The organism is Dyadobacter sp. NIV53 (genome assembly GCF_019711195.1).
Lineage (GTDB): Bacteria > Bacteroidota > Bacteroidia > Cytophagales > Spirosomataceae > Dyadobacter.
Genome location: NZ_CP081299.1, coordinates 4,737,843 through 4,853,185 on the forward strand (window position 1 = coordinate 4,737,843; position 115,343 = coordinate 4,853,185).

At 40.0% G+C, this 115,343-nt stretch carries 98 protein-coding genes and 5 pseudogenes (2 of these 103 cut by a window edge); 58 read left to right on the forward strand and 45 right to left on the reverse strand.

Translation table 11 applies throughout. The features are described from left to right. The 4 genes from KZC02_RS19455 to KZC02_RS19470 all read right to left on the reverse strand — a co-directional run. Window positions 1-622 carry the start of a sugar MFS transporter gene (locus tag KZC02_RS19455; RefSeq protein WP_221390217.1) on the reverse strand. It extends 701 nt beyond the left edge of the window, so 622 of the gene's 1,323 nt are visible here — the first part of the coding sequence; it begins with the start codon at window positions 620-622; the stop codon falls past the left edge of the window. 393 nt (window positions 623-1,015) lie between these two features. Next, window positions 1,016-2,413, reverse strand: a complete 1,398-nt coding sequence (locus tag KZC02_RS19460) for a Gfo/Idh/MocA family protein (protein ID WP_221390218.1) — start codon at window positions 2,411-2,413, stop codon at window positions 1,016-1,018. A 69-nt stretch (window positions 2,414-2,482) separates the two neighbouring features. Further along, window positions 2,483-3,487 (reverse strand): Gfo/Idh/MocA family protein, encoded by a 1,005-nt coding sequence (locus KZC02_RS19465; protein WP_221390219.1) that lies wholly within the window; start codon window positions 3,485-3,487, stop codon window positions 2,483-2,485. Window positions 3,488-3,671: 184 nt separating this feature from the next. Continuing rightward, window positions 3,672-4,730: a LacI family DNA-binding transcriptional regulator gene (locus KZC02_RS19470; RefSeq protein ID WP_221390220.1), complete on the reverse strand. Its 1,059-nt coding sequence runs from the start codon at window positions 4,728-4,730 to the stop codon at window positions 3,672-3,674. A gap of 655 nt (window positions 4,731-5,385) precedes the next feature. On the opposite strand from KZC02_RS19470, the gene KZC02_RS19475 reads away from it, so the two are divergent. Beyond that, complete coding sequence (locus tag KZC02_RS19475) at window positions 5,386-6,837, forward strand: arylsulfatase (protein ID WP_221390221.1); 1,452 nt, start codon at window positions 5,386-5,388, stop codon at window positions 6,835-6,837. Between the two features lie 176 nt (window positions 6,838-7,013). On the opposite strand, the gene KZC02_RS19480 is transcribed toward KZC02_RS19475, so the two are convergent. From KZC02_RS19480 to KZC02_RS19495, 4 genes are all read right to left on the reverse strand, one after another. Further along, complete coding sequence (locus KZC02_RS19480; protein WP_221390222.1) at window positions 7,014-7,250, reverse strand: GxxExxY protein; 237 nt, start codon at window positions 7,248-7,250, stop codon at window positions 7,014-7,016. Between the two features lie 109 nt (window positions 7,251-7,359). After that, window positions 7,360-7,812: a GNAT family N-acetyltransferase gene (locus KZC02_RS19485; protein WP_221390223.1), complete on the reverse strand. Its 453-nt coding sequence runs from the start codon at window positions 7,810-7,812 to the stop codon at window positions 7,360-7,362. A 232-nt stretch (window positions 7,813-8,044) separates the two neighbouring features. Then, window positions 8,045-8,542 (reverse strand): SRPBCC domain-containing protein, encoded by a 498-nt coding sequence (locus tag KZC02_RS19490; protein WP_221390224.1) that lies wholly within the window; start codon window positions 8,540-8,542, stop codon window positions 8,045-8,047. Continuing rightward, window positions 8,532-8,858 carry a helix-turn-helix transcriptional regulator gene (locus KZC02_RS19495; RefSeq protein WP_221390225.1) on the reverse strand — a complete coding sequence of 109 codons (327 nt, stop codon included), beginning with the start codon at window positions 8,856-8,858 and terminating at the stop codon, window positions 8,532-8,534. Before KZC02_RS19495 ends, KZC02_RS19490 begins: the two co-directional genes overlap by 11 nt. Window positions 8,859-9,071: 213 nt before the next feature. Here KZC02_RS19495 and KZC02_RS19500 point away from each other — a divergent pair, with 213 nt between their 5' ends. After that, window positions 9,072-9,413 (forward strand): hypothetical protein, encoded by a 342-nt coding sequence (locus KZC02_RS19500; protein ID WP_221390226.1) that lies wholly within the window; start codon window positions 9,072-9,074, stop codon window positions 9,411-9,413. A 227-nt stretch (window positions 9,414-9,640) separates the two neighbouring features. Here KZC02_RS19500 and KZC02_RS19505 read toward each other — a convergent pair whose 3' ends face one another. From KZC02_RS19505 to KZC02_RS31985, 6 genes are all read right to left on the reverse strand, one after another. Further along, window positions 9,641-10,426 carry an alpha/beta fold hydrolase gene (locus KZC02_RS19505; RefSeq protein ID WP_221390227.1) on the reverse strand — a complete coding sequence of 262 codons (786 nt, stop codon included), beginning with the start codon at window positions 10,424-10,426 and terminating at the stop codon, window positions 9,641-9,643. A gap of 139 nt (window positions 10,427-10,565) precedes the next feature. Beyond that, window positions 10,566-10,991 carry an SRPBCC family protein gene (locus tag KZC02_RS19510; RefSeq protein WP_221390228.1) on the reverse strand — a complete coding sequence of 142 codons (426 nt, stop codon included), beginning with the start codon at window positions 10,989-10,991 and terminating at the stop codon, window positions 10,566-10,568. Window positions 10,992-11,146: 155 nt separating this feature from the next. Further along, the gene (locus KZC02_RS19515) at window positions 11,147-11,785 is read right to left on the reverse strand and encodes a flavin reductase family protein (protein ID WP_221390229.1); all 639 of its coding nucleotides are present in this window, start codon (window positions 11,783-11,785) and stop codon (window positions 11,147-11,149) included. Window positions 11,786-12,094: 309 nt separating this feature from the next. Beyond that, window positions 12,095-12,712, reverse strand: a complete 618-nt coding sequence (locus tag KZC02_RS19520; RefSeq protein ID WP_221390230.1) for a response regulator transcription factor — start codon at window positions 12,710-12,712, stop codon at window positions 12,095-12,097. Between the two features lie 53 nt (window positions 12,713-12,765). After that, window positions 12,766-14,358: an ATP-binding protein gene (locus tag KZC02_RS19525; protein WP_229253681.1), complete on the reverse strand. Its 1,593-nt coding sequence runs from the start codon at window positions 14,356-14,358 to the stop codon at window positions 12,766-12,768. Window positions 14,359-14,369: 11 nt separating this feature from the next. After that, on the reverse strand, window positions 14,370-14,693 hold the full coding sequence (locus tag KZC02_RS31985; RefSeq protein ID WP_229253682.1) for an MICOS complex subunit MIC60: 324 nt from the start codon (window positions 14,691-14,693) through the stop codon (window positions 14,370-14,372). Window positions 14,694-14,896: 203 nt separating this feature from the next. On the opposite strand from KZC02_RS31985, the gene KZC02_RS19530 reads away from it, so the two are divergent. Then, window positions 14,897-15,304 carry a hypothetical protein gene (locus KZC02_RS19530; RefSeq protein WP_221390231.1) on the forward strand — a complete coding sequence of 136 codons (408 nt, stop codon included), beginning with the start codon at window positions 14,897-14,899 and terminating at the stop codon, window positions 15,302-15,304. Window positions 15,305-15,425: 121 nt separating this feature from the next. Continuing rightward, a complete protein-coding gene (locus tag KZC02_RS19535) occupies window positions 15,426-16,331 on the forward strand; it encodes a hypothetical protein (protein WP_221390232.1) in 906 nt (301 codons plus the stop codon). Window positions 16,332-16,378: 47 nt separating this feature from the next. On the opposite strand, the gene KZC02_RS19540 is transcribed toward KZC02_RS19535, so the two are convergent. From KZC02_RS19540 to KZC02_RS19550, 3 genes are all read right to left on the reverse strand, one after another. Next, entirely contained in the window at window positions 16,379-17,542 is a 1,164-nt protein-coding gene (locus tag KZC02_RS19540) for a M23 family metallopeptidase (RefSeq protein ID WP_221390233.1), read from the reverse strand. 107 nt (window positions 17,543-17,649) lie between these two features. Beyond that, window positions 17,650-18,147 carry a DUF1579 domain-containing protein gene (locus tag KZC02_RS19545; RefSeq protein WP_221390234.1) on the reverse strand — a complete coding sequence of 166 codons (498 nt, stop codon included), beginning with the start codon at window positions 18,145-18,147 and terminating at the stop codon, window positions 17,650-17,652. Further along, the gene (locus tag KZC02_RS19550) at window positions 18,144-18,620 is read right to left on the reverse strand and encodes a hypothetical protein (RefSeq protein WP_221390235.1); all 477 of its coding nucleotides are present in this window, start codon (window positions 18,618-18,620) and stop codon (window positions 18,144-18,146) included. Before KZC02_RS19550 ends, KZC02_RS19545 begins: the two co-directional genes overlap by 4 nt. A 218-nt stretch (window positions 18,621-18,838) precedes the next feature. Between KZC02_RS19550 and KZC02_RS19555 the strand changes: the two genes are divergently transcribed. Beyond that, entirely contained in the window at window positions 18,839-19,420 is a 582-nt protein-coding gene (locus KZC02_RS19555; protein ID WP_221390236.1) for a hypothetical protein, read from the forward strand. A 95-nt stretch (window positions 19,421-19,515) separates the two neighbouring features. Here the strand turns inward: KZC02_RS19555 and KZC02_RS19560 are convergent, their stop codons facing one another. From KZC02_RS19560 to KZC02_RS19575, 4 genes are all read right to left on the reverse strand, one after another. Next, the gene (locus KZC02_RS19560) at window positions 19,516-23,694 is read right to left on the reverse strand and encodes a carbohydrate-binding protein (protein ID WP_221390237.1); all 4,179 of its coding nucleotides are present in this window, start codon (window positions 23,692-23,694) and stop codon (window positions 19,516-19,518) included. Window positions 23,695-23,867: 173 nt separating this feature from the next. Continuing rightward, on the reverse strand, window positions 23,868-25,811 hold the full coding sequence (locus tag KZC02_RS19565) for an alpha-amylase family protein (RefSeq protein WP_221390238.1): 1,944 nt from the start codon (window positions 25,809-25,811) through the stop codon (window positions 23,868-23,870). 107 nt (window positions 25,812-25,918) lie between these two features. Continuing rightward, entirely contained in the window at window positions 25,919-27,262 is a 1,344-nt protein-coding gene (locus tag KZC02_RS19570) for an MFS transporter (RefSeq protein ID WP_221390239.1), read from the reverse strand. Window positions 27,263-27,840: 578 nt separating this feature from the next. After that, complete coding sequence (locus tag KZC02_RS19575) at window positions 27,841-28,110, reverse strand: filamentous hemagglutinin (RefSeq protein ID WP_221390240.1); 270 nt, start codon at window positions 28,108-28,110, stop codon at window positions 27,841-27,843. Between the two features lie 141 nt (window positions 28,111-28,251). Between KZC02_RS19575 and KZC02_RS19580 the strand changes: the two genes are divergently transcribed. From KZC02_RS19580 to KZC02_RS19620, 9 genes are all read left to right on the forward strand, one after another. Beyond that, window positions 28,252-28,929 (forward strand): response regulator transcription factor, encoded by a 678-nt coding sequence (locus KZC02_RS19580; protein ID WP_221390241.1) that lies wholly within the window; start codon window positions 28,252-28,254, stop codon window positions 28,927-28,929. Further along, the gene (locus KZC02_RS19585) at window positions 28,926-30,188 is read left to right on the forward strand and encodes a HAMP domain-containing sensor histidine kinase (protein WP_221390242.1); all 1,263 of its coding nucleotides are present in this window, start codon (window positions 28,926-28,928) and stop codon (window positions 30,186-30,188) included. The genes KZC02_RS19580 and KZC02_RS19585 overlap by 4 nt, the downstream gene beginning before the upstream one ends. 118 nt (window positions 30,189-30,306) lie before the next feature. Continuing rightward, on the forward strand, window positions 30,307-31,131 hold the full coding sequence (locus tag KZC02_RS19590; protein WP_221390243.1) for an HAEPLYID family protein: 825 nt from the start codon (window positions 30,307-30,309) through the stop codon (window positions 31,129-31,131). 108 nt (window positions 31,132-31,239) lie between these two features. Continuing rightward, window positions 31,240-31,671, forward strand: coding sequence for a PepSY-like domain-containing protein (locus KZC02_RS19595; protein ID WP_221390244.1), 432 nt, complete (start codon window positions 31,240-31,242; stop codon window positions 31,669-31,671). Between the two features lie 269 nt (window positions 31,672-31,940). Continuing rightward, complete coding sequence (locus tag KZC02_RS19600; protein WP_221390245.1) at window positions 31,941-32,216, forward strand: helix-turn-helix transcriptional regulator; 276 nt, start codon at window positions 31,941-31,943, stop codon at window positions 32,214-32,216. A gap of 198 nt (window positions 32,217-32,414) precedes the next feature. Next, window positions 32,415-33,491, forward strand: coding sequence for an efflux RND transporter periplasmic adaptor subunit (locus KZC02_RS19605; RefSeq protein ID WP_221390246.1), 1,077 nt, complete (start codon window positions 32,415-32,417; stop codon window positions 33,489-33,491). Window positions 33,492-33,573: 82 nt separating this feature from the next. After that, window positions 33,574-36,693: an efflux RND transporter permease subunit gene (locus KZC02_RS19610; RefSeq protein WP_221390247.1), complete on the forward strand. Its 3,120-nt coding sequence runs from the start codon at window positions 33,574-33,576 to the stop codon at window positions 36,691-36,693. Window positions 36,694-36,851: 158 nt separating this feature from the next. Further along, window positions 36,852-38,204, forward strand: a complete 1,353-nt coding sequence (locus tag KZC02_RS19615; protein WP_221390248.1) for a TolC family protein — start codon at window positions 36,852-36,854, stop codon at window positions 38,202-38,204. A gap of 81 nt (window positions 38,205-38,285) precedes the next feature. After that, window positions 38,286-39,230 (forward strand): proline iminopeptidase-family hydrolase, encoded by a 945-nt coding sequence (locus KZC02_RS19620; protein ID WP_221390249.1) that lies wholly within the window; start codon window positions 38,286-38,288, stop codon window positions 39,228-39,230. Between the two features lie 18 nt (window positions 39,231-39,248). Here the strand turns inward: KZC02_RS19620 and KZC02_RS19625 are convergent, their stop codons facing one another. Both KZC02_RS19625 and KZC02_RS19630 read right to left on the reverse strand, forming a co-directional pair. Further along, the gene (locus tag KZC02_RS19625) at window positions 39,249-39,962 is read right to left on the reverse strand and encodes a LytTR family DNA-binding domain-containing protein (protein WP_221390250.1); all 714 of its coding nucleotides are present in this window, start codon (window positions 39,960-39,962) and stop codon (window positions 39,249-39,251) included. A 73-nt stretch (window positions 39,963-40,035) separates the two neighbouring features. Continuing rightward, on the reverse strand, window positions 40,036-41,037 hold the full coding sequence (locus KZC02_RS19630; protein ID WP_221390251.1) for a sensor histidine kinase: 1,002 nt from the start codon (window positions 41,035-41,037) through the stop codon (window positions 40,036-40,038). A 364-nt stretch (window positions 41,038-41,401) separates the two neighbouring features. On the opposite strand from KZC02_RS19630, the gene KZC02_RS19635 reads away from it, so the two are divergent. The 3 genes from KZC02_RS19635 (at window position 41,402) to KZC02_RS19645 (ending at window position 45,440) form a co-directional block, all read left to right on the forward strand. Beyond that, window positions 41,402-42,028, forward strand: coding sequence for an intradiol ring-cleavage dioxygenase (locus KZC02_RS19635; RefSeq protein ID WP_221390252.1), 627 nt, complete (start codon window positions 41,402-41,404; stop codon window positions 42,026-42,028). Between the two features lie 99 nt (window positions 42,029-42,127). Next, entirely contained in the window at window positions 42,128-44,506 is a 2,379-nt protein-coding gene (locus KZC02_RS19640; protein WP_221390253.1) for a TonB-dependent receptor, read from the forward strand. 148 nt (window positions 44,507-44,654) lie between these two features. Then, complete coding sequence (locus KZC02_RS19645; protein ID WP_221390254.1) at window positions 44,655-45,440, forward strand: SHOCT domain-containing protein; 786 nt, start codon at window positions 44,655-44,657, stop codon at window positions 45,438-45,440. Window positions 45,441-45,609: 169 nt separating this feature from the next. On the opposite strand, the gene KZC02_RS19650 is transcribed toward KZC02_RS19645, so the two are convergent. The 6 genes from KZC02_RS19650 to KZC02_RS19675 form a co-directional block, all read right to left on the reverse strand. Next, the gene (locus KZC02_RS19650; RefSeq protein ID WP_221390255.1) at window positions 45,610-46,080 is read right to left on the reverse strand and encodes a PA2169 family four-helix-bundle protein; all 471 of its coding nucleotides are present in this window, start codon (window positions 46,078-46,080) and stop codon (window positions 45,610-45,612) included. Between the two features lie 180 nt (window positions 46,081-46,260). Then, entirely contained in the window at window positions 46,261-47,229 is a 969-nt protein-coding gene (locus KZC02_RS19655) for a lipid A deacylase LpxR family protein (RefSeq protein WP_221390256.1), read from the reverse strand. A gap of 73 nt (window positions 47,230-47,302) precedes the next feature. After that, window positions 47,303-48,400, reverse strand: coding sequence for a DNA topoisomerase IB (locus KZC02_RS19660; RefSeq protein WP_221390257.1), 1,098 nt, complete (start codon window positions 48,398-48,400; stop codon window positions 47,303-47,305). Between the two features lie 220 nt (window positions 48,401-48,620). Continuing rightward, window positions 48,621-50,906 (reverse strand): ATP-binding protein, encoded by a 2,286-nt coding sequence (locus tag KZC02_RS19665; RefSeq protein WP_221390258.1) that lies wholly within the window; start codon window positions 50,904-50,906, stop codon window positions 48,621-48,623. Then, a complete protein-coding gene (locus tag KZC02_RS31990; protein ID WP_229253683.1) occupies window positions 50,903-51,220 on the reverse strand; it encodes a biliverdin-producing heme oxygenase in 318 nt (105 codons plus the stop codon). The genes KZC02_RS19665 and KZC02_RS31990 overlap by 4 nt, the downstream gene beginning before the upstream one ends. A 319-nt stretch (window positions 51,221-51,539) precedes the next feature. Beyond that, window positions 51,540-51,998: a response regulator gene (locus KZC02_RS19675; RefSeq protein ID WP_221390259.1), complete on the reverse strand. Its 459-nt coding sequence runs from the start codon at window positions 51,996-51,998 to the stop codon at window positions 51,540-51,542. A gap of 370 nt (window positions 51,999-52,368) precedes the next feature. Between KZC02_RS19675 and KZC02_RS19680 the strand changes: the two genes are divergently transcribed. The 26 genes and pseudogenes from KZC02_RS19680 to KZC02_RS19805 all read left to right on the forward strand — a co-directional run. After that, entirely contained in the window at window positions 52,369-52,932 is a 564-nt protein-coding gene (locus KZC02_RS19680; protein ID WP_221390260.1) for a DUF4142 domain-containing protein, read from the forward strand. Between the two features lie 197 nt (window positions 52,933-53,129). Further along, window positions 53,130-54,689 (forward strand): sulfatase, encoded by a 1,560-nt coding sequence (locus KZC02_RS19685; protein WP_221390261.1) that lies wholly within the window; start codon window positions 53,130-53,132, stop codon window positions 54,687-54,689. Window positions 54,690-54,717: 28 nt separating this feature from the next. After that, a complete protein-coding gene (locus KZC02_RS19690; protein WP_221390262.1) occupies window positions 54,718-55,797 on the forward strand; it encodes a formylglycine-generating enzyme family protein in 1,080 nt (359 codons plus the stop codon). 131 nt (window positions 55,798-55,928) lie between these two features. Next, complete coding sequence (locus KZC02_RS19695; RefSeq protein WP_221390263.1) at window positions 55,929-56,483, forward strand: alpha/beta hydrolase; 555 nt, start codon at window positions 55,929-55,931, stop codon at window positions 56,481-56,483. Between the two features lie 83 nt (window positions 56,484-56,566). Continuing rightward, window positions 56,567-57,178 (forward strand): YceI family protein, encoded by a 612-nt coding sequence (locus tag KZC02_RS19700; RefSeq protein WP_221390264.1) that lies wholly within the window; start codon window positions 56,567-56,569, stop codon window positions 57,176-57,178. Window positions 57,179-57,382: 204 nt separating this feature from the next. Then, entirely contained in the window at window positions 57,383-58,489 is a 1,107-nt protein-coding gene (locus tag KZC02_RS19705) for a glycoside hydrolase family 130 protein (protein ID WP_221390265.1), read from the forward strand. A 45-nt stretch (window positions 58,490-58,534) separates the two neighbouring features. After that, on the forward strand, window positions 58,535-59,494 hold the full coding sequence (locus KZC02_RS19710) for a hypothetical protein (protein ID WP_221390266.1): 960 nt from the start codon (window positions 58,535-58,537) through the stop codon (window positions 59,492-59,494). A gap of 138 nt (window positions 59,495-59,632) precedes the next feature. Beyond that, on the forward strand, window positions 59,633-60,190 hold the full coding sequence (locus tag KZC02_RS19715) for a fasciclin domain-containing protein (protein WP_221390267.1): 558 nt from the start codon (window positions 59,633-59,635) through the stop codon (window positions 60,188-60,190). A 156-nt stretch (window positions 60,191-60,346) separates the two neighbouring features. Then, a complete protein-coding gene (locus tag KZC02_RS19720) occupies window positions 60,347-61,465 on the forward strand; it encodes a hypothetical protein (RefSeq protein WP_221390268.1) in 1,119 nt (372 codons plus the stop codon). Window positions 61,466-61,648: 183 nt separating this feature from the next. Then, a complete protein-coding gene (locus KZC02_RS19725; RefSeq protein WP_229253684.1) occupies window positions 61,649-62,527 on the forward strand; it encodes an alpha/beta hydrolase in 879 nt (292 codons plus the stop codon). A 194-nt stretch (window positions 62,528-62,721) separates the two neighbouring features. Then, a pseudogene (locus tag KZC02_RS19730) lies at window positions 62,722-63,477 on the forward strand (DUF1080 domain-containing protein). An 88-nt stretch (window positions 63,478-63,565) separates the two neighbouring features. Continuing rightward, window positions 63,566-64,417 (forward strand): sugar phosphate isomerase/epimerase, encoded by an 852-nt coding sequence (locus KZC02_RS19735; RefSeq protein ID WP_221390270.1) that lies wholly within the window; start codon window positions 63,566-63,568, stop codon window positions 64,415-64,417. Window positions 64,418-64,508: 91 nt separating this feature from the next. Further along, window positions 64,509-65,336 (forward strand): sugar phosphate isomerase/epimerase, encoded by an 828-nt coding sequence (locus tag KZC02_RS19740; protein ID WP_221390271.1) that lies wholly within the window; start codon window positions 64,509-64,511, stop codon window positions 65,334-65,336. Between the two features lie 246 nt (window positions 65,337-65,582). After that, on the forward strand, window positions 65,583-66,401 hold the full coding sequence (locus KZC02_RS19745; RefSeq protein WP_221390272.1) for an alpha/beta fold hydrolase: 819 nt from the start codon (window positions 65,583-65,585) through the stop codon (window positions 66,399-66,401). Window positions 66,402-66,488: 87 nt separating this feature from the next. Continuing rightward, complete coding sequence (locus KZC02_RS19750; RefSeq protein ID WP_221390273.1) at window positions 66,489-67,574, forward strand: aldose 1-epimerase family protein; 1,086 nt, start codon at window positions 66,489-66,491, stop codon at window positions 67,572-67,574. Window positions 67,575-67,881: 307 nt separating this feature from the next. Then, window positions 67,882-69,096 (forward strand): hypothetical protein, encoded by a 1,215-nt coding sequence (locus KZC02_RS19755; RefSeq protein ID WP_221390274.1) that lies wholly within the window; start codon window positions 67,882-67,884, stop codon window positions 69,094-69,096. 92 nt (window positions 69,097-69,188) lie between these two features. Further along, the gene (locus KZC02_RS19760) at window positions 69,189-70,226 is read left to right on the forward strand and encodes a sugar phosphate isomerase/epimerase (RefSeq protein ID WP_221390275.1); all 1,038 of its coding nucleotides are present in this window, start codon (window positions 69,189-69,191) and stop codon (window positions 70,224-70,226) included. 92 nt (window positions 70,227-70,318) lie between these two features. Beyond that, window positions 70,319-71,464 (forward strand): Gfo/Idh/MocA family protein, encoded by a 1,146-nt coding sequence (locus KZC02_RS19765; protein ID WP_255637490.1) that lies wholly within the window; start codon window positions 70,319-70,321, stop codon window positions 71,462-71,464. A gap of 304 nt (window positions 71,465-71,768) precedes the next feature. Then, window positions 71,769-72,221, forward strand: a complete 453-nt coding sequence (gene tnpA / locus KZC02_RS19770) for an IS200/IS605 family transposase (protein WP_221390277.1) — start codon at window positions 71,769-71,771, stop codon at window positions 72,219-72,221. A 150-nt stretch (window positions 72,222-72,371) separates the two neighbouring features. After that, window positions 72,372-73,865 (forward strand): sugar ABC transporter ATP-binding protein, encoded by a 1,494-nt coding sequence (locus KZC02_RS19775; protein WP_221390278.1) that lies wholly within the window; start codon window positions 72,372-72,374, stop codon window positions 73,863-73,865. Between the two features lie 75 nt (window positions 73,866-73,940). Next, window positions 73,941-74,888: an ABC transporter permease gene (locus KZC02_RS19780; RefSeq protein WP_221390279.1), complete on the forward strand. Its 948-nt coding sequence runs from the start codon at window positions 73,941-73,943 to the stop codon at window positions 74,886-74,888. 321 nt (window positions 74,889-75,209) lie between these two features. After that, the gene (locus tag KZC02_RS19785; protein WP_221395115.1) at window positions 75,210-76,154 is read left to right on the forward strand and encodes a sugar ABC transporter substrate-binding protein; all 945 of its coding nucleotides are present in this window, start codon (window positions 75,210-75,212) and stop codon (window positions 76,152-76,154) included. A gap of 211 nt (window positions 76,155-76,365) precedes the next feature. Next, complete coding sequence (locus tag KZC02_RS19790; protein ID WP_221390280.1) at window positions 76,366-76,917, forward strand: hypothetical protein; 552 nt, start codon at window positions 76,366-76,368, stop codon at window positions 76,915-76,917. A gap of 227 nt (window positions 76,918-77,144) precedes the next feature. Continuing rightward, window positions 77,145-78,512 (forward strand): Gfo/Idh/MocA family protein, encoded by a 1,368-nt coding sequence (locus KZC02_RS19795; protein WP_221390281.1) that lies wholly within the window; start codon window positions 77,145-77,147, stop codon window positions 78,510-78,512. A gap of 214 nt (window positions 78,513-78,726) precedes the next feature. Further along, window positions 78,727-79,302 carry a DUF4136 domain-containing protein gene (locus KZC02_RS19800; protein ID WP_221390282.1) on the forward strand — a complete coding sequence of 192 codons (576 nt, stop codon included), beginning with the start codon at window positions 78,727-78,729 and terminating at the stop codon, window positions 79,300-79,302. A gap of 141 nt (window positions 79,303-79,443) precedes the next feature. Then, window positions 79,444-79,737, forward strand: a pseudogene (locus KZC02_RS19805) (transposase); the annotation flags it as partial. 218 nt (window positions 79,738-79,955) lie between these two features. On the opposite strand, the gene KZC02_RS19810 reads toward KZC02_RS19805, so the two are convergent. From KZC02_RS19810 to KZC02_RS32000, 4 genes are all read right to left on the reverse strand, one after another. Further along, window positions 79,956-80,750, reverse strand: coding sequence for a DUF2490 domain-containing protein (locus tag KZC02_RS19810; protein WP_221390283.1), 795 nt, complete (start codon window positions 80,748-80,750; stop codon window positions 79,956-79,958). A gap of 88 nt (window positions 80,751-80,838) precedes the next feature. Next, window positions 80,839-81,063, reverse strand: a complete 225-nt coding sequence (locus tag KZC02_RS19815) for a type II toxin-antitoxin system HigA family antitoxin (RefSeq protein WP_229253685.1) — start codon at window positions 81,061-81,063, stop codon at window positions 80,839-80,841. A gap of 145 nt (window positions 81,064-81,208) precedes the next feature. Next, window positions 81,209-81,985 carry a redoxin family protein gene (locus KZC02_RS31995; RefSeq protein ID WP_229253686.1) on the reverse strand — a complete coding sequence of 259 codons (777 nt, stop codon included), beginning with the start codon at window positions 81,983-81,985 and terminating at the stop codon, window positions 81,209-81,211. Beyond that, complete coding sequence (locus KZC02_RS32000; RefSeq protein ID WP_229253687.1) at window positions 81,982-82,665, reverse strand: hypothetical protein; 684 nt, start codon at window positions 82,663-82,665, stop codon at window positions 81,982-81,984. Before KZC02_RS32000 ends, KZC02_RS31995 begins: the two co-directional genes overlap by 4 nt. 179 nt (window positions 82,666-82,844) lie before the next feature. Between KZC02_RS32000 and KZC02_RS19825 the strand changes: the two genes are divergently transcribed. After that, the gene (locus KZC02_RS19825; RefSeq protein WP_221390284.1) at window positions 82,845-85,853 is read left to right on the forward strand and encodes an FAD-binding and (Fe-S)-binding domain-containing protein; all 3,009 of its coding nucleotides are present in this window, start codon (window positions 82,845-82,847) and stop codon (window positions 85,851-85,853) included. Between the two features lie 99 nt (window positions 85,854-85,952). Here KZC02_RS19825 and KZC02_RS19830 read toward each other — a convergent pair whose 3' ends face one another. Next, window positions 85,953-86,210 carry a hypothetical protein gene (locus tag KZC02_RS19830; RefSeq protein ID WP_221390285.1) on the reverse strand — a complete coding sequence of 86 codons (258 nt, stop codon included), beginning with the start codon at window positions 86,208-86,210 and terminating at the stop codon, window positions 85,953-85,955. A 225-nt stretch (window positions 86,211-86,435) separates the two neighbouring features. On the opposite strand from KZC02_RS19830, the gene KZC02_RS19835 reads away from it, so the two are divergent. Beyond that, window positions 86,436-87,194, forward strand: a complete 759-nt coding sequence (locus KZC02_RS19835) for a hypothetical protein (RefSeq protein WP_221390286.1) — start codon at window positions 86,436-86,438, stop codon at window positions 87,192-87,194. A gap of 122 nt (window positions 87,195-87,316) precedes the next feature. Here the strand turns inward: KZC02_RS19835 and KZC02_RS19840 are convergent, their stop codons facing one another. Together KZC02_RS19840 and KZC02_RS19845 are read right to left on the reverse strand one after the other, a co-directional pair. Then, window positions 87,317-88,777, reverse strand: a complete 1,461-nt coding sequence (locus KZC02_RS19840; protein ID WP_221390287.1) for a SusD/RagB family nutrient-binding outer membrane lipoprotein — start codon at window positions 88,775-88,777, stop codon at window positions 87,317-87,319. A 27-nt stretch (window positions 88,778-88,804) separates the two neighbouring features. Then, complete coding sequence (locus tag KZC02_RS19845; RefSeq protein ID WP_221390288.1) at window positions 88,805-91,945, reverse strand: SusC/RagA family TonB-linked outer membrane protein; 3,141 nt, start codon at window positions 91,943-91,945, stop codon at window positions 88,805-88,807. A gap of 574 nt (window positions 91,946-92,519) precedes the next feature. Between KZC02_RS19845 and thrA the strand changes: the two are divergent. From thrA to KZC02_RS19865, 4 genes and pseudogenes are all read left to right on the forward strand, one after another. Continuing rightward, window positions 92,520-94,978 (forward strand): annotated as a pseudogene (gene thrA / locus KZC02_RS19850) (bifunctional aspartate kinase/homoserine dehydrogenase I). A gap of 153 nt (window positions 94,979-95,131) precedes the next feature. Then, window positions 95,132-96,070, forward strand: a complete 939-nt coding sequence (locus tag KZC02_RS19855; protein WP_221390289.1) for a homoserine kinase — start codon at window positions 95,132-95,134, stop codon at window positions 96,068-96,070. 180 nt (window positions 96,071-96,250) lie between these two features. Further along, window positions 96,251-96,577: an iron-sulfur cluster assembly accessory protein gene (locus KZC02_RS19860; protein ID WP_221390290.1), complete on the forward strand. Its 327-nt coding sequence runs from the start codon at window positions 96,251-96,253 to the stop codon at window positions 96,575-96,577. 281 nt (window positions 96,578-96,858) lie between these two features. Beyond that, window positions 96,859-97,758, forward strand: a complete 900-nt coding sequence (locus tag KZC02_RS19865; protein ID WP_221390291.1) for a sugar phosphate nucleotidyltransferase — start codon at window positions 96,859-96,861, stop codon at window positions 97,756-97,758. Window positions 97,759-97,915: 157 nt separating this feature from the next. Here the strand turns inward: KZC02_RS19865 and KZC02_RS19870 are convergent, their stop codons facing one another. Beyond that, window positions 97,916-98,596, reverse strand: coding sequence for an SGNH/GDSL hydrolase family protein (locus KZC02_RS19870; RefSeq protein WP_221390292.1), 681 nt, complete (start codon window positions 98,594-98,596; stop codon window positions 97,916-97,918). Window positions 98,597-98,708: 112 nt separating this feature from the next. Continuing rightward, window positions 98,709-99,053, reverse strand: coding sequence for a helix-turn-helix domain-containing protein (locus tag KZC02_RS19875; RefSeq protein ID WP_221390293.1), 345 nt, complete (start codon window positions 99,051-99,053; stop codon window positions 98,709-98,711). Window positions 99,054-99,162: 109 nt separating this feature from the next. Between KZC02_RS19875 and KZC02_RS19880 the strand changes: the two genes are divergently transcribed. Next, entirely contained in the window at window positions 99,163-99,537 is a 375-nt protein-coding gene (locus KZC02_RS19880; protein WP_221390294.1) for a DoxX family protein, read from the forward strand. Window positions 99,538-99,545: 8 nt separating this feature from the next. On the opposite strand, the gene KZC02_RS19885 is transcribed toward KZC02_RS19880, so the two are convergent. The 3 genes from KZC02_RS19885 to modA all read right to left on the reverse strand — a co-directional run bounded on the left by KZC02_RS19885 (window position 99,546) and on the right by modA (window position 101,933). Beyond that, complete coding sequence (locus KZC02_RS19885) at window positions 99,546-100,439, reverse strand: sulfate/molybdate ABC transporter ATP-binding protein (RefSeq protein WP_221390295.1); 894 nt, start codon at window positions 100,437-100,439, stop codon at window positions 99,546-99,548. Further along, window positions 100,420-101,094, reverse strand: coding sequence for a molybdate ABC transporter permease subunit (modB, locus tag KZC02_RS19890; RefSeq protein ID WP_221390296.1), 675 nt, complete (start codon window positions 101,092-101,094; stop codon window positions 100,420-100,422). The genes KZC02_RS19885 and modB overlap by 20 nt, the downstream gene beginning before the upstream one ends. 86 nt (window positions 101,095-101,180) lie before the next feature. After that, the gene (gene modA, locus KZC02_RS19895; protein ID WP_221390297.1) at window positions 101,181-101,933 is read right to left on the reverse strand and encodes a molybdate ABC transporter substrate-binding protein; all 753 of its coding nucleotides are present in this window, start codon (window positions 101,931-101,933) and stop codon (window positions 101,181-101,183) included. Between the two features lie 214 nt (window positions 101,934-102,147). Between modA and KZC02_RS19900 the strand changes: the two genes are divergently transcribed. The 4 genes and pseudogenes from KZC02_RS19900 to KZC02_RS19915 form a co-directional block, all read left to right on the forward strand. Then, on the forward strand, window positions 102,148-103,305 hold the full coding sequence (locus KZC02_RS19900) for a pyridoxal phosphate-dependent aminotransferase (protein WP_221390298.1): 1,158 nt from the start codon (window positions 102,148-102,150) through the stop codon (window positions 103,303-103,305). A 159-nt stretch (window positions 103,306-103,464) separates the two neighbouring features. Continuing rightward, a complete protein-coding gene (locus tag KZC02_RS19905; protein WP_221390299.1) occupies window positions 103,465-104,322 on the forward strand; it encodes a prephenate dehydrogenase in 858 nt (285 codons plus the stop codon). Between the two features lie 53 nt (window positions 104,323-104,375). Then, window positions 104,376-104,585: a Uma2 family endonuclease gene (locus KZC02_RS19910; protein WP_221390300.1), complete on the forward strand. Its 210-nt coding sequence runs from the start codon at window positions 104,376-104,378 to the stop codon at window positions 104,583-104,585. Window positions 104,586-104,597: 12 nt separating this feature from the next. Continuing rightward, window positions 104,598-104,798 (forward strand): annotated as a pseudogene (locus KZC02_RS19915) (Uma2 family endonuclease); the annotation flags it as partial. A 244-nt stretch (window positions 104,799-105,042) separates the two neighbouring features. Here KZC02_RS19915 and KZC02_RS19920 read toward each other — a convergent pair. Next, window positions 105,043-107,535: a YfhO family protein gene (locus KZC02_RS19920; RefSeq protein WP_221390301.1), complete on the reverse strand. Its 2,493-nt coding sequence runs from the start codon at window positions 107,533-107,535 to the stop codon at window positions 105,043-105,045. 316 nt (window positions 107,536-107,851) lie between these two features. Between KZC02_RS19920 and pfkA the strand changes: the two genes are divergently transcribed. Further along, complete coding sequence (pfkA, locus tag KZC02_RS19925; protein ID WP_221390302.1) at window positions 107,852-108,826, forward strand: 6-phosphofructokinase; 975 nt, start codon at window positions 107,852-107,854, stop codon at window positions 108,824-108,826. Window positions 108,827-108,939: 113 nt separating this feature from the next. On the opposite strand, the gene KZC02_RS32005 is transcribed toward pfkA, so the two are convergent. Both KZC02_RS32005 and KZC02_RS32010 read right to left on the reverse strand, forming a co-directional pair. After that, window positions 108,940-109,410, reverse strand: a complete 471-nt coding sequence (locus KZC02_RS32005) for a YdcF family protein (RefSeq protein WP_229253688.1) — start codon at window positions 109,408-109,410, stop codon at window positions 108,940-108,942. Beyond that, a complete protein-coding gene (locus KZC02_RS32010) occupies window positions 109,373-109,714 on the reverse strand; it encodes a hypothetical protein (protein ID WP_229253689.1) in 342 nt (113 codons plus the stop codon). The genes KZC02_RS32005 and KZC02_RS32010 overlap by 38 nt, the downstream gene beginning before the upstream one ends. 106 nt (window positions 109,715-109,820) lie before the next feature. Between KZC02_RS32010 and KZC02_RS19935 the strand changes: the two genes are divergently transcribed. Beyond that, entirely contained in the window at window positions 109,821-111,227 is a 1,407-nt protein-coding gene (locus KZC02_RS19935) for a TlpA family protein disulfide reductase (protein ID WP_221390303.1), read from the forward strand. Between the two features lie 200 nt (window positions 111,228-111,427). Here KZC02_RS19935 and KZC02_RS19940 read toward each other — a convergent pair whose 3' ends face one another. After that, on the reverse strand, window positions 111,428-112,528 hold the full coding sequence (locus tag KZC02_RS19940) for a lactonase family protein (RefSeq protein ID WP_221390304.1): 1,101 nt from the start codon (window positions 112,526-112,528) through the stop codon (window positions 111,428-111,430). A 114-nt stretch (window positions 112,529-112,642) separates the two neighbouring features. On the opposite strand from KZC02_RS19940, the gene KZC02_RS19945 reads away from it, so the two are divergent. Next, complete coding sequence (locus tag KZC02_RS19945) at window positions 112,643-112,981, forward strand: tRNA-binding protein (RefSeq protein ID WP_221390305.1); 339 nt, start codon at window positions 112,643-112,645, stop codon at window positions 112,979-112,981. A gap of 181 nt (window positions 112,982-113,162) precedes the next feature. Further along, window positions 113,163-115,343, forward strand: a pseudogene (locus KZC02_RS19950) (heavy metal translocating P-type ATPase) (it continues 71 nt past the right edge of the window).

The window sequence follows — 115,343 nt, forward strand, 5'->3', positions numbered from 1 at the left end:
CGATATATGGATTAATTACCCGTCGGATCAGTTCATCCAGCGCCATACTTCTTTCAAGATCAGTCATCGAACTCAGCTGTGCAAAAAGTGCGGTATCAGTCGGGCGCAAAATGACGGCTGCGAAAATAATTGGTGATAAAATTCCGGCAGCCTTATTACAAATACCCATGATACTGATTCGCTGGGCGGCGCTTTTCTTGGGTCCTAAAATGGTAATGTACGGGTTTGCAGCAGTCTGTAAAATAGCTAATCCTATCCCGATCATAAAAAGCCCCAGAAGGAAAATTTCATAGGTGCGGGACATAGCAGCCGGAACAAAAATAAATGCGCCCAAAGCCATTGACCAGAAACCAATCATCATGCCTTTTTTGAATCCTACCGATTTTAGTAAATAGGAAGCAGGCACGGACATCACAAAGTAAGCTATGTAAAAGGCAAATGCGACCAGATAAGCCTGAAAACTGCTGAGTTCGCATGCGATTTTAAAGTAGGGAATCAGGATAGAATTAACCCAGGAAACAAAGCCAAAAATAAAAAACATTACGCCGATCAGAAAGATCGACAAAGTAGTCTGCCGTTTGGTAAGGCTTTCAACTTTGATTGCTGAGGATATGTTTTTCATTGATGCTGGAATTAGTATAATGCTGGATTCCCAGGGCGTAACTCTGGGTTGATGTACTATGGCTTTTCAGTCCCAGGGCGTTACCCTGGGTTGAGGTATTAAAGCCTTTCAGGCATTGTTTATTCCCAGGGCGTTACCGTGGGTTGAAACATTAAAGCCTTTAAGGCATTGTTTTTCCCAGGGCGTTACCGTGGGTTGAGTTATCAGAGCCTTTCAGGCATTGTTTTTCCAGGGCGTTACCCTGGGTTGAGGTATTAAAGCCTTTCAGGCATTGTTTTTCCAGGGCGTTACCCTGGGTTGAATTATCAGAGCTTTTCAGGCATTGTTTATTCCCAGGGCGTTACCCTGGGTTGAGGTATTAAAGCCTTTCAGGCTATGGGTAAATTATATTTTTTAGATTGTTGGTTCCCATCCTTTTTCGTATTCCCGTTTCCACAATTTTTGAGCTTCCTTATTATTTTTAATATGTCCGTTGGACGGGTCTATGTGTAAAGTTTCGCCAGACCTGATTGCAATATTTCCTAATTGTGCCAGTAATGTACTCTGATGTCCGCCAACTATTCCGGAATTCAGAGACGTTCCTTTTTTTATTGCTTCAAAGAAATTCTGGATATGCAATGCATCAAGCCCCTGTGAAGGATTCATTTTATTTCTTGGATCGATCACAAAATCATTTTTGACCTCTTTTACCAGCTTATTGTCCAGGTCAAAAACATTGTATGTATTTCCTTCACCTATTTGTAAAGAACCTTTTTCTCCATAAAAAACGACTCCAACGCTGCTTCCTTCTATTGTTCTTCCATTGCAGCTCCGGCCTTCCCAGGTCATGGCAGTATTATTGCCGAATTCGATATTGATAACTTGTGTATCCGGTGTTTCCCAATCGTCTTTGTAGCGGAACCTTCCACCCGACGAAGTAACGCGTGTGGGATAATCGACCTGCAATCCCCAGCGCATTAGATCCAGCATGTGCGTACCGTTATTCAGCGCTTCACCGGTTCCCCAGTTCCAGAGCCAGTGCCAGTTGTAATGTATCAGATTGTCTTTGTAAATTTTCCGCGGAGCAGGACCCTGCCACAAATCATAGTTCAGCCAGGAAGGAACCGCTGTTTCTTTACCAATCCCGATGGAAGCCCTGTTGTTGGTGTACCAGCCTTTGACAAAATATGTACGCCCGATCATACCATCATGCACTTCTTTAATAGCGGCTGCAACATTCGGCCAGGAACGGCGCTGGTTACCCATCTGAATCACATTCTTATATTTGTTTGCAGCCGAAACGAGCAGTTCTCCTTCATATGGATTGTGGCTGCATGGCTTTTCAAGATAGACGTGTTTGCCCGCTTTGGATGCCAGAATTGCCGCAGGTGCATGCCAGTGGTCTGGTGCGGCTATAACCAGCGCATCCATGTCTTTATTTTCCAATGCCTTCCTGAAATCAGGAATATTTTGCGGCTTGGATTTTTGAATACTTTCTACGGTTGTAATACATTTTTCAGCAGCACGTGAATCTACGTCGGAAATGGAAACCACTTCACAATTCGGTTGTAAGGCATAATTGCCGGCAAGTGCGAGCCCACGGCTGTTAACACCCATTATTCCAACCCTTACTTTTTCATTGGCCCCAATGATCTTTGCATAACTTTTCGGACTAAAACCAGGCAAAATTCCACCAATTGAAAAGAGTGCTGTTCCGGCCAGTGATTTTTTTATAAAGCCTCTCCGGGAGTCGCTACTCCGGGAGTCGTCACTGCGGGAATCACTGTTTGAGAAGTTCTGAGTATTTTTCATGCAACAAAAAATTGATGTAAAGGGGATTTTACAAGTTCAATTATAAAATGTAACAGCAGATTTTAACAATTATCTTTTCTTTGCTTTTTCCATCACACTTTCCAGTGTAATATTTTTACCGCCTTGTCTTTTGCTTTCGTCGGCGGCTTCCATAAAGGCAAATATTTCTATTGTTTCCTCTGGCGTAACCGGCACTTTCCCGGTTTTGAAATACGCTATAATATCAACAAGAAGTGGTTCGTAACCTCCGTACGGACCAAGAATCAGATTTCCGTTCCGGGTGAAAACTGTTCCGCCATAATCGTGTTTTCCTGTGCGTGTACCACGAAATGTACCGACCCGCCCGTCTGCCCACATGCCTACTACAATATCCGTATCCGGCGTGCTTACTCTGGTCACACTTTTGCAGCCTGTTCCCATTACCGTATATAATGTTTCAACTCCATGAACGCCGTACCAGAATAAATCGGGGTGTGTTTTTTCCAGCGTCGCCGGGCTGAACGTATCAGCTCCAAGCACTTTGGTTTTATCTATTGCTTCAATTCCTTTGATGTAACGGAGAGAAGAAGCAGAAAAAACGGGAATTTTATACTTTTCGGCAGCTTTGTAAATGGCGATAGTATCAGATAAAGAAGCAGCAACAGGTTTGTCGATAAACATTCTTTTGCCCGATTTGAAAACTTCCAATGCCTGTTCCAAATGCAAACGGCCATCATTTGTTTCCAGCATAACTACGTCCACTTTGGTGAGTAATTCCTGAATAGAACTAACAATTTCAACGCCTGATTTTTTTACTTCTTCAATATAACCGGGGATTCTTTTAGCACTTGATTCGATGTCTTTGCTGCCATACGGATAAGCAGCCACAACGCGGTAACCGTCATAAACGGGATCTGGCTTCTCAGAATTAAGTGCTTTTGCAAATGCGGTACTATGTGAAGTATCCAGGCCAATAATGCCAACTCTTTTACCGTTGGCATTATTGGACATAGATGGCAGGCTATCCAACAGACTGATTCCGACACCACCGGCAATTGCTGCACTGATAAATTTCCGTCTGTTGAAATGATTCATTTTAAGTAATAAATAAAGAGTTTAGGAATAGCAGTAACAACTTTCGGGTGCGTACCCGTAAACTTACGATTATAATTTTTTATTACTTCATTTTGTTCAATATGTTTCTCGAATATTTTGCATAAGATAAGATAAGTAATGATTTATATTGATAAATCAGACAAAATCAGCTTTTATTAAAAACTTAATTCTGATAGAATGCCTGGTTTTCTTTGGTGATAATATCAATTGGCATGAGATGTACTTTTTCGACAGGTGAACCAAGCACAAGTGTCTGGTAAAGTGCCATCAATCCCCTGTAACCTTGCTCTTCGGGTTTGTGGCAAATCAGGAAATCGATATATCCTTCGTTGAGATAATTGATATTCTCTTTTAAAAAGTCATAGCCGATTAATGATATATCTGTCCGTTTACTGTTTTTGAGAAAAGATGCTACTGCGGACACGCGTGAGTTGGTCACGAAAATTGCTTCAATGTCCTGGTGGCCGTGTAATAATTGTGTTAATTCCCTGGCAACCGACAGCGTATCTGTATCATGAATATCAATCCTTAAAATTTCATTCGGCTGGTTATGGTCCCGTAAATAAGACCGGAATCCTTCTTCTATCTGTAAATAATTATAACTGTCAGCTTCTTTCGAAATATTGACAACCAATACTTTATAATCTTTTCTCAAACGGTAAGTCAGCAGTTTTGCACCAACATAACCACTTTGAAACAGGTGCGGACCGATGTAACAAAGATTGTTCTGGCCGGGAACACTCGAATCAATGAATGCATAAGGGATTTTCTGTTTGTTACATTCGCTGATAAATACCTTGGCTTCGTCAATAAAAGAAGGTGCAAGCATCACTGCATTGAAGTGCGCTTTCAGAATTTGTTCAGCCTGTAAGTTGAACGAGTCTTTATCATTCAGGTCAAACAAAAATGTTTGTACAACCACTCCATATTTCTTGATTTCTGCATCAGCACGCATAATACCACGCAAAGGCGCCTCCCAAAAATCGGTTTCTTCTGAAACTTTGGGAATCAGTATGGCAAAAGTTATCGTCTTGCGGGATGCAAGCCTGCTGGCTAGTATGTTGGGCTGGTAATCAAGTTCAATAATAATATCATTGATTTTTTTTCGGGTTGCTTCCGAAACGCCTGTTCGGTTATGTATTACGCGGTCAACGGTGGCAATAGATACATTGGCTCTGCGTGCAATCTCTTTTACACCAAAATAGGTAGTGTCTTTTTCCATGAAGGGATTTTGAATTTTAGGTTCCTGAGGATATTACAAATGACAGTGAAAGAATTGCAACAGTATTCAATCTGACCGCTTTGTATATATTTTTGAAATATAGGTTATTTTTTCCCGGATATAAAAACACTATCGGTAATTGCCTGTGCGATGTGGGAAAACACACTTTCAATCTTGATAAAGAATCTTATTCTGACTTATGCCTTTTTTATTAACAATTAAAATTTCTGACAACTAATTTTAAAATGCCTTGTTACTTTAATTTCAATATATTTACTTTGTCTATCAATTAAGTAGATTAATAACTGCTTGTAATAAATGTTAAATCCTATTTTTTATTATAAACGGTTTTAAGGAAATAAATAACCCACTTCTGATACCCGGGAGACAGCCAAAACGGACTTGCCGGATTTTCGGTGGTTGTCAATCATGCTTGTCCGAATGGGCTGTCGCAGGGTATCAGAAGTGGAATTATTATGTGTATTAGTAACTAAATCATTTACGAAGCTAAGTTAATAAAATCATATAAAAAGTAGTCATTCCTAATTTGATCCGATTTCAAATCTACATCAGCGATATTCAGGTTGCATCCCAATCAAAAGAGTAGATTTTACGAATTGAATATGTTTGTTGAGTGATAACATTCTGATTAAAAATGAAAAAAAACCAATTTTTTACCCTAATTACTGTTTTAACTGCAATTTTTTTTCAGTCTAATCTCTCAGCTCAGAATCCGAAAGCACAACGTCCGAATATTATTTTCATTTTAGCCGATGATCTCGGATATGGAGATGTTGGTTTTAATGGCCAGAAATTGATCAAAACACCAAATATTGATCGTTTGGCCAGGGAAGGTGTAAAATTCAATCAGTTTTATGCCGGAACCAGCGTATGTGCGCCTTCGCGTTCCTCACTTTTAAGCGGCCAGCATACCGGCCATACTTATATTCGGGGAAACAAAAGTGTTGAGCCGGAAGGGCAGGAGCCCATTGCAGATTCTGTTGTGACTGTTGCCGAAATCCTGAAAAAAGCAGGATATGCAACTGCAGCTTTCGGGAAATGGGGATTGGGCCCGGTTGGTTCGGCAGGAGATCCGAATAAACAGGGTTTTGACCAATTTTACGGATATAATTGCCAAAGCCTGGCGCACCGGTATTATCCGGACCACCTTTGGGATAATGGTAAAAAAGTGGTGTTGGAAGCTAACCGGAACCTGATTTATAACAAACAATATGCACCGGATCTGATCCAGAAACAGGCACTTGATTTCGTGGATTCCAGGGATGGTAAACAGCCTTTCTTTTTGTTTTTACCGTACATTTTACCACATGCCGAGCTGATCGTTCCGGAGGACAGTATCTTTCAGTATTACAAAGGTAAGTTTAACGAAAAACCATATAAAGGACAGGATTACGGGCCAGATGCAACCGATGGAGGTTATGCCTCCCAGCAATATCCGCATGCCGCGTTTGCCGCAATGGTTTCACGTTTAGATCTTTATGTTGGGCAGATATTAGCCAAACTGAAAGAAAAGGGGTTAGATAAAAACACGCTGGTCATTTTTACAAGTGATAACGGGCCGCATGTAGAAGGTGGTGCAGATCCGAAATTTTTCAACAGCAGCGGCGGTTTTCAGGGTGTGAAACGTGATTTGTATGAAGGCGGAATCCGTGAGCCCTTTGCTGCGCGATGGCCGGGCGTTATCAAACCAGGAACTAACAATGATTATGTAGGGGCGTTCTGGGACATATTGCCAACATTTGCAGAATTGGCAGGAGCAAAATCTCCTTCCAACATAGATGGTATTTCCTTTAATTCTGCACTTACCGGAAAAGGAACCCAGCAGAAGCATGATTATCTGTATTGGGAGTTTCACGAACAAGGCGGAAAACAGGCAGTCCGGCAGGGTAACTGGAAAGCAATAAGGCTGAAAGCGGCGGGAAATCCGGAAGGTGCGGTTGAGCTTTACGATCTGTCCAAAGACCCGGCTGAAACCACCAATTTAACTTCAAAATATCCGGAAAAAGCAAAGGAATTGGGAAAGATCATGAACAATGCTCATGTTTCTTCAGCACTGTTCCCTTTTGAGAATACCGGGACGAATTAACTGAAATTATTTTGACAGGATCGCCTGCCGCAGGATTACTGGATTTTTATTTAAGATTAGAATAGACTCTATATTACGTTCGAACTCAATAAATCAGTACTATTCTTGGAGCTATCAAATAACTATTTTAAAAAAATCCTGAAATCCGGTAATCCTATCTAAAAAAGAACATCCTGTCAGTCAGACTTATACAAACGATATTTCCGTTTCACTTCCACCGAAGAGCCAAAATTAATTAACAGGCCAATGTAAAATACAGGTAGATTAGGCTGCTGTTCAACATATAAGCCTTTTAATCGTAACTCTATGAAAAGAGCATTTTCACACACATTTTCTAAAAATCCACTACCGAGAGAATTATATACGATATAAGCAGCTGATATAATTTGACGAGTCAGGTCTTCGTGTTTCATTTTTAGACAGGATTTACAGGATTTTTTTAACTGTTGTTTTCCTGACCTTCTGACGTTGATTGAAAATCGAATTAACTATGTAATACTATAGCAGTGCAGTAAGAATTTACTAATTGAGCGGATAGGTGAAATGAATTACATTTTCGGATAAACCGCCGGTAGATCTATAAAATTCTATGGCATGAGCGTCTTCCAGATCAGCCTGGACAAAGACCTCTTCAACGCCGATTGATTTGCAATAATCATTGACATTTGTAATAAGCATTTTACCAATTCCTTGTCTCTGGAATTCGGTTTTAACAGCCAGATCATAAATATATACCGACGGAGATTCTGAATAATAAGCGGGCAAAGTATAAGCGGTTAAACCCCCTATTACTTTATTTTTTTGCAAGGCTATAAAAACATGGAAGTTCTTCTCGTTAAGTAATTGCACGAGATATCTCTGATTTGGTATGACAAAATTCTTCATTTCAAAAACATCCTCGAAAACATAAATGAGTTCGGTAAAATGCTGAATGCTTTTTGAGTGAAGTCTTTGTATTAGTATGTCTTCATTCATTTGATCAGATACGTTTTACGCTTGATTATGAAATTGTTACCTACCAGCAAATTGTCAATAATAAAAAGTATGCGTTACATTCGTAATCAATAAATCAGGATAGTAATTTATAAAATGGGCAGGAAATAAGAAAGTATTTATTTTAAGGAAATTCTGAATGAAATTATCGCTGGTACGCAGTATTCACATCGAAGACTGAGTACCAGCGATAATCATTGAATTCAATATATCATTATCCTTGCTGAAGCAATTCATCCAGATTTTCCATTCCGGCAGTAAATCCTTCTTTAAAGCCCATTTCCATCGTTGTTTCCAGATCTGAAAGCTTGTCGAATTGTAACTCAATAGATACTATTGTTGAATTTGATACTTCGGAGAATTTATTAGTCCAGGTCGATCTGGGCTGGGTGGTGTTGATATTTCCATTTTCATCACAAAAAGCATCCAGTGCAGAGTAACTTTTTAACGGTGTAATGGATTGGTAATCAGCTCTTGCCCAATGTTCTTCTCCTTCCGGCCCGACCATTGCATAAAGCCAATAACCACCTTCCCGGAAATCCATTGATTTGGTTCTGGCCTTCCATGGTTTTGGCGCCCACCATTTGTCCAGAATCTGGCTTTCTGTCCAGGCAGACCATACATTTGCAATTGGTGCAGCAAATTCTCTTTCTACTTTGATCTTTTTGTTTTCCTTGTCTACGGAAAAATTCATTAACAGGCTACTTTTCATCTTTATTAGAATTTAGGTTGATTAATACTTGATCCAGTTGAGTAAAACGATCTTCCCAATGTTTCTTAAATTGTTCGAGCCAATGATCCACTTCTTTCATTTTTGCAGCATTAAAATGATAATAGATCTCCCGTCCGGCCTTATCCTGGGTGAGTAACTGACAATCAGCTAGCACTTTAATGTGCTTGGAGACTGCTTGTCTGGTTGTGTCAAAATGTTCAGCCAAGGCATTAGGCGTCATCGACTGAGCGGCAATCAATACTAAAATTGCTCTTCTCGTCGGGTCGGCAATGGCTTGAAAAATATCTCCTTTCATTAGGTAAACTTATTTTATGCAACTAGTTAGTTGCAAATATATGCAACTTTTTAGTTGCGCAAATATTTTTTCAGGATTTTTTGAAATTGTTTTTTAGAACCTTTTAATATTATTTAGGATAAATGGTATATTCGTTTACGCTAATGAAATTGCAAAACGCTAGCTATCAATGTTTTTAGGATTTTCGTAAATATTATCAAACTGAAAAATACCATGAGGATTTTCAAATTAAAAACGATTCCGTCCACACAAGAATTAGCAGAGACTTTAAAAGAGGAATTTTCTGATCAGTATTCTTATGGAATGTTCGGACTGGACTGTGATAGTATTATTGTCAGTAAATCCATCTTCGTTGGTGTACAAATTTCAAAAAAGAATAATGAAATTACCCTGCAGGGAATGCCGGCATCAGTACCAACCTGGCTACTTTACGTGGCCGACTTAGTTTCAACCGGGGGTATTGTCAGTTTAATTTTCCGTTCTTCCTGGATTAAATTTGAAAACGAAATACGCGCTTTCCTGATACAGAAATATAATCAGGAGGTAATTTCATGATGTGATTAATTGCTGGAATGATAGACTCCGGTTCCATTTAACCAGTAGGGAATCTGGGTTTATTTTATAAAGGATAATTTTTATTTTCCTGTAAAAGCGTTATAGATTTAATTACGAAGCTTCATTCTTTCCCACTGAAAATGAAACGGTTGGTTTATTTCGCTTCTGCTGCTCTCTTTCCGCTAAAATGAAATAAAAACGTTTAGCGCTATACGGTATAAATAATCTTACTTCCCAAGCCACTCATCCAAAACCTCAATCAGCAGTTCCGGAACCTTACTTCCTTTTATCGCGGTACAAATCTCCCCAAGAAAAGCGCCATGCACTCCGGGCAAAATCATTAGTTCTGCATTTGGTATTTTGCAGGATATTTCAAGAGCGTGTTCGGGTAAAACCACATCTTGTGAAGCATTTATAATCAGGGTAGGAGCTTGAATGGATTGAAGGTCGCTTTCGGGCCAGTCATTGAAGTTAATCATGCGGTCACGGTCTTTGTCGTGCATTACCTGTAATTGTTTTGGGTCGCGTGCTACTTTGAGATAAGCATCCTGCAGAGGTTGAGGCATATTTTCGAGAGATGCGTTTTGCATACTTTCAAAAAACCCGGGGATCATCCCGTTTCTTTTATAAATAGCAGAAACTGCGATCAGCTTATGAACTATTCCGTCATGCCTGATTCCCATCTGCAAAACAGTACTGCCACCATTACTAAAACCCAGGAAATCAGCTTTTTTAATTTTTAGATGTGCAAGTAATGCCGCTACATCGTCGGCATCCTGTTCAAAGGTAAGTGCATTTTTACGATCGCCGGAATGCCCGTGCGCCTGTAATTCTACGGCAATAATTTTTCGGTGATTTGCCAGCAATGGAAGTATTTGTCCAAAAGTAGTGTCTATGGTAGAGCCGCCGCCATGTAGCAGAACTAAGGGAATTTGTCCGCTTCCATGAATTTCATAATACAATTGTAATCCATTGACCGATGCATAACCACTCTCAAATCCCGGCTTTATCATATTGTTTTTATTTTTTCCAACAGAGAACTAAAAACTGATACTTTATCGTGAATATTTTAATTTCCAAGTGAAGATTCCTTCACTTGGAATAAGCTGGTTTGATATATAATGTTTTGTGTTTAAAATTTTATTGAAAATTTTAAACACGTTCGGTATAAGCTTTAAAATTATCTATGATTCCCTGCCACCCACCTTTTTGCATTTCGATTGGATTTGCGTTTTCCGCTTCAAAACTTTCGGTAACTGACGTTTGGTTTCCTTCACCTGCAAAGGCTATCTGTACTTTCCTGTTATCATCAAGCGTGTAGGTAATTAATTTATTTTCAATCACTTCATCATAAATACCTCCGAAGTCAAATCCCATACTACCGTCTTTTGCTTCCATACGTGACAGAAATTTTCCACCTTTACGCAAATCGTTTTCGGCTTTTGTAGTATGCCAATCGTCTGAGGCATTGCACCATTTTGTAATATGCTCCGGGCTTGTCCAGCTTTCCCATACTTTTTCTACTGGTGCATTCACAGTTGTTTTAACCGTGATGACTGTTTTTTCATGTGTTTGCATTGCTTTCAGATTTTTAATTTATCCCCAATTATAAATATAAATTTTCCTTTTTTTAATGGAAAAACCAATATTGAATGGAAGACAAACTGAAAAGTCAAAAAGGGACATTACGGACTAACAATTTTGAGTTTTTTTCGAAAAGCGGTTTATTCTGTCTAACTATTTTCAAAATCAGGGACATTTTTTACCCGCGCATATTCAAATTTCGCCAGTTTGCCTACTTTGCTATATGATTCGAGCCCGCTCACACAAATGGTTTCAACTGATTCCAAATCTACATTTCCATCTTCTCCAATAATTTCTTCGGGTAAAATAAGATGTTCAATTTGTCCGATGATCAGGATGGTTCCGTTCAATTCAATAGGAATTTCCTGCAAAAATTTCATTCCAAGTTTTACGTTACTTTCCTGTACAAATGGTGCTTCAAAGCCATTAATATATTCTGCTTGCAATTTGCAAGTATCGAATTCTGAGTCCGTTCTTTCAAAATTGGCTGAGGTAAAATGAGCTTTTTCTACAAAGGATTCATGAACATGATTGATGGTATAATATCCGGTTGCAAGAATATTTTCGTAGCTATGCCGTGGTACCGTTGCCGGTCGAATGATCATACCGACCAATGGCGGATTAGCACCCAAATGCACCACCGAACTGAAAACGGCCAAATTGGTTTCGCCTGTTTCAGACACAGTTCCAATCAGATTTGCAGGTTTATAACCGGTAATAGAATTGATAAGATTTGCTCTGTAATATTTACTTAGTTCCTGTATATCCTGATTGGTGAAATGTTTCATTTGAGTTATTTGAATTATAAATCGGTTTCTAATTTGGGTTTCTATAAAAATAGAATTGTAGTAAGAGTTGCCTTAATGTCTGTATAAGATTCAGTAAATAATAGTGCCATCATATTTGGAAACGGGCGTATCGTAAATACGCAACAACCGATAGTAGCGTATCTGCGGCAAGTGTGAAAGATCATTACCATATTCTGTTTCTACAAACAGGTAATGCCCACAGCATATTAATAAAATGCTGAACGTTTTAATCAATTGCTGATTGTAGCTTATTTTTCAGGATTTGTTATATCACATCACAATGAAAAATCAAACCAAACCCAAACCTGCCGCAGCTTTTATCAGCGAAGCAGTGTTACTTACTTCAAATTTCATCAGCAGATTGGATCTGTGGGTATTTACTATAGTTACACTTACAAAGAGCTGGTCGGCAATTTGCGGATTGGTCAATCCTTCTGCAATCAGAGTAAGTACTTCTTTTTCACGACGGGTAAGAAATGGGATATTTTTGGGTGTGGAAGAGGTCGTATTCTGGTCAAAATTGACATTCATATAATATCCGCCGGCTTGTACCTGGCGAATGGCTTCCAGGATTTCTTCCTTGGACGAACTTTTGATCAGGTAACCGCATGCCCCGTTCTGGATCATCCGCGAAACATAAGCACGTTCGCTGAATGTGCTAAGAGCCAAAGATTTAACTTCCGGAAATTGTTCTTTTATTTTTTTACAAAGGTCAATTCCGCTGATATCCGGCAAATTGATATCCAGAAAAGCAACATCTGTATCGTTGTTTTTCAGAAAAGCTATGGTATCATAAGCATTAGATGCAGTACCCACAACGGCAATTCCGTCCACATCGGCCAGCAATGATTTGAGCCCTTCCACAACCATTGGATGATCGTCCACAATAAGAATTTTTACAGCCATTAATGTGAGAATTTAATTTCTGTTTTATGTCTATAAGACAGATTGTCTGGTACTTATACTGTCACTTCTACCAATATGGATGTTCCTTCGTCCGGCTTGGACCGGATATCCAGTTTCCCATTCAGATAATCAATCCTGGCCTGCACATTTCTCAGACCTGCGCCTTTGTTACGGTCGAGCTGGGTTGTGTCAAAACCTTTTCCATTATCTTCCACTGTCAGACTCACATTATTGCCGACAAGCGTTAGCTGAACCTGTGCTTCTGTGGCTTCTGCATACTTCAGTACATTATTTAGCAGTTCCTGTACGATACGGTAAAGTACAATTTCGACTGATGAATCCAGCCGCTTGTCAAAACCAAATGCATGCATATATACTTTCAGCTGGCCAGATTCGCTGATACCCGAACAAAAATCAGTCAGGGCGTCAACAAGGCCGAATCTGACAAGTGCTTCCGGCATCATACTATGTGCCACACGACGCATTTCACTAATCGCACTGTCCAGTTGATTGATTGCCCGCGTAAACGTCATTGCGCTCGCCTCGGGCAGAATTACATTTCCCTTCACAGAATTAAGTGTTAATTTAATACCTGACAATAATCCCCCAAGTCCGTCGTGCAGGTCACGGGCAACGCGCTTGCGTTCTTCTTCCTGGCCTTTTAATATAGATTGAGTGGCTAAAAGCTGTTTTTCCTGTTGTAGTTGTAAAACTTCATTTTCTGCGATCCGTTTCCGTATTGTGATATTCCGGTAGACAAGCATGGCAATCAGCATGAGTACTAAAAGCCCGGCTATTAAGCTATAAATAAGTGTATTACGGGTTTGGTTTTCTTTTTCAAGCGTGATGATCTGTTTTTCTTTTTGCGCCGTCAAATATTTTGTATCCAATTCCTGAAGCTGTTTTTGAACATCTTTTCCCTGAATAGAATCATTTAGAATGATGTATTTATTTAAATACTCGTAAGCAGATTTGTAATTCTTTTCCCGTGCTTTGTCATGTGCATAATCTTCGTATAGTTCTATTAAATGATCGGTCATCTGATTTTCTTCTGCAATTTTGAGCGCTTCTGCTGTGTATTTTGCTGATGTTTCAGGCTGGCCAAGATCTTCAGCTACAAACATTAAAGCTCTGAGGCATTCCATTTCCAAAAATACATTACTGGTTTTTCTGGCCAGCTTTAAGCCCATTTTCCCAAAATTCTGTGCTTTTTCCAATTGCTTTAACCCACGGTTTGCACGGCATAATCCGCCAAAAGCCTGAATGATAAATACATCTGACTTGACGAGTTGTGCTACCTGCAATCCTTCCCTATACAAAGCCATGCTTTCCTGATGTTTTTTCAGATTGCCGAGGCAGCCCGCCAGATTCGTCAGAATGTCGGCCAATTGTAAACTGTCGTTCATTGTTCGCGCCAGTTTTAATGCTTTTTGTTTGTATACCAACGATTTATTAAACAGGTTGGCATGTTCAAATGCTGTTCCGATATTGACATAGATACTGGGAATATATTTTGTGATTCCTTCTTTTTCAAATATATCCGCAGACTGCTGATAGTATTTAATTCCTTCAGTGAATTTTCCCATATATGTATAGCTCGCTGCAATATAGGCCAGGCTTTTACCAACATTTGACTGATTTCTCATTCTTTTTGCTATCACCAGGCTTTCCTTGTTGAGTTGTAATGCCGGTTCAAATTTCCCTGCAGATTGAGAATATAGGTGTAATTGGATATGAACTTAAATTTTCCATTATCGTAATTGAGTTTATTACTCAATGCACTTGCTTTCAGGTAATATTTTGCGGCACTGTCAAGGTTCCCGTTTTCCAGAAACCGGCCGTATTCAATGTAAGCCAGCACCCGGTTTGTATCTTCTTTACTTCGACTGATATTTTTCAATAAAGTATATTCTTCCTTATTCTGTGCGAAGGCTGGCAAAATAAGGAGGACTATAAAAGCGATTTTAAAACCTGTTTTCATTGATCCGTTGAGCAGTTCCCGGGCGGTAAATTACTATTGTAAATTTTATAAATAAAACCGTTTAATCATATCGTGTAAAAGTATGATTTTTTGAAAATCGTGTTTTCACACGATTGACCTATGGCTTATTGGGCTATTACCTTTGTAATGTCAAAAGACAAGTTATTTATCTCATTATTATCAATTTAAAAACATTATTAGCCATGAAAAAAGTTATTTTCGTTCTGTTATTTGCTACATTATTTTTCTCTTGTGATGAAAAAAACAAGCCGGCTCCTGAACCTGAATTAAGCGGAAAAGTTACAGGAACTTACAAGATCAACATGCTGAAAATAGACGGCGTAAATTATCCTCTTGACCATGCAGACATCACGGTAGGCTTTGAAAAATTCTCTTCTGAGATTGTAACTGGCACCATGAAAGCAGCGATTGACGGAGAAGTGGAACCTGACGAAGATCTGGGAAATATCAATCTGAAAAACGCTGGCAGTACCGGAGTAGATTTATACGAAGGGACAACCAAGATTGGTAACGTAAGTAAGGAAAATGTGCTTTCGATATATGTAGATTTTGAAGGTACACAATTCGAAATGCAGGGAAACAAGCGATAAGGATTTTAGGCTTTCCAAGACTAGGCGTCCCCGACCAGGCGTCCCCGTATTAGAAACTTGCAAAGTCTTTTAACCGGAAAGCCTTTCAACATTCCTTAAAATTTACAACTAACATACAGCCATGAAAAATATTATAATTTCTTTAATCTCTTATTCAGCTTGTTTTTGTTTCCTTAATTTTCAATTTGCCGACGACTTCTCGGAGTTTGGTATCACAACCAAAAATGTACATGAAACGCTATGGAACAGTATTCAAAGCGATCAATTTTACATTCCATATATGGGTAGCACAGTAAAAGATGCATGTAAACTGATTTCACCTGAAAATCAGGCAGCTGCTGTACAGAAAATCGGCGGATTGGTTAAATCTTATTATGCTTCTGATGATTTCAAAAAACGATACAATGAATGGTTATCAAACAGTTTTTCACAAACAGCCACTACGCTTAGTGAAAAAAGGCAGGCGGAAATCAGGGAATACCGGGTTAAAGACACGGAACGATTAAAGGCCAGTGACATAGAGCCGATTATTGATATACAAATCCAGTCGGGTGAAACATTTGCAGGAATGGAAAGTATGCTCTCATCCCTGCCGGTTGAGCAAAGGGCAGAATTTAAAAAACAGATTGATAATGGAAAGAAAAATGCCGAATTTTTCAGAAAGATGAAGCCTTTGATCAAGTCTGATTTTACAGCATTCAAAATACAATACGCAGAACACCTGGCACAGGAAGAAATCAGTCAGCAACAGGATAGGCTGGCCAAAGAAAATAAAGACAACGCTCTGGAACTGGACAAATGGAAAAATCCTGAGAAAGTGCTTTCAGGGAAACTGGCAGAATTTTTGGAAAAAAGCAAGGATGTTGATTTTGCGGCCCAAACCAAAAATGCGGACAACCACAAAGTATTCGTTAATGCAACTTATGAAAGTAAAAACGATATCTGGAAATTTTGTTACCGCATGGGCAAAACACCAACAATTACAGCCAGAGCTTTTGCACAGCAATGGCTGGCGGAAATAAAGTAATTGTTCATCAGACTTTCCAAGACTCTAAGTCTTGGAAAGTCTGATCTTTAAAGTCTTCTTTTATCTGAAATATTTTCCAGCGGAACGGTCGGGATATAGCCTTTTCTGCCATCAGGCAAAAGAACCCGATAACCTTTGCTCATTTCTCCAATGATACGAACAACGGTATTTTGCGTTAAAGCACTGATTTGCCCGCTTGCCAGAAATTGAGGAGAACTAAACAAGTTTGCTTTTTTACGAATCCGTGCAGAATCTCCGAGCAAGCGGGAAGTTTCCGGCAGGCTGGGGATTTTCTCTTTCCGGTCGTTGATAAACGGCAGCGGATTTACCGCGCCAGATCCTTGTGTATAAATTCCGAAATGTAAATGTGGTGAAGTAGTAATTGCATTGCCGGTATTTCCTACCAATCCTAATGTATCACCTTTTATTACCCGTTCGCCTGTCGATACAAACTGGCTGTCCAGATGTGCATAATAAAGTGAATAATTACTTTCATTGGGAGATAAAAACACAATTTTTCCGCCTAAATTGTTGGTGCCAACCTGTGTAATAAATCCGTCTTCAGAAGCTACAACGGGTGTACCACGTTTCGCTCGGATATCAATTCCTTCATGTGATCGGGCACCACGGTCACGCTCCTGTCCCCAAACACTGATTACATCTGACATACCGTGACCGGCAACCGGAAATCCAAGTGTTGGTAATGTGGTAAGTAACAAAGAAACAATCAGTTTTTCGTGAAATCCGGTTTGTAAACGCAATAATAAGGTATCGCCAGTCTGATTGGAATAAGTAAAGGTCTGTTCTCCGTTTTTCAGGTAATCAATTCGCTGCGGTTTTCCATTGGATTTTATCTTGTATAGTTCCAGAAAAAATTGTGAAGTTGAATCCTGCTCTGAACGCTGCGACATAATAACCAGTTTTCTTCCCTCAGGAATTTTTAAACGGATAGCCTGCGCCGGAAGGGAATCGTCCAGGAAAAATCTTTCCTGATAAGGAGCATTTGAAAAAAGTGAATCGTTCAGTACTTCTTTGCTTACTCTGAACCAGGTTTGACCGGCCTGGGTTTTTTCCAGTTTGGCCTGATATAATTCCTTTTCATAATGTTCCAGCGGAGTTGTCGGAAACCAGTGGGAAACAGGCGTAGGTTTACAGGAAAATATATAAGATGCTAAAAGAGTAATTGTTACGAGCCGGATTAGTGCTTTCATTGCTTGACTTTGTTAATTCATTATGGTAATTAACAAAGTCATGCCATTGAAGTAGCCCTGAAAGGGCGTCATATCTCAACGTTGGGCATCGCCCATCGGTACCGCAGCTAAGACACCCGTCTGTAAACTGTCTCTGCCGCTTTATCTTCCTGTCCCTCCGGTGAAATATTATAGGCTGTAATGGTCAGAGTATTTTCATCTGAAAATTCAGTTACTGTACGCCATCCCCACGGTTCAGGCATTTCCGGATTTCCATAACTTCCCAATACTGAATAACCATTTTCCGTAGATTTTCCGGAGGATAACATCATAGCTGTTCCCATATGGAAACTATCGAGCCATGAAATCTGAAAGGTGTCATTTGCAATATCATAGCCATAAATGGCAATTCCTTCAAAAGGATTCCCATTGAGGCTGCCGTTGTATTCATGAATAATAAATCTTCCGCCAAGTACCGGGCGCATTATTCCCTGCATTGGGGATTCGTCGGCGATTACATTGGGCTCAAACCAGGTTTTTGTAATTCCTTCCCATTTTCCGATCAATCTTGCAAGCTGTTTATGAACACCGGATTCCAGCGATATTTCAAATTTGTTCATACTCATAATTTCGTACCATCAATTCGACCGGCTTTCGTCTTCCCTTTTTCCGACAAAGCGTGCAGAGAGTTACGTTTCATTGTTTTTATAAAATCAACTTTTTTGAACCTGAGCGCACTCCAGTCTTCATCAATGGCAACCATTCTTACAGGTTCAAGATCATAAGAGCCCATAACCTGCCAGCCAGTATCCCGGTTAAAATCAGCTTTATATTTTTTTGAGGTTCCTTTGGGATAACACATCCAGAGTGTGGCATCACCTTTCAGCAAATCTCCGATTGTCGGTATCAGGTAATCTATTTCGTTTTGTTGTGTTACAAACACCATGATGAAATCGAGATGAGATACATTATTCAGGGATGTAAGAATTTCTGTTTCTTCACGGATACTATCCAGATTGGCCTGAAATGATTCGGGTGCATTCAAAACAACGATCGTTTTTTGTTGTTTCAAATTGAGTTTTTTGAATACGGCATCCATTGGGTTTTATGTTTTAGTTCATAAGCATCATGACTATTGTATATGTTAATGCAGATTCAAATATAATAAATACGTAATAACAAAACCATATCAACAAACTGCATGGCCGGGGTAAAGATCTGTCTATTTATTCCAAATGCATGGTTCATACAAATGATCAGTGAATTACTAATGCCGGGGAAGTCGTATCTTTGTACAAATTATAGAAATCGGTTAAAATGTTATTTAAACAAAAAGATCTGGAAGGAATAAAATCCGGTAAAATTTCATTGGCTTTCAGAAAGTGGAAAAAGCTTTCAGTATATGCCGGGAGTTTTGTTGATACAAGCATCGGCATATTAAAGATTGGAGCTGTAAAAGTTATTTCTCTGGAAGAAATTACAGATAATGAGGCACAGGAAGCCGGATTCAAAAATGCTGCATCACTGGTTCAGCTATTAGAACAGCAAAAAGACGGGCTGATTTATAAAATTGATATTTCATTCCACGCAGAAAATCCTGAAACTGAATCTGAGGAAGAAGCTGAAATGGATGAAGAGGAATTTGAGACGATCAAATTAGCACTGGATAATCTGGATAAGTTTAGTAAAATCGGTAAATGGACAGTTAAAATGTTACAGGCCATCCGGGAAAATCCTAAACTGAAAGCAGCTGATCTGGCGGTTAAAGCCAAAAAGGAAAAGGAATGGCTGAAATTAAATGCGCGTAAACTAAGGGCACTCGAACTAATTATTAGCCACGAACCTGGCTATACGTTGTCACCCAAAGGAATAGCATACATGAATATGCTTGGCTTGTAGTTGGCAGTAGATTAAAAATATTTGCCCCACTCATTTCAAATAAAACCGGTTCGCTGGCTTAATTGAAATGGGCGGGGCTTTTTGCAGGATCAATATCAGTTTATTTTAACGATTTTCTGAAAAGTATGTTTATTACCCTGTTTTACATCCATTACATAGGTGCCGGTTGGCAAGTGTGATATATTCATTTTATGTGAAACCTTGCTTCCGTTTTTGTTTACAATTTCATTGGTATAAAGTCTTCCTGAACCAGCGTCAAAAATCTTTACTTCCAGATTGTAACTGACATCATTCGCCATATCAATCGTTACGTGTCCGGAAGCAGGATTGGGATAAACAACCAGCTCTTTTTCAACTGCTTTGCTTTCTAATAATAAAGCCGGGATGATTTCAGACGATGCTACACGGGCATTTGACGGTATAGTTGCAGTAATAACAAAAATGGGTGTTTCGCCCACAGTTAACTTTACGTTACCGCCATTTACCGGCAAGTCCTGAACTGCCATGTTATCACTTCCTGGTGTAGGTGTATAAATTTTGGCTGATCCTGTTCCACCCAGATTTAATGTATAATCAGCTGTCCTTCCAACTTCATCGGGTACAGTCAGTATATACAAAGATTTTCCATCCAGTTCGTAACGATCCACAACCGGGTCGTGATTCAGCGTTTCTTTGTACACATATTCTCCAAAAAGTTTATTCGTCTGGAAAAGGTAATCGGCAGATGGCCTGCGTGTTTCATTGTCATTTAAAAGCCCCGAAGAGCCAAACATTCCTGCTAATGGATTGTCATCATACATTTGATAGTAGAATACTTTTTCAATACCGTTGCGGGCAGAAGAAAGGGAAGTTCTCAATATCCAGTCGGCCTGCGTTTGCATTGCAGATTTATTACCGATCGCAATGGCTTTCAAGGGACTGTTTTGTGCAATATCAAAACCTGCTTCTGTAATCCAGACAGGCAGGTCATTACATAATTCGCGCGAAACTTTTACGAAATTCTGAAGTATTTCAGCTGAATTGGTTACCTCAGGAGCTGCACCACGGGTAGAAGTCCCGTTTTGGCTGGATGATGCATTGTCTGTATAAAGGTGGAAATTTACAATATCCCAGCATAAATTAACCGAGCCGTCAGGGTTGTACCCACGGAATTCCCTGCACCAGTCTACCATTCCTTTTACATAATCCGATCCGGTCACCAATCCTGCAATAACAACTTTCATATCAGGATCAGCATTTTTGACACCCGCTGCGGCTCCCATCGTGTTTTTGTGGCCATCATAAAAAGCAGATAAATTAGCCGCATATTCACGCGCAGTCTGATAACCTTTACGTCCTTTCCAGGTTTTATCCCTTTCGTTATCGCACTCTATATATTTGATCAGATCAAGCCCGATCCTTACCGTATTCGGATAATCACCATACCATCTTGGCGTGGTAGAAACACTTAACAATGCCGGATTGACATTGGTGTTACTGCCATAACGTGCGGCATACTGGAACGCAACCTTTGCCTGTTCCAGATAAGAAAGCGGGTCAGTAAAATCTTTTCCATAGCGGACAGGCACATTTTCTGCATCCCGTTCGCTTTCAGGGTACGTATTCAGCATCCAGTTTGGCAAAGTTTTCAAACAGGCGAGTACCTCTATATTTTCCTGTTTGCATCTTTCATATATCAAATCGTAATTCCAGCTACCGCTCAATGTAGGGTTATAGGAAAATATACCTTCAGTTGATTCCAGTTTTTCCCAGTCCATATAATGGCGTAAGCCGGTAAAACTTTTTGCAGCCGTTACTTTGGATTCTACCAGTGATTCAGCGTGGACACCATCCTGAAAATTCCATTCGTAACCATTTACACCCAACAAATCCCTTAATTTGATATTTTTGGTTCTGGCCGGAGCAACTGACGGAGTAGGAGCAGTGTAAGTGCCATAAAATTCGATTTCAGTCGGCAATACATTCGGAATAGTCAGAACCAGATAGCGCGCATTGGAAATAGGTGCATCCAGTTTGAACTTGCTATCCCCCGATAAATGTCTGTCGGGATAAGGGCCAACCCAGCCATTATAAATGTCACCAGTGAAAGTAGCGACAGGAATGCGTTCCCACTGATCCGTGATGATGGATAATACCATAGGCTGTTCTATGGCAGAACCAATAAAGTCGAAAAACTTAATACCTTCCAGCGTGATCACTTCACCTTCCAGAAGCGGGTAATATGCTTCATAATTATTAATGATCTTACCCCAGCCGGTATGAACTTCAACTTGCGTTTCGCCATCAAAAAAACCGTCGAGCCCGTTTGCTGCGTTGGTCAGCTGATACCAGCGTTTCGGGTCCATAGGAATTTTTGTTCCGATGGAAACGGCAGGCGGAGTAACAACACTTTCATTTATAATTTGTGTATGTACAATGTTTTCAGCTGCCAGAAAATTACTATTACCTACCTGTGAAGCAGTGATAGTTGTTTGTCCGGCTGCAACAACTGTTGCTTTCCAGGTTCCTGTATTGTTGGAAACAGAAACAATGCCCGGATTTGCTGAAGTGAAAATGATTGGAGTTTCGGGATTGTTACTGGTTGCAGCCAGATCGAAAGGGCTATCGCCGGTGTTTTTAGCAGGAAGCGCAGCAAAACTTAGTACTGACTGACTTTGCGTAATTCCGGGCACAGCTTCTAACCAGTTGAAATTAAAACCTCCCTGAATAGCATAAATACGGATAATCTGGCTTCCAGCCTGTAACATTACCGTTGTGCGTGCAGTTGCCCAGTTTTGCCAGCCATGTGTTTGAGGTACATTAACTTGTCCGAGTGCAGTTCCCCCGGCATTTTGAATTTCAATTTTACCATTATCATACCCATTTGCAAGCCTGAAATTAAAAGTGTAAACTCCTGCAGAAGCAACATTCACATTATAATCCATCCAATCGCCATTGTCGATGTAATTTACAGCTGTACCGCCATCTGTATCATTTGCGTTTTCAGTACTTACACTGCTTGATATATCAAAAGATTCTGCTTCTATTCTACCAGATAACGGCCTTGAAGCAGCTACATTAAACCAGTTAAAATTCCAGCCGCCATTTTCTGCATAAACACGTAAAGTCTGAATTCCTACAGACAAAGCCGCTGTCATATTTATAGTTTTCCAGGCTTGTGAACCTCCGGTCTGAGGAATATTCATTCTTCCCAAAATTGTTCCATCAACCTTTTTTACTGATAATGCCGCGTCCTGGCTGTATGCATTGGCAACCCTGAAATTGAAGGTATATATTCCGGCGGAAGTAACATTGACCTTGTAATCCATCCAGCTGTTGTCCTGGATCCATCCTACATTCTCTCCCCCATCAGTATCCGAAGTTGATTCCTTGGCCACGTCAGACATTTTATCATAAAGCTCGGCTTCAATTTTACCTGGCAGCAATAAAGGTTCAGATGGTAGTTGTTCGGGTTCCAGCTCAAACCAGTTAAAGTTAAAAGAACCGTATTTTGCAAAAAGCCTTATTACCTGGCTTCCTGCCGGAAGATTTAGTGTAGTACTGGAAGTTGCCCAGCTTTGCCAGCCGCCGGTCTGCGGAACATTCATTTGGCCCAGAACGTCACCTCCTGCATTTTTTATTTCAATAATCCCATTTCCATAAGCATTTGCTATTCTGAAATTGAGTGTATATGTGCCGGCAGATGCTACTTTTACATTGTAGTCCATCCAGTCACCATCGTCAATATAACCTACGTTAAGGTTACCGTCTGTGTCACTGGTTGTTTCAGTTTGAACTCCATACATAGAATCGAAATCTTCCGCTTCCATTTTTCCAAGCAAAGCCCTGGATCCTGCTGCTTCAAACCAGTTGAAGTTAAAGCCGCCTTTATCAGCATAAATTCGTAAAGTCTGATTTCCTGCCGGTAGCAATGCAATGATTTTAACTGTCTGCCAGCCTTGCATCCCACCAGTTTCAGGAACCCTGATTTGTCCTAAAACTGTTCCATTATCCGCTTTTAAAGAAAGTTTAGCATCCGAACTATAAGCATTAGCAATCCGGAACTTAAAAGTATAATAACCTTGGGTTGTAACATTTATGTGATAATCCATCCAGCTGCCATCCACGATCCAGCCTACATTTGATCCGCCATCTGTATCTGCTGTTGGTTCTACCCCCACGCTGTTCATCGCGTAGAAGTTTTCGGCTTCGATTTTTCCCGGTACAGAGCTATATGATTGAGCCTGAATTAAAAACGATTTTAATAATAAACAGATTAATATAAGTTTTCTCATTTCCTTAAAGCCTTAATATTTAAGGAAAGATACGAATATATTTAAATTAATAAATCTTATTTGTAGTAATATAGCTATATAACTTAGAAAAAATAGCTTTTAGTCTAACGTATATTATGAATTATTACTACTTTTTATTGTTTAATAAATGCTTTTAAATGATATGCAAGGCATTATTCTACAACTTCCAACAAATAAAAAGCATACGGATCCAGGATCAGATAATCTTCATCAGAACTGATCAGATACTCTTCTTCACGCCAGTGGTCAAAAAGTTTTACCGGAATAGTACCATTTTGCTTAAAGGCATACCATGTTAAATAGGAGCTATCCTGACTGTAATTGAAGATACAATACAGGCTTTTTCCTCCTCCATTTCTTAAAAAACCTGCCACATGAATATTATGTCTTGGCAGCCATTTGGTATTTTTTGTGTCGGCTACAACGGACAATTTTCTACGTATAGCCAAAAGTTTTTGTGTTCCCGAAAATACCTGACTTTCTATGGTCCCCGGTACTTCGGTCAGTTTATTCTTTTCCCAGTCAATAACAGGCCGGTGCATCCAGCGGTTATCATAACTTTTGGCAGGGTTCTGTAAGAATGAATAGTCATTGAGATATGCAGCTTCATCACCATAAAAAAGCATAGGAAGCCCGCCCAGAAAAAAACTATTGGCCTGCATCAATAATATTTTCTGAATAGAAGAAACAATCTGGACAGCACTATTATTTTCAATCGCTTTTTCCAGTCCGCATAATGAAGCCAGTGTCCCGCTGATCCGGGCATCCTGGGTTTTGGGATTTACCGAGAACAACGCGCCTCTGGAAGGAGAACCTGCATGTGATCCTGAAAAATATTCTTTCAGGTATTTCCGGTGTTCATAACTATTGTAGCCAGCTTCCTGGATCATATAATCATCATAGCCTAATCCAATATCATCATGACAGCGTGTGTACGTAATCCAGGAAGTTCCAAAAGGTTTTTCAGCTAATATTGGCTGGGCAGACAGCATAACCGAAACCTGGCCGGTTGCCAGTGCATCCCACTGTAAAGCCATTTGTGTAGCGTTGTATGCAAAATCGCACTCCATAGCTTTATAACGCTCCTGTCCGAAATATTTCATAATGGCCGAAGGAGCAACAATAGCTTCGCCCAATAATGCCATACCCGGTGCTGTAACCTGGACACATTGCTTTAAAAGTTGTAAAATCGTATGTGCCTGCGGCAGATTCTGACAATTGGTGCCAATCTCTTTCCATAGAAAAGCCGGTGCGTCAATCCTCAAAATATCAATACCCAGATTTGCATAGAACAATACATTATCCAGCATTTCGACAAAAACCTTCGGATTGCTGTAATTCAGGTCCCATTGGTATTTGTGAAAAACAGTCATGACCCATTTCTGGCATTCTTCAATCCAGGTGAAATTTCCCGGTGCACTTTCCGGAAAAACCTCAGGCATATTCTTCTCAAACTGATCAGGAATGGTACGGTTATCAAAAAAGTAAAAATAATCCTGGTACTCTTTTTCTCCTGCTCTGGCTTTCTGGGCCCATTCGTGTTTATGTGAAGTATGGTTCAGCACAATATCAAGCATGAGATACATGTCCTTTTCCTGCATGGTTTGCCTTAGTTTATGCAGGTCTTTCAGCGTGCCAAACTTTTTATCCACTTTCCTGAAGTCAGATACTGCATAACCTCCGTCGCTTTCGTTTTCCGGACTTTCAAAAACGGGCATGAGGTGCAAAAGGTTTACACCCAGATTGAGAACATAATCCAGTTTGCCCGGCAGTTTGGTGAGATGCCCGCAAAACCGATCCACGTACAGGCTCATTCCTGCCAGCTCGTTACTCAGATACCAGTTTTCGGCTTTCTTATTATCACGGTTCTTTAAGTCGGTAGCACGATTCTGGTTCGCTGCGATCAATACTTCAATAAGCTTCGAAAAATTTTCGCTGTACGCAGGGTGTTGTGCATAAAGTTTTGTGTATAAATCCCTGATTTCTGCGGCATGCAGTACAAGTTTTGTATAGAATTTTTTATCAGTACCAGCTATGTCGAGATTATTATTTTGCACGGCATCAAAAAGTGCATTAACGATCTGGTTATTATTCATCACTATAAAGTTTAATCCAAAACTGAAATCAATAAAACTGACTTGCAGATTTTCTATTGATAATTATTAATTCTTCACTGCGCGGCAAGGCGCCCTCAATTCAACACTCAATGCGCTGATCCTCTGAACTCGGTTTCGCCAACTACGGCTCCCTTCCTGATTTTGATAAATACTACGGAAACGGCTGCTAAAACCAATAATACGCCCGCAAGCCTGATTGCATTAACTGGATCGCTATTAAGCAGCGATTTGTAATATAATGGCAAAGTAAAAGTCTCCAGCAACATTGGAATGACAATGAACATATTAAAAATTCCCATATAAACGCCTGTTCGTTCGGCCGGAATGCTGCCTGCCAGCATGATATAAGGATTTCCCATCATACTTGCCCACGATAAACCCATTCCAATCATAGGAACAAAGAGCAAATATTTATTATGAATAAAAGGAATAGCTAACAACCCGATTCCAGCGAGAAAAAGGCAAATTCCATGCAAGTATTTTGGGCCGTATTTCCTGGCAAGCCATGCCAGTCCAAACGCTGAAATGAAAGCAACCGCATTGTAAAAAGCGCCCATTGGCCCAATCCATATTTCTGCCTTTCTGAACAGCGGACTTTCGGAATCCACTGTGTTATACAAAGTTGATGATACACATTTAGCAATGTATTGCCAATAAATAAACATTCCATACCAGCTGAATAACATCATGGGAGCCATGAGTTTCATCGTTAGGGGCATTTCCCGCATGGCTTCAAAAATTTCTGAAAAAGTAGAAGCTACTCCTGCGGGCGAAGATCTTATTTTTGCCTTTTCTTCCTCAGACAGCGGAATTTCTTTTGTTGTTTTTAAAGTCCATAAAATAGAACTGATAGAAACAACTGCACCGATAAGAAAAGCCATCAGTGTAGAAGTCGGTATCCGTCCAATTTTTCCTGATTCAGATATGGCAAAGAAGTTTATAAGCAAAAATGGTGTCAGATAAGACAGTGTTTGTCCCAAACCGGTAAATGCACTTTGTGTCAGAAACCCGAGTGAATGCTGACTTTTATCCAGTTTATCGCTTACAAATGCACGGTAAGGTTCCTGTGTAATATTATTGGAAGCGTCCAGGATCCATAATACGCTGGCTGCCATCCATACTGAACTGCTGAACGGCATAACTAATAAAGACAAGCTGCACAAAATTGCGCCGACTAAAAAATATGGAGTTCTTCGACCCCATTTTGTTATTGTTTTGTCGCTTAACGCCCCAATAATTGGCTGTACGATTAAACCTGTCATCGGTCCGGCCAGCCAGAGTAAAGGCAAACTGCTTTCATCTGCGCCTAAATAAGAATAAATGGGGCTCATATTGGCTTGCTGTAAGCCAAAGCTATATTGTAAGCCAAAAAAGCCAAAATTCATATTGATAATCTGGCCGAAAGATAAATGCGGTTTTATAAAGTTCATTTCATTTGTTTTTGTTCAAAAGTATATTCTTTTATAAAGAAAAAAGAATAATATTTCTATAAATATCATTCAGCAGGAAGCAATTTAATTATTGTTCCGGGAATTTCTCATAGAAGGACTACTATTCCAAAAGTATACCCGAATATTGCGTAAGCGGGTCATTGAAACAGATGAAATGAAGAAATGACTGAAGTTTACAAATGTGTCCCAATTCCGTTTTTGATATTGAGCTGAATTGCACAAATAATCAGAAAGTGAAACCTGTAAAGCGTTCTCACTTTTATAAGGCAATATGAAATACTTATCAGAGGGAATTAAATGAACAGGAGGAGATATGGCAGGACTGGATTTTTAAACATTCCATGTATATCAAAATAATCTTTGAGACATATTAGTATATACAAACCCAGGGAGCCTGGAATATTTTTTGAGAAGTTACAGGAAGAATTCGCTATTTATATGGTAAAATAACCACTTTGGAAATGCAGAGGTAATATTCTTCTTGCAGAAGAAAACATTGATAAACGCCTGATTTACTTTCGAATAAGTAATTTATAGTAGAGCTACAACCATAGAATTTAGTTAAAAGCCGGTATCTCCGGATCAATTCCCGGATCTGTCAATGGCTCTGTTTCAGGAACAACCGGTTCAACAGGCGGAAGTTCAGGAGTTGGTTCTACCGGAGGAGTTTCGGGTTCTCTTTCAAATGGTGGTGTTTCCTCAGGAATATCCGGGTAAGGAACCTCTGGACGAGGATCATAAATGGGATTTTCATCCGGACCAGTGGGATCTACATTACTACTATAAGTCTGATCCCAGAATGCTGTTGCTATTTGATATATATCCATGACTTTGAGACGTTATTTATTTTAAAAGTTACAGGTTGTTCAATAAAATAATTATGCCGGATAATTATTTTTTAGTTTCTGCATCTTCTTACGGGTTTTTTCCAGATTCTTTCCGGTTTTGTTTAGCAACTTTACTGCCCTATGAAGATATTAATCGTTGAAGATGAGCCCGATCTGTTGGAAATAATTCAACAGTCACTGGAAATGGAAAATTTTCTTGTAGAAACTGCAGGTAATTATAATTCGGCGCTGGACAAAATCATTTCTTTTGATTACGACTGTATATTGCTCGATATTATGCTGCCCGGAGGCAATGGGCTTGACTTGTTACAGGAATTAAAAAATCTTGATAAGTCGGATAATGTCATTATTATTTCTGCCAAAGATTCGCTGGACGACAAGTTAAAAGGCCTTAATCTGGGCGCGGATGATTATATGACCAAGCCTTTCCATATTGCAGAACTCACGGCTCGGGTAAAATCGGTGCTGAGAAGAAAATTTTTTCAGGGAAAGAACCTGATCGTAATTGGAAATTTGAAACTGGATCCGGAAGAAAGATCGCTTCTGATTGACGACCAGGCTTTGCTGCTGAACAGGAAAGAGTTTGATATACTGACTTATATGATCGTGAATAAAAACAGGCTGGTCAATAAAACGTCCCTGGCTGAGCATGTTTGGGGTGATCATATGGATCAGGCAGATGACTATGAATTTATTTATTCACAAATTAAAAACTTACGCAAGAAATTGAAAGATAATAAGGCAGATGTGGAAATTCAGGCCGTTTATGGGATTGGTTATAAACTGGTTCAGGTATGAATTTACTCAATTACACCTTAAAATATCTGGCGTTTGCATTGTTCGGGATTATCAGTGTTTGGGCAGTAATATTTTATGTCAATATGCTGGACGAGGTTTATGACAGTCTGGACGATGGGCTGGATAATTACAAATTGCTGATCATCGAAAAAGCGCAAAAAGATTCTACGACCTTTTCCAGAACTGAATTTGCGGAAGGAAATTACGAAATACGCGAAATCTCAAAAAGTAAAGCCCTGGAAATAAAGGACACCCACAAAGATACTTTGATGTACATGCAGTTTGAGGAAGACCTTGAACCCGTCCGTTTGCTAACAACAGCCTTTGCCCATCAGAACAAATACTATGAACTGAAAGTCATTTCTTCCATGGTTGAAGAGGATGATTTGATTGAAGATCTGTTTTACTCACTCATCTGGCTGTATATTGCCTTGCTTATAAGTATCCTGATCGTTAATAACTTCCTGCTCAAAAAAGTATGGAAACCATTTTATGATTTGCTGGAACAGCTGAAAAAATTCCGGCTCGGGAAAGATCACTCGATCAGTACCGTAAAAACGAATGTTAAGGAATTTAAAGTGCTGAATGATTCCGTTACTTCATTGGTAAATCACACACTGGAAACATACAATAGTCAGAAACAATTTATTGAAAACGCTTCACACGAGCTGCAAACGCCCATTGCTATCAGCATTAACAGATTGGAGTTACTGGCTGAAAAGAATGAAATGACAGAAGGAAACCTTGAAACAATCGGACAGGTAATTCAGACACTGGAAAGACTGACCAGGCTCAATAAATCGCTGTTGCTGCTCTCAAAAATTGAAAACCGGCAGTTTGAAGAAACAGAAACTGTGTCGATCAATAAGATCTTCCAGGATATAAACGAAGAATTTTCAGATTTTGCAGAGTTCAAAAACATCACTATTTCAATTCATGAGAGCGGACAGTTACATGCAGTTATGCAAAAGGATCTGGCATCCATTCTGATTTCAAATCTGATGAAAAATGCCATTGTCCATAACCATACGTCCGGAACATTAGATATTGAAATTACAGGTTCATACTTTGAAATTTCAAATTCCGGAAGTGCCATAGCTTTGAATAAAGACAGTATATTCAAGCGTTTTCATAAAGATTCCGATGACAAGAATAATACCGGTTTAGGCCTTGCGATTGTGAAAGCGATTGTGGATTTGTATGGTTTACAGGTTGAATATTCTTTTGATGGGAAGCATCGGGTGAAGGTTTTGCTTTGATGCTTTTTCTGGTAGTTACTCAGCTCAGCTACAAACAAAAAAAAATTTTAAATCTCCATTTCATTCCCAATTCCTTCCGGTTTTCACTTTTAACATTGCATCAAAAAATGTTAGAAACATGAAACAGATATTGATCAGCATATTCCTTTTAGCAGTACTTAATCTATCAGCATTCGCTCAGAAAGATTCTTCTGCGAAAAAACTTCCATTAAAAATCCGCCATGCCGAGCCATTGTATATGGATCTGATCCGTGATTTGGGTGCCAGAAAGGGAGAGAAAGAATGGAACGTCGGTTATGGCATCGAAGGCCATAAAGATTATACAATCAATCATTCTTTTGTGGAATATGAATTTTCTCCATTAAACCGACTCGGACTTGAAGTTGAAATTCCCTTTGCTTTTTACAGAGGTGTCCAGAGTTCCGAAAACATCGAAATTCCGCGAAACCGGATAGAGGGGTTGAAACTGGCAGCACAATACACTTTTTTTGTTTCGGAAAAACACCAGATGTCTATGGCAGGCGGTTACATGCACGAATTCCGGACACATTCATTCTATTCCATTGATCATGGCCGTGGAATGCTAAAAGGAAATAGCGTAACTCCGTTTTTTATTGTTGCCAGGAAATTTGGAAAACATATCAATACAATGCTTTACACCGGGCCGGAATGGGAATTTGTTCCGGAAGAATCCAAACGGAGTTTGTATTATCAGGTAAATGCCAGTATGCATTATGTGTTGGCTTCCGGAAATTTTGTTGGTGTTGAGGTAAATGATGAATTTTCAGCTGCAACGCATCAAATGGTTTTCAGGCCTCAAATGAAACTGATCCTAAATCCGAATCTGGCGCTTGGCCTTGTTACGGGTATTCCAACAAATTTCCGGACCGACGGTATGAGTTTTATGGCAAGGATTATTTTTGAACCACGATCAAAAAAATAATTTTCAGCGCAGTTTATTCCCAATTCTTTCCGGTTTCGTGTATTCTATTTGTATCAGAATTAAACGAAACAACAATTAAATCAGAACCAATCATTAAATAAAAAGTATATGAAAAAGATCATTTTTTTAGCCGCAAGTTTATTTTATTCAGTAATGTCCTTTGCACAGGAAATACAAGCTGGCGAAGTTCCGTCAATAGTGTTGAATACATTTAAACAAAAATTCCTAAAAGCTGCGGATGTAGAATGGAAACTGAAAAACCAGTTGTATAATGTAGAATTTGAAATTGGACGTGTCGATCATGAAGCGTGGATCAGTAACAATGGCAGCATTGTAAAACACAAGCAGGATATTCAAACCAATGAATTGCCAGGCGCAGTTTCCGAAAGCATCAGCCGCAATTACAAAGGTTTCAGAATTGATGATGCAGAAAAAATTGAAGCCGGTGAAAAACTATTATACAAAGTAGAATTGAAAACAGCGTCGAAGGAAGAGGATGTAGTTTTTGATCATAACGGGAAGTTGGTTGAATCGTATTAATAGATATTTCCTGTAAAGCTGGGAAGCGGCCGCCACAAGGAGAAAGCAAAGAGTGCAGAGAGGATTAGAAAACCCTTTGCGCTCTTTGGTTTTTTACAAAACCGAAGCTTCCAAACTTTGCGTGGAAAAAGTTACTGAGAGCACTTGGTTAGCTTTATAAATTAAAAAATAAATATATTCTTCAACTAAGGAATTATTTTGAAACAATTAATGTAATGCTCCTGAATTCAATATATCAATACATTCGCATTCATCAATATATTAAGGCCATGGACATAAGGAAAGTGGAAAGGATTTCAAAAGCGTTAAGTGACCCAAGTCGTATTACAATTTTGCAGCAATTGCGCCAAAAAGAGGATTGTTTGTACTGTCATGAAATTTCAGACTTTATTGATCTGGCACAACCTTCAATTTCTCACCATGTGAAACAATTGGCAGATGCAGATCTGGTAGTGGTTGAAAAAGAAGGAAGACAGGTTAAATACAAACTCAACCAAACGGTTCTTAATGAATATGTGCAGTTTCTTAATACTCTGAAAGTTTAAAATTTTTTGCTCAAAAACATCGATACATTTCAATATATAGATATAATGTAACCGGTAGTTTCGCTAATTCGATATTTATCTATAAAACATATCATAAGTAATTCACTCCTAACTAAAATTTAATACAAAATGAAGAAAACAAATAGAAAAGCAGAATCTAACATATTGAAACATTCAAATATTTAAATTACTAAATTTATGGAAAATACGATCCAATCAACCAAAATTATATCAGGCCTCATACTTGCCGCGCTGATATTAGGCAGTGTACTTCTCAAAGGATACAACTCAAAAGGTACGGTGCCGGAGAAAGCAGCAGTTGTGAAAAAAGCACAAGGTGTTCCTGTTGACGGGCAGGTAATACGGTCTGGCTCATTAAATGAAGAAATGACAGTTTCGGGAACGTTAATGGCTTATCAGGAAGTAAGCATTATGAGTGAATTGAATAAAAAAGTAGTATCAGTTCATGCAAAGGAAGGGAAATTTGTAACGGCTGGTACGTTGCTTTTCAAACTGGATGATGCCGATCTGCTGGCAGAACTTGAACAATTGAGACAACAGGAAAAACTGGTTTTACTGAACGAAAGACGTCTTAAAGATCTGGTAGACAGGGAGGCGGCAATTCAACAGGATTATGACCAGGCATTTACAAATCTGAAAGTGCTGCAATCCAGAATAGAGCAGTTGAAAGTCACTATTGCGAAAACTTATATTCGCGCTCCGTTCAGTGGAAACCTGGGCATTGTAAATGTTTATACCGGCGCGTATGTATCGCCGGGAACATCACTCGTCCAATTGACAGACAACAGCCGTTTGAAAATTGACTTTGCAGTTCCGGAAAAACATGCCAATACTTTAAAAACCGGTGACGAAGTGCAGTATTATGTTGAATCCAATGAAAAGATTCACACAGCAAAAATTGTAGCTCACGAATCCAGCCTCGATCCGAACACAAGAACATTACTGGTACGTGCAGTTGGGAACAATACGAGCCACGAATTATTACCCGGACAAAGTGCACGCCTGACTTTACGTTTAAACACATCCGGTAATGCCTTGATGGTGCCTAACCAGGCTTTAATTCCTTCTTCAAAAGGTTACAGTGTGTATGTAGTAAATGGTAATAAAGCAGGATTGAAAAATATCGGGATTGGTCAGAGGAATGCATTTTCTGTGAATGTAACCAGCGGGCTTACCAGCGGCGATACTATTATTACCAGCAATATGCTGCGGCTGATACCAAATGCCGACATTCAACTGGTTTCAGTTAAATAACGAACCAGGTTGTAGCCAACAAATATTAACATCCAAAAAAAGGCCGGAAGCCCAGAGCCGAAAGCCGATAGCCAATAAAAAAATGAGTTCTATTTCACAAACCAGCATTTCCCGGCCTGTATTGGCCGGGGTAATGTCCATACTGCTTATACTTTTCGGGATCGTGGGTTACACATTCCTTGGTACCAGAGAATATCCTGTAACCGATTCACCGATTGTAATGGTTACAACGGTTTATCCCGGAGCCAGCGCAGATATTATTGCATCACAAGTAACCAAGCCACTGGAAGAAGCAATAGCCGAAGCAAACGGAATCCGTTCTGTATCATCAACTTCCCGCGAACAGGTTAGTATTATCACCGTAGAATTTGAGTTAAATGCCGACCTTGAAGCGGCTGCAAATGACGTACGCGATAAAGTTTCCAAATCCCGTCAGCAATTGCCAACGGACATTGAACCAACTATCGTTGAAAAAGCCGGACCGGCAGATTTCCTTGTTTTCCTGACAGTTCAGAGCAAAACAAAAAGTCTGGAAGATGTGACGGATTTTGTTAATATCAATGTAAAAGAAAAACTGCAATCCATTCCCGGAGTACGTCTGGTAGATTCTTATGCAGGCCGGAAACGTGCCATGCGTTTGAGAATGGACCCGGTAAAACTGGCCGCCTATGGGCTAACTCCGATTGATATTCAGAACGCTCTGCAAAAAGAAAATGTGGATTTGCCAAGCGGACGTATTGAAGGACAGAATACAGAAGTAACATTGAGGACGCAGGGAAGACTGGTCACAGAAGATGATTTTAACAATATGATCCTTCGTGAAAGTAATGGTGCAATTGTACGTTTCAAAGATGTTGGAGAAGCCATTATGTCTTCACAAAATGAGCGGACTGCCATGATCATTTACAATGGAAAAACAGCAGATTATGGGGTTGCGACGGGTATAAATCCTCAGCGTGGTGCCAATTCCCTGGCCATTGTGGATGAGTTTAAAAAGCGTTTTGACGAAATACAAAAAACAGCTCCAAAAGAATATGAACTTGCTTTGGGAAAAGACTTTACAGTACCGGTAAGGAATTCGTTATCAGAAGTGGAGGAAACTTTATTACTTGCTTTTGCACTCGTTTCACTCATCATTTTCATCTTTCTCCGCGACTGGCGTAGTACAATTATTCCATTGGTTGCCATTCCGGTTTCGATTATTTCGGCCTTTTTCATCATGTATATTGCCGGATTTTCTATCAATGTACTGACGCTTTTGGGATTGGTTTTAGCAATCGGGCTCGTTGTGGATGATGCGATTATTGTTCTGGAAAATATTTACAGCAAGGTGGAAAAAGGCATGTCACCCGTAATGGCGGCGCGGCAGGGTTCCGCTGAAATTTATTTTGCCGTTATATCTACCACGATCACATTGGTAGCCGTGTTTCTTCCGATCTTGTTTTTAGGAGGTTTAACCGGACGATTGTTTAAAGAATTTGCGATCGTTGTTGCTGGTTCAGTTACCATTTCAGCTTTCGTGGCACTTACCCTGACGCCGATGATGAGTGCTTATTTACTCAAATCCGGCACTTCTCATAACTGGCTTTACAAGAAAACAGAACCGTATTTTATCAAATTGAATGATGCATACGGACGTTCTCTGGCCGCATTTATGAAAGTCCGCTGGCTTGGATTTGTATTGCTTGCCGTTTCGTTCGGTGTTGCATACTGGCTTGCTCCCAAGCTGCCTTCTGAACTTGCACCTTTGGAAGACCGGTCTATGATCGGCCTGGCTGTAATTGCTCCTGAGGGAACATCCTATGAAAGTATGGAACAGAGTATGAAAGAGATCGGGAATTATGTCAGTGATTCTATTCCTGATCTCAATGCAGAACGTACCTATACAGCCATTGCAGCAGCTGGTGGAACATTAGCACAGCCGGTTAACGGAGGTTTTCAGTGGATATTTTTAAAAGAACCAAAAGACCGTACGAGCGGATTATCACAGCAACAGATATTTATGAAACTGGTGGCTGCTTCCGGCCGGTTCAGGAATGTGCTTATCATTCCGGTTCAAACGCCAACAATCGGTGGATATGGAAATTCACAACCCGTTCAATACGTGGTTCAGGCACCAGGTTTAAAAGAACTGATTAATGTGATGCCAAAATTAATGGCTCAGGTTGGAAGTAATCCGAAACTGAACTTTGCAGATGCCGATTTTAAAGTAAACAGGCCAGAGATCAGTATTTCAATAGACCGCCAGCGTGCTGCACAGTTGGGTATTTCAACACAATCGATCGGGCAGACTTTACAGCTTGCACTAAGCAGCAGGAGATACGGATATTTTATTCATAATGATAGGCAGTACGAAGTAATTGGACAACTGGACCGTAAAGACCGTTCAGCTCCTTACGATTTGCGTTCGCTTTATCTAAAATCAGGAAGTGGTGAAATGGTGTCACTGGACAATCTTACAAAATTGAATGAAGGGATAAGTCCTCCTGCTATTTATCGGTATAATCAATCTTACAGTGCAACGATTTCTGCGACGCCGGCTGCCGGCGTAAGCCTGGGAGAAGCGATCAAAGAGCTGGATAAAATTACGGTGAAGGAACTTCCAAAAGGATTCAGCACGTCGCTTGCAGGACAGAGCCGCGATTATTCCGAAAGCAGTGAAAGTCTGGTTTTTGCATTTATTTTCGCCATTGTACTCATATATCTGGTTCTGGCTGCACAGTTTGAAAGTCTGATTGATCCGTTTATCATTTTGCTTACCGTTCCAATGGCGCTGACGGGTGCATTGTTAAGCCTTTGGTTCACAGAGCAAACGATCAATATTTTCAGCCAGATCGGTATCATTATGCTCATAGGGCTGATCACTAAAAACGGTATCCTGATTGTAGAATTTGCCAACCAAAGCAAAGAAGAAGGAAGTAGTATTATTGAGGCTGCAAAAATTGCTGCGGTATCGCGTTTCCGGCCAATTTTAATGACAACTCTGGCGATGATCTTCGGGACATTACCAATTGCATTGTCCCTCGGAACCTCATCCGGAAGCCGTCAGTCACTGGGAATTGTTGTGGTCGGTGGCCTGATCTTCGCCGGGATTTTAACGCTTTATGTAATTCCAGCCATTTATTCTTATTTCTCACGACCATTTAAAGGCCATTTGAAAGAGGACGAAAATCCGCTGGTTGAAGAGCTTGTACACCATTAGCAGTTTATAGACTTTCCAGGACTAGGCGTCCCCGACTAGGCGTCCCCGACTGGCGTCCGCGACTGGGCGTATCAGACAAGGCATATCCGACTTTAAAACCTGGAAAGTCTTCAGTAACAAAAAATCAAAGTCCCGTTAGGGACGCAACATTACAAATCATGAAAAATCATATTCAAAATATTCTCACAAAAGTCTTATGGCTGGCCATTCTGGCTATAATTCCAATTATTACCAATGCCCAAAATCAATCGCTTTCTTTAAAACAAGCCATAGCACAAGCGAAAGTCCATAACCGCGACTTACGAATTGACTCGTTGAATATTTCAAAATCCAGGCAGCAAACTGAAATAACCAAAGGTTTACTTTTACCAAGTGTAAGTCTAACCGGACAGTTTCAGCGCTATTTGCAACGCCCTGTTTTCTTTGGATTGAATTCCAGTTCAACATCGGAAGGTGTAGGTTATGCCCGGTTTGGCGGACAGGAAATCACCGGTGCACAGGTTACTTTGGCTCAGCCTCTATACAATTCAGGGACAAAACATGAAATCCAGAGACGGAAACTATTGGAAAAACAAAGCCAGTTATCTTATCAGGAGCGGGAAGTGGATGTTGTGGCCAGAGTTAAGCAAAATTATGTGCAGTTACTGGTTTTGCAGGAAAGGCTTAAATTACAAAAAGAGAGCATATTACGTAACAAAAAGGCTTTGGCAGATTCCCGTTCATTACTTGCACAGGGACGTGCGCTTCGGGTAGATACCTTACGGGCTTATACTTCGGTGAAAAACCTGGAACCGGATGTTTTACGCTTAACTTATGCTTTGCAGATCAGTCAGCAGCAATTGAGTGTACTGATTGGAAATGAAGCCGAAACCGAACTGTTTTTGTCTGACTCCCTGCAATTTAACCCTGCCGAAACCGTCCCTGTGGAAGATGGTATTTTTACAACATCTCTTCGCAGGCCTGATTTCCAGATTCTTACTTTGAACAAAGAGATCAATGATAAAGAAATTGAGTTGTACAAATCAGCACGCAGGCCGGTTGTAAGTTTTATCAGCCAGTATCAGCTGCAAACCCAAACAAACAAATTCAGGTTTGATCATGCAGGATGGCCACCCGTTTTTTATGCAGGCGTCCAGTTTGCTATTCCGTTATTCAGCGGTATGCAGAATGTGAACAAAATCGCATTGGGTAAAATCGAAAGACTGCAAACAGATATGATTTATCAAAATGCGCAGGAACAGCTCAAAACAGAAGTAAGGCAAGTTGTAGCAAGTCTCTACGAAACTTCACAACGTATCAAAACCCAGCAAAATGTTTCTGAAACAGCAGAATTGAGTTACTCAATTACCAAATACCGCTATGAAAAAGGTGTGGCATCAAGACTGGAATTAATAGACTCCGAATTCGCACTGACAACAGCAAAATCCAATTATCTGGAAGCAGTTTATGATTATTTGTCTTCAAAAATTGAACTGGACAGGACAATGGGGAAAGTAGAGGAGGGGTTGTAGGAATATTTGGGAGTCTGCGGCCATTTCAAATACTTCAAACTTTCATTATCTTTCGAACACAAGGTTAGAAAGAAATAATTCATGAAAAAAATCCTGCCGATAATTTTACTCTCCATTATTTTCATTGGAAGCGTCAACAAATCTATCACTCCAAAAGAAGGTTTCATCCAGGTAAAAGGTGGCAGGATCTGGTACAAAATAGTAGGGTCAGGAAAAGGTGTCCCGCTTTTACTGATACACGGCGGTCCCGGGAGCCGGAGCTGTGACGGAATTCCGGGATATTCCACTTTAAGTAATGACCGGCCCGTTATTTTTTATGACCAGCTCGGTTCCGGGCACTCAGACAGGCCGACAGATACAACACTTTGGCAGTTGCCGCGATTTGTAGACGAAGTTACAGCATTGCGTAAAGAGCTAAATTTGAAAGAATTGCATATTCTGGGAAGTTCCTGGGGCGGCACTGTTGCTGTGGAATATATGGTTACACAACAACCAAAAGGAATTAAATCAGTCATTTTTGCTGGCCCGCTGATCAGTACGTCACGGTGGATGAAAGATGCACAGATTCTGATTTCACAATTATCACGGCCCGTACAGGATACCATTCAGAAATATGAACAGTTACGGTTGTACGATAATCAGTCATATGTAGCAGCAACAGATTCATTTAATATCAAATATCTGAGCAGAAAACCAGGGCCAAGGGCTACGGTTACAGATTGTGAAGGAGTGGGGAAATCTAACCGTCAGGTATACCGCTATATGTGGGGCCCAACGGAATTTAATGCTACTGGTACCCTCAAAACTTTTGAAAGAACTGCAAATCTTCACGAAATTAAACAGCCCGTTCTTTTCGTTACTGGCCAGTACGACGAAGCCAGGCCCGAGACTATGTATGAATTTCAAAAGGAAATTCCAGGGTCAAAAGTGGAAATTATTGCGAATTCAGGACATAATAAACTGCGTGATAATCCGGAGCAATATCTTGCTTCGATCCGGAATTTTTTGACTGCAATTGACAAATAACCTAAAAAAAGACCGGGTTTATCTATTTAAAAATTTTTCTACTTCTTCTTTATAATTCCTTCCAATCGGAATCTGATGTTCATTCAGTACAATCCTGTTGTTTCTTTCAATCCGCGTGATTTTAGGAACGGATACTATAAATGATTTATGAACTCTGATAAAACTGCTTTTTGGAAAAATATCCAGCATGGCTTTGATAGAACCTTTTAATACAATTTTTGAAGAAAGGGTATAAATGATCGCGTAATCTTTAAGGCCCTGAATATGCGTCACTTCATCAAATTGTAGCTTTATCCGTTGAACACCACTTTTAACAAAAACAGAGCCGGAAACTACTTCCGGGGAATTGTCATCAATATTGGTGTTCTGATCTTTCAAAAGCAGGAATTCATGAATCTTTTCGATAGCGTGCAGGAACCGGCTGAATGAAATCGGTTTAAGCAGGAAATCAATAACGCCCAGCTCAAAACCTTCAAAGGCATAATCGCGGTAGGCAGTGGTAAATACAGTCAGCGGCGGCTCAGGTAACGATTTTAAAAATTCAATTCCGGTCATTCCAGGCATTTCAATATCCAGAAAAAGCACATCGGCTTCATGCGCCTGAAAGTAAAATCGGGCTTCGCGGGCATTACTGAACTGGATGACAGACGTGACAGAATCATGCTTTGTCAAATAGCCTTCCAGCACTTCGCGTGCGAGTGGTTCATCGTCGACAATTACACATCTGAGCATGAATTATGATTTTCAATTTTTCTTTTATTTTACAAACAATTAACAAATCAAGGTTGCCATATCAAAGTTAAACTTAGTTTGTTAAGTCAATCTGAAGATCAGCCACAAACGAATTTCCTTTGTCGTTAATAGTCAGATTGTATTTTGCCGGATAAAGTAATTCCAGGCGTTTTTTTAAATTATCCAGTCCAATCCCGCCTTTTTCCTGCTTTTCTGGCATTTCCGGTTTGCTGTTTTCTACATTCAGTTTGATCAAAGATTTATTTATTTGAAGGTCACCATGCAGCCATGCGTTATCTGTTTGCCTGCTTACACCGTGTTTCATTGCATTTTCCACAAGTGGTAAAAGAAGAAATGGTGCAATTTCCTGGCCATTTATTTCACCTGAAACTTTAAGACTAATATCGGAATGATCTCCAAAACGCAGTTTTTCTAACGAAATGTAAGTATCCAGATAGCTGATTTCCTTTTGCAGTAACACTTTTGAATTATCACTTTCATAAAGCATATATTCCATCATTTCGGATAATTTCAGCACCACATCCGGCGCCAGATCAGATTTTTTTAATGTCAGTGCATATAGGTTGTTAAGTACATTGAACAAAAAATGAGGATTTACCTGCGAACGAAGAAAATTGACTTCGGCCTGCAACTTTTCGACCGTTATTTTTTGCAGGATTCGCTGCTGTTCGTACCAGTCAATACTCAGTTTGAGTGCCAGCATAAGCCCAAGATACCATAAGGTACTGAAGAAATTATATGACAATGTTTCCACCCAGTCGCTATTGTGCATCGGGCCGATCACATAACCGTACAGATAAAAATCAAACAGGCTTTGTAACAGCAAATAACCGGTTACCGAAAGTCCTACTGCTGTAAAGTATCGTAAATAGTGTTTTTTCAGGAGGTATTTTGGCAGAAAATAGTTCAGGTTTAAATAGGCGATCAGTATCAGAAGTAATATTCTGCCTGCTACACAAACCACAAAATAGGGCATACTTGCCTTGTAGATCAGGTATCTTTTTTCATAAATAAAAAAACCGGTAATCAAAATCCAGTATAGTGCATGCACCATTGCATATTTCAGGGGCTCCTGCCTTTTTTGAAAATGGAAGTTTAACGGTTCTGTCAAAGAAATCCATTGATTTGAGATTAAAGTAATGCAGTTCTTTAATTTATAAATAATCCCTGAATTTTGTATCCATGATAAATGAAAACAAAATATTCAGTTCAGTAAAATAATATAGACGAACGACGGAAATAGTAGAGGAATGAAGACTGGAATGCGTTGACGTAATATTAAATTGTTGAAATTTGGAATGCATCTTATTTACAATTTGTATCAGTCATCTATTATTATTGCTGTTTGTCTACTAATTTTTGCCGTGTAAAAGTGATTTATTTGATTTGTTTAAGCAATAAAATAAATACTGGAAATCATGAAGAATCTGATCGCTATTTTGTTGATACTAGGTTGTGCAAACTGCTTTGCCCAAAGTAAGAAAGTGGGCGGACCGTGTGAAGGATGTGAAGCGATTTATGAAAATACAGTTCCTTTTGAGAAGCTTCCGGCAATCATAAAAATGCCGGAAGTTAGCTGGGAAGGCAAAAAACCTTTGGGGATAAATGGCATTGTGTACAAAGCCGACGGAAAAACGCCCGCTCCGGATGTTATTCTTTATCTGTACCATACGGACGAAACGGGTCACTATCCCAAAAAAGGAGATGAAAAAGGATGGGCCAAACGCCATGGATATCTTCGCGGCTGGCTGAAAACGAATGTAAAGGGTGAGTACAAATTTGTAAGCATCCGGCCTGCGCCTTATCCCGGTGCTACTGAACCTGCCCATATTCATATAACTGTAAAGGAGCCAGGTATCAATGAATATTATATTGATGAATTCCTGTTCTCCGACGACCCGTTACTTACCTCTGAAAAACGCTCCAAGCTGGAAAACCGGGGCGGAAGCGGGATTATACAGATAATCGACGTAGGCAATATGTATAAAGGCGAGCGGAATATCTATTTAGGAAAAAATATTCCTGATTATCCATTGCAAAAATAGCCTCCAGTAATCGCATTTACTGCCCCTTTCATTTTGTATGGAAGGTGGAAAGCCATTTCCGGATTACATCGTTATACTTCATTTTTTTCTGTAAACAACATGAGAAATTTAAATTTCACATTGCTGTTTCTTCTATTGTTTCCAATATTATCAACAGCACAAAATGTTGATAATATTGGCGTTATAAAAGGTGAGGTTGTAGATTCAGTGACTTTTTCGGTTATTCCCTTCGCTACAATATCACTTTATCGGAATGATAAACTGACAGATGGCACATTTACGGATAGCCTCGGCCGGTTCTGGTTAAGAGGCCAAAAGCCAGGTAGTTATTTTATCACATTTAGTTTGTTCGGATATGATTCCTTAAAAACTAAATTATTTACCATAAATCCTGAAAATCCGATGATTGATCTGGGAACTATCAAAGCAGTTTCACGGGCAAAAACTCTTAACGCAATTACAGTACGCGGACAAAAACCATTGATTGAACAAGGGCCTGACAGAATTATATTCAATGCGGAAAGTTTGCCTTCTGTCGCTGGCTCAGATGCTTCTGATGTGCTCAGAAAAGTGCCGTATTTATCAGTGGATGGCAATGGCGGGCTTTCTATGCGAGGCAGTTCAAATGTGAAGGTCTTCATTGATGGCAAACCTTCTGAAATTTATGCCTCGTCCGTTTCAGATGCTTTGAAGGCTGTAAGCGGAGAGAATATTGTAAAGGTGGAGGTGATCACAAATCCTTCTGCCAGATATGATGCTGAAGGAACCGATGGCGTGGTGAATATTTTTACGCGTAAAAACAGGAATAATGCAACCAATGGGAATATCAGGGGAGTTTTAGGAAATCGCGCTGAAAATATCATGACAGATATTCACAGCAGCTATGGCAAATGGCTTTTCAATATGGATGCTTTTTATCAAAAATACTGGAACCGGAACGGGTCGGAACTGGAAAGGGAAACAATTACAACAAAACTTGTACAGGTTAACGAATCCAGGCAATCGGGAGATTATTTCTTTGGCGGGTTCAACTTTCTTTATAGTCCGGATTCGCTGAATACCCTAAATATCGGTTACCGCGCCCGCCGCATGCCGAATTCGACGACTAATATTTCCGAAAATTTTACAGCTGATAACGACAACCTTATCCCTTCCTTTGAAAGAAATATCATAACGCCTGATAAGAATAATGGTAATACTTTTAATGCCGGATATACCGGGATTTCGAAAAACGGGCAAAGAGAATTTTCTCTGTTAGGCATGTGCATACTGTCGGATGGAATGAGCGGTTATGACCTGAAACAGACACAAAATGAAATTATTGATTACAAAGAAAGATATAATAGTAAAAGATGGAGCCGTGATTTTACAATTCAGACTGACTACACGCAATCGTTTAGCGAGCTATGGAAGTGGGAGGCAGGAGCGAAGGTTATACAAAAGAGCTTAAAAAATAAAAGCGTTTTTGAAATATATAATTTTCAGGAAAACGTGCCAGTGAATGATCCGGACAGATCCAATACTTTTTCTTATCGAAGCACAATTTATGCATTGTACAACAATGTGACTCTGAAGCTAAAAAAATGTTCATTAACGGCAGGAATCCGATATGAACAAACAAGGCTGAATGCTGTTTTTAAGGATACTTCACTACATATTCCTTCTTATGATAATGTCGTTCCCCAAATCCTTGTTAACCGTGTTTTTGGTGAAAAAACGAGTTTGAAGTTTAGCTATTCCATGAAACTGGTAAGGCCTTATACCACTTATCTTAACCCGACTATCAATCGGAATGATTCGCTTGATTCACAATTTGGCAATCCGTATTTAATGCCGGAAATTACGAACCGTTATCAGATCAGCTACACGCGTAATGACCCGAAGTTATTCAAAGACTTGATGGTGTTTTTCAATAATAACCGGAATAGTATCGAAAATATCAGAACACCCGCCCCAGGAGGCGTATTTGAGAGTACCTGGAAAAATATTGGGCGGAATCAACGTTTAGGGTTATCTGCAACAGCCACCTGGAAACCAGTTTCAGCACTTAGTTTTGGAGCAACATTTACAGGTCAGTATGTTTGGCTAAGAAGCCCTGCCATGCAAATTTCAAATTCAGGCCTGATGCGCCAATTGGTTTTAAATTTCAGCTTTAAACTTCAAAATGGGTACAGTATCGACTGTTACGGATTTTTTGATGCCAGAAACTTACGGTTACAGGGTTATCGTTCCGGATGGAAATTTTACAATCTGACCTTTAACAAGAGGTTTAAAGACGAACGGTTGGGGTTAAGCCTGCGACTGGAAACATTTCTGACTCCCTTCACATATATTGAAGAAGATTTCACAACAGAATCTTTTCATCAGTTTCAGGCTTTTCGTTACCAGAACCAAAATTTCAGGTTAACGTTTTCCTGTAAACTTGGTAAAAAAGAGATCAAAAATCCCAAAATGAAACAGATCGAAAATGGAGATTAGGAGCAAATTTTTGTGATCCAAAACCGATCTTATATTTTTCTCTTTTTAAAAGCATACAGGCTATAGTAATTTTATGGCATTGTTTTTGTGATCTTTACACTACGCGGAATGTAACACATTCCTGAAAGCATAAAAACACTAAGTAACTATGAAATCACTTACAAAAGAAGGACAGCAAGCTATTGATGAAATTGCCGGTAAATACGATTTGAAATCGCAAAGTGTGGAAGCAATGGTGAAAGCTATTGTAAATGGTAATGGCACAATGGCACAATTTAATATTCCCGAATTAGGTGGCAATGGTCAGTGGATGAAAGGTGGTATGACAATGGTAGGCGATATGTTTAATAATTCTCTCAAAGCCACTGTTGATAAATTATGTACAGAATTGTCAGCCCTGATATCCAGCAGGGTAATTTTTGAAGAACAGGATAAACCTTCCGACGCTTTCAAATTTAGTACATCTGGCGGCCCATGGCCTTCTGTTTTTGGTAATCCAACTTCAAGCGGTTCTCAGAATAATTTTAAATATGCTTATTTCGCACCCGTACGGCGTCTGGTAATTGAGGAAAATGGTAAGCAATTAATTTACGATACAAAACATCATAATATTTCCGGCGTTTCGCAGCAGCAGGGCTCCGGCAACTCTTACAAGTTTACGAGTCAGGATGGGCCAGTTGATGTTTCGCAGTTACCATTAATTTCGGAGCCGGACAATTCTGATCCTGAGAGACATGAAGAACAAACGCAGGAAATTCCAGGGATGGCCTATGATGTAACGCATGTTCAGAGTTCAAATATCCATAAAACGGAATCTGCCTCTTCGGATAATATCATTGCTACCATTGAAAAGATAAGCGCACTTTATGAAAAAGGCCATATAACAGAAGAGGAATTCAAGGCCAAAAAGCAGGAATTACTGGCAAGGTTATAAAGTTAAAATAGGTGTAGACCGAGTATAAAGAGCGGTTGCGGCAGAGAATGCAAAAGAAGTTAAACTTTGTGTTCTCTGCATTTTTTTTATTAGATGTAAAACTTTTAAGCACAAAAAAAGGCCGGGAATAAATCCCGGCCAATCTTCATTATTTGGTTTTTAGTATTATTTAGCTATTAATAGCCTGATGCATGTCTCTATATTTCTTGATCAAGTTGTGTGATTCCAGTAATGCTGATTTTTGGTCAGTAATTAATTGTCTTACGTTAGTCGGTAATTCAGCGTCGGTTGCCAAAGCATCTGCGTAAGCCTCCTGTGCAGCGTCCTCGCCATATTCACAGCTTTCCAAAACGGAAGTTCTGTCTTTACCTGTAAATGTTGCTTTGATATCCATCCATACTCTGTAAATCTTACCAGAATTTGTAGTTCCGGTTTCAACTTCGCCACCCAAAGAAGAAATTTCTTTACTTAATTCGGCAACATATTCGCGGCTTTCATTTGCCATTTTTTGAAATATTCCTTTCAAATCTACGTCAATACCTTCTGTTTCTGAAATTGCCCTTTCGTATCCTTCAATACGGTCGTTATTAATTTTAACAAGGTCATTCAATACTTCAACAAGATTTTCATTCGCTTCCATAACACTTAATATTTTTGGTTTAGATTTATCCGTTTGTCAATTATGATTACAGATGTTAAATTTTTGTGCCAAAAACATTACCCATCCAAAAGCGGTTTTAATTAGAATTTACGTAAAGATGTGTTGCTCTTTTTTCCCGAATGATTGAAAAAATTTCTCCTTCCATACCTGTTTTTTTAGCTAAAAAGCAACGCCAATCTTAATCCCTCCCCAACGATGCTCACGCCCGTTTTTAAATTCCCTGCTGAGGTAGGTACGATAATATTCAAAATAAATTTTCCAGAAAGTGGCAACCAGTCCAAAATTATTTTGGAGCGTAATTCTGTTGATTTCGCTGGCTTTGAGTGTGTAAGGGCTGTTTTTGTTAAAAATCCCACCCTGCATTGTAGCATCATAGCCAACTAAACCGACCAATGGCTGATTGTAAATATAAATTTGGAAGTTGCGTAAGCCAACGAGCCTGGAGGAATTGAAAGGAGAATGAAAACGTCCTAATGTCATTGTAAAGCCGGTTTGGATTTTATTGGAAAGCGTTCCTAACCTTGCCTGAACATTGGTATTCAACGAAATGATATTGGGATAATTAAGAAGTTCCTTTTCATGGCTAAGCTCATAATTAATAACCACATCGTTTTTGATTTGATACTGCCATCCCTGCGGATCAGTGTCACCGGTCCAGCCATGAATCGTAGCCTGCATTTTTCCGGCAAAAGCCGCAGGGCCAAGCATACCGGTACTTAATGTAGAAACCAGCCTTTGTTTTCTGGGTGTATCAACCGAAACTGCAAATGATTTCAGCATTATAACGCCGGCAAACGGGCGGTCGCCAACGAGTATTTTGTTGCTTTTAATACTGGTTGGAGTAAAGCCGTAATGCTCAAAAGCCAATCCGTACGTGGACTGGCTATTTTGTAAACGAAATAATACTTTTGATACCGGATTGTTACCGAGTGAAGGATGAACCAATTCCAGATCGTAACCCTGTGTGTAGTAGTAATCGCTTTTTCCCCAAAAGTCATTATCATAATGAATCCGGAAATATTTATCTCCGGCCATATTCCGGAACGATGCCGTATTATCAATCCTTTGTGCCTGTATTATGGCAGGAAGCAGCACGTTAAATAATAAAATAATGAATCTTTTTTGCATGAAAGATATACGTACCCGCATCCTTTACAGATTCATATTTCATTAATAGAACTCCTTATATTTCAATAATGACTCAGACCTGGTGAGCCAATAATGATTTTACTAACTGTTCATTGTTAGAAAAGTAATTTTTTTCTTCTACTTCTTTGTTAAGGAATTTCTGGATTTTACTGCTTTCATAAGCACGGAAAACTGCGGGGTGCACATAATATTTTTTACAAACCGTTCTTGTATTGCCCAAATGTGCCGCAACCACATCAAGACAGGTATTGACAGTGCGGGTAAATTGACGCTGTGTTTCGTATTTTTCCTGGGCACTCAGATATTCGAAAGCAGTAACTGTTCCCATCCAGGTCCTGAAATCCTTGGCAGAAAAATTTGCGCCTGTATACTCACGAATGTAATTATTTACCTGGCTTGCATTGAGAGAGCACATTCCTCCGCTTTCGGTAGTGTACTGAAAAAGCCTGCGGCCGGGCAACTCCTTATATTGTTTTACCATACGTGCCAGATGCAGATCGCTAAGCGTAATATCCTGTTTCACACCTTTTTTACCCGTGAACTTAAATCTTAGCTTGCTTCCCTGAATGGTGGTTGACCTTGCATCCAGGGTAGTGAGTCCGGATGATCCGTGTTTGATTTTATATTTTTGATTTCCTACCCTTATACAGGTTTTGTCCATAAGCCTGATTACCAAAGCAATTGCTCTCTGCAGACTTAAGTCTTTTCTTTTCAGATCAATTTCTACCTGCTGGCGCAACTGGGGCAAAGCTTCGGAAAAAGTAAGTAAACGGTAATATTTTGTTTGGTTTCGGATCAGGTTCCAATGCGGATGATAACGGTACTGTTTGCGGTCTGCCTCATCAATTCCGGTAGCCTGCAAATGCCCGTCAGGATTTTCACTGATCCATACTTCCCGCCATGCTGGTGGCAGCACAAGAGATTTTATCCTTTTAATTGCAGCTTTGTCTTTACACCGAATTCCGTCTTTATCAACATAATGAAATTTAGGGGATTTCCCTTTACGCAAATAACCGGGAGCATTTGCCTGGATATAGACAAGCCCGGCTGCGGCCGCAGTTAAAGCAGGATCCTTTTTTAGTTTTTTAATCTGACTTGCAGTAATAACCGGTGCTTCTGTTAAAGCGCCTACTGCTGGTGCTGATGACATAATTTTCAACAATTAATTTGTGTACGATCAGCGGTATTAAATTGATACCAGTAAATACCATTACAGAATTATTTTTGTATAAATATCAGATTGTTAGCTAATTATATAATTCAGGTTGAATTGTATTTAAATAAAAATTCCTCACCGAATAGCTATTCTGCTAATCAATGAGGAACATTGTACTCAGTATGATCTTATGGGAAAATCACTATAATTTATCTTATTCTTTATATGGGAAATAAATGGTAAATCGGGAGCCTGCACCCAATTCTGAGTCTGCTTCGATGTAACCCCGATGATTTTCCATTATTTTTTTACAAATGGCCAATCCAATTCCGGTTCCCGGATATTTGTGCACGGGATGAAGGCGCTGAAAAACATCGAATATCCGGTTTGCATATTCTTTTTCGAACCCGATACCATTATCCTGAAAGGATATTGCATGATATTTAGGCTGCTGCATTTGGGTTGGCAATTGCTGGTTTGTAACTATTTCAGCCTGAATGTCAATAACCGGAGGAATACCCGCTTTGGAAAATTTGAGCACATTACTGATCAGATTAACAAATAACTGATGTATCTGAAAAGGAATTACTTCAAGTACAGGTAATTGCGAAAAACTAATTACAGCATTTTTCTCCGCTATATTATCCTGCAGTTCTTCGAGTACTTTTTTAAGAATAGTATTTAAATCTATCCGTTCGTATACTTTTTCAGTGTTTCCTGTTTTGGAATAGGTGAGGATATCTTCAATCAGAACCTGCATTTTTTCAGCCGCAAAACGCATCCTTTCCACAGAATCCTTAACCTGATAGGAAAGGTCCGGATCTTCTCTGTCCAGTACTTTGGATGCAAAAATCTGAATTTTTCTTAACGGTTCTTTCAAGTCGTGCGTGCTGATCCAGTTGAGATTTGCAAGCTCTTTATTAGCTGCTTTTAATTCATCATTCAACAAACGATGTTTCTTTTCCTGACTTTTAACATATTTAAAGTTGATGTGTTTTTGTAATGCATAAGCAAAGCCGGACGCGGCATTCAGTTCTGATTTACGCCATTCATCACTTTTGTTTCTTACCTCTTCCATCCATAGCCCAAATGATTTTCGCGGAGAAAGCCGCATGCCGCCTTCCTGATTAACGACCACGGCTTTATGCGGATTTCCGGCCCAGTTGATCATTTCTATCCGTTCGGCCCTAAGCCACATAACCCCATCAGGAGTATCTGCTGCAATAGAATGATAGATGATACCAGCCCCATATTTGGATAGTTTCTCACTCCCCGGAATGATTTCCGATAATTTAGAAGTATGCAAACTTTCGTTCGGGTACCTTTCGTAAAGGGTTTTAAATAATGTAGTAAGATCTTCTTCTGCAGGGACAAGACCGCTCTTGTATAATTTCCCCTGTGAATAAATTACAAATCCCTTGGCATTGGCAATTTGTAAAAGATTTTCGGACTGATAATTTTCTTCAACGAAATTCTCGTTTTCATTCAGCAGCGCCAAGGATTTCAACAGTGCCTGATCCGCTGCCTGTGCAATCTCAAATTCTTCCGCAACTTCTCTTACGGCTATTTGCGAAGTAAGAAAATGTCCCTGAAGTAATGCCGACAAACGGGTATAATGCGGAAGTATCTTGGGAGAGTAATGATGACAGGCAATGAGCCCCCATAATTTATTATTTTGTAAAAGAGAGATCGTCAATGTGGCGCCAACTCCCATATTCCGTAAGTATTCAATATGGATAGGGGAAACACTCCGCAAAGTTGAAAGGCTCAGATCCAATGATTTGTTGCTTTTTTCAGCTGAATCCTGTAATGTCAGCAATGGAACAGGTTCATAATTGATATCGGCGATCATCCGCAGCGGATTTCTGATATATAATTCCCTTGCCTGTGCCGGAATATCTGTATGCGGGTATTTTTGTCCGGCAAAAGAATTAAGGTCTTCCCTTTTGTTTTCTGCAATTACTTCGCCGTTATATTCTGCATCGAACCGGTAGATCATTACACGGTCATAACCGGTTATAATTCTGGTTTGTTTTGCTATGTCCTCACATAGTTCCAGCAGATAATTATGGTTTTCAAGTATGGATACAAAACTTTTTGTCTGGCTGTAAAGGTTTGGCAAGTCAAGCGTACCGTCCGGAAAAGGTTCCAGTTCCAAAATCAGCGTTGAACCGCTGCGATGGACTGTTGTATTGAAAGGAATTTCGTTAAAAGTAAACACAAAAGGTTTTGCCGGATCGATCTCTTTGGTAGAATAAGCAACAAAATCCTCGGTTTGTGATTTTGGGAATATATCATATAAAGATTTTCCAAGCAGCATTTCCGGTGACAGCGTTATATACAAGCCGGTATTGGCGCTGCAAAAATCAATGACATAATTGTCAGTTGTGATTCCCAGCAAAAAGCCATGTGGTTGTATACTTCCCGGAATATGAATCGGTTCACTTTCGCAGTTTGTCAGATTAATTAAATCCCGGTTAACGATATCTTTAATATTCATCTTATCAAATTTATTTCAGCCTGACCGAGCCAATGATCAATGTTAGAAAATGTTTGAACCGCACTTGAGATAATTTCATTTTCACAATTCTTATCAACTGCATAGTCTGCCATTAAAGAAACAAATGTGTTCCATTTTGAACCTGTTTGCGGCCCGTACCCATAGAAATAGGATGCTCCGTTTGTTGTGTCCAGGCCGAGTGTCTTATTAATATGATTGTATAAAAATTTTCCTCCCAATGTTGATCCTTCCAGTACATACATAATCCCTATTGCCTGGGCTATACTTGAAAAAGAAAATTGATAAATAGGCAAGTTTTTCTGTTTCGGACAAGGAAATACCTGTTTTGATAAGATCATCCCTGATTAAACCTGCTTTATATCTTTCAGCTGAATCCGGTAGTATAGAGGTAATGGCGGGAAAAACATCAAGTTCGCATGACTGAACTACACCATAAAGTTTAGCAATATAAGTTTGATAAGCAATTAGGGTAACCGCAGGTTCGGTAATTGCTTTGGAATAAGAATTTTTCTCTAATTGCTTGTGGCTTTGTGCAGTTGTTTGCCTGAGATTAGTTAGAAATAATTTTTGATGCGTATTCGAAGCAGTTACTTCATTCATATGATCTTCAAATTAACTTTGATTCGTATCATTTTTGATTAAAAACTGTTCCAGTTCAAAAGCACTTCCTGAACTTTCTCTTAAAACAAGGCATTTTTCTATGATTGCTACCAGTTTGGAAAAATTGGTTGGTTTCTGGATATAGGCATTGGCGCCATTCTTGTTGGCCGATTCCAGAAGATTACCAGCAATAGAAGTTGACAAAATAACCACAGGAATATCCCTGAACTGATCTGAATTTCTGATTTCACATAAACATTCCAGACCGTTTCTCACGGGCATATTCATGTCCAGAAAAATAAGATCGGGTATTGACGCACGACTTTTTAATAAATTCATTAAATCCATTCCATTTTCTGCAATATCAAGTTTTGTAGAAATCGGAATTTGTTTTAAAGCTTCCTGAAATAAAAAGGTATCGTCATTATCATCATCTGCTAATAAAAGATGAAGAGGTTTTTTGTGCTGCATTGGTTCCTGATAAAACTGTGAAGAGCATACTCAAACGTCAAATTCAAATTGTTGTGTTTGAATGAACAATATTTTACAAGTCAGATAAAACTGACCTGGAATACTTCTCTTCTGCTTTAATACTTAATTAGAATAATTTTTAGCATAACCAGCAAATATAAGCCATTAAATATTCATCGAATAATTTCCAAAAAAATCCTGAAAAGATTTTATGTGTTTTAGTACGTTAATGATTTTGAAATAGTTAATTTGTATTAGAAAAGTTTTAAAATAAATATGTTAAATACAATAATTTACGTATAATGTAGAGTATCTGGCACAATTTTTATTGCTCTTAAGATTTATAGATCACAAAAAAATGTAAATAACTATGAAAAAGATAACATTAAGTGCACTGATTGTAGCATCCGTGATGACATTTTCCGCTTGTAATTCCAACAAGTCAGAAGACAGCAAGGAGGTAGCAGAAGAACAAAATGAAGAAAAATTTGATGACACGAAAATGGAGGATGATACGAAATTTGCTCTTGCAGCAGCAGATGGCGGTTTGGTTGAAGTAAAACTCGCAGAACTGGCAAAGGTAAACGGAGCGTCAAAAGCGGTAATGAGTTTTGCTGATAGCATGATTAAAGACCATTCCAAAGCAAATGAAGAATTAAAGGAACTGGCGAAAGAAAAGAAAATATCCCTGCCTATGTCGCTAAGTGATGCCAAACAAAAGGACTATGATGATATGGCCAAGAAAAAAGGCAAAGATTTTGATAAAGCATATGCATCATTTATGGTGGACGACCATCAGGAAGATGTGAGCGAATTTGAAAAAGCAGCTAAGGATTGCAAAGATCCGGATATAAAAGCATGGGCAGCTGGTAAAGTTCCCACATTACAGCACCACCTGGAAATGGCAAAAACAATGAAAGATGGCACTATGTAAAAAATAGATTGATCGAGGGGAAGTTTTGGGCGGAAATATACGAAAGTGTATTTCCGCTTTCTATTTGTTTAGAGTTGGTAAAAATATAAAATTTGCTATTTACACGAAGATCAATTTAATTTGTCTACTACTTTTGTAGACTAATGTTAAGAAATAGCTTTTTTATACGAATTTTAACAAATTGTCTTTTATTTTTTATGAAAATTTTTTGCCTGTCTTTATTTAAAATCAGTTGCTTATTTATTTTTTTACTTACCTCATTTTATTTAAAAGCACAAACTGCCCAATCAGGATCAAAACCGAACATTATTTTTATTTTTTCGGACGATCATGCGTACCAGGCTATTGGGGCATATGGGAATAAATATGCAAAGACACCAAATATTGATCGTATAGCTAATGAAGGGGCATTATTAAAAAATAACCTGGTTACTAATTCTATCTGCGGCCCAAGCCGGGCTACTTTACTTACCGGGAAATACAGCCATTCGAATGGTTACAAAAGGAATGACAATACCCGGTTTAATACCAACCAGACTTTGTTTCCGGAAGTATTACAGCAAAGCGGATATCAAACTGCGTGGATTGGGAAAATGCACCTGAATAGTTTGCCAAAAGGGTTTGATTACTGGAATATTTTACCTGGCCAGGGAAATTATTATAATCCTGATTTCATTAGCCAGCCTAATGATACAACGCGTTATAACGGTTATGTTTCAGATGTAATTACCCAATTTTCAACCGATTGGCTTGATAAACGCGATAATTCCAAGCCATTTTTCCTGATCGTGGGACACAAGGCTACGCACCGTGAATGGCTTCCGGATTTACAGGATCTTGGAGCATATGACGACGTTGATTTTCCGTTGCCTTCCACTTTTTATGATACTTACGAAGGCAGGGAAGCCGCTAAACAGCAGGATATGACGATCAGTAAAACCATGCGCCTGAAAGAGGACCTGAAAGTTTTACCGGATTATGAAAAGGACGGTACTTACAATCGGTTCAGCGAAGACCAGAAAAAGGTTTTCAAGGCCTATTATGATAAAATCGGCAAGGAACCAGAAGAGAAAAAACTGACTGGAAAAGCATTGACTGAATGGAAATATCAGCGATATCTGAAAGACTATTTATCGACGGCAAATTCACTGGACAGGAATATCGGTAAACTGCTTGATTATCTTGATAAATCGGGTCTTGCAAAAAATACAGTAGTTATTTATGCCTCTGACCAGGGATTTTACATGGGAGAACATGGCTGGTTCGACAAGCGGTTTATATATGAAGAGTCTTTGAAAACACCCTTTGTTATTCGTTATCCGGGTGTGGTAAAGCCAGGTTCGCAGGTTGATCAGCTGGTGATGAATATCGACTGGGCGCCAACCGTATTAAATATTGCCGGCGCAAAAATACCGGCTGATATACAGGGGAAATCATTTTTGCCACTTCTCGACGGATCAAAAACGGAAGGATGGAGGAAAGAAGCCTATTATCACTATTACGAGTTTCCGCAGCCGCATCATGTTTTCCCACATTTCGGGATCAGGACAGACCGTTACAAACTGGCCTATTTTTATGGCGGAGCTGATTCGTGGGAATTATATGATCTGGAAAAAGATCCTACTGAGGTTTCTAATATTTACGCTAAAGAGAGTTCCGGAAAAATATCGGCTGATTTGAAGGTAAAACTCAAAAAACTGATGAATCAGTACAAGGATGATGAGGCTTTAAAAATACTGGCAGGAGCTAAAAAGTAATGCCGGTGGTAATTGATGAGAGATAGTTATGATATTTATTGAGAGAAAAATTTCGTTCGTTTTTTTGATTGCAGTGTTAGGATTTGGCTGTCAGAAAAAGCAGACTGCCGCCGAAAAAACAGCCGACAGCCTTGCACATTGCATTGCTGACGGAATTCCTTCCCGCGCCGCAGCTATACAAAACGTTGCCAATGTGACACAGGGAAAAGATGATACAAAGGAAATGGTGTGGATTGAAGGCGGGAAATTTTTAATGGGAGCGGATGAATTCCCTGATTCCAGGCCAATGCACGAAATTACTTTGGATGGTTTTTACATGGACGAGCATGAAGTGACCAATGCTGAATATGCTCGTTTTGTGGCTGCTACCAAGTATAAAACCGTAGCGGAAAGACCATTAAACCCGGCAGATTATCCGGGTGTTCCGGCTGATAAACTTGTACCTGGTTCGGCAGTTTTTACACCTACTGCAACGCAGGTTTCACTTGATAATCCACTGCAATGGTGGAGCTATGTTCCTGCGGCAAGTTGGTTGCAGCCCGAAGGCAAAGGAAGTTCTATAAAAGGAAGAGAAAATTACCCGGTGATTCATATATCGTATGAAGACGCGGCGGCATATGCAAAATGGGCAGGAAAACGCCTCCCGACAGAAGCAGAGTGGGAATATGCGGCCCAAGGTGGAAAGGGTAACCATACTTATTACTGGGGCGACCAGCTGAAACCAGGCAATAAGTGGGTAGCGAATATTTACCAGGGCAGTTTTCCTGATAAAAATACAAGGGAAGATGGTTTTGCAAGCGCAGCGCCAGTCAAATCATTTCCTGCCAATCCTTATGGCTTGTACGATATGGACGGCAATGTTTGGGAATGGTGCCAGGATCTTTACCGTCCTGATTATTATCAGAAAAGCCCGGCAAAAAATCCGCAGGGGCCGGGTGATAGTTATGATCCGGATGAACCCAATGCGGTAAAACATGTACAGCGCGGAGGATCTTTTTTATGCAGTGATGATTATTGTATCCGCTATAAAGCCGGAAGCAGAGGAAAAGGAGAAGTGACCAGTGGTAGTAACAATCTTGGATTTCGCTGCGTAAAGGAACGTAAATGACGATTTTAAAATAAATTACGGAAGTAATAGAATTGATAAAAGGCTATTTTTTTGTTATTTCAGAAATGTATCTGGTTACTTTATAATCCTGTTACCGTTCTGATATTTATTTATACAGATAATCTTTTGTTATGAACACCCGTTTTCTTACAATTCCCGGTTTGGCAAGCTCTGGCCCTAATCATTGGCAAACGATTTGGGAAAATCAGTATCCGCATCTTTTCAGCAGAGTGGAACAGGTTAACTGGGACTGGCCGGTAAAGGATGAATGGGTTGAGAAATTACAGGAACGCATTGCGGGGTTAACAGAACCTACTATTTTAATTGCACATAGCCTCGGATGTATTACCGTAGCGCACTGGGCACAAAAATATACATCTGAATACATTGATGCAGCTTTGCTAGTCGCGCCGGCTGATGCTGATTTGTCAAAACGGCTTAATTTCGTAGTCGGATTTACGCCGGTACCCAGGGTGTTATTTCCATTTAAAAGTATTGTGGTGGCGAGTGCAAATGATATGTATGCAAGTATTGGCCGTTCTGAAATGTTTGCAAAAAGCTGGGGTAGTGAATTTATAAATATTGGTAAAAAAGGGCATATTAATGCCGTTTCCGGATTGGATGACTGGCAGGAAGGGAAAAAAATATTGGAAAAACTCAGTCGATATAACCTGGTTGAAGTATAGGTTGTACACAATGCGTATTTAGAAGTGCATATATGTTTATATTAGTGAAAATTCTTATTATAACTTAAATTAAACTCGTAATTATGAAAAAAGTATTTGTATTTCTTTTGGCAGGTTTACTGGCCAGTTCTGCTGTAATAGCTAATGGCCCGGATAAAGTGAAAGCTGCTGATAAAACATTGACAGTGGACACTAAAACCAGTAAAGTTACCTGGGGTGCTAAAAAAGTAACAGGTACGCATGCTGGCGATGTGCCTTTGACGAGCGGATCTTTAATCGTTGACGGAGATAAATTAAAAGGCGGCACTTTTGTATTTGATGTAAAAAACCTTACTGTTACTGATGTTAAGGATGCAGAAATGAACGGCAAATTAACAGGACATCTTAAAAGTCCTGATTTCTTTTCTGTTGAAGCACATCCACAGGCAAAGTTTGTCATTACCACAGTAACTTCAAAAGGAGCTGGTGCTTATGATGTTACGGGAAAATTAACAATCAAAGGCATTACCAATGACGTGACATTTCCTGCAACTGTGAAATCTGATGCCAAAAAGGTGGTTGCTGATGCTAAAATTACGGTTGACAGAACGAAATATGATATTAAGTTCCGCTCAACGAATTTCTTTGAAAACCTGGGTGACAAAGCAATTGACAACGATTTTACACTTGAAGTAAATCTGGTGGCTAATAAGTAGTTGTTGGCTATTAGCTTTTAGAAGATAGCTTAAATCCTGCCGGATCCCCGTGATCCGGCAGGATTTTTTTGTTGGGCGAAATTTTACTCCCAAATTATAGATAAACAGGTTGGGCATTTGAAAAGGTATATCTTTGGGTTTTATTAATTAATCATGGAATATTTATGAAGTATGTTGTCCTGAGTTTTGTAGTATTTTTCTTTTTTGTTAACAAGTACTGTCCACGCACAAAATACATTACCAGATTGGGCATTTGGCGGTTTTGTCCGTCCGGAAGGCGTAAATCCTGTTATTTCCCCCGACAGCACAACACGATTTATGTGCCCAATGAATAAAAGGATGATAGACTGGGAATCTAACGATACTTTCAATCCGGCTGCAACGATTAAAAATGGTAAAATTGTAGTCCTTTATCGTGCCGAAGACAAAGCAGGAAGAGCTATTGGAAAACGAACTTCCCGGATCGGTTATGCTGAGAGTACTGACGGTGTTACCTTTAAACGACGGAAAACGCCAGTTTTATTTCCAGCAGAAGATAGCCAGAAAGCAATGGAATGGCCGGGCGGCTGTGAAGACCCGCGTGTGGCTGTAACAGAAGATGGTCTTTATGTAATTCTCTATACACAATGGAACCAGGATAAGGCGCGGATAGGTGTAGCCACTTCACGTGACCTGATCAAATGGCAAAAACATGGGCCGGCCTTTAAAAAAGCTTATAATGGGAAGTTCAATGAAATCTGGTCTAAATCTGGTTCGCTGCTTACCAAACTGGTAAAAGATAAACAGGTAATTGCAAAAGTGAATGGAAAATACTGGCTTTATTTTGGTGAAGCTAATGTAAATGTAGCTACATCTATTGACCTCATAAATTGGGAACCAATCGTTGATAGCAACCAGAACCTGGTAAATCTGATCTCTCCCAGAAAAGGATTTTTCGATAGCAATCTGACAGAGTGTGGCCCACCGGCAATCCTTACTGACAAAGGAATTGTGCTGATGTATAATGGAAAAAATGATAAAGGAGAAGATGGAGACCAAAGGTTTACGCCAAATAGCTATTGTGCAGGACAGGTTTTGCTGGATAAAAATGATCCGTCAAAAGTATTGGCAAGAATGGATGTTCCGTTTTTCCGCCCTATGGAATCATTTGAAAAAAGCGGGCAATATATAGCAGGGACTGTATTTATTGAAGGTATGGTTTATTTCAAAGGGAAATGGCTTTTATATTATGGCTGTGCAGATTCCAGAGTTGGAGTAGCTGTATTTGATCCCAAGTTGAAAACACCGGGCGATCCGATTCCGGTTAATTAAAAACGGAAAAGTTAATAACACTTCATCAAAAACTTTAAATATTTTATGTCCCTTAAAAGGAATGATACCTTATGGAAAGGTATTCTGGAGAATCTGTGCGGTGATTTCCTGAATTTCTTTTTTAAAGATGCTGAAAAGCTTTTTGACATGGAAAAGGGTTTTGAGTTTCTGGACAAAGAACTTGAACAATTATTTCCAGCCGAAGATATTGAAGCCCCGAAATTTGTGGATAAGCTGATAAAAGTATTTACCAATACCGGCAAGGAAGAATGGATATTGTGCCATGTAGAAGTGCAGGGCTACGACGATAAAGATTTTGCCAAACGGATGTTTACTTATTTTTATCGTATTCTGGATAAGTATAATAAACCCGTTACTGCAATTGCCATTTTTACGGATACAAATAAGAAATTCCGACCAAGCATGTATGAGTATGAATATTTAGGCACAAGAAACACGTTTTATTTTAATACTTATAAAATTATTGATCAGGACGAAAATCTATTGGCAAATGATGAAAATCCTTTTTCCGTGGTAATACTGACAGTTTTACTATCGCTGAAAAAGAAAAAACGGGATGATGAAAGTCTTTTTAAATTAAAATATTCGTTAGCCAAAAACCTGTTACAAAAGAAAATACCAAAGAAGAAAATAGATGACCTATTGATTTTTTTACAGCTGTATGTAAGATTTGGAGATCCGGAATATATTATTAAATTTGAAAAGGAAATAGAAGTGTTAACCGAAAATAAAACAACCATGGGAATAAGGGAATTGGTACTTGATATGGCAAAAAAGGAAGGGTTAGCAGAAGGCCATAAAGAAGGTATTGAAAAAGGCCACAAAGAAGGTAAGATCAAGGGTAAAGAGGAAGGTAAGATTGAAGGTAAAATTGAAGTTGTCCATAATCTGTTGGCAACCGAAAGATTTACAACAGCCGAGATCGCTAACTTTGCTAATGTTACAGAAGAGTTTGTACTTAATGTAAAGAAAACCAAGATTTAATACGATCGCATTTATATATATTTAAAGGCTCCATTCAGGGGCTTTTTTTGTTTTATACCAATATATTTTATTCATCTTTCGATCTATTAGTGAAATAGAGGCGTATATCAGGGAAATTAAATCAAACTTTATTTCCGGATGAAAACGTTAAAAATTAAAAGCACAATACTAGCAATTGCTTTATTAGCAACCTTTGGAGCATTTGCTCAGAAAGAAAAAACAGTAACGGTTGGTGGAGCTGCAATGTATCCCTCAAAAAACATCATTGAGAACGCAGTAAATTCTAAGGATCATACCACGCTCGTTGCGGCAGTAAAGGCTGCTGGTTTAGTAGAAACATTATCAGGATCAGGGCCCTTTACAGTATTCGCTCCTGTAAATGCAGCATTTGCGGCTTTGCCAGCCGGTACTGTTGATGAGTTGTTGAAACCTGAAAATAAAGCCACGCTTACTTCAATATTAACATACCATGTAATTCCTGGAAAAGTTGATGCTAAATCGGTGTTGAAAATGATAAAGGATGGTAGTGGTAAGGCAATGGCTAAAACTGTTCAAGGGGAAGAGCTTACATTCACTACAAAGGGTAAAGATGTATGGGTAACAGATGCCAAAGGAAATACTGCTATGGTTACAATTGCAGATGTATTTCAATCGAATGGTATAATCCATGTAATTGATAAGGTTTTAATGCCTTAAAATATTGTGAAGTTGATTTGTGTAGTTGGATGTTGATGAAGCGGATGGAACTTAGGTTTCTTCCGCTTTTTTGTTTTTCAGATACTGTTATCAATCAGATTTGCTTATTATTATTACGAAAGATTTGAAAACTACGTTGGATTTTAAGCTTAATTGATGATGATAGAATTGAATATTTTACATATTGGTGCTTCAAAAGAAGTTTTATCCAAACGCCAGAAAGAATTTAACAAGCTGACTAAAAAAATAGAACAGCTGGACAAGATGTTAATTGAATTGCGGGATGGAACTCAGGTTCTGCAAAATCGTATTGTGAAGGAAATGAAGCCACTATACGAACAGATGTACTCCTTTCAGGCAGAAACGGTTCGTAAAATGGATATTGTCTATGCTGATAAACTCATGAAAAAAAATGATCAGAAAAAACTTTCATATCTGATTACAGACTTGAGTTTTGATTTGATAGGAAATGGATATGAAGATCTCAAGACAATATTTAATAAATACAATGAAGTAGATTTTGATACGGTAAACGCTGAAATTGATTTTGAATCGGCTGAAATGGCAAGAGGGATGGCTTCGCATTTTGATATCCACTTTGATGAGGACGAAGATATTTCAACTGCGAATAAATTTCAGGAGAAAATGTTTGAGAAGCTTTTAGAACAGGAAGAAATATTTGAAGAACGGCAACGTGCAAAAAATGAAAAAAAGGCAGACAGGGCAAAATCACAAAAGCATCTTGATAGAGAAGAAAAGCAAAAACACGAAGAACAGCGGCTGACCAAATCGGTAAGGGCTGTTTACATGGACCTGGTGAAAGCATTTCATCCTGACCGCGAAAAAGATGAGGCGGAAAAGATAAGAAAAACAGAATTAATGCAAAGGGTTACACAGGCTTATAATGATAATAACCTGTTGACTTTACTCAAGCTGCAAATGGAGTTTGACCGGATAGATCAGGATCATTTGGAAAAACTTGCTGATGAGCAATTACTTTACTATAACAAAGTTCTGAAACAACAGGCGGATGATCTGGAACACGAAAAGTTTGATATTATTCAGGAACTTGCATCACTGGCTAATATGTCTCCTTACCAGATCAATTCAATTGAAACGGTCGCAATCAAATTCAATCAGGATGTGCGTGAATTTAAAAGGGAATTGAAACAAACCAAAAGTGATGTTGACTTGTGGGGTGACCCGGTTAAGGTAAAAGTATTTCTGAAAACATATAAAATTCCAAAGGACGAAGATTTTGACTTTTTTTATTGAAGATCAAAACGTTTTATTTTAATCCTAACATTATACCATGAGATTATTAGAATGATCTGGATTAAGCTTTTAAAATTATAAAACAGGTAAGTACAGGATAGAAAGAACTGATATTCTATGAATTTTTGGATAAATATTTATTCTTTTTATAGAATTATGGTACGGATCTGTTTTTTGTTAGGTTTGATATTTACTCTCAGTGTTTGTATTGCCCAGGAAATTCCGCTGTATCCGGGTAAAACCCCTAATTCAAAAGACGTTGCAGACGAAGAAGAACGGAAAGGAAATGAGCAAGTCGATTCGCTGGCTTTTAAAGTTTCCATTCCTACAATTTCCGTTTTTTTAGCAACAAAAGAAAAAGCCAATGGAACATCTGTTATCATATTTCCGGGAGGCGGTTATGGAGGTTTGCTGACAAAAAGAGAAGGCAGTGATCCGGCCAGAGAATTTAATAAACTGGGTGTAACTGCTTTTGTTGTAAAATACAGGCTACCAAGTGACAGGACAATGATTGATAAGTCAATTGGGCCATTGCAGGATGCGCAGCAGGCGATAAAAATGGTAAGGGAGAAAGCAAAAGAATGGAATATCAATCCGCAAAAGATTGGTATTATGGGTTACTCCGCAGGCGGGCATCTTGCAGCAACGGCAGGAACGCATTTCGGCATTTCTTACATTCCTAATACAGAGAAAACAAGTTTAAGGCCGGATTTTATGCTGCTGATCAATCCCGTAATCAGTTTTACAGATAGCATTGGACACACCGGATCACGAAAAAATCTATTAGGTGATAATCCGGCAAAAGAACAGATCAGGCTATTTTCCAACGAATATCATATTTCAAAATTAACTCCGCCTGCCTTTCTGGTTCATGCCGGTACGGACGTGGTTGTTCCGGTTGCTAACAGTCTTGTTTTTTATCAAAATTTACAACGCTACGGAGTTTCAGGTGAAATTCATATTTACTCAAAAGGAGAACATGGTTTTCTGACTTATCCATCATTCGGCGAATGGTTTGGGCGCTGTGTAAACTGGATGAAAAGTATGGAGCTGATGCCATGATTGTGTGGCTTAGCAAGTAAATTCTTAGTTTCTTAATCTTTATAAACAGGTGAGTACAGGATAGTACGACCAAAAATTTTAGGAATTTTTGGATATTATTTTCTTCTTTTTTAAGAGAATGCCATTTGAAAGTCGCTTGTTAAAGAGAAAACAATAAGGGTAATTAATGTTTCAGTAGTCTAAATTCTTATAAAATGTTTTCAAAATTCGTAGCCGCAACCCTCGTGGTTGCCCTGATTGCCACAAGTCAAATTTCGTGCATAGCACAAAAAAGTGAAAAAGGATTTAAAACCATTTTTGATGGCAAATCACTGAAAGGGTGGGAAGGAGATACCAAATACTGGAGAGTTGAAAACGGGAACCTGGTTGGAGAAATTACACCTGAAACTTTACTGAAAACGAACTCATTTATTATATGGCAGGGTGGAGAACCAGGAGATTTTGAATTAAAAGGTTCATTTAAGATAACTGAAAAAGGGAATTCCGGTATTAATTACCGCAGTGATAAAGTAGCAGATGTTCCCAATGCATTAAGAGGTTATCAGGCTGATATTGATGGAGCGATCCGTTACACCGGTCAGAATTATGAAGAACGTAAAAGAACAACTCTGGGCTATCGAGGTGAAATAGTAACTGTAAACGAGCCAACTGATAAGTCCGCAGAAGCATTTCAGGCAAACCTGAAAAATAATGCTTGGCTGGGCAGAACAGTAACGGGTTCATTAGGAACATCGGACGAACTGAAAACCAAGATAAAAAGTGAAGAATGGAATGAGTTTCACATTGTTGCAAAAGGAAACCGTCTATAGCATTATATTAATGGCGTGTTAATGAGCGATGTAACGGACAAAGATACAGTGAACGGAAAATCAAAAGGACTTTTAGGTGTACAGGTACACGTAGGTCCGCCTATGAAAGTAGAATACAAAGACATCCGTATTAAACAATGATTTTTTGAATTAAAAAACAGTTTGTCCTGGTAATTCAGCTAACCGTACGACGGCCCGAGCTAATTGCCAGTCGCTAACAGCTTTACAAATGAATAAAATTGGATTTAATGTACTTGCCTGGACGGCGGCTGTTTCGGATGATTTGTTCCCCGTTATAGATAGATTAAAGGGAATTGGATACGACGGTGTAGAATTTTATCTGGGAGCGCCGGATCTTGCTGCATATCAGAGAATGGGAAATTATACCAAAGATCTTGGCTTGGAAACAACGGCTGTGATGACTTTGGGTAAAGATGACAATCCCATAAGTGAATCAGTCGAAGTACGTGCAAAAGCGCTGGACAAAATCAAATGGGGCATTGATCGTGCCCATGCTTTAAATGCAAAAATTATCTGCGGTCCGTTCCATTCCGGTCATACCATTTTTGTAAATCGTCCGGCGCAGGAACAGGAATATGCGCTTGCCGGTGAGGTACTCGCGGCCGCTGCCGATTACGCCGCCCAAGCTGACATTACATTCGCACTGGAAGCGCTAAACCGTTTCGAATGTTACCTCTGCAATACAACAGCGCAGCTTTTGAAACTGGTGAAAGCGGCCGATCATCCTAATGTGAGGGCAATGTTTGACACGCATCACGCAAACATTGAAGAAAAAAGCTACGCGACTGCGATTGATATTATCGCACCAGTTTTAGCCCACGTTCATATCAGTGAAAACGACCGAGGCACTCCCGGCGACGGACAGGTTTTGTGGGATGATGCTTTTTCTTCTCTTGCCAAAATCAATTACCAGGGCTGGTTAACGATCGAAGCTTTTTCAAGAAACGATCCCGATTTCGCGAACGCAATCGGCGTATGGCGCGAATTTTCAGATCCATGGGACATCGCAGAAAAGGGTTACAAGTTCATTCGGGAAATGAGTGCGAAGCATAATTTGTAACTGTCCAAAATAGTCCAACGGACTCTGAGACCTTAACCCAGGGCATCGCCCTGGGAATAAAACTAACCGCTGATAGTTAATTGTTTAAACAATGTCACAAAAACTTCCTTTTCGTTTTGGCTCAGAGGTTTACACCTGGTTTATGAGTGGAAACGGACAAACGCATCAGGGCCGACTTGGGCACATGATCGAAATTATATCCAAGGCTGGTTTTACCGGAATCCAGCCGATTTTTACCTGGATGGGCGATTTAGTAGATCCGGATCTTTTGGAAGCAAAATTGAAGGAGCAAGGAATTGAGTTGGCCGCATTGGCGCTTGCTCTTGACTGGAATAATCCGGAGGAAACAGAAAGGGAGCGCGAAGTTGCAGATCATGCAATCCGTGTTTTGCAACGCTTTCCGGGAGCTGTCCTCAATACAGTTCAAATTCCATCCGGGCGTCATGACATTGTTCAGCGCCAAAAGAACCTGGTCAATATTGTCAATCGCGTTTCTGCAAGAGCTGCTGAAAAAGGCATTCCATGTAGTTACCATCCCAATTCACCGCATTCTTCAATCATTCGTACTGCCGAAGATTACAAAATCGTGCTTGAATCGTTGGACATTTCTGTCACCGGATGGACGCCGGACGTTGGCCACATCATCAATGGCGGAATGGATCCATTGGCGAAAATGAAAGAATATCAGTCGATTATCAATCATGTTCACTACAAAGACTGGGACGGTGCACCTGAATTTGCATTAATGGGGGAAGGGAAAGTAGACCTGTTAGGAATAACCCAGTGGCTGAAAGATATTAATTATTCGGGTTGGATCATTTGTGAGGATGAAGGCGTAGAAGCGCTCGAAAATCCGGATTTTGTGACTTTGCATGATGGAAATTGGATTCAGGAAAAATTGATCCCAGGATTAAAGTAGCTATTGACTATGAGCTGTTAGCTTTTTGCCATCCGGGAATGCTCCGTTTATCCCTTCAAACAAATTGTAGGGTCCAGCCAAAAGCTGTTTGCGGAGACACAAACAGACGCGCATAAAGCCCCATCGGGGCTAAATGTTTGTAGAAAGAGAGAAATAGCAATCGATAATCAGCGTGCCGTAGGTACGCAACATTTGCAACGTTTTAAAAGCTAACAGCCAATGGCTAATCGCTAACAGCTACCTAAAATGCCAACTGTAAAAACCAACGGAATACATTTTCATTACGAAGAGCGCGGTTCAGGGAAATCATTAGATGATATTCCTGTTTTGCTGATTATGGGTATCACTGCACCTGGTTCTGTATGGAATGTTCATTTAGCGGACTGGCAACATCATTTCCGATGCATCGTAGGCGATAACCGTGGTGTAGGATTAACTGACAAACCTGCCGGGCCGTATTCTTCAGAACAAATGGCTGATGATTATGCTGGGTTACTGGATGCTATTCAGGTGGAAAAGGTGAAAGTTGTGGGTTGCTCAATGGGGAGTACGATCGCTCAGCAATTAGCAATCCGTCATCCTGACAAAGTTCATTCGCTGGTTTTGATGTGTCCGTGGGCGCGATGTGATAATTATGCAAAAGGACTTTTTCAGCATATTATGAACGCCAAAGCGAGATTCAGGCCGGAAGAATTCAGCTTGTATATTCAGTTATTGATTTTTTCAAAATCGTCATGGGATAATGAAGAAAAGCATACCGATCTGGAACAAGGCAGAAATCAGGATGCTTTTGGTGCGTTTCCACAACCATTGCACGGATTGGAAGGACAAGCAGCAGCTTGTATCAATCACAATTCCTTGAACGATTTGGGCAAAATTAAAAAACCGACATTGGTGATCGGAGGTAAGGAAGACATTTTTACACCTGTTTGGATGGCAGAAGAAGTGACGAATGGTATTCCGGGAGCAGAACTGTTTTTGTATGAAAAATTGGGTCATGCTTTCCATTTCGAGAATACCGACGACTTCAATCCAAGGGTTCGCAATTGGTTGTTAGAACATTAAATTCATAGATAAGTCGGAAACAAGGGTTAAAAAAGCCATGTATGTTCCTTTTTTCATTTGAATAATATTTTTAATTAATAAAAAATAATGAAGGAAGCTGATTCAACAAATAAGGACTGGAAGGATAAGGTGTCGAATCATGCACAATTGGGTGGTATTGAAACTTCTGTAATTGATAATGGCGCGGGAAGAGGAACACGGATTGCCTGGATAAATACAGGAACCGGATTGCGATATAAAGTAGTCATTGACAGGGCAATGGATATTGCGGATGCTTTTTATAATCAGCATAGTCTGGCCTGGCTTAGTCATGGAGGAATTACTTATCCACAACCATTTGCCGACAAAGGAATTGATTGGTTACGCACGTTTGGTGGTGGATTGCTAACAACCTGCGGACTTTCACACGTTGGTGGACCGGAATCCGATGAGTTTGGTGACAGAGGTTTGCATGGGTTAATCAGCAATACACCAGCAGAAATTGTCTCAATTATTCAGCCGGATCCAAGATTGGGTCAGTTGGAAATGAGCATTACCGGCATCATTCGCGAAACAAAACCATTTGGGCCAAGCCTGGAATTAAAAAGAACGATTTCGGCAACGCTTGGAAAAGCAACAATTCGTATTCATGACGAAGTAATTAATAAAGCAAATACCGCCGCGCCACACATGCTGCTCTACCATTTCAATTTTGGATATCCGCTTGTGGATGAAGGAACTGACTTGCTATGGAATGGTAAATGGTTTCCACGGCACGGTGAAGAAAATGCAAAAATATTTAAAGAAGGAAACGATTTTAAAAAATGTCCGGGGCCAATTGACTCGCACCTCGGAACGGGAGAAGAAGTTGTTTTGGTAGATATTGAGGCGGATATTTTTGGACAAAGTGTTGCAGGTCTTTACAACTCTAAATTAGGGCTGGCCGTAGCAATGAGGTTTAAAAAAGAACAATTACCATGGTTCGCCAACTGGCAGCATTGGGGTAAAGGTGAATATGTTACCGGTCTGGAACCAAGCACGCATCCACTTTCAGGTCAGGCACAGGCTAGGAAAGATGGAACACTGATATTTATTGAACCGGGAGAGAAAAGAGAATATGATGTTGAGTTGGAGGTGATAACGGAGGAGGAGGCGATTAAGGAGCTTTTGGTTGATTATAACCAAGTGATGTAATTGGCGTCCATTTTATTTCGGTGCGCTGCACCTTTGTAGCTAGTTAACCAATTCATCTACAAATATTAAGGTGCTCTGCACCAACCCTGTATGTAATTATCTTTAATTAATTTTTAAGAGACGATTAATCGAACATTGGGTAAACCAATCATTCAGATATTACGAAAAAGGTGCAGAGCACCGAAATATTTGTAGAAATATAAATATCAAAGCTAAATACAAGGTGCAGAGCACCGTAATAAAATTATTAAAAGCTTAAGTGTAAGATTAATTATAATAACTAAACCAAATTTTCAAAAATTAACCGATGGGACTTTCAAGTATAGCTGAAAAGGCATTAGAACAGGGAAAAGGAATATTGCGTTTGGCTCCGACTTGGGTGCCGCGTTCATTTTGTGTACCTGGTCGCAGAATAAAATTACATCCGGACGATTATTACGTGCTTGGTGGAGAGCGCGGTGGTATTGACGAACGTTGGCTATCTTCAACCACTCCGGCCGAGAACGGACCGCTTACCGGCGAAAATGAAGGTTTGAGCCAAATCGTTTTTGAAGATGAGTCAGGTGTTCAAAAAGTGACATTGAAGGACGCGGTAAATGAGCTGAAAGGCGAAATTATAGGTGATCGTCTTTGGGATGAATATAAAAGCTGGCCAATGTATTCCAAGTTTTTTGATAACATGGGTCCTTTGCCTCACCATATTCACCACAGAGATGAGCACGCGGCTATGGTTGGCCAGAACGGAAAGCCGGAAGCATATTATTTTCCTCCACAGCTAAATAACCACGGCGGCGATTTTCCTTACACATTCATTGGTATAGCTCCCGGCACCTCGAAAGAGCAGATAAAGGAGTGTCTGATGAACTTCACTAAGGGTGACAATAAGATCACCAACTACTCGCAGGCTTTTCGTCTGGAGCCGGGAACTGGATGGGATGTTCCTCCTGGCATGTTGCATGCGCCTGGCAGTTTGTGTACATACGAACCTCAAAAAGCATCCGATATTTTTGCAATGTATCAATCGCTTGTTAATGAAGCGGTTATTCCTGAAGAATTGCTTTGGAAAGGAACGCCGAAAGACAGAATTGGAGATTATGACCTGTTAATGGAAGTGATCGACTGGGATTTGAATGTGAACCCTAATCTGATGGAAAAGCATTTTATGCGTCCCAAACCGGTAAAAGATGTTGAAGAGATGGCGGCAGAAGGGTATAGTGAAAACTGGATTTGTTATAAAAACGAGGCTTACAGTGCCAAGGAACTTACGGTTTTTCCTGGACAAACTGTTACCATTACAGATGCAGCAGCTTACGGAATGATCGTCATGCAGGGACATGGCAAATTCGGGGTTTGGGATATTGAAACTCCTGCACTTATCCGCTACGGACAATCGACAAATGACGAATTCTTTGTAAGCGAAAAAGCGGCAACAGAAGGCGTTGTGATCAGCAACCCATCGGCAAATGACCCAGTTGTGATTTTGAAACATTTTGGTCCATTGAACCCGGATTTGGTGTTGTAAGCAGTAGGCCGTCGGCTATCAGCTTTCGGCTTTTTACGACCGCCGACTGCCGAAAGCCGACAGCCAAATTTTAACTATAAAACTTTTAATCCATGCCAGAAAATAATTTTCCCAAACTCCACAATGCCACATGGCCTGGTATTGTTGGAAAAGGTTCTGATTCAGAGCCTGTTATTTCTTTTGATACCATGCTGGAAAAAACAGCCGCTGCCGAGGTGGACGGTGTGAAATTTGATGGTGTCGATCTTGGTCTTTTTGATCCCCATATCGATCTGGATATGAGCGATGATGGTATTCAAAGATTGGTTGATAAATTAAGAGGGTTGAATCTTGAAGTCGGTAGTTTAGTTGCGCCGATATGGGGCGGACCGGCTATGGGAAGCAAGGACGAGCGCGATGAGTTTGTAAATCAGGTTAAAAAAGCCTCGATTTTTGGTCAGAAACTAAGACAAATTGGAATTCGTCCACATGGAATTGTTCGTATCGATTCGGCAAGCAAGCCGGAAGCATGGGCATTGGATCCAGTTAATAACACAAAATTAATAGCAGAAACTTTCAGAAGAGCCTGTGACGTTGCGGCTGATTATGGTGAAAAACTTGCGGCAGAAGGTGAAATCTGCTGGGGTGGAATGCATAGCTGGAAAACGATGATTGACACGCTTGAAGCAGTTGATCGCCCAAATATTGGTTTTCAGGCTGATATGTCCCATACTTTCCTTTATTTATTGGGATACAACCGTCCCGAAGACAGAGTACTTCCGGTAGATTTCGAATGGAGTGACCGCGGCGCTATTGAAGAAGGTCTTCGGAAAATGACAGCGGCTTTACGCCCATGGACGATAGATTTCCACGTTGCCCAAAATGACGGAACTGTTCATGGAACAGGTTCGCACGATAAAACGGGTCGTCATTGCCTTGCGACCGATCCTAACGGAAAACTGGATATTACCCATGATGCAGGGTACTGGCTGAGAAATGAAAATGGTGAATTGACAAAGGCTTTCGCTCATATCTGCTGGGACGGGTGTATGTTCCCTAATGAAGTAATGACCAACCAGCAAACATGGAATGACATTCTGGCTGCGTTAATTAAGGTTCGTAAAGCACACGGCTGGTATCAGGAATCGTAGGGGTTAGCCTTGTGCTAACCCAATTTGGCCAACCAAAATACAAAAAGTCAAATACCCTAAATCCCAAAAACAGAAATGTCAGAAAAAAAGAAATAAGAATTGCACTCATCGGAACCGGGCTCATGGGCCGTACACATTCCAATGGATATAACAGGATTACTAACTTTTTCCCGGAACTGGAATATACTCCGGTTTTGAAAGTAGCTTGTTCCCGTAATGCAGAAAAAGCAAAAGCTTTTGCTGAACAATGGGGCTACGAATCATACGAAACGGACTGGAAAAAAGTAATTGAGAGAGATGATATCGATGCGGTTGATATTTGTACTGCAAATGATACACATGCTGAAATTGCTATTGCCGCTGCCGCCGCGGGAAAAATGATTCTTTGCGAGAAACCATTGGCAAGAACATTGGCAGAAGCGCAAACAATGGTGGATGCAGTTGAACAAGCGGGAGTAAAAAACACAGTCTGGTATAATTACCGTCGTGTTCCTGCTGTGACATTGGCAAAGCAAATCGTTGATTCAGGTAAACTAGGTCGTATTTTCCATTACCGCGCAAACTTCCTTCAAGATTGGACGATCAATCCGGACGTGCCACAAGGCGGAACCGCAACCTGGCGTCTGGATGTAGATGCAGCAGGCTCTGGAGTAACAGGAGATTTGCTTGCACACTGTATCGATACCGCGATGTGGATTAACGGTGGAATAAAAGATGTTTCTGCTGTTACTGAAACATTTATCAAGGAACGTGTTCATTCAGAAAGTGGTAAAGTTCAGAAGGTCGGTATTGACGATGCGGCCATTTTCCATTGCCATTTTGACAATGGTTCTTTGGGGCTTTTCGAATCCACGCGTTATGCACGTGGTCATAAGGCACTTTATACATTTGAAATAAATGGTGAACATGCATCAATCCGTTGGGACTTGCATGATTTGAACCGTCTTGAATATTTTGATCATAGCGATGAGTCAATTGTCCGTGGATGGAGGTCAATTCTGGTAACGGACAGCGATCAGCCTTATATGAAACGTTGGTGGATCCCTGGAACCAGTATTGGTTACGAACATTCATTTATTCACCAGGCTGCCGATTTTTTCGAAAGTCTGCAAACTGGTGAGGATTGCGCTCCGACCTTTAAGGATGCTTTGGAAACCCAAAAGGTTTGTGAGGCTGTATTGGATTCCGCTGCAAGTAGGAGCTGGAAGGATACCGGGGTTGAATGGACTGGGTCCTGATATAATGGAATCGGGTGATCAATAATTCGATAATTTCATCATTCGTAATTCACAGGGCGATGCCCAGTGCTAAGGTATAAGACCCTTTCAGGGTAAGGATGTGCTGATTTCAGTGCCGCCCTGAAAGGGCTTTATACCTCAGGATAGGGCACCGCCCTATTTTGCTGATTTCAGTGCCGCCCTGAAAGGGCTCTATACCTCAGGATAGGGCATCGCTCTATTTTGCTTATAGTATAGGGCATCGCCCTATTTTATTAAGGAAATTTAATATAGTATTTCATCAACACACTAATCATAATTTAAAATGTCACAATCGTTGGCAAAAGTCTGCACACACATCATATTCAGTACAAAATACCGGCAACCTTTCATAGATGAAAAAATTGAAAGCGAGCTTCACGCTTACTTAGGCGGTATTTGTAATGAACTTGAATGTCTCCCTATCAAAGTTGGCGGTTATGTTGACCACATTCACATTTTATGTGTTTTGTCCCGAAAGATTGCCATCATGAAGCTTTTAGAGGAGGTTAAAAGAAGTTCGTCAAAATGGATTAAGACCAAGGGTCGTGATTACGAAGAATTCTATTGGCAGGATGGTTACGGAATATTTTCAGTTAATCCTATTGAACTCGATGTGGTAATAAAATACATTACAAACCAAAAGGCACACCATGAAAACAAAACTTTTCAGGACGAATACCGTGGTTTTTTGAAAAAATATAACGTAGAATATGACGAACGATATGTCTGGGATTGACATCTATAATTCATAGGGCGATGCCCTATCCTAAGGTATTACGCCCTTTCAGGGCTGGATAGTTAGTTAAGCCCTGAAAGGGCGCCATATCTCAGCATAGGGCATCGCCCTATGATTCTATAATTCCGCAATTCACCACCCACCAACCACATGCCCAACGAAATCCTCAGGATAACCAACCTCTCCAAATCCTATTCGGGAGTTAAAGCCCTGGACGACGTACAACTATCGTTGAAAAGAGGAGAAGTTCATGCGCTGATGGGAGAAAACGGTGCGGGAAAATCAACCTTTATGAAAATCCTGATCGGACTCGTTAATGCGGATTCGGGAGAAATTATATTTGAAGGTAATGCGCTAAAAAGAGGAGGAGTAAACGATATACAGAGAAAGGGTATTTCCATGATCCATCAGGAAATCCTTATTATTCCTGAACTGACTGTTGCCCAAAATATTTTTCTGGGAAGAGAAAAAGAAGTAAATGGTTCCAGAATGGGGTGGTTGAATGATGATCAAATCAAGTCAAAAGCTTCGACGTTATTAGATCAATTAGGCGTTGATATTTCTCCGAACGTCAAAATGAAATATTTGAGTGTCGCGCAAATGCAAATGGTAGAAATTGCCAAAGCCATTTCAAACGATGCCAAGGTTATCATCATGGACGAGCCAACCTCGGCTATATCAGATAAAGAAGTTGCTACACTTTTTCGAATTATCCGCGACCTGAAAGCTAATGGTGTTTCAATTATTTACATTTCCCACAAAATGGATGAAATATTTAAAATCTCTGATACGATTACGGTGTTGAGGGATGGAAAATATGTTGGAACAAAAAGTGCTGCCGAATTGGATCATAATAGTTTGATTACCATGATGGTAGGAAGGGAAATCAATAATATGTTTCAGAAGATAAATTCGGAAAAGGGCAGACAGGTACTTTCTGTTAAGGATTTAGCGAAAAAGGGAAAATTTGCAAATATCAATTTTGAAGTCCACGCGGGGGAAATTTTGGGTATCGCCGGATTAATGGGTGCCGGCAGGACAGAAATTGCAAGGGTAATTTATGGTCTGGACAAATCAGATAGTGGAGAAATATATATTGACGGCGAACAAGTAAAAATTAAATCGCCTGATGATGCTGTCAAGTGTGGCATTGGTTATGTAAGTGAAGACCGGAAGGGTTTGGGCTTTATTCCCAAAATGTCTGTTATGCAAAACATGACTTTGGCCAGCTTGTCAAACCATAGAAAAGGAATTTTTATCAATACAAAAACTGAGAATGCAGTTACTAGTGAAATGATTGGTGATCTTAAAATAAAGTCTTCCGGATCAGACCAAAAGGTGACACATTTGAGCGGAGGAAATCAACAAAAAGTCGTCATAGGAAAAGTACTGTTATCATCGCCAAAGGTTGTTATTCTAGACGAACCAACAAGAGGAGTTGACGTAGGAGCCAAATTTGAAATATATAAACTGATTCATAATCTTGCGGCAAAAGGAATTGCAATTGTTATAATTTCCTCCGAACTGCCCGAAATTCTGGGAATGAGTGACCGGATTATGGTTTTATCAAAAGGAAAACAAACGGCAATTCTTTCGAGAGAAGAAGCTTCGCAAGAATTGATTATGAAATATGCAGTGGAATAGTCATTAGCTATCTGCAATTAATTTTGAGCTATTGGCTGCTTTTACAAATAAGATATAAGACTAACCTAATACTTAGTGGAAAGTAACATTCGAGCGCAATTCAGGAATTTTGGTCAATATGGCATATTTCTGGCCTTTGCTATTATTTGCCTGTTATTGGCATTCAGTACACCAAGATTTTTTACCATATCAAATCTATTAACGATTGGTAATCAGGTTTCTATAAATGCCTTGCTTGCATTTGGAGTGACATTTGTGATTATAACTGGTGGAATAGATCTTTCTTTGGGGTCTATGGTTGCCGTCACCGGAGTAATTGCTGCCACTTTTGCACACCCGGATACTTATCCTGTCGTTGTACCTATTTTTGTTGGTTTGCTTGCAGGTTTGGCGATCGGAGCATTCAACGGATTGGTCATCACGAAAAGTAAAGTCCCGCCATTTATTGTCACGCTGGGAACCATGACAATCGGTCGCGGATTAGCATTGATTTTAAGTAAAGGTAGGCCGATATCCAATTTGTCGGATTCGTTTAACTTCATTGGCGGTGGAAATCTTTTTGGTATACCATTCCCCATTGTCATTCTGACTCTGGCATTTATCATCTGCTCTGTTATTTTAAATAAAACAATTTTAGGGCGTTACATGTATGCTGTCGGTGGAAACGAGCCAGCGGCAAGAGCATCCGGAATCCGTGTCAACAGTGTGAAAATGTGGGTATATACCATTTGCGGATTACTTTCTGCTATGGGCGGAATTCTCTTAACTTCCAGAATCACAACCGGTCAGCCGAATGCTGGCGCAGGATTTGAACTGGACGCCATCGCGGCTGCAATTATTGGCGGAACGAGTACATCGGGTGGAACCGGTACAATGACCGGCACATTGATAGGAGCGTTGTTGATTGGCGTTATCAGCAACAGTCTGGATTTATTGAACGTAACTTCTTATTATCAGCAGGTTGTAATGGGGGCGATCATTATCGGCGCAGTGGTTTTGGATAGTATGGGGAAGGAAAGGTAGGGCAATGGGTGAGGGGAAGAGGGAAAAAGGAGGGTGGAGGAAGCTAATCATAACATGTTCCGAGCGAAAATTAGAAGTAGCCGCTTGCCCAACGGGCATTCATATCTCAGCATCGGGCATCGCCCGATGGATGGGTATTACACGATGAATGGGTATTATCCAATAAATGGGCATCGCCCGATGAATGGGTATTATCCGATGAATGGGTATTACCCGATGAATGGATATTATCCAATAAATGGGCATCGCCCGATGGATGGGTATTACCCGATGAATGGGTATCGCCCGATTAAATTCGATATAATATTTAATATCAATACGATGAAACATATTTTATTGCCGGGATTTTTATTTTTATCAATATTATTATCTGGTTGTAACCAATCAAAAAACGATGATTCCGGAAAAGCGGATTCTGGCAAAAAGCTTGTAATCGGTGCAACTATGCTTAGCATGCAGAACGAATTTGTCGTGAATGTGGCAGATGAAATGGAGGCGAAAGCAAAGGAATTGGGAGTTGAATTGATTGTGGTTGACGCGGAAAGATCATCTTTAAAGCAAGTCGAACAGGTTGAAAGTTTCATTGCACAAGGTGTTGATGCCATTATCCTAAATCCCTGTGAAGTGGAAGCCAGTTCTCCGGCGGTAAAACTGGCAATGGATGCAAGGATTCCAATTATCAACGTGAATTCTGAAACTACCGCAAAACCAACGGCATTTGTTGGATCTGATGATACAGAATCGGCTCGTATAGCGATGAAATATATTGCTGAAAAGCTTGGTGGAAAAGGAAATGTCATCATGATGCATGGATATATGGGGCAGGCTGCCCAGATAAAAAGAGACCAGGGAGCTAAGGAGATTTTGAAAGCAAATCCTGGTTTGAAACTGCTGGCCGAACAAACAGGAGAATGGGATCGTGCAAAAGCAATGTCCCTGACAGAAAACTGGATCCAGTCTTATGGATCAAAAATAAATGCCATTTTTGCTCAAAATGATGAGATGGGAATGGGGGCAGTTAAGGCACTGGAATCAGCAGGATTGAAAGGCAAAGTGTTGGTTGTGAGCGTGGATGCTATTCCAGACGCATTGCAAGCTGTAAAAAAAGGTACACTGGATGCAACTGTTTTTCAAAATGCGAAAGAGCAGGGAAGCAAATCAATTGAAGCGGCTGTAAAAGCGGCGAAGGGAGAGAAGTTTGAGAAGGAATTATTGATTCCTTTTCAGTTGGTGACGAAGGAGAATGTTGGGGAATTTTTGAAGTAGGTAAGGGAGGATTCCAGAAATTAAATGATAATAATAGTATAAACTCCAAAAATGTAATTTTTGATTTGCAAATCGAAAATTATAACCTACACCGTATATAATTTGCGGGGATACTGGCCGGGATTATTATATTCAATAGCCAAAAAGGATATTGAAAAAGAATGATCAGGCAGAGTTAAAAATGATTTATATAAACCCATAAGTGTTTGAAATGAAACAATTATTAATTTTAACCTTATTGATTTTCGTGCTGTTTTCATGCAAAAATGACGATTTAGAAGGGGGTTTTTATATGACGGCACTTGTTAACAATCAGAAATGGAAATCTCTTGAACATCTTGCAGGAGCACAGTTGGATTTTAGCAATTATGCTAATGCGCACAACTTGTTGTTAGGAGGAACAATGGAAAAGCCATTAGGTGATGGTACAATATATCGCCTAAGTACTAGCATAAATAGCCCGGTTAATAAGGGGAAGTATTATTTTAATAACAAAAAATATGAATCAAATGCCATTGGTGGAGTACAAGGAAATGTTATAGGCTACAAAAATGGTGTTGACTATTTTAATAGTGTAACTATTACTGGGTTTGTTGAAATAACGATTTTGACTGATCATGAAGTAGGAGGTAATTTCGAGTACCAGGCTGTTACATATAATCCGGGGAGTGAAAATGGAGTAGATACAGTCAAAGTGAAAAATGGACGCTTTTACGTTCCGATCGTAATGGTTAGTGGCCGAGAGTGGAAGGCTCCAAAATAATTGATAGAAAATAAAGAAAGACTTCGCATTTACTGAGTAGAAATTTTTACAGTTTAGAAAACTTGTGGTAAGTGATGAGCACCTCTTAGGTTTTGAATGATCCTCTAAAATTCTAAAATTTTGGTAATTAAATACTACAAATAGTAAACACACCCCAAAAACTTCTTTTATCTGCGGCAGCTCTTTTAGCCGCATTTTTTATATCCTGAAACCAACCATATTTCTTCATGAATACTTTCAATATTAATCGCCGGAGTTTTCTTCATGGTGCCACGGCAACACTCGCACTTTCAGCTTTTGGTGCGAGAGGTATGGATTTGATTAATCCTGCAAAAACACTTCGGGTTGCATTAATTGGTACTGGTTGGTATGGGAAAAGTGATTTGTTCAGATTAATACAGGTAGTTCCGGTGGAGGTCGTTGCACTTTGTGATGTAGATAAAAACCAGCTGAATGAAGCCGGGAAGCTCGTTAGCCAGCGTCAGAAATCAGGTAAGACACCGAAATTGTATGGTGATTATAATAAATTACTGGCGGAAAATGAACTGGACATTGTACTGATTGGCACACCCGATCACTGGCACGCTCTGCAAATGATTGACGCGGTAAAAGCCGGTGCACATGTGTATGTGCAAAAGCCGATCAGTGTGGATGTAATGGAAGGTGAAGCGATGGTTGCGGCTGCAAGAAAATACAAAAAAGTGGTTCAGGTTGGAACACAGCGAAAAAGTACGCCACACCTGATTGATGCCAAGAAAAATATTGTAGATGCAGGCTTGTTAGGCAAAATTTCACATGTTGAAATGTGTTGTTATTACCACATGAGAAACAATGGAAATCCGCCGGTTGAAGCGGTTCCTGAATTCCTGGATTATGAAAAATGGACGGGGCCGGCCCCGTTACGGCCATATGATGGTTTGCCGCACGTACGCTGGTGGCGAACTTTTATGGAATATGGCAATGGAATTACGGGTGATATGTGTGTACATATGTTCGATACGGTGCGCTGGATGCTGAAATTAGGCTGGCCAGCTAAGATTAGTTCGACCGGAGGTATTTATGTTCAAAAAGAAGGCAAATCCAATATTTCGGATACCCAATCTGCTATTTTCGAATATCCTGAACTGAACTGTGTATGGCAGCACCGTACCTGGGGAACACCAAATAACCCGGATTATCCATGGTCGTTTACACTGTATGGTGAAAAGGGGACTTTATGGGCAAGTACTATGGCCTATGATTTTATTCCTGAGGGGAAAGGTGAAAAAATCCACAAAGACGTTGTTTATGAAAAAGAAAAATATCCTGAGGACTTAAAAGAAGATAAAATTGAGCTGAATGCTGCTCCGGCAACGAGACTGCATATGCTGGATTTTCTGAGTGCAATTGACAACAGCAGCAAGCCAATAGCCGATATTGAAGAAGGGCATATTTCAACTGCAAGCTGTATCCTGGCTAATTTGTCAATGAAGACCGGGCGTTCGATTGTTTATGATCCCGTGAAACGGGAAATTGCTGGCGACCGCGAAGCAAATGCATTGCTTGCCAGGGCCTACCGCGATCCGTACAAACATCCGGATTACAGAAAGGTCTAAGTATTTAACCGCAATGGGCGCAATAATTTTCAATAGAATCTATCGCACCCATTGCAATTAAATTTTAACTCAAAACACTCCTAAACCAAGAAAATTTTTGAACCCGTATACCAACTGTATTTGTTTATAAGTTAAATAGATATTGTTATCCGAACTTTAAACTTTAACCCTCGGAAACAGTCAGATAACTAATAAACTAAACTTTCAAAACAGAATGAAAAACATAGTGAATCGGGCGAAATCTATCGCTCTGGTGGTTGTGGCGGGTATTTTAATGTTTGCGTGCAGTCAGGCTTTACAAGTAAGTTATGATTATGATTCGTCGGTTAATTTAAAGCAGTTCAAAACCTTTAAAGTGGAGTCCGAACATAATATGGAAACGGACCCGTTATTAGGCAGTGAACTGAACAGAAGGCGATTGGGAGATGCCGTAGTAGAAGTAATGCAGTCGAAAGGATACAAATTGGATCAGAATAATCCTGAAATTATTGTAAGGTTTATGACCGACGTAAAGGATCGCCAGCAGGTACGTTCCAATAATATGTACTCGCCATATATGTGGTGGTACGGTGGCGGAAATAACATTTCTACATACAATTACCAGGAAAGCCGTTTTATCCTGAATATTTATCAGAAAAACAGTGATAAAATGATCTGGCAGGGATGGGCGTCAGGGAAGGTGAAAGCGCCTACCAAAAAAGATGACCGGGAAACAATGGTAAAAAATACGATGACAGACATCCTGAGAACTTTCCCGGAAGCAACTTTGGATACGTATAGCAGGAAATAATAGTTTGTAAAGCAAAAAAGGGGTTATGGAAACATGAGGTCGCTGAAAAAGTCCTCTTGTATCTGAGTCAGAAAAAGGAGTAGGAAATTAAGTTTTTCTGCTCCTTTTTTGGAATCTTAAGGTGGATTTAGAAAGGGATTCAGATGTAAAATCTGTCCCTTAAGTGAGAACTGCTACAAGCGGAGGGCAAAAATGAAATCCTATTCAGTGAGCGTAAAATCTGACTCGCATCTTCAACAGACAGCCTTTCAGGAAACTGACTATTACAAAGAGAAAATAAAACACCGGTATAAGATCGAAGCAAAAAACAGTGAATTAAAGAACGTTCATGGCTATAGACGTGCAACATCTTATGGAATTGAAAATATGCAGATGCAGGGAGCGTTAGCCATCTTCGCGGTAAATCTGAAAAGAATTATCAAACTAACCCACTAGGCTGGCAAAACCAAAGACAAACACTGATAAACCTAAATTCGAACATTTTGAGACGGTAGTCCATTTGCAGATCGCATTTAAACAATAAAAAACGATCAAATAAAATAAATTTTACCTGACCTCTTTGGGAGTCCTAAAATTGAGAAGCTTTTTCAGTTCCCTCTGGAAACATAGCCTCTTTTTTTATGCGCTCTGATTTATATTGAAATAAAGTCGCTTTAATTTTTTGAGAAAGGATTTTGGAAAAGCACGTCAAAAGCCAGATAGGAGACAGGATCAAAATGTCCGCCGGCCTTAAATTGTTCCATTAAGCCCAGATCCAGAACGACATCTGATTTGAAAACATGGCGGAAATAAATAGAAAACCGGTCTTCGGTAAAATGGTAATTGGACCAGTTATGATGATGATCCGCAGGTAAAGTTGCAGAATACTCGTCAATTGCCGTAAGTAGTTCATTTCCGCCTACGAGAAAATTTGTTTTGGACTTATTAATAGGCAGGCTCGTTTGTGCTTTGACTCGAAAGCGTAACTCAACCGGCATGGTTGATGGCGTCCAGTTTGGTGAATAAAAGGTGCGAAACTCCGGACGAAACGAATAATTCATTGCAAAATGGCCTAACTGCTGTTTATAATAAAGGCGCCCGTAGTAACGCAATTCGTAACGATAAGATGGATTTTTCAATTCGTATGGTGCTTCTTCCTCGTATTTGTTCTGTAAACGGATACTTGTACAAAGTGATGCCTGCCAAGTATTGTTAAATTTGTACTGAACGGCCTGATCGTATACTCCAATACTTTGCTTCTTAACCGGCGACCAGCTGTCAGGATCACTCATTCTTGCTCCTCCCAAATAAGCAATTACCGTCCATTTTGGATTTAATACCTGGTTAATACCAACTGCACCCCAGGCCACAATTTTTGTGCCGTCCAGACCGGGAGGGGATAATTGAGCCAGGGCAGGAAGCATTGTAATAAAAGAAAGGAATGTAATGTGAGTGATGTATTTTTTCATTTATAGAAGTATAATGTTGGCAACCAAAAACAACAATTATAATAGAACTAACTATACATTAACCAGTTTTGGTTCAGAAATTAAATATTTAATGGAAAACCAAGTCCTTATGAAGATTTCCGATCATTTCAATTGACAAGCCACGTTTTCGGTTTAGCACTTCTGAAACATTGCCTTTATTACCTATGTAAGGTACAAGATCAGTTGCCTTTAATCCCATTTCCTCCATACGTATTTTTATATATTCAATAGGATCAGGTTCTTCTACTGGATAATTTTCTTCTTCATATTTATTAACAATTAAAGCAGGCAAAGCTAATTCGTTAGCTTCCTTACTACCCTTCGGAGCATCGAATAATAAATCAACACGTTTTATAATCTGATTATACTCTTTTTCTGATTCTATTTATAGCTGATAACATTCATTGATGTGTATATTTATTTCTTAGAAATATTACCTATTCGCCTGCCTTCTGCAGAGCTGCATCCAGCGATTTGTTATTTGGAAATTCCTGTGCGATCCAGCGATTGATAATTTTTCCATTAGCATCTGCAACCAGAAACGGATAGCGTATATCAATGGCGTATTTTTCTTTCAAAAGTTCAATGTTTTCGTCTGATGCCCAAAGGTGCTTTGTTCCGGGACGGTCAACGGCATATTTTTTCCACATGTGCAGAGGCAAGTCAGGCGTTACTGAGATGTACACGAATGTTGCTTTGTCCTTATATTTTTCTTCCATTGCTTTCAAACCTGGTTCGTGTTGTCCGATGCTGAAAGAAAATACAATACAAACCGGTTTTCCTTTCAGCTGGCTCAAAGCGACAGAAACACTATCCTTGTTGAGTAAAGTTACTTCCGGGATGATTGCTCCCGGCTGCAGTGTTTCCTTGGTCCGGATTAGTTTAGAAATATATTCTGAGTAAGGTGATTGTGGAAATGCGGACTTATAATCGGCAAGAAGTAATTGGCTGGTTTCCAGTGTAGGAATAGCCGTAGCAGCGTAATTAAGCCAGTAGGTCAGGAGATATTCCTTTTGTTTTGGGTAACTCTGTAACTTTTCTTTACTGAATGCATACACATCTTTCAGAGCTTCCGGGCTGATTTCGTAACGCGTGTCAGCCGCCAAAGGAAATTTACGTGTAGATGGTATCATAACCCAATTGCGCAGTTCATCACGGTACGACTGACTTAAAAGCGCGTCGTCGGGAAGTATTTTGAAATTAGCCAGCGTCATGTCTTCCAGCTCTTTTTTTGCGAAGGATCTAATTTTGTTACCCTGTTGCGGCGCATGATCCTTTCCTGCATAGCCTGCCGGATTATTGCAGGTTCCGTTTCAGTCGTAGCTGTAACATAAGCATCAAAAGCAGGTGATGCAGGATTTGCAGTTTTGAATTTTTCATAGGCACTTGTCCTGATTTGTTTCAGACTATCGCTTTGCTGTATTACACTTTTATTGTCGATCTGAGAAGGTTTATATCCGAATACAGGCAAATACTGGTATTGGTTTTCAAGAAAATAATTTTTCAGGAAATCCTGGTAATTAGCATTTTTACCCGAAAACAAAACGGTACCGTTTCCTGGAAAATTAACTGATAGATCATCACCCGGCTGGATAAAAAGCATCCAGGTTTTACTCGTGCCTCCACCGCTATATTGAAGCCGCATCATTTTGGGTTCTTTCAGCTGTATCACTGTTTTCAGATTCGTTTCTTCCATGAAATTGACAGATTCGATGGTTTTCAATTCTATATCTGCCAGTCCGATTCCCAGGTTGGGGTGAAAATGAACATCTTCAAGAATCAACGTTGCAACGGCAGGAGAAGATTTTGGAGCACTTACAGTAATATTTGCAGTATTCTGAGCGTAAGAAATCAGGCTCGATAGTGTGAGAAGTAATACACTTAATTTTTTCATAAAAAATAGAAAAGGATATTGATGGTGTATACCAGTGTGTAAAAAGTGTGCCAATATACGTAAGAACTGTGTTTGATTTCATTATCCTGATTTTCAGAATTTGATCAAATTTGAACTTACTTAAACCTGAATCCCCTTTTGTTCCGTTAAATTAGCTTTTTAATTCTTGCCGCTTTTCCATGAACCGCATATCCTTATTCCAGTTTACAACTTTCCGTTCAAATTTTGACGGAGAATTCTATTTTGATGATTCAACACTGCATGCTGCACAAAAAGCTATTTATGCAACGGATGCGTCGGTATATCAGGAAATGCCATTGGCAGTTGCCTTGCCCAGAACGGTAGAAGCTATTTGTGCACTCATAAGGTTTGCCAATGAACAAAAAGTAACTTTAATTCCCAGAGCAGCTGGAACTTCCTTGGCCGGGCAGGTTGTAGGAAATGGGATTGTGGTGGATATCTCCAAACATTTTGGTGCAATTCTGGAAATAAATGCAGAAGAAAAATGGGTAAGAGTGCAGCCGGGTGTAATACGTGACGACCTGAACAAACACCTGGCAAAATATGGCTTGCTATTCGGTCCTGAAACCTCAACTGCAAGCCGGGCGATGATAGGAGGAATGATCGGAAACAATTCATGCGGGTTACATTCCATAACATGGGGAGCTACACGGGATCATTTACTGGAAGTAAAAGCATTGTTGTCTGACGGATCCGAAACAACATTTAAAAATTCGGATGCGGATGATTATATAAAAAAAGTATCAGGCAGGACAATTGAAAGTAAACGCGAACAGGCTATTCTGGCTGGTATGTGGGGCATGTTATCCAATCCGGTAGATGCGGAACTGATCAAAAAACAATTTGCGAAACCAACTGTTACCCGTCGAAATTCCGGATATGCGTTGGACGCACTCGTCAATAATTTTTCCCGGAACCAGATCAACCTGTGTAATCTCATTGCTGGTTCAGAAGGTACACTTTGTTTCGTTACCGAAGCTAAACTTGCCCTTGTTGACGTTCCGCCTGCGTCAGTTGGAGTAGTCTGCGTACATGTCAATTCGCTTGCGGAATCTCTTCTTGCCAATCGTGTTGCCATGAAACACCGTCCTAAAGCATCTGAATTGGTCGACAGATATATCATGGATTTTACCAAAGATCATACCGTTTATTCCCAAAACCGTTTCTTTATTGAGGGCGATCCGGCGGCATTGCTGATGATAGAATTTTGGGGTAAAACAGATGAAGAAGTTAAACTTCAGTCTGATCCTTTAATTAAAGAATTAATGGCGGAAGGGCTTGGTTATGCCTATCCTTTGCTTTTTGGGGATGAGGCTAATAAAGCCTGGGAAATCCGGAAAGCGGGTTTAGGCCTCATACGGAATCTTCCCGGTGATACGCAACCTGTAAACCTGATTGAAGATTGTGCCGTAGCTGTTGAAGATCTGCCGGCTTATATTTCTGATCTTGAAATATTATTGAAAGAGCATCAGCTTCATGCTTCCTATTATGCACATGCCGGTGCAGGGGAACTACATGTAGAACCGATGATCAATCTGAAAACGAGTGAAGGGAAACAGAAATTCAGGAATGTGCTGGCGGACACGGCAAAACTGGTGAAAAAATACAATGGAGCACTTTCCGGTGAACATGGTGATGGCCGGTTACGTGGGGAGTTCATACCATTTATGATGGGTGAGGAGGTATACGAAATGTTTCGACAGGTAAAACGGATCTGGGATCCAAACGGGATTTTCAATGCTAACAAGATTGTGGATACGCCTCCGATGAACGAATTTCTGAGGTATGAACAGGATAAGAATGCGCCTGTTATCAACACAACATTTGATTTCTCAGGCCAGGAAAGTATGCTGCGTATGGCTGAAAAATGCAGTGGGTCAGGTGATTGCCGTAAGACAGAACTAACTGGCGGTACCATGTGTCCGAGTTATATGGCAACGCGCAGCGAACGCGATACAACGCGTGCAAGGGCTAACATTTTGAGACGATATTTAACTCCTCAAACTTCACCGGCTACTTCTGCTGAAATGGTAAAAGAAGTCCTGGATCTGTGTTTGTCGTGCAAAGGGTGTAAATCCGAATGTCCATCCAGTGTGGATGTGGGCAAAATGAAAGCAGAATTTACCCAGCAATATTACGAAGCACATGGAATTCCGGTAAGAAGTAAACTGATCGCCAACTTTTCAAAACAAATGAAATTGGCTTCAATTGCTCCATGGGTATTTAATGGTGTTTTTGGAACACCGGCGTTGCGGAAAATTGCAAACAAATTGGTAGGTTTTCACCCTGAAAGATCAATGCCGCTTTTGCATCCAACCACTTTGAAACATTGGTGGGAGAAGAGAGCGGTCCACCGTGCGGAAAAGAGCGGTCCGCTGCGCGGTGAGGAGGGTCATCTCAAAAGTTCTTCTTCCATTCATCCTTTCGTCCCTTCCTGCAAAGTCTACCTTTTTTGTGACGAATTTACGAATTACAATGACGTTGAAATCGGTAAAAAGGCTATTCAGCTTCTGGAGAAACTGGGCTATGAAGTATTGATACCGGAACACACGGAATCGGGACGGTCTTATTTGTCAAAAGGATTTGTAAAGGAAGCACAAAAACTTGCGGTTAAAAACGTAGGGTCTCTTGCAGATTTAATTACTTACGATACACCGTTAATTGGCATTGAGCCATCTGCCATTCTCTCTTTCCGGGATGAATATATTGATCTTGTTCCAGAGCATTTAAAAGAGAGTGCTGCCCGGATTTCTGCCCATACGCTTTTGTTTGAAGAATTTATAGCAAGAGAAATTGATGCGAAACGAATTAATAAAAGTGTTTTTAATACAGAAAAGCGCCTGATTAAATTACACGGGCATTGTCACCAAAAGGCTTTGTCCACAATGAGTGCATCTAAAAAAGCGCTGTCGTTTCCTGAAAATTATCATGTTCAGCTGATACCGTCAGGTTGCTGTGGAATGGCTGGTTCTTTTGGTTATGAAGAAGAACATTATGATGTGTCGATGCAAATTGGCGAGCTGGTCCTTTTCCCAACTGTTCGCCAGCAACCGGAAGATGTGATCATTGCTGCGTCAGGCACAAGTTGCCGCCACCAGATTAAAGACGGCACAGGCCGCAAAGCAAAGCATCCCATTGAAATTTTGTGGGATGCTTTAAAAGTCTGATTTTGTGTGTGAATTCAAATATATATCACGAACCGAAGCCGATCGGAATTTTTTTTCTTTACCTCTCGGCATATTAATCTCGTGACAGACGGTTATTACCTATTCGGTTCCTCTTACACTACGCATAATTGTGTCGGCGCTAACTTGTCCTACTGTATCAGTTGCAACACTATCCGACACGGCTGGCTGTGTCGATTCTGACGGAGTTTCAGATTCTTTAAAGTTTTCGTTATGATTAAAAAAACCTCCCCAGAAGGCGATTGCCATCAGGGCGATTCCAACTCCTAGTATCCACTTCCAAACATTTTTTGTGTTTTTGGTTGCTCTTGCTTCGTTGTCTGTTTCTTGCCTGTTCATGGTGTTTGTAATTTAGTTCGTAGCTTTTATCGTACCAATTTTATACCATTACAAATTTTGACTTATATACGCTGTTTTTATAAAATTGTGTTGATAAAATTTCCCTAAATCAAGTATTTAAACCAAGTGTATAATAAAACGGATAGGTTTGGAGTTTGGTTTTGTAAATTTGTTGTTCTGTCATACAAATTCACTTCGTCTAAACTAGATCATAATTACACATTCATGAAATTACATCGTTACAATATTCTTCCTTTCTTTTTGCTGATTTGTTCATTTTCAGTGAGCCAGGCTCAGGAAACGAGAAGTTTTTTATCCGTTACAGGTGGTTATAGTTTGCCGGTCGGAGAACTTGCAAGACAAAAATTAAATGACCCTTTTGCAGGGTTAACCGGTTCCGGGCATTTTGGCCAGGTAAATTATGACTTCCGGCTTTCAAGAGGATTTGGGTTTAAACTATCAGGAAGTATGAACCTGAATAAAACAAGGCCTCAGCCAATAATAGAAAGAGCAAATGAAAAAGTGGAAGAAATAAGGCCGCTTATTAATGAGACCAGCGCTTACTCATGGCAAACAAACGTTTCAAAATGGAAGTTTAATGCAGTAATGGCAGGGCCTGCGGTGTTCCTTAATTTCAATTGGCTGCAGATTGAGGCGCATGTTCAGGGAGGATATGTTCAGGTTACTTCCCCAACGGTTGATATGGCCGGTACTTTTGAATCTGGTGAGCATGCAATTCAGGTCAGTTTATTGCCTGCATCCACGAAAGGGTTTGGTTTGGGTGCAGGAGCAAGTCTTCGTATTCCAATAGTTAACCAGCTTTATTTTCACTTATCGGGAGATTTTATAGCGACCGAGGCAACTTTAAATGATGTGGCAATAAAAGTAAAAATAGGTGGTTATCCTGAGGCTGCTATTCCTATCAATGAAAAAAGATTTGTGGGCGTTGCTAATATCGGCGCAGGTTTAGGAATCGCATTTTAAGATTGATACGAAATTTTTAAGATACAATAATTAGCAAAAAAGAGGATACAGGCAATCGGCCGGTATCCTCTTTTTGATTTTAACGATATTCAAAAATGAAATAGTTATTTGAAGCGCTTTTATTATTTAGCAAACCAAAGTTTCATTTTCATATCATTTTGTCCACCCTGGTTTGTTAAAGCTACTTTGAAGTTAGCAATGTTTAGTGATTCCTCTGAACCAGGGTAAGGCAAACGTGTTGGAATTACATTTTGGTTGGTGTTACGTACAGGAGGTGAAAGAGCCGGAATACCAGTCCTGCGGAATTCAGTCCATGCTTCCAGGCCTTGGCCGTAAAGTGCAATCCATTTTTGCTCCATGATCTGGGTGTAGCCATCTGCTCCACTTTTCAACGCATTGGCAGTTATGTACGCCGTTGGAGCATCCAATTTATATTGGGCAAATGAAGCAGTGATTGCAGCTGCATAATTGTCGGCTATAGTTCCTGCTGATGCTACGCCATTGTAAGCAAATTCAGCTTTCAGGAATAATAATTCTGCATAAGTCATGATTACTCCCGGAGCGGTAGAAGCTACAAAATAACTGCCTACTTTTGATGTTTTAGTAAGTCCCAATGCGGCTGCATCAGAAGAAGACAAGCCATTAGGTACTCCTTTATAAGTACCGCCATCAGCCGGTAAATTTGCATAAATGGCAAGTCTTGCATCATTCATGGCCGCTAATTTGTCAACAATCGTTGCACTAATGCGGTGATCATCACGTGTTTTACGGTTTACATTAACCGGGTTCTGGTTGTTGGTTACATCCGTATAATTTAGCTGAATATTGTCCGCAACCGAAGTCATAACCGGATATTTTGTCGGATCACTCAAAATCCTGTTTATTTCAGCTTTCACATCAATAGGTGCGTCTGCTTTATTAAGCATCCGGCTTAATAATTTAAGACTAAGTGAATTGGCGAATTTTTTCCACTTTGTCATATTTCCGGCGAAAAGAATATCTCCGGCAACAGGCATTGTAGTATTGGTTACGTCAATAGATTCTCCGGCTGTTTTCAGTTCAGCTATTAATCCGGCGTAAACATCTTTTTGGGCATCGTATGTGGGCAGTAACTGTCCTTCCAGTCCCTGAAGGGCGTCAGTATAGGGAATATCTCCGTAAATATCCGTAAGTAAAGAGAATACGTATGAGCGCAAAATTACAGCAACCGCTTTGTAATTGGTATTGCCGGATTCTTCTGCAATTTTATAGACCCGCTGATAATCTGCAAGAGATTCTATATAAAATCCCTGCCATCCTGCCGTATATACATCGCTTGATACAGTGTACTGGTCAATATCTGTATACTGGATACGCGCCCAGTGTTGTGAAAATCCTTCACCTATGTCCATGCCTAATGAGCCGCCTGACACAATGTCTACAGCACTCTGAATACCGTGTGGCAGAAACAGATCGGCGGTACCGGTAGACGGAGAATTGTTATTTGTATTGATTTCGTCAAAATCTCCTGTGCAAGCTGAAAGGCATAAGATTGAAGCTGCCAGCATTGCTTTGGAACGGAATGAATAAATGATATTTTTCATATTTAAAATCAGTTAGGAAAAAATGGCTTATAAATTGAAACTGATGTTGAAACCAACTGATCTTGTTGTTGGGATCTGACCGTTTTCTATTCCTTGTAAGTTACCATCATTGTAATAGCTTGTTTCAGGATCAATATGTGGCAGGTTGCTGTGCAAAAGAGCAAGATTTCTACCTACAACAGAGATCGCAATGTCACGGAATGGCAGTTTGTTAAATACTTTACCGGAAAGCATATAAGTCAGTTTTACCTCGCGAAGTTTTACATAACTCGCATCGAAAATCGTGTTTTCGTTATTCGTAAGTAGGTAATACTTATGGTGATATTCTTCTGAAGAAATATTTTTCGTGTTAGCCACATAAACCGGGTTGTCCGTTGTTCCGGTGTTTACAACACCTTCTCCAACAACGCCAGTTTCACGACCGAAAGTGGTTTCTTTTAATACACCTGTGTAACGTCCTACATTGATAGACTGTGAGAAAATATCTCCGCCATGTTTGATATCGATCAAAGTACCCAAAGAGAAGTTTTTGTATCTGAAAGTATTTGAAATACCACCGATCCAGTCTGGAGTAAAACTGCCTAGTACGCGGCTTACAGGATCGATCATTGGATAACCCTGTGCATCATAAACTACCTGTCCGTCCGGGGCACGTAAAAATCCTTTTCCGAAGAAAGTACCATAAGGCTGTCCTACACGTGCTTCAACAGACAATCCACGGAAAGCACTGGTAGTAGTTGCCTGAGTTAAGGCATTGTAGCTGGTATTCAGCTGATAGGTTGTGAGGCCTTCACTAAGTGAAATAACTTTGTTTTTATTTTTTGCCCAGTTCACCGCAATATCCCATTGGAAAGAAGTTGTTTTAACGGGTGTAGCAGTAAGCTGAAGTTCAACACCTGAGTTCTTGATTTTTCCTGCATTCAGAAGTTTGGATAGATAACCTGTTGCATTGGAAACGTTTACGTTAAGGATCTGATCTGAGGATACCTTATTGTAATAAGTCAGGTCAATTCCAACTCTGTTTTGCCAAAGTCTTACATCTGCACCCACTTCATATGAAGCAGTAATTTCAGGTTTTAACTCGGCATTAAGTAAAGCATTGCTTTCTGACAGGGCAGGAGTGCTTCCCCATGGATTTTCATATTTGTATGTGCTTTTCAACATGTAAGGATCTGTATCATTACCAACCTGTGCCACACCAGCACGTATTTTGGCAAATGATAGTACCGATGATTTAATGTCGAACATGTCAGATAAGATCGCACTTACCGAAGCAGATGGGTAGAAGTACGATCTGTTGTTTGATGGCAATGTACTCGACCAGTCATTTCTGGCTGTAAGATCTAGAAAAAGGTAGTTTCTGAAACCTAAGTTTGCAGAAGCGTAAAGGCTGTTCACTGTTTTCTCAATTGAGCTGTTTTCTACAACCGGTCTCTGACGCGAATTTCCAAGGTTGAATACTCTTGGTATAGAAAGCTCAGTAGCTCCCATGTAATTTCTTTGAGCGAAATAAGTTCTGTGGTTTCCTCCTACGTTGGCAGTAACATCAAAATCTCCGAATTTTTTTGTTGCATTCAGCAAGAAGTCAGAATTGGATTCCCGAACAAATATTACTTCTTCGTTATATGCATCGTACAATGTAGTAGTTCCGATTGTTGCCTGGCGGGCAGCAGTTTTTGATTGACGGCGATCCGTGTAAAAGTCAGTTCCTGATCTTCCTGTCAAAGTAAGCCAGTCAGTAAATTTGTACGTTGCAGCAAGGTTTCCATATAAACGGTCACGTTCGTTTGCTTTGGTACTTTCGTTCAGCAGGTAATATGGATTTGTCCAGTAGTTGTCGTTCCAGTTATTCTGGTAAATGCTGCCTGGTTTTTTGTAGGTAGTCAATGAATTCATATCAACCTGACGGCCAAACCAGATGAAGTATAAACCGAAGTTATTACGGTTATCACTGCCATCTTTTACATAATTACCAGTTGCACGTATGTTCAGTTTTTTGGTCAGGTTCCAGCCTGCATTCAAAGACACAGTACGGCGTTTGTAATTGGTATTAGGCAAAATACCCGATGCCTGATCCAGATTAGTAAAAGACAAGCGGAAATCACCTTTGTCATTTCCACCGGTAACGGCTACACTGTTAGTGTATGTTTTTCCGGTTTGATAAAATTGGTTTACATTGTCAGGATTTGCGATCCATGGAGTTGGTGTCCGGGTTCCGTCTGCTGCAATTGGAGAATTAAATTGAGGAATTAACTGACCATCCAGTTTAGGTCCCCAGCTTTCATCCACACCGTCGCCAACGCCTCCTCCTTTACCATCTACATAAGAGAATTTTCCTCCTGTACCCTGGCCATATTCATTTTGCCATTCCGGCTGACGGAACGGGCTGTCAAAAGAAGTGTTAGTATTAAATGAAACACCAATTCCTTTTGATCCTTTTCCGGATTTGGTCGTGATCAAAACAACACCATTTGCACCACGTGAACCATATAATGCAGCAGCACTTGGCCCTCTCAATACGTTAACGGATTCTACATCGTCCGGATTAATAGATCCGGCAGCATTACCATAATCCACACCTGTTCCGGAACCGTAGTTACTGTTGTCAATAGGTAAACCGTCCACTACAAACAATGGCTGGTTATTGCTGCCGATAGAACTTGCTCCGCGAATGATCATACGCGAAGAAGATCCCGGCGCACCGTTCGAGTTAGTAACCTGAACACCAGCCAGTCTTCCCGAAAGTGAGTTAACCAGGTTGGTTTCGCGAGCTTGTGTAAGCGCTTTTCCGCTTACTTCCTGTACAGCATAACCCAGTGCTTTTTTCTCACGGGCAATACCCAGGGCAGTTACAACAATTTCATTGAACTGGGTAGCATCTTCTTCCAGTACAATTTCAAATACTGTTTTAGAACCTACTGCAATTTCAGTGGATTTGTAGCCGATAAACGAGACAACCAGAGTAGAATTGGCGGGAGCATTCAGTGTAAAATCACCGTTGGCGTCGGTAGTGCTTCCGCGGCTGCTTCCCTTCAGCAAAATGCTGGCTCCTGGCAAAGCGCTGTTCCCGGCTAACACTTTCCCTTTAATGTTGAGGTCCTGTCCGTAGCTAACTCCGGCGAGCAGCAATAAAACCGACAGATAACCTAACGTAAAAAATTTTCTCATAATTGGGTTAATAAGGAGTGATAGATATATAAATATTTAAAGGTTGCTGAATTTGCCAGGTAGTATTTCGAAACCCCTGAACATCTCCAAATTGTATTCTGCGAATTGTAGTCTCGGTATTATATATGGTCAGAGGAATACAACGAAGCGATAAAATTATATTTGTCTGCGATTAAAACAAAATTAAATTTCAATATAATTAAAAATTACATAATTAAAGTTTAGAAAGTTATGTTTTTGTAAAATATTATCTACATAAATAGCCATTTATTCAAAATATAATATTTTTTAACTATTTATTCATATTGAAGAATTTGATTTTGAATAAAACCAATAAGAACGATAAATAGGATTTATTGCTGTTTGTGTTGATAATGAGGATTTTTATTGATGCAGATTTTTCTAATTTCCTGTTGAGCATGCTGGTTTTGAAGCAGAGCAAACAGTATAACACGTGGTTTTACTTGAGTGGATGAAGCTTGCAGCATTTGAATTGCTATATTTGCACCTGATTTAAAAGAGGTGGCTGTGAGCCATTTATTTAGTAACTGCGGTAATTCGAATATAGCTTTAAATGAAGGTTCTCAAATTTGGCGGCACGTCTGTCGGTTCTGTTGATAGTATCAAAACAGTAATAAGTATTCTTGAAAATAACCTGGCAAACGGCGAACGGATTGCTGTTGTTTTCTCGGCCATGGGAGGTGTTACCAACCGGTTGATAGAAATCGGTAAGATGGCAGCAGCCGGAAACGCAGAATATATTGAATTTCTGAAAGTGGTGGAAGAACGTCACTTCGCAATTGTGCGCGGAATGATCAACGTCAAAAACCAGAGCAGTACTTTTGCTGCGGTGAGAGGCCTTTTCAATGAACTGGGTGATATTTTAAAAGGTGTTTCCTGGATAAAAGAACTTTCGGAAAGGACGCTGGACCTGATCATGAGTTTTGGTGAAAGGCTTTCTACGCTGGTTATTACTGAAATTTTGAAAAGCAAAGGTGTAACTGCAGAATTTTGCGATGCTCGTAACATCATTCATACGGATGCTATGTATGGAATGGGCGATGTGGATTTTGAAATAACGAATCATCAGATTCTGGAATATTTTGCCAAAACTTCTGCCCTGCAATGTGTAACAGGCTTCATTGCGTCTACCGCCAGAAGGCATAACAACTACTTTGGGACGTGGTGGTTCTGATTATACTGCATCTATTATTGCAGCGGCTCTGGATGCGGATGTGATTGAAATCTGGACGGACGTAGATGGTATGATGACGGCCGATCCAAGAAAAGTTACCAATGCTTTTACCATTCCCTCCATATCCTATGCTGAGGCAATGGAGCTTTCGCACTTTGGTGCCAAGGTGATTTATCCGCCAAGTTTACAGCCTGCTTTTGCAAAAAACATTACTTTAAAAGTACTCAATACATTCAATGTTGATTTTATTGGAACCTATGTCCAGAAGTCGGCAGACAAAAAGGAATATGCCATCACCGGTATTTCTTCTATTGATGAAATTGCGCTGGTCAATATTCAGGGAAGTGGAATGATTGGCGTTGCAGGGATTTCAGGGCGTCTTTTTACTGCGTTGTCCAACAATGCAATCAGTGTCATTTTAATTTCCCAGGCCTCGTCCGAGCATTCAATTTGTTTTTCTATTGATCCTAAAAATGCACAGCGAGCCAGTGAAGTCCTGGAAAAGGAATTTGCCAGCGAAATCACACACGGATATATTGACAGCATTTCTATTGAAAAGAATTTGTCCATCATTGCCATTGTTGGTGAAGGAATGAAAAAAAGTACGGGTGTTTCCGGTAAGCTTTTTTCTGTTCTGGGTAAAAACGGTATCAATGTAGTGGCTACAGCGCAAGGGATCTTCCGAGTTGAATATATCCGTTGTCATTGCCAAAAGTGATTTATCCAAAGCTTTGAATGCCATTCATGGCGTTTTCTTTCAGTCAGAAACGCGTTCACTCAACTTGTTTATTGTTGGTGTAGGGTTGATTGGCGGTACATTACTGGGACAAATAAGAAATCAGACTAAATATCTGCAGGAAGAAAAACTGCTGAACCTAAACATTGCCGGTCTTTCAAATACGAAAAAAATGCTTCTGGATTCCGGTGGAATTTCTCCTGAAAACTGGCGTGACCGCGTGATGGATGAAGGTGTAAAAACCAGCTTGCCAGCTTTCGTACAGCGCATGATTGAGCTGAACCTTCCCAATAGTGTTTTTGTAGACTGTACTTCTGATAAGGACATTGTGCAGTATTATAATATGTTGCTTGATGCCAGCATATCGGTCGTAACGCCTAATAAGGTAGCCAATTCAGGTTCTTATGCTGAATATATTTCTTTACAGCGCACGGCATTAAAGAGAGGTGTAAAGTTCTTGTACGAAACCAATGTAGGTGCCGGGCTTCCTATTATCAATACCATTCAGGGATTAATGGCAAGCGGAGATAAATTTTTGAAAATTGAGGCTATTCTGTCTGGTACACTTTCATTTATATTTAATTCATTCGGTCCTGGGGTTCGTTTTGCAGACGTTGTAAAAGAAGCCAAACTAAAAGGTTTTACAGAACCTGATCCAAGAGAAGACCTGAGCGGAGCCGATGTTGCGCGTAAAATATTAATTCTTGCCAGGGAAGTAGGTATTCCGCTTGAATCAGAAGAAGTACAGGTTACCCAATTGTTACCTGCAAATTGTTTGTCCGCGTCCACAGTCGATGATTTTTTTGATGAACTGGTCATTTCAGATCAGTATTTTGCCACAATGCAGTCTGATGCAGAGGCAAAAGGCGAAAAGCTACGTTTCATAGCTACATTGGAAGACGGAAAAGCAGTAGTTCAACTCAGGACAGTGGATGCCCAGCATCCTTTTTATACACTTTCAGGAAGCGATAATATTGTTTCATTTACAACAGAAAGATATAAAGACCGGCCGTTGGTAATCAAAGGCCCGGGAGCCGGTGCAGAAGTTACAGCGTCAGGCGTATTTGCGGATATTATGAGTATAAGTAGTTATTTGGGGTAGAAGGCAGAAGGTTCACGATGAGTAAAATAAGCGCACGCCGCGTGATTTAAGACGCAGAAAGCACTAAGTTATTGATCTTCTCTCTCTGCGTTCTCTGCGAAAATCTCTTGTTACTCTGCATATACTTTTAAAGAAATAATAATTTTTTTTACAGTGAATTATATAAAAGCTTTTGCGCCTGCAACAGTAGCCAATGTGTCCTGCGGGTTCGATATTTTTGGTTTTGCAATAGAAGAACCAGGAGATGTGGTAGAAATACACCGCATTGATAAGCCAGGAATTGTAATCAAAGATATTACTGGCGATGAAGGAAGATTACCCCGAACCGCCGAGAAAAATGCAGTGACGGTGGTCATGCTTCATTTGCTGAAACATCTGGGTATTACAGACCTTGGGTGTGAGGTGACTTTACATAAGAATATGCCACTGGGAAGCGGGATGGGGTCCAGTGCGGCCAGTGCGGTGGCAGGCGTTGTAGCTATGAACGAGCTGTTAGGCAATCCGCTGAGCAGAGGAGAACTTCTTCGCTTTGCTATGGAAGGTGAACGGATGGCTTCCGGATCGGCGCATGCTGATAATGTTGGCCCATCGCTTTTGGGCGGTTTCGTCGTCATCAGAAGTTATGATCCATTGGATATATTTTCTATTCCTGTACCGTCTGATCTTTGTTGTACGCTGGTTCATCCTGATATTGAGATTAATACCAAGGATGCAAGATATATTTTGCGTAACGAAGTGTCCCTCAAAAATACGATTGCCCAGATGGGAAATGTTGCAGGTCTGGTAGCAGGATTAATGAAATCTGATTATGACCTGATCGGCCGTTCTATGGTTGATGTCATTATTGAACCTGTAAGATCTATATTGATACCAGCATTTAGTGAAGTGAAAAATGCCGCTATTAGTAACGGCGCTTTGGGCTGTAGCATCTCAGGTTCAGGGCCATCTATGTTTGCTTTGAGCAGGGGAATGGAAAATGCGCAGAAGGTGGGCGAAGCCATGAAGCAAACATTTGCAGGCGTAGGAATTGATTCAAGTACACATTTATCAGTAATTAACCAGGGTGGGGCAGTGGTTTTGGAAAGAGGTTAAGGGAGGAATGGAAAAAGGGGTATTGGTAAAAAGGGGGAAGGGTTAAAGGAGGAAAGCTTAAAGGGATTATTGTTGACAGGAAAAAACCTCTTGTAACGAGTGATCCTTTTTTGCCTTTTGATGAACTTTCTTAAATGTTTAAGACGTTTACAACTTGCAAGTATAAAAAATAAAACGATTATGGTAACGGTAAGCGAAACAGCCAAAAATAAAATTGTAGAATTACGTCAGGCAGATGGTCATCAGGATGATTATCAAATCCGGGTGGGTGTTTTAGGTGGCGGATGTTCAGGTCTTACTTATAATCTTGAATTTAATTCTGATACCAAACCTACTGACATGATTTTTGAAGATAAGGGTGTCAAAATCATTGTTGATAAAAAAAGTATATTATATCTCGCAGGTACCATTCTTGATTTTTCTGATGGCCTTAATGGCAAGGGATTCCAGTTTGTAAATCCTAATGCTACAAGAACCTGCGGCTGCGGTGAAAGTTTTGCCGTTTAAAAAAATATCCTATTACGTATTGAAGCAGCGTGGTGAGTTTTCATCACGCTTTTTTGTGCCCATCTGTTAAATTTGCCAACACCAGGCGTGTGCTCATAAAAGTTACCAAATCTTTATCCTAACAGATATAAAGCCGGGATAGTATATTTTCATTATTTTATTGTTTTTTTGTGTCTCCAAGCATGAAAGACTAACAATGCGGGAGCCAGATGGAATTTGATCCGTTTTTGTTGCTCGGATATCTAGCTATACATTCTTTTTATTTATACAAACAACTTTTAATGAAACCTACACTTTTGATTTTGGCTGCGGGAATTGGTAGCCGTTATGGGGGGATCAAACAACTTGATCAGTTTGGGCCAAACGGAGAGACCATTATAGATTATTCTTTGTATGATGCCGTTCGCAGCGGTTTTGGCAAAGTTGTCTTCATCGTACGTGAAGAAATCAGAGAAAGTGCGGAAGCTTTATTTGCTCCGAAATTAAAAGGGAAAATTGATTATGATTTTGCTATTCAGGGAGTTCAGTCATATGTTCCGGAAGACTTAGGAAAAGTAGAACGCGTAAAACCCTGGGGAACCGGGCATGCCACGCTTTGTGCATGGGAGCAAACTGATACACCTTTTGCTGTAATCAATGCGGACGATTTTTATGGCCGCGAAGCTTTTGCAACAATGTCGGCTTTTCTTCAGAATGATACCAATGAAAAGCAGCATGCTATGATTGGTTATGAACTGAAACGGACATTATCTGAAAACGGGACTGTTTCGCGGGGGATCTGCATAGAACGGGCAGACCATAATCTTGAATCCGTTGTAGAACGCACTAAAATATTTGAAAAAGATGGGAATATCTATTTTGAAGAAAATGAAGTGCTTACAGAACTTGAACCTGAAACGCCGGTATCCATGAATTTCTGGGGATTTAAGCCTTCTGTGTTTCCAATCATAAAGGATTTATTTGAAACGTACGCCAGAGAAAATCTGCATACACCAAAGGCTGAGTTTTATATTCCGACAGTCATGACGCACATCATTAAAAGCGGATTGGGAGATTGCCGTGTTTTTCGCAGTTCTTCTGACTGGTTTGGCGTTACATATCCCGAAGATAAACCAGCCGTACAAGCTTCCCTGACGCCTTTGCACGAAAATGGTGAATATCCTGAAAAGCTGTGGGAGTAGAGTCCGGTCTTTGAGACCCGGTCTGGACGGCGAAGCCGGGCTGAACGGCAACGCCGGCGTGAATGGAAATAATGCTTTTTACAATAAATCCGGGTTGAACGTGAAGGAGCCGTCCAGCCCGGATTTGTTATTTTGACCGGGTCGCATTGCCCAATATTTACTTCACTTTCACCAAAGCTTCCATCATTCTTTCAGCCAGAAATTTATTCCCTTCGTCAGTCAAATGAACCCTGTCAGAAGTCAGAATTCCTTTGTCTTTATTTTCAGGATTATTTTTTACCAGATAATCACCAAAATATTTTCTGAGGTCACATAATTCCAGATTGTTACGTTTTGCAATATCCCTGATCAGCTTGGAATATTCGTTCAAATCCCCATCCTGGGCATTCGAATTGTCATTTTTCTCACCTATTACTGTTGGCGTACAAACAATAATCCTGATATTCTGCGCCTTCATTTTTTTGATCAGCGCCTCGTAAAATTTGACATATTTGTCAGGATCTGTTCCTGTTCCTGATGAGGTTTTGTGCCATACATCATTAATCCCCACATAAATAAATACCACATCCGGTTTCTTGGAAAGTACATCATCTTCCAGTCTTAAATAAAGATCATACACTTTGTTACCCCCAATACCGGCGCCGGCAAGTTCAAATTGACTATCCTGACCCGCAGCTTTCAGCATTTCTGTCATTTTTGTAATATATCCTGTTGGGCTTACACCAGCTTGTGTAATAGAATCACCGAAAAAGATAACACGTAGAGGTTTGTCCTGACGCATAGCGAGTAGTGGAATTGCAATCAGAGCAATTTGAAGTAATTGATAAAACCTGCGCATAAAATTTGTGGAAATAAGTTTTTTTAGAAAAGACAGATATTGAATAAAGCTACCCCCGGGATAGTGTTTTACAAAGCAAGATTCTTTTCAACCAGAACAGAATACTTGTCTTTTAGTCTCTCATTATTTCATTTCTGTGTATTGTGCCCCAGTGCCGGAGAGATTCAATTACAGGTTGTAAAGAATCCGCGTGAGGCAGTAAAGTATATTCTACCGACACAGGCGAACTTTCAAAAACTGTCCTTTTTATTAATCGGTTCGCTTCCAGGTCTTTCAGTTCCTTCGCTAAAACTTTGGAAGACAGTTTGGGGATGCTCCTTTCTATTTCACGAAAATGATTGTTGCCTGTAGAAATGGAAACAATTATCTGCAATTTCCATTTACCACTGATTACATCGATGGCATCTCTGATCGGCAATAATTGAGATGTACATTCCTTGTGATTTAATTTTTCCATAAGACTTTGAACAGGCTGCTTACTTAGAGGATAGTGCTTACCTCGGGGTAACTGGTTACAATAGGTAAGCAAATATAATTAAGTTTGTGCTTCTCAAACAAAATATAAAATGAAAAAGAATAGGATAATTTATTGGGTCACGACAGGGATTGTAGGTGCAATGATGCTTTTTAGTGCATACAGTTATTTTACTAATCCGGAAGTCGGAGCAGGATTCCATCACCTGGGATTTCCTGACTATTTCAGGATTGAACTGGCTTTGGCCAAAATTTTAGGAGCTTTGGTTTTATTGATTCCATTCGTGCCGGCAAGGATCAAAGAATGGGCTTATGCGGGTTTTGGGATCACATTTATTTCGGCAGCCATTGCACATATCAATAGTAATGATGCCACGCCAATGATTATAACACCAATTGTTGTGCTGATTATATTAATTGTTTCAAATATATACTTTCATAAACAGAATGAAAGCGTTTTGAGTTAAGTATTTAACTATTTGTCAATCAAGGTTATATCTGCCATATTGAGCGCGTACCGAAGCGCGAACGAACGGCCCGGATGAAAATCAGGTTCCATGTGAAGGGGCAATTTCAATTCCTGGATATTTTGCTGTATCAATGCGCGGACAAGCAGGTGATCCTGATTCACAACACTGGTTATTACTTCGCCGTACAATACAAGGTCTTTTCCTGTATTTTCATTGGGGAGATAAATTTCGGACGGTGTTCCCTGTTTGCTGATCTTTCCGTTTTCCAATACAATTACATCATTGGACAAACGGAATATTTCACTCAGATCGTGGGTTACAATGATCATCGTGAAGCCATATTGCCGGTGAAATTTAAGGATTAGTTCCTGTAAATTTATTCGCATAGAATGATCAAGTGCTGACAGCGGTTCATCCAGAAGTAAGAGATCCGGCTTACGAACAAGTGCTCTTGCCAATGCAACCCGTTGCTGCTGCCCTCCTGAAAGCTGGTATGGTTTGCGGTCTGCCAGCTGATGAAGGTCAACCGCATGGAGCAGTTCGTTGATAATGGCAGTATTACTACCTTTTTCCAAACCAAAACTTAAATTTTCTTGTACCGTCAGATGAGGAAATAAGGCGTAATCCTGGAAAACAAAACCAATATTTCTTTTTTGGGTTGGGATACTCGTTTTTGAATTTGTATCCAGCCAGATACTATTATTAAATTGAATGTGACCGGTTTGTGGATGTACTAATCCTGCAATTTGTCTTAATAAAGTAGTTTTTCCTGCACCCGACGGACCGGTAACAGCCACGATATTTCCCAGCTTTACCGACATGGAAATTTCCATGGGCAATATCCCGTTTGAAGTTTGCAGTGAATGACGGATATTTATTTCAAGCAGATTGTCGGACACGAAGCAGGCGGTTGTTAATGGAATATACCAGGAGCAAAATGATAAATGTAATTGCAAAAAGTACCAAGGCATATTGATTTGCAACGGTATAATTAAGTGCTTCTACTTCGTTGTAAATCGCTACGGAAGCTACTTTGGTGACACCGGGAATATTCCCTCCGATCATCAAAACTACACCAAATTCTCCAACGGTATGTGCGAAAGTGAGTACAAATGCGGTTAATACGGCTGGTTTGCAGTTCGGTAAAAGTATTTTATAAAATGTCTCAAATCGTCCTTTTCCTAATGTAAATGAGGCTTCCTGCAAAGATCCCGGTAAAGATTGTAATCCTGCTCGTAACGGATAAACCATAAATGGCAAACTATAGATGACAGATGCAATAACCAATCCTGGAAAAGAAAATACCAGCCTTAATCCAATAGTTTTTTCGATCCAGGCACCAAACCAATACGATGGGCTAAATGCCAGTAACAAATAAAAACCAATAACTGAAGGTGGCAAAACCAAGGGCATACCAATTATCGCTTCAACTATTCCTCTTGCTTTAAATTTTCCGAAAGCAAGCCAATATGCCAATGGTAAGGAAATTACCAACAGAATAACGGAAGTGATGGAGGCGAGTTTGAAAGTAAGCGAAAGAGGTTGCCAATCCATTAGGGAATCAGGTATTATGTGTTGAAAAGTAAGAATTGGAGTTGAGAATTATGAATATTCTTAATTTATAACTCTTTATTCCCGACTCATTTATATCCATATTTTTTAAAAATTTCTTTTCCTTTTTTAGAATACAAAAAATCATAAAACTGACGGCTGGTTTCTTTTTTAGGTGAATCTTCACTGTGTTTCAGTAATATGGCGGCCTGTTCTATGGGTTTGTATAAGGTAGAATCAACCACGATCCACTGACCTTTTCCCTTCATTTCAGGAGAAAGTACGATTGATAAAGCGTTGAATCCGGCTTCAACAGACCCTGATGTGATGTACTGAGCCGTCTGAGCTATACTTTCGCCATAAACGAGTTTCTTTTTTATATCTGCAAACGATTTTTGTTTTTCTAAAACCTGTATTGCTGCCTCACCATACGGTGCGGTGCGGGGATTTGGAATAGCAATTTTCTTTATTTTTTCTCCGGTCAATTCTTCAATTTTTAATTCAGATGAAGGAATATCCTTCGACCAAATTACGAGCGTTCCCAGTGCATATACTTTTGGCTTTTCATCAGAACCACCTCTTTCATATATTTCCTGTGGATACTTGGTATCTGCCGATACGAACACATCAAATGGTGCTCCTTCCCGGATTTGGGTAGTTAGTTTTCCGGAGGAACTGACCACTATTTCAATTTTTTTACCGGACTCTTTTTCAAATTCTTTTTTAATATCCTGCATGACATACTGGACATTGGCAGCGGTAGCAATAATGATCTTATCGGATGGTTTGGAGCAGCCGGCTGCAAAAACAGAAAACAGCAGAATGATATATTTGAAGTTCATTCTGCTAATTTAATGGAATAACTGCAATAGTAACAAAGTTCAAAAACAGATGCGGTCAGGCTTTTTTGCAATGAATCTGAATCTGTGCGTTATTACAATCTTTCAAGCCTTATGTCCATTATGGTAAAAGTCGTAAATTGCGCGCCGTTTCAGCCTGATCGTATTAAAATAAACCGATGTTCATAAGCTGATTGCTTTAACAGATCTGATAAAAATGATAATAGAAACTGCACAGCGTACCCGGCAAACCTCTGAATATTACTTTTCAGTTAAACTTGCCGAAGTACGTAAATTGATTGCCGAAGGACATGATGTCATTAATCTGGGAATAGGAAATCCGGATATGATGCCTTCTGAACAAACCATTCAGGCTTTGTCGGATGCGGCGCATAAGCCCCAGGCGCATGGTTATCAGGCTTACAACGGAACTATCACTTTCCGTAATGCAATTGCAGGTTTTTATCAGAGAACATACGGTGTTACTTTAAATCCGGCTTCTGAAATTTTACCGCTTATTGGCTCAAAGGAAGGAATAACCCATATTTCGCTCACATTTCTTGATCCGGGAGATGAGGTTTTGGTGCCCGAACTTGGCTATCCTGCTTATCGTGCAGTAAGTAAAATGGTTGGTGCGGTGGTGAAGGAATATCCGCTTCGGGAAGATTTTGGCTGGCAGCCTGATTGGGAAGTTATGGAAAGCCTGGTTACATCACGTACCAAAATTATCTGGCTTAATTATCCGCACATGCCAACAGGAGCTCCGGCAACTATTGAATTATTTGAAGAGGCCGTAGCTTTTGCTAAAAAACATCAGATATTGCTTTGCCATGATAATCCATACAGCCTGGTTTTGAACAAAAAGGAGCCGATCAGTTTGTTGTCAGTAGATGGAGCCGGAGAGGTTGCAATTGAATTGAATTCCATGAGTAAATCGCATAATATGGCAGGTTGGCGATTGGGTTGGCTGGCTGGTGCAAAACCTTATATTGATGCAGTACTGACGATTAAAAGTAATGTGGATTCGGGTATGTTCTGGGCGCTACAGGAAGCAGCATCAGCAGCATTGCAGAATACAGATGAATGGCATCGCGAAAGAAATGGTGTTTATCAGGGCCGCCTGGAAGCTTCTGAGGCATTATTAGATGCATTGGGTTGTACATGGGACCCTAAACAGGAAGGTTTGTTTTTATGGGGAAAGTTACCTGAGCATGTTGAGTCTGCTGAGGAGCTTGTAAATACTTTAATTTTGGAAAAACACGTGTTCATTGCTCCTGGTTTTATTTTCGGGCCAAAAGGACAACGATATATCCGGTTATCACTTTGCCTGCCAAAAGAAAGGATCTGGGAAGCGGTGGGGAGAATTTTAGGTTAAAGGTTAAGGGTGAAAAGGAAAACAGGAGGGATGATGGGAAGAAATCGCCTTTGTACTTTTTAACAATCTGCTTGGCTGGTGACAAGAAAATTTCTTGACAATATACAAATGAAACAGAGCTAACAGCTATTAGCTAGCAGCTTTAAAAATTGCTGAAAAATGATTATTAGTATTATAGGAGTTGGTCTTTTGGGTGGTTCGTTTGCATTAGGGCTTAAAGAGAAGTATCCGCATATTAAATTTATTGGTGTCGATAATTCTGTTGTAAACCAGAAAATTGCGTTAGCAAAAGGAATTGTGGATGAGATCACTTCTCTTGAAGAAGCCCTCAAAATTGCAGAACTCAATGTATTGGCAACACCGGTTGATGTGATCACGACCATGTTGCCTTATATGCTGGACAATATTCCCGCAGGTAAAACAATTATGGATCTGGGTTCTACTAAAGAACAGATTTGCCAGTTGGTTGATAATCATCTGAACAGAAGCCAGTTTGTAGCAGTTCATCCTATGTCGGGTATTGAAAATTCGGGTCCCGGCGCTGCCTTTAAAGAGCTCTTGATTAATAAAAATGTAATTATTTGTGACAAAGAAAAAAGTCATCCCGATTCGTTGGGCCTGGTTGAAGTTTTTCTTCGGGATGTGGGTATGAAGATACATTATATGACTCCCGTAGAACATGACCTGCATTTGGCTTATGTTTCGCATTTGAGCCATATCAGCTCGTTTGCACTTGGGCTTACTGTTTTAGATAAAGAAAAAGACGAAAAGGCGATATTCGATATGGCCAGTACCGGTTTTTCTTCCACAGTTCGTCTGGCTAAAAGTTCGCCTCAGATGTGGGCTCCTATTTTTGACCAGAATAAAGCCAATGTTTCCAAAGCGCTCGGAGATTATATTGAGCTTTTGAAAAAATTCAAAGATGCGATTGATAACAAGGATTTAGATACCAGTCTGTCTTTCATGAACCGGGCTAATGATATTGGCAGGATATTAGCAGGTATTGAGAAGAAATAAAATCAATGGTTGATCTTAATTGTTAAATTTCATAAACGTTATCTAACAATGTTATGGAACTGCCATTAAAAATACGTTCAGTCGCAGGCCTTACTGATGAGATGTTCTTTGACCTCTGTCAGGCTAATTCACAATTATTCCTGGAAAGGGATAAAGAAGGTAATATTATTGCTATGGCACCAACAGGATCAGATACAGGTAATTATAATTTTGAATTCGGGTTTGAGTTAGGAATTTGGAATCGTAAAACTAAGGCAGGTTAAGTCTTCGATTCATCTGCTGGATTTACATTAAAAAATGGTGCAGTACGTTCCCCGGACGTTTCCTGGATTAATAAAACTAAATGGGAAGACCTTTCAGAAACTGACCGAAAAAAGTTTGCACCTGTTAGCCCGGATTTAGTAGTTGAAGTAATGTCTTTAAGCGACAGCCTTTCTGACCTGAAAAATAAAATGGAAGAATACATATCCAACTGATGTAGCCTGGGCTGGCTTATTGACCGGGTTCATAAACAAGTATACATTTACCGGGCTGATGGTTCTGTGGAAGTAAAGAAAGGAAAGTCAATTAAATTAAGTGGCGAAGAGGTTTTGAAAGACTTTTTGCTGGATGTATGGTTTTAAAATGAATTGCCCCAATTTTTACTATGAGAGCAATTCATTTTGTCAAGATATATTTTCATTTTTCAATAGCCGTTGATTTAAATCATTTTGCTGTTGATTACACCTCCGGATTCTTTTTTGATTTAGCCTCTGCCACACATGCACCGGCTATTAAAGCGACCAGAAGTACAGAACTGATCAAATCTATAGTATGACCCGTGGCAACGGAAACAGGCTCAAATTTGAAGACAATAGCATGTTTTCCGGCCGGAACCCTTAAAGCACGAAGAACGTAATTGGCCCTTAACATATCAGCCGGTTTCCCATCAATCGTTACCTTCCACTCATTACGTACATTGTAATAAATTTCAGAAAATACCGCCAAACCTTCACTTTTAGAATTGCTTTCGTAATTCAGTTCATTTGGTTTATAGCTGGTGAGCTTAATCGTTGCCGTAGAATCCGTATTTAAAGTCAGTCCTTTCAGGTTTTCAGCAAATTTCTGGTCTAAAACGGCTTCATCTTTTGGTTGCAGTGAATCCAGGGCGGCCATTTCAGCATCGGCATTGGGAACTATTTTATAGCTTTTTACAAACCATGCATTCCCGAATGCTCCCGGCTGCTGAATTGCAACTTTATTATTTTGCTGGTCCATCGTGATCACATACTTGGTATTCAGCATATCAAGAATACCCGGATTTGGATTTTGTTTCGCGATCTGACGTTCAAATAATTCCTGATAACGACGCAGTTTAGCACCATGGTAACCACCTAAAGATTTGTGGAAATAAGATGCATCCGCACTTTGAAATGGAGAAGTAGAAGCGTCCAATACTTTAAAATCCGGATCAGTATCCCTCAATATCTGCTCATCGGCCGCGGACGGTGTTGTGTCACCCTGGGCAGCATAATTGCTTACAAAATCCTCATCATTCAGATAACGTTTATCTACACCGAATAAATCGAATATCATGAGTACTATAAAGGCACCGTAAAGTAGCACTGGTTTAATTTTTTCTTTCATCCAAAGCCAGATCAGGGCAGCTGCTAAAAGAATAAAAACCAGGCTTCTGAATGCATCAGCCTGCATCATTCCTGCACGGTCCTTCACAATGGAATTCACTATTTCCTGAGCAAATTCTTTACTCTGGGTTGCCTGTGTGAAATTTTCAACATTCTGAGGGTCATTGGCAGACTGGAAACTAAAAAACAGTGTTGGTATTATGGCTAATATCAGCATCAGGCCACCAGTTATAGCCAGAGTGGTCAGAAAAGGACGTTGAAATTCTTTCCAGCTGATTTTTCTCTGAACAACTTTAATCAGTGCGAGGATGCCAAGAAATACCATCAGCAACTGGGCAAGCGATACAACCATCGTCATAGCCCTGAACTTGTTGAACATCGGGAAGTAGTCGAAAAACAAATAGTTGATCCCGGCCAGGCTTTTTCCCCATGCCCATATAATGTATAAGGCAAAGACTCCAACGGCCCAGTATTTCAGCGGATTTTTAATGATAAATATTCCCAAAACAAAAAGAAAGAATACTATCGCTCCTACATAATTTGGTCCGCCCATAATAGGCTGGCTGCCCCAGTAAAGCGGTAACTGTTTAATAAAACTTTGCGCCATTGCAGGATCAACGCCTTTGCCTGTCAGTGTTTTATATGTTTCTGACGAAGTACCAACCGGGCCATAGGTGGCTCCGCCATAAGCGTTAGGGACAATTAGCGTAAGTATTTCACCAATACCGTAACTGTATTCAAATGCATATTCTTTACCCAATCCGTCACCAGCTGGTGTTGCTGTTGCTGCGTTTTTAACCGGGCTAAGTTCTGATTTGCCGCGGATGGTTTCTTTGGTATAATCATAAGCGTTCCAAAGCCTTGTTGTATGTGTCCCAACGGCTATTAACGCAGCAAAAAAGAGTCCGGCAAGAATAAAAGTGAGCTGTTTGGCCTGTCCTTTTTTGATGAAAGAAATACTTTCTACTATCACCAGAACGACAACACCAACACCCAGATAATAGGTGATCTGAACGTGATTAGCATACAATTCAAGAGACAAAAATAATGCGGTAAGTGCGGCACCGGCCAGCCAGTGCTTTCTGAATGCCAGCAATACTCCGGCCAACACGCCTGGTGCATACATGATAGCAATTACCTGGGAAACGTGCCCGGCTTCCAGATTGATGACATTAAAAGACGAAAAGGCAAAAGCAATTGCACCCAGTGAAGCCAGCCATCCTCCGGCTCCGATCACCAGAAAGAGCACATAAGCGCTCACCATGCCGATCAGAAGGTAATTGGCCGGGGCAGGTAAAATTTTGTTCATCATCTGCCCAGCCTTTGTTGAAATACTGGTAGGGTAATCCCCTGCGATCAGATATGCGGGCATTCCCGCAAACATTCCGTTGGTCCATTGTGACCATTCACCTGTTTTATCATGATAGGTTACTATTTCCCGGGCAGCTGCTTTAGCTTGCTTATCGTCGTGCATATTTAATTTTTTGCCTTGCAAAACAGGAGAAACATAGATGACAGCTAAAGCCATGAAGCCAATAACTGCAATCAAATGAGGCCAGATACGTTGCCAGGAAATCAAATTTTTCATTTTGTTAATGTTAAGCTTATTGTATTTTTAATTGGGTTGGATAATCCCGGTATTTTTTACAAATATGACTTTTCAATCAGGAAAACCTGGCTGAACGGCCTGTTAATAAATATTAAATTTTCATTAACAAGCGCAAATATAGAAGTATTGATATAAGTTTGGGATGCTAATTTTGAATCTTGTTTTGGTATTTTTTTGATAGAATTAAGAAATAGGTCGTATATTTTATGAAAATACCAGATAAATTTGCGGAAATTGTGCCTTTAAGGTTAAAATGAACTGTTAAGAGATCGAATAGAAGTAATCCCAAAAATAAATGAAGAGAATTGGAGTTTTTACCTCAGGAGGAGACGCACCGGGCATGAACGCGTGTGTCAGAGCTGTCGTCAGAGGGGCTGTTTATCATGGAATTGAGGTTTTCGGAATCAGGAGAGGATATAGTGGGATGATTGCCGGTGACTTGTACAAAATGGAGTCTTACTCGGTTAGCAATATTATTCAAAGAGGGGGTACAATTTTAAAATCTGCCCGCAGCAAAGAATTTATGACGCCCGAAGGCAGAAAAAAGGCTTACGACAATTTGCAGGAGCATGGTATTGAAGGACTGGTAGCAATTGGTGGAAACGGAACCTTTACAGGTGCAATGATTTTCGGAAACGAATATGGCATTCCTACTGTCGGAGCTCCGGGAACGATTGATAATGATTTGTATGGTACTGACTACACCATTGGATTTGATACGGCTGTAAACACTGCATTGGACGCAATTGACAGAATCCGTGATACTGCGAGTTCTCATGACCGTATATTTTTTATTGAAGTAATGGGCCGTGACTCGGGTTATATTGCTGTACAGTCGGGTATTGCCGGTGGCGCTGAACTGGTAATGGTACCGGAAGTGCTAACGCCAATTTCGGAAGTAGTGGAAACACTGAAACAGGGATGGAGCCGTTCCAAATCTTCTTCTATCATTATCGTGGCAGAAGGTGATGAAGAAGGCAGTGCTGCCGAGGTTGCCGAAAAGATCAAAGCACAGGTAGATGAAGATGCAGATATCAGGGTAACGACCCTGGGACATACACAACGCGGAGGGCCGCCATCAGCATATGACCGTATACTGGCGAGCCGTTTGGGATTGGGCGCCTTAGAAGGCTTAATTGCCGGCCAGAAAAATGTTATGGCAGGTATCATCAACAACGATTTGGTATACACTCCTTTTGAAGACACGATCCGTCTTCCCAAGCCAATCAACGAGGATTTACTGAGAATGGTAAAAATTCTGAGTGTCTGATAATTGCTGGTAACCTAATTCAATGTTAAACTTCAGAAACCATTCCGATAGGGAATGGTATAATAGTCAGGGATAACTAATCATTTGAAAATGATTATATCCATGACTATTCGTCAGGAGTAGCCTACAAGTTTGTACATGATATAACCGGTCCATTCGTGCCAAAGCAGATCAAAATAAGCTAATGCATTGGAATTGGGTACAAACAGGAATTGAAAATCCAAAGGATACTCTCCTCCATAGAAATCTGCCGGAAATGCATCTGCATCAATATTGACTTTTGCCAAACATCCCAAAGATCTTCGCATGTGAAAAGCAGATGTGATCAGGAGATATTTACCTCCGGGAAATTTTGACCTTAATATTCTGGCAGAAAAGATTGCGTTTTCACGCGTGTTTCTTGATCGTTCCTCATAAATGATATCGCCGGCTTTAACGCCCCAATCCAGTAACAACTGCGCAGCAAGCCGGGTTTCTCCTTTTTTTGCGGCCATCAGATAAGGCTGACTGGTACCTGAGATTAATATCTTTTTTATTTTTCCGGCTTTATAAAGCAAAAATGCTTCCAGCAAACCGGTCCGCATGAATTCCCATTACCGGATGGTCTGCTTTAAGGGAAGGAACGCTTATCATGCCTCCCGCAAATACAACACCGACGTCGTAGGTTTTTTGCAGATCATTCATGTTCATATATTTAAATTCCCACCAGTTAAAAGCCTTGTTCACCAGGAAAGAATTTGATATCAGAATCAGCCAGGTAAAGGAGAGTATGAGCAGCAGTTTCTTTCTTTTGTAGTTTTTAATATAAAAAGCACAAAAGGATAAAATGAGGAAAATACTGAACGGCATTACCAAAAAATCAATGGCTTTAGATAGAAAATAAAACATTTGAATAAGAACCTGACAGAAGTTGTCGTTTTGAAGTTAATTTTGTCTGAAAGGTAAAGGTTGAAATATTTAATTAAACAGTCACACGCAAAAAAGGTTTTTTCTGATGAAATATTATATCCGGATAGCAGTCTTATCAATAACTATAACATGTGGGTTTCTTGCAGCCAGCTTCGGCCAGGGCTATGAGATTGGGGCTAAAATAACAGGGGTAAGGGATTCTTCACTGATACTGGGGCATTATAGTAAAAACAGCACACAATTTATTCCAAAGGATACAGCCAGGGCAGATGCAAGCGGGAACATGGTATTCAAAGGTGAAACCAGCCTTCCGGGCGGGCTTTATGTGATTTTATTACCGGGCAATCAGCGTTGGATCGAGCTGGTTTATTCAGGGAAGGAAGACCATTTTTCGGTAGCTACGGATACTTCGGATATAATCGGGCACATGAAGGTCACGGGTTCAAGGGAGAACGAACTGTTTTATACGTATCAGAACGAGTTGAAAAATAAGGCAAAGCAGATTGAGGTTATTAAAACCGAAAAAAACGCGGATTCTCAGAATAAACTTACAGCGGCCCAGGAAGAATTTAAATCTTATCGTCTGAAATTTTTAGCTGATAATCCGGAAGCATTTACCAGCAAATTGTTAAAAATGTCAGCGGATCCGGAGATTCCGGCTGCTCCAAAAATGGCTGGCGGAAAAACAGATTCAATGTGGGTTTTTAATTATTACAAAGCACATTACTGGGATGGTTTCGATTTTTCTGACGGACGGATACTAAACACACCGTTTTTGGAACCCAGACTGGACCGTTATTTTAAAAACCTGGTTGTACAGACTCCTGATTCTCTGATCAAGGATGCAGATTGGCTGGTGAACAAAACGGCTGGTAATAAAGAAGTAAAATCGTATGTGGCTTATTATATTACGAATCAGTACGAAAATCCAAAAACTGTTGGTACGGAGGGACTTTGGGTGCATATGGCTGAGAAATATTACCTGTCGGGCGATATGGGTGTTTCGGAAGATGTAAAAAAACGTATAGCGGAAAAGGTCAATACAATGAAATATCTGCTTGTAAATAAGACCTTCCCTGCTCTCACACTTACCGATCCGACCGGCAAGAAAGTAGATCTCAAAACGGTTGCAGCAAATTATATGGTTTTATTCTTTTATGCACCCACTTGCGGGCACTGCAAAGAAGCGTCACCAAAACTTGTAGCGTTTTATGAAAAAAATAAGGCTAATGGTATCAAAGTGATGGCCATATCCACGGAGCATAATTTAGCGGAATGGAAATCATTTGTAACAACTTATCATTTGGAAGGTTTGATCAATGGGTTTGACACCTTAAATGAAATTGACTTTAATAAAAGGTATGATGTTGTGACAACGCCTACTATTTATGTTTTGGATAAAAACAAGAAAATCATTGCAAGAAAAATGCCGGTCGAACAGCTGGAAGATTTCCTGAACTACTATCAGAACAGAATGGCTAAGAAGATATAGATTTGATTTTAAGTAAATGAAATAGTAATTATTTGATTATTAAAATTAAATAAAAAACATATTGCCTTAAAAAGCCAAAATGCTGCCACCCTGAGCTTACGGCCTGCCGCGCGGTGGAAGTGCGGGCTATAGTGATTCTAGCTTGGTCGCCTGCACTTTGACCCCGCTCAGTGTGACAGTACTTAGGAAATACTCCTTTTTTATAAAAATGCCACACAAATTGGTGCTTTGACAGAAATGCTTTCATGCAGGAAAGTGAGCTTACCAGTTTGCGGATCGATCGTATAAACCACCAGATTATCTTTATCCTGATTGGCAACGATCATATATTTTCCGGTAGGATCAATGTTGAAATCACGAGGTACGGAAACTGATTTTGTGATTTCGTCTACTTTTTCCAGCTTTCCGCCATCCAGGATTTTAAATGCGCTGATGGAATTATGCCCGCGGTTGGAAACATAAACAAACTTTCCGTTCGGATGCAAATGAATAGCTGCACTCGTATTATTTCCTGCAAAATCCGCCGGTAATGTTGAATAAGTTTCCAGACTGGTAATAACGCCTTTTTTATCAACCGAACAGGAAGTTAATGTGGCTTCCAGTTCATTGAGTAAGAATAATGACCTTCCGTTTGGATGAAAAATAAAATGCCTCGGCCCTGATCCAGGTTTTGCACTGAAAAATGGCTGTGCCGGATTTGGTGTAAGTTTTCCGGATTTTGCATCCAATGTATAATTCATAATCTTATCACTCCCCAGGTCTACCACATATACATATTTTCCATCCGGACTCGTACCCGCAAAGTGTGCATGTGCTTTTTCCTGCCGTTTTGTATTGGGCCCGCTTCCCGTAAATTGTTCTTTATATGTTGCAGAATTGAGTTTTCCACCTGCCTGCAAAGTATAAGCTGCAAAACTTCCGTCACCGTAATTGGAAGCAAAAACCATTTTGCCGGAAGGATCAACAGAAACATGGCATGGCCCCGAACCTTCGGATGGCTGGCTGTTCAGGTAATTTAATTTTTTGTCTGCGCCAATAGCAAAAGCATTGATTTTGTTATCACTCGAAATGGCATACAAATTCTTTTTGTCCGGAGAAATACTCACATAACCCGGCGCTGTGCAGTTGTTAAAAGTATCAACCAGGGTAATTTTTCCGGTTGACAGATCCAGTTCACACAATGATATGGAAGAGTTGAGGCCTTTATCCTGTGAACCAATGTAAAAAGGAATGGTTTTGTTTTGCAAGGAAAAAAAGACAGTACAGACAAGAATAATCACTGAAATGCTAAGCTTTTTCATACGGTAGGTTTAACTTACGGGATAATCGACTTCAGGTAAAGTAAAGCCTTGAAGAATTATAATGTAAAATCAATTTATTACTCGTCCGGAAAATTTTATCAAACCCGAAAATTTATGAATACCATCTCCTGGCAGGATTTTGAAAATGTGGACCTTAGGGCCGGAACGATCATTCGCGTTGAAGATTTTCCGAAAGCAAGAAAACCCGCATTTAAGCTCTGGATTGATCTGGGGGAAGAAATTGGAATCAAACAAAGTTCTGCCCAAATTACTGCGCGTTATACAAAAGACGATTTGCTGAACAAACAGGTTTTGTGTGTTGTCAACTTTCCGGTAAAGCAAATTGCTGATTTTAAATCCGAAGTACTAACAACCGGTTTTATTCTGCCTGATGGTGAAGTAATTCTCGCCAGTCCGGATTTTGCAGTAGCCAACGGAACCAGGCTGGCCTAACCATTTAAAAGTGTTCTATATTTTCTAATTCGCAGGTTTACCCTAAATCCTGTTAATCCTGTCAAAAAAAGACAAGTCCAGTTCTTAATTCATCCTGTAATCTTGTAAAGTCGGGTAGTAATTCTGTAATGTAGCCTGCTTCATGAGGTTGTATCTTTGTGTACAGTATTTCAGAAATAAGATGGAAACGGAAAATAAAGCTATCAATACCAAAAAAGTTACACTTCCCGTAACCGGAATGTCCTGTGCAGCCTGTGCAGTGAGTGTGGAATCAATGCTTAAGAGCACGCAAGGTGTGACAGACGCAGGTGTGAATTATGCCAACCAGTCAGCGTGGGTAGATTTTGATCCTAAGTCGACAGATTTGCAGTCTTTAGATAAGGTTTTACAAGGAGTTGGATACGGATTTATTATCAACGATGACGAAGATGAAGTAATAGCTGAGCAGGAAAAAATACAGTTCGAGCATTACAACAGCTTAAAAAAGAAAACAATATGGACAGGAATACTTGCCGTTCCGGTTGTATTGACCGGTATGTTCTTTATGGATCAACCGGATGTTTCAGCGCGATACAGCAATTATATTATGCTGGCTTTAACGGCTCCTATATTGTTCTTTTTTGGACAGGATTTTTTTATCAATGCATGGAAACAGGCGAAACATGGCAGGTCCAACATGGATACGCTGGTGGCTTTAAGCACCGGAATAGCTTTTCTGTTCAGTACATTTAATACGTTTTATCCTGAGTTTTGGCATACCAGAAGACTTCACGCTCATGTGTATTTTGAAGCAGCTGCGGTAATTATTTTCTTTATTTTGTTGGGAAAGTTACTGGAAGAAAAAGCCAAGACAAATACATCCGGAGCATTGAAAAAACTGATTGGTTTACAGCCTAAAACCGTTAGAATAATCCGGGATAAAAATGAAATTGAAATTCCGGTTAAAGACGTTTTGCTATATGATGAGATTATAATCCGTTCTGGAGAAAAAATCCCGGTGGATGGAAAAGTGATAAGCGGGAGTTCGTATGTGGATGAAAGCCTGATGACCGGTGAGCCAGTTGCTGCTGAAAAAAAGCAGGATCTCAGGTTTTTGCGGGAACGATCAACCAACAGGGAAGTTTCACTTTTACAGCTGAAAAAATTGGAAAGAATACCGTTCTGGCACAGATCATTAAAACTGTTCAGGCAGCACAGGGAAGTAAAGCACCGGTACAGCGTTTGGTTGATAAAATTGCAGGAATATTTGTTCCTGTTGTCATAGGAATTGCAGTACTCACGTTCATTATCTGGATGTTTTTTGGCGGAGAAAATGCATTGACACACGCGCTTTTAGCATCCGTTTCTGTTCTGGTGATTGCCTGTCCCTGTGCTCTGGGGCTAGCCACTCCAACAGCTATTATGGTCGGAGTAGGAAAAGGCGCTGAAAATAATATCCTTATCCGTGATGCAGAAAGTCTGGAAAAAGCGCAGGAGGTAAATGTAGTAATTCTGGATAAAACAGGTACACTTACCCAGGGCCATCCGCAGGTAACAAACTGGAAATGGATTGATGACCTGACTAATAAAGACCAGCATGCAGCTGCCATCAGGCTTTTGGAATCACGTTCGGAACATCCATTGGCTCAGGCGATCATAAATTATGCCGTGGAAATTAATGTGGGGAAAATTGAAAAATTTGAATCAGTAACGGGTAACGGAATCAAAGGAACTATAAATGGGAACGAATATTTGATAGGAACACTTTCATTTCTTGAAAAAGAAGGCGCAAAACTAAATCCTGAATTAGAAAAACTAGCCGGAATCCAGCGTGAAGCGGCACAAACTGTTATTGGTGTAAGTGCAAATCGGGTACAGGTTGCGCTTATTTCTATTGCTGATCCATTAAAAACAACTTCTGCCAAAGCTGTCAAACAACTTTTGGCTCAGGGGATTGAAGTATATATGTTAACCGGCGATAATGCACAAACCGCGGCAGCCGTCGCCAGACAAGTAGGAATAGCAAATTATCATGCAGAAGTGAAGCCTGATGATAAAATGCAGTTTGTGAAAAGATTACAGGAGCAGGGTAAAATTGTTGCCATGGTGGGCGACGGAATAAATGATTCACAGGCATTGGCGCAGGCTGACGTTAGTATTGCAATGGGAAAAGGCTCAGATATTGCGATGGATGTGGCCAAAATGACTCTCATTACTTCCGATTTAATGGTACTGCCCAAAGCACTGAAACTGTCTAAAAAAACAGTAGCGACGATCAAACAAAATCTGTTCTGGGCTTTTATTTACAACGTAATAGGAATCCCGATTGCTGCCGGAATCCTGTTTCCATTGAATGGTTTTCTTTTAAATCCCATGATTGCAG

Bases quoted from the DNA above. Each gene is read 5' to 3' on its own strand.
- KZC02_RS19460 (WP_221390218.1), bottom strand. From the start codon at position 2,413: ATGAAAAATACTCAGAACTTCTCAAACAGTGATTCCCGCAGTGACGAC.
- KZC02_RS19465 (WP_221390219.1), bottom strand. From the start codon at position 3,487: ATGAATCATTTCAACAGACGGAAATTTATCAGTGCAGCAATTGCCGGT.
- KZC02_RS19470 (WP_221390220.1), bottom strand. From the start codon at position 4,730: ATGGAAAAAGACACTACCTATTTTGGTGTAAAAGAGATTGCACGCAGA.
- KZC02_RS19475 (WP_221390221.1), top strand. From the start codon at position 5,386: ATGAAAAAAAACCAATTTTTTACCCTAATTACTGTTTTAACTGCAATT.
- KZC02_RS19480 (WP_221390222.1), bottom strand. From the start codon at position 7,250: ATGAAACACGAAGACCTGACTCGTCAAATTATATCAGCTGCTTATATC.
- KZC02_RS19485 (WP_221390223.1), bottom strand. From the start codon at position 7,812: ATGAATGAAGACATACTAATACAAAGACTTCACTCAAAAAGCATTCAG.
- KZC02_RS19490 (WP_221390224.1), bottom strand. From the start codon at position 8,542: ATGAAAAGTAGCCTGTTAATGAATTTTTCCGTAGACAAGGAAAACAAA.
- KZC02_RS19495 (WP_221390225.1), bottom strand. From the start codon at position 8,858: ATGAAAGGAGATATTTTTCAAGCCATTGCCGACCCGACGAGAAGAGCA.
- KZC02_RS19500 (WP_221390226.1), top strand. From the start codon at position 9,072: ATGAGGATTTTCAAATTAAAAACGATTCCGTCCACACAAGAATTAGCA.
- KZC02_RS19505 (WP_221390227.1), bottom strand. From the start codon at position 10,426: ATGATAAAGCCGGGATTTGAGAGTGGTTATGCATCGGTCAATGGATTA.
- KZC02_RS19510 (WP_221390228.1), bottom strand. From the start codon at position 10,991: ATGCAAACACATGAAAAAACAGTCATCACGGTTAAAACAACTGTGAAT.
- KZC02_RS19515 (WP_221390229.1), bottom strand. From the start codon at position 11,785: ATGAAACATTTCACCAATCAGGATATACAGGAACTAAGTAAATATTAC.
- KZC02_RS19520 (WP_221390230.1), bottom strand. From the start codon at position 12,712: ATGGCTGTAAAAATTCTTATTGTGGACGATCATCCAATGGTTGTGGAA.
- KZC02_RS19525 (WP_229253681.1), bottom strand. From the start codon at position 14,358: ATGAGAAATCAGTCAAATGTTGGTAAAAGCCTGGCCTATATTGCAGCG.
- KZC02_RS31985 (WP_229253682.1), bottom strand. From the start codon at position 14,693: ATGAAAACAGGTTTTAAAATCGCTTTTATAGTCCTCCTTATTTTGCCA.
- KZC02_RS19530 (WP_221390231.1), top strand. From the start codon at position 14,897: ATGAAAAAAGTTATTTTCGTTCTGTTATTTGCTACATTATTTTTCTCT.
- KZC02_RS19535 (WP_221390232.1), top strand. From the start codon at position 15,426: ATGAAAAATATTATAATTTCTTTAATCTCTTATTCAGCTTGTTTTTGT.
- KZC02_RS19540 (WP_221390233.1), bottom strand. From the start codon at position 17,542: ATGAAAGCACTAATCCGGCTCGTAACAATTACTCTTTTAGCATCTTAT.
- KZC02_RS19545 (WP_221390234.1), bottom strand. From the start codon at position 18,147: ATGAGTATGAACAAATTTGAAATATCGCTGGAATCCGGTGTTCATAAA.
- KZC02_RS19550 (WP_221390235.1), bottom strand. From the start codon at position 18,620: ATGGATGCCGTATTCAAAAAACTCAATTTGAAACAACAAAAAACGATC.
- KZC02_RS19555 (WP_221390236.1), top strand. From the start codon at position 18,839: ATGTTATTTAAACAAAAAGATCTGGAAGGAATAAAATCCGGTAAAATT.
- KZC02_RS19560 (WP_221390237.1), bottom strand. From the start codon at position 23,694: ATGAGAAAACTTATATTAATCTGTTTATTATTAAAATCGTTTTTAATT.
- KZC02_RS19565 (WP_221390238.1), bottom strand. From the start codon at position 25,811: ATGAATAATAACCAGATCGTTAATGCACTTTTTGATGCCGTGCAAAAT.
- KZC02_RS19570 (WP_221390239.1), bottom strand. From the start codon at position 27,262: ATGAACTTTATAAAACCGCATTTATCTTTCGGCCAGATTATCAATATG.
- KZC02_RS19575 (WP_221390240.1), bottom strand. From the start codon at position 28,110: ATGGATATATATCAAATAGCAACAGCATTCTGGGATCAGACTTATAGT.
- KZC02_RS19580 (WP_221390241.1), top strand. From the start codon at position 28,252: ATGAAGATATTAATCGTTGAAGATGAGCCCGATCTGTTGGAAATAATT.
- KZC02_RS19585 (WP_221390242.1), top strand. From the start codon at position 28,926: ATGAATTTACTCAATTACACCTTAAAATATCTGGCGTTTGCATTGTTC.
- KZC02_RS19590 (WP_221390243.1), top strand. From the start codon at position 30,307: ATGAAACAGATATTGATCAGCATATTCCTTTTAGCAGTACTTAATCTA.
- KZC02_RS19595 (WP_221390244.1), top strand. From the start codon at position 31,240: ATGAAAAAGATCATTTTTTTAGCCGCAAGTTTATTTTATTCAGTAATG.
- KZC02_RS19600 (WP_221390245.1), top strand. From the start codon at position 31,941: ATGGACATAAGGAAAGTGGAAAGGATTTCAAAAGCGTTAAGTGACCCA.
- KZC02_RS19605 (WP_221390246.1), top strand. From the start codon at position 32,415: ATGGAAAATACGATCCAATCAACCAAAATTATATCAGGCCTCATACTT.
- KZC02_RS19610 (WP_221390247.1), top strand. From the start codon at position 33,574: ATGAGTTCTATTTCACAAACCAGCATTTCCCGGCCTGTATTGGCCGGG.
- KZC02_RS19615 (WP_221390248.1), top strand. From the start codon at position 36,852: ATGAAAAATCATATTCAAAATATTCTCACAAAAGTCTTATGGCTGGCC.
- KZC02_RS19620 (WP_221390249.1), top strand. From the start codon at position 38,286: ATGAAAAAAATCCTGCCGATAATTTTACTCTCCATTATTTTCATTGGA.
- KZC02_RS19625 (WP_221390250.1), bottom strand. From the start codon at position 39,962: ATGCTCAGATGTGTAATTGTCGACGATGAACCACTCGCACGCGAAGTG.
- KZC02_RS19630 (WP_221390251.1), bottom strand. From the start codon at position 41,037: ATGGTGCATGCACTATACTGGATTTTGATTACCGGTTTTTTTATTTAT.
- KZC02_RS19635 (WP_221390252.1), top strand. From the start codon at position 41,402: ATGAAGAATCTGATCGCTATTTTGTTGATACTAGGTTGTGCAAACTGC.
- KZC02_RS19640 (WP_221390253.1), top strand. From the start codon at position 42,128: ATGAGAAATTTAAATTTCACATTGCTGTTTCTTCTATTGTTTCCAATA.
- KZC02_RS19645 (WP_221390254.1), top strand. From the start codon at position 44,655: ATGAAATCACTTACAAAAGAAGGACAGCAAGCTATTGATGAAATTGCC.
- KZC02_RS19650 (WP_221390255.1), bottom strand. From the start codon at position 46,080: ATGGAAGCGAATGAAAATCTTGTTGAAGTATTGAATGACCTTGTTAAA.
- KZC02_RS19655 (WP_221390256.1), bottom strand. From the start codon at position 47,229: ATGCAAAAAAGATTCATTATTTTATTATTTAACGTGCTGCTTCCTGCC.
- KZC02_RS19660 (WP_221390257.1), bottom strand. From the start codon at position 48,400: ATGTCATCAGCACCAGCAGTAGGCGCTTTAACAGAAGCACCGGTTATT.
- KZC02_RS19665 (WP_221390258.1), bottom strand. From the start codon at position 50,906: ATGAATATTAAAGATATCGTTAACCGGGATTTAATTAATCTGACAAAC.
- KZC02_RS19675 (WP_221390259.1), bottom strand. From the start codon at position 51,998: ATGCAGCACAAAAAACCTCTTCATCTTTTATTAGCAGATGATGATAAT.
- KZC02_RS19680 (WP_221390260.1), top strand. From the start codon at position 52,369: ATGAAAAAGATAACATTAAGTGCACTGATTGTAGCATCCGTGATGACA.
- KZC02_RS19685 (WP_221390261.1), top strand. From the start codon at position 53,130: ATGAAAATTTTTTGCCTGTCTTTATTTAAAATCAGTTGCTTATTTATT.
- KZC02_RS19690 (WP_221390262.1), top strand. From the start codon at position 54,718: ATGATATTTATTGAGAGAAAAATTTCGTTCGTTTTTTTGATTGCAGTG.
- KZC02_RS19695 (WP_221390263.1), top strand. From the start codon at position 55,929: ATGAACACCCGTTTTCTTACAATTCCCGGTTTGGCAAGCTCTGGCCCT.
- KZC02_RS19700 (WP_221390264.1), top strand. From the start codon at position 56,567: ATGAAAAAAGTATTTGTATTTCTTTTGGCAGGTTTACTGGCCAGTTCT.
- KZC02_RS19710 (WP_221390266.1), top strand. From the start codon at position 58,535: ATGTCCCTTAAAAGGAATGATACCTTATGGAAAGGTATTCTGGAGAAT.
- KZC02_RS19715 (WP_221390267.1), top strand. From the start codon at position 59,633: ATGAAAACGTTAAAAATTAAAAGCACAATACTAGCAATTGCTTTATTA.
- KZC02_RS19720 (WP_221390268.1), top strand. From the start codon at position 60,347: ATGATGATAGAATTGAATATTTTACATATTGGTGCTTCAAAAGAAGTT.
- KZC02_RS19735 (WP_221390270.1), top strand. From the start codon at position 63,566: ATGAATAAAATTGGATTTAATGTACTTGCCTGGACGGCGGCTGTTTCG.
- KZC02_RS19740 (WP_221390271.1), top strand. From the start codon at position 64,509: ATGTCACAAAAACTTCCTTTTCGTTTTGGCTCAGAGGTTTACACCTGG.
- KZC02_RS19745 (WP_221390272.1), top strand. From the start codon at position 65,583: ATGCCAACTGTAAAAACCAACGGAATACATTTTCATTACGAAGAGCGC.
- KZC02_RS19750 (WP_221390273.1), top strand. From the start codon at position 66,489: ATGAAGGAAGCTGATTCAACAAATAAGGACTGGAAGGATAAGGTGTCG.
- KZC02_RS19755 (WP_221390274.1), top strand. From the start codon at position 67,882: ATGGGACTTTCAAGTATAGCTGAAAAGGCATTAGAACAGGGAAAAGGA.
- KZC02_RS19760 (WP_221390275.1), top strand. From the start codon at position 69,189: ATGCCAGAAAATAATTTTCCCAAACTCCACAATGCCACATGGCCTGGT.
- tnpA (WP_221390277.1), top strand. From the start codon at position 71,769: ATGTCACAATCGTTGGCAAAAGTCTGCACACACATCATATTCAGTACA.
- KZC02_RS19775 (WP_221390278.1), top strand. From the start codon at position 72,372: ATGCCCAACGAAATCCTCAGGATAACCAACCTCTCCAAATCCTATTCG.
- KZC02_RS19785 (WP_221395115.1), top strand. From the start codon at position 75,210: ATGAAACATATTTTATTGCCGGGATTTTTATTTTTATCAATATTATTA.
- KZC02_RS19790 (WP_221390280.1), top strand. From the start codon at position 76,366: ATGAAACAATTATTAATTTTAACCTTATTGATTTTCGTGCTGTTTTCA.
- KZC02_RS19795 (WP_221390281.1), top strand. From the start codon at position 77,145: ATGAATACTTTCAATATTAATCGCCGGAGTTTTCTTCATGGTGCCACG.
- KZC02_RS19800 (WP_221390282.1), top strand. From the start codon at position 78,727: ATGAAAAACATAGTGAATCGGGCGAAATCTATCGCTCTGGTGGTTGTG.
- KZC02_RS19810 (WP_221390283.1), bottom strand. From the start codon at position 80,750: ATGAAAAAATACATCACTCACATTACATTCCTTTCTTTTATTACAATG.
- KZC02_RS31995 (WP_229253686.1), bottom strand. From the start codon at position 81,985: ATGACGCTGGCTAATTTCAAAATACTTCCCGACGACGCGCTTTTAAGT.
- KZC02_RS32000 (WP_229253687.1), bottom strand. From the start codon at position 82,665: ATGAAAAAATTAAGTGTATTACTTCTCACACTATCGAGCCTGATTTCT.
- KZC02_RS19825 (WP_221390284.1), top strand. From the start codon at position 82,845: ATGAACCGCATATCCTTATTCCAGTTTACAACTTTCCGTTCAAATTTT.
- KZC02_RS19830 (WP_221390285.1), bottom strand. From the start codon at position 86,210: ATGAACAGGCAAGAAACAGACAACGAAGCAAGAGCAACCAAAAACACA.
- KZC02_RS19835 (WP_221390286.1), top strand. From the start codon at position 86,436: ATGAAATTACATCGTTACAATATTCTTCCTTTCTTTTTGCTGATTTGT.
- KZC02_RS19840 (WP_221390287.1), bottom strand. From the start codon at position 88,777: ATGAAAAATATCATTTATTCATTCCGTTCCAAAGCAATGCTGGCAGCT.
- KZC02_RS19845 (WP_221390288.1), bottom strand. From the start codon at position 91,945: ATGAGAAAATTTTTTACGTTAGGTTATCTGTCGGTTTTATTGCTGCTC.
- KZC02_RS19860 (WP_221390290.1), top strand. From the start codon at position 96,251: ATGGTAACGGTAAGCGAAACAGCCAAAAATAAAATTGTAGAATTACGT.
- KZC02_RS19865 (WP_221390291.1), top strand. From the start codon at position 96,859: ATGAAACCTACACTTTTGATTTTGGCTGCGGGAATTGGTAGCCGTTAT.
- KZC02_RS19870 (WP_221390292.1), bottom strand. From the start codon at position 98,596: ATGCGCAGGTTTTATCAATTACTTCAAATTGCTCTGATTGCAATTCCA.
- KZC02_RS19875 (WP_221390293.1), bottom strand. From the start codon at position 99,053: ATGGAAAAATTAAATCACAAGGAATGTACATCTCAATTATTGCCGATC.
- KZC02_RS19880 (WP_221390294.1), top strand. From the start codon at position 99,163: ATGAAAAAGAATAGGATAATTTATTGGGTCACGACAGGGATTGTAGGT.
- modB (WP_221390296.1), bottom strand. From the start codon at position 101,094: ATGGATTGGCAACCTCTTTCGCTTACTTTCAAACTCGCCTCCATCACT.
- modA (WP_221390297.1), bottom strand. From the start codon at position 101,933: ATGAACTTCAAATATATCATTCTGCTGTTTTCTGTTTTTGCAGCCGGC.
- KZC02_RS19900 (WP_221390298.1), top strand. From the start codon at position 102,148: ATGATAATAGAAACTGCACAGCGTACCCGGCAAACCTCTGAATATTAC.
- KZC02_RS19905 (WP_221390299.1), top strand. From the start codon at position 103,465: ATGATTATTAGTATTATAGGAGTTGGTCTTTTGGGTGGTTCGTTTGCA.
- KZC02_RS19910 (WP_221390300.1), top strand. From the start codon at position 104,376: ATGGAACTGCCATTAAAAATACGTTCAGTCGCAGGCCTTACTGATGAG.
- KZC02_RS19920 (WP_221390301.1), bottom strand. From the start codon at position 107,535: ATGAAAAATTTGATTTCCTGGCAACGTATCTGGCCTCATTTGATTGCA.
- pfkA (WP_221390302.1), top strand. From the start codon at position 107,852: ATGAAGAGAATTGGAGTTTTTACCTCAGGAGGAGACGCACCGGGCATG.
- KZC02_RS32005 (WP_229253688.1), bottom strand. From the start codon at position 109,410: ATGCGGACCGGTTTGCTGGAAGCATTTTTGCTTTATAAAGCCGGAAAA.
- KZC02_RS32010 (WP_229253689.1), bottom strand. From the start codon at position 109,714: ATGTTTTATTTTCTATCTAAAGCCATTGATTTTTTGGTAATGCCGTTC.
- KZC02_RS19935 (WP_221390303.1), top strand. From the start codon at position 109,821: ATGAAATATTATATCCGGATAGCAGTCTTATCAATAACTATAACATGT.
- KZC02_RS19940 (WP_221390304.1), bottom strand. From the start codon at position 112,528: ATGAAAAAGCTTAGCATTTCAGTGATTATTCTTGTCTGTACTGTCTTT.
- KZC02_RS19945 (WP_221390305.1), top strand. From the start codon at position 112,643: ATGAATACCATCTCCTGGCAGGATTTTGAAAATGTGGACCTTAGGGCC.